Origin of the sequence: Dyadobacter sp. CY347 (genome assembly GCF_021502655.1) — a bacterium.
In the GTDB taxonomy this organism is placed as follows: domain Bacteria; phylum Bacteroidota; class Bacteroidia; order Cytophagales; family Spirosomataceae; genus Dyadobacter.
Window position 1 is genome coordinate 1268772 of record NZ_JAKFFT010000002.1, and the last position, 115343, is coordinate 1384114.

Genomic DNA, 115343 nt, shown 5'->3' on the forward strand with positions numbered 1-115343 from the left:
ACCGATTACGGTGTTTTTCTTAGGCTGCTTTTGACAAAAAAATGGCTTAATGTGGCTTCAAACCTGATATATGCGGGCAAAAACTTTTATGGGTTTTATAACAACAGCATGCTCATCAGCAACAACATTGGTTTTAATATTTCCCCCAAAGTAACCCTTGGCGTCAGCAGCAATTTTTCCAGAGTAAACCCAAGCCTGGATGAGACATTTTACAGCGTCTCACCAAAGGACCGGAACTACACGGCGTTCCTGTCATACCAGATCAACAAGCGCAACGGATTTTTTGTCTATTATTCTTCCCAGGAAAGAGAAGACCGGCAAAGACCTTCCGACTTTCATTATGCCGAAAAATTCGGCAACCTTACTTACAACCATATCGCTGAGAAATTCACCTTCTTTTATCAGGGCCGGTTTGGACGTTCTCAAAATAAGCTTGTCTTTGATAATTCAGGAAAGAAGGAATCCTATTCTAACCTGATCCAGCCAACATTCAGGGTGGTGCGCGGGCTTTGGCTTGGCGGCTATTTCGAGCATCAGCATACGAGTAAATTTTCTGCAAATGATGCCATTGAAAATCTGTTCTATTATGGTGGAAATGCAGGTGTTAATATCAAGCGCAACCTGTATGCTACTTTTTTATACAGAAACAATTACGCGCCAGACGAGCTTTATATCAAACGCAGTTTTCTGGACGTCTCATTGCTGCTGGACCTAAGCAGGCATAAATTCACAGTTTCCGGCGGCAAGTCCCACGTTCCGAATGCGCAGAACGCGGATCAGAATACATTGTTTTTTACTGTAAAATATGCGCTCAAACTGAATGTGCCATTGTCCCGCAAGAAAAATATTGGCATTGTACGCGGCAAATTAACAGGAGAGGGCTTTCCCAAACAAGGCAATCTGATTCAGCTTGGAAATCATAAATTCCTCACAGACAGCTCCGGAATGTTTGCTTTCGAGGGCGTTGCGCCGGATGCTTATTATTTGAGCATAACCCAGAATGATGCCAAAAACGATGGAGTTGTCCCTGTGATCAAAATGCCCCTGCTCGTTGGTGTGCCTGCTGATAGCATCAGAAATGTGGAAATACGGATGACCAGAACAGGCAATGTCAAAGGCAAAATCGAATTCTTGAAACCCAGCCAGAATTTATCGTCAGTGTTAAGCCAGAAGCCAACCGTTCTGGTAAAGCTTACCAACGGAACCGACAGTTTCCTGACCGAATTAAATGATCGTGATGAATTCTCGTTTAAAGAAATGCGACCGGGTAAATGGACATTATCCGCATTTATTCCTGCAAATCAGGATCGGTTTGTCATTGACGATAATGTCAGGGAATTTGAAATCGAATGTGATAAGACATTCAATGCGATTTTTAAAGTACATCCTAACCAAAAAAAGATCCACTTTTCCGACCGGAATTTTGATGTTTCTGTAAAAAAATGAAAAGCACATTGTTCATATTCCTGTTGCTGAGATGCCTTGCCGTTATCGGGCAGACGAGCACAAATGTGAGCATTACGCTGCCTCCCGTATCGCTGGTTGATGTGGTTCCGGCGGCTTCGGGCAATGTGATTTTATCTATGACAGCGCCAGTTGAAGCCGGGACAATTGTGGGATCTGCGACACCGAGCGCTAACACCTGGCTAATATTTACATCCGCGGTCCAACCTGGCGTAACGCGCAGCATTAAAGGAGACATTATCGGAACACTTCCGGCAGGCATTAAGCTGCGCCTGACCGTGGCGGCCTATGCGGGGACAGGACAAGGATTTACAGCAGGCAGCAGCACGGTAACGAGCAGCATTTACCTGACCAATTTGGCCACCACATTTATCAGCAACATTCGGGGTGCCTATACGGGCACAGGTTTAGGAGAGGGGTTTAAACTGACCTATGCTTTGGAAATCGACGGCTACGATAAAATCCGAAGCGGAACTTCCCAGGTTACTGTAAGATATACAATGGTTGATAACTGATGAAAAAAATCGGATTTTTAGCATTGATGCTTGTCTTCGGAACAAATTGCGTTGGTCAAACATTAACCATCGCCAATTTGCCCTTGGGCGCAACCTGGACTGTTCCAACACTATCTTCGTCCGTAACGACAGCAGGCAAAGATTACGTGGTTTATGGAGAAACCAGCGTGGTCGCCCAGACTACATTAATGATCAATGCACTGCTTTTTTGGACGGTAAATGTGCAATTGTCCACAACCACAAACTGGAACCCTAGGCTTAAAGTCTACGTAGTCCGAACAGGAAACGGAACCGGAGGTGCCATTCTGAACGGCGGGACGACTTACAAGGAAGTTACCACAACCACCCAGGCATTTTTCAGTGGAAGTCTCGGGCTCAATTATGCCCGCGACAATGTTCCGGTACAATATAAAATCGAAGGCATGTCCGTGATGCTTCCTGCTAAAACTTACACCACGACCATTGTATATACGGTTTCAGGAATTTAGATTTGAAAAGGCTGGGCATATGCTGCCCGCCATGAAAAGAGTTAACATCTATTTGCCTATGGATATCATATCGCTAGACCATAGACATTTTGAGCTTCAATATAACCCGCTTTCGCCCATCCAAAAATGAGGTAAACAGTGGAAAGTATAATTACTATTGGAAACACGAAAACAAATCTCTTTCTGTAAGATGCTGCTTTTATTGGTATTAAGGAAATTATACCTGCTCCAATACATCCTGCAAAACCGACTGCAAGAATGGTAATAGGCACATCGGACATGTAATTGAGAAATGAGCTTTCCGATTGAGGGATTCTAAAAATCAGAGATAGAATATACGGTTCGAAAGCAAGGAGAAGTAAAAGGATGACCGCAGCACCCCAAATTAGTCTCAAATACATTGATAGCTTTTTCGCAAGTTAAGATAAAGCAATCAGCAATCCATCTTACCCGTAATAGTTGTGCAACAGCCACGGTCGTTATTATGTAAATCGCCGGCTGACTACAATGTGACTTTTCGAGCATAAGGAGGAGTGTTTTAGTTCAATTAATGCAAGACGATGTACGTTTAACTGTAATTATTTTTGCACTAACAAAATTACAAGAGGGGATTGGCTAGCAGAGCGAAGTTCCAGAGAATGTTAAGGACAGGTGCAATAACTGTTTCGGTAGCGAACGTTCGGATGTCCGGTATCGGACATCATGCTTCATCTAGAGTAAATCTAAATAGTTAACAATCAACCTATTGTTGATCATTTTTTTTCTGGCTCAAAAATTTAATCAGCAAAAGTAGAAGTTATAGAAACATATGAAGCGGACCTATTTAGGTGAGTTTGAAGAAATCGTCTTGCTGGCCGTCGCGACGATGGAAGGCCACGCTTATGGCGTGATGCTGATGCATGAGATCATTGAACAGACTGGCCGGGACGTAAGGCTGAACCAGGTGCATTCGGCTTTGCAGCGTTTAGAGGAAAAAGGAATGGTGAAATCCGAAATGGGTGAACCTACTGCGGAACGGGGCGGGAGACGCAAGAGATTGTTTAAGGTTACAGCTTACGGGCAGCGCACTTTGCATGAGATACAAGAAGTAAGGGTGAGCTTCTGGAGCAGGATTGTAAATCCATTCAAGTTGGAAATCAACTTATGAAAAGCAAAGATGAATGCTCGTCAAAACCTCCAAAATGGGCCGATAGGCTTCTACTTTGGTTTTGCGCCTCTGATTTGGCAGAGACAATTCTGGGGGATTTGCATGAGGACTATGCTTGGAAAGTAGCGCGTCTTGGTGAGAAAAAGGCGCGCTGGTACTACTGGCGGGAGGTTTTAGGATTTATTAAGCCAAGATTTTTAAAAAGGACATCAAGTATTTCATTCCGTTTATCTAGCCCTGATATGATACGCAATTATTTCAAAATCGCTTTCCGGAATCTTGCAAAGAACAAGGGATATTCCACTATAAATATCGGTGGATTAGCTGTCGGTATGGCCGTGGCTATGTTGATCGGACTATGGATTAATGATGAGCTTACATTTAATGACTCTTTCAAAAACCATGAGCGCATTGCTCAGGTGCGGGAGCAAGGAATTTCAAAAGAAGGGAAACGTTATTCGAACAACTCGCTCCCATACCCACTTGCAACCGAACTTAAAGCCAATTACGCAAGCTATTTCAAGCACATCTTATTAGCTCAGCAGCCAGAAGAGTGCATTTTGGCCACAGGAGAAACAAAACTGACGAGGAAAGGGCAATTTATTGAAGCCGGTGCGCCTGAAATGCTTTCGCTAACAATGCTCAAAGGAACCTGAGCAGGATTAAAAGACCCGCATTCGATACTGCTTTCGGCATCCGCCGCGTCGGCCCTTTTTGGCAACGCAGATCCTATTGATAAACCCATTAAGATCAATACAAATATCGAGGCAAAAGTGACAGGCGTTTATGAAGACTTGCCACACAATACAGAATTTCAAGACATCAAGTTTTTGGCGCCATTTGATTTATATACGGCTGCAAATCCGTGGGTCAAAGAACAACAATGGAATAACTGGTTCCTGTCAATCTACACAGAGATTACACCCGGGGCAGACTTTGCTCAGGTTTCTCAAATTATCAAGGATATTGAGATCAATAACATCAAAAATTTGCCGGACAGTCGGGAGCAGATAGCCAAGAAACCCCAAATAGCATTGCTTCCAATGAGCAGTTGGCACCTTTATGGCGATTTTTATTTAGATAACAGGGAGCCTGTACGGATGGTCTGGCTGATTGGCATTATTGGAGCTTTTGTGTTGTTGCTGGCATGCATAAACTTCATGAATTTATCAACGGCGCGCTCTGTTAAGCGGGCAAAAGAAGTAGGTATCAGAAAGGCGGTCGGATCGCTGCGCGCTCAGTTGGTCGGACAGTTTTTGAGTGAATCTTTCTTAGTTGTTTTACTAGCCCTGATCCTTTCCTTTTTGTTGGTCAGCCTCTCATTGACCTGGTTTAACAACATCGCATCCAAGGAATTAATTGTTCCCTGGGACAGCTATTCTTTTTGGATAGCAAGTGCAGTATTCGTAATCATAACCTCACTTTTAGCTGGCAGTTATCCGGCTTTTTATCTCTCTTCTTTCCAGCCGGTTAAAGTGCTGAAGGGAGCCATGCAAACCGGTCGTTTTGCATCTATGCCACGAAAGCTCCTTATTGTTGTTCAATTTACGGTTTCAGTCTCGCTTATTATTGGTACGCTCCTAGTATACCGTCAAATTCAATTTGCCAAAAGCAGACCCGTTGGGTACGAAAAAACTGGTTTGTTGATGGTTGAAAAGAAAACATCTGATTTTGCAGGAAAGCATGAACTACTCAGAAGCGAGCTTAAAAATACCGGTGTTGTGTTAGAAGTAGCAGAATCAAGGAGCTCTACGACTGGTATCACAATGTGGAATGCTGGCTTTTCTAGTAATGGAAAAGAATTTGACTGTCCGGAAGGCTGTGGCACCCTGCCTGTCAGCACCCAATATGGAAAAACAATTGGATGGCATTTCACAAACGGCAGAGACTTCGGTGCGACGGGGGCGGGCGATTCGACTGGCTTTGTTATCAACGAGTCGTTTGCAAAACTTCTTGGCTTGAAAAATCCTGTTGGAGAAAACCTGACATGGAGTCCAGGGCACCGCAAACCGAAAACGTATACAATCCTTGGTGTTGTTAAGGATATGGTTGCCCTTTCCCCTTATAGTTCAGCAATCCCTACGGTGTTTTTTCTGGAAGACAACCACGCCTGGATCAACATAAGACTTAATCCGGCTATTGCGACCAATGTTGCATTGCCAAAAATTGAAGCAGTTTTCGAGAAGATTATTCCATCTGCTCCATTCGATTACAAATTTGCGGATCAAGAGTACGCAAACAAATTTGCCGCAGAGGAGCGCATTGGAAAACTGGCGGGCTTCTTCACGGTTCTGGCGGCGTTCATATCCTGTCTTGGGCTTTTTGGATTAGCTTCTTTTGTGGCCGAACAGCGAACAAAAGAAATCGGGATCCGCAAAGTACTGGGGGCATCAGTCGCCAGCTTATGGCAAATGCTTTCCAGGGATTTCGTTGTGTTGGTCATCGTTTCCTGCATTATCTCTATTCCGATTGCACACTATTACATGAGCAGCTGGTTAGAAAATTATCAGTATCACACTGAGATTTCGTGGTGGATATTCGCTGCAACCGGTATTGGCGCATTGGCTGTGACATTATTGACAGTAAGTTATCAGGCAATAAAAGCAGCATTGCTCGACCCAGTAAAAAGTCTCAGATCGGAATAATTAAAGCCATGGTTTAAACACATCCGCGTATGCCAAACCGGTATAGCAGCAAAACAGAAATATATCTCGAACCTGATCTAGCCTCTCGTTTTCAAAATCTTTGTTAGAAATAGTTTGAATTTCTATCGGAGTCGAAGCATCTCTATCAACTTCTTTAATGGTCATTTTGAAAGCTATGAAAGGATCTTTTACGAGCCACCCGTTTTTGATGCAGATAAAAACGATTTTTTTTAGGTTTCAATATGTCGACATCAGACGTTTTGTATTTCCAGAGTATGAATGTCTTTGTGTGGTCGTAAGTGGTCTTGTGAGCACTTTTTTTGCTATTTCGAAGTGCTCACCCGATGCTCACCTAGATATTGCGAATATTTGCATATTTTGACAAAATCTGAAAAACAAAAAAGCCTGTAAATGTATGATTTACAGGCTTTTGATGCTTTTTGTTCTTGTTACTTGCAGAGAGGAAGAGATTCGAACTTATTTATAACCTGCTCTGAATGAATATTGTATTAAGCTATTTTTTGCCTGCTCTCGAATTGCTCACCTTCATGTTTTGATTGGCAACGGACCTATCAAATTTAAGAAATTATATCTTTTTAGAAAAACTTTGATTGCATTAATTCCGCTAGTTGAAGTCTGACAAACAAACTCGGCAAAAGGGCAGCTAAATAAGTGGCCCTATTTTCTAAGACTTAGAGAAGCCGCCAAAAGCTTACGGCATAATGGCGGCTTCTTCCATCGCAGAGGAGGTGAAAAGTTAAACCGCCAGCCCGATGGGCACTTATTCCATTTCCTTTTGGGTGATAAAGGGCCACTGCTAGAAAGGCTTTCTTTTTTCTCGTTTTTTAATCACATAATCCTCCGTGAGCATGATCAGACGAAATACCGGTAAACTTCCTAATTATAGCCCGCCCGGAATTGCAGCGGTGTTTGCCGTGTCTTCGTTTTGAAAAGCTTGCTAAACGATTGCGGATAATCGAAACCTAATTCATAGGCAATTTCACTAACAGATAGATGCGTTGTCGATAATCGCTCTTTAGCACGTTCGATCAGCTTTTCGTGGATCAAATGTTGGGTAGTGCTTCCGGTGAGCTGTTTCAGGCAATCGCTCAGATACTTGGAAGACAAATGTAATTCCTCGGCCAGAAATTGTGCCGTGGGTAAACCATTGTTGAGCTGATCGGAATCAAAGTAATTGTTCAAGATTCTCTCAACTTTATTCAAAAGCTCGTTGCTGACCGTCTTACGGGTGATAAACTGTCTGTTGTAGTATCGGTCGCAGTAAGTCAGCATGAGCTCAATGTTGGCAATCCATACTTCCTGACTGAAATTGTCAATCGGCAGCGATAATTCCTTTTGCAGTTGGAGGAAGATGTTTTCCACCGTCTTTTGTTCGTCATCTGAAAGGATGAGAGCTTCATTGACTGCATAATCGAAATATCCGTAAGACTTAATCTTGCCACCCAGAGCCGAGTTACGAAGGAAATCCGGATGGATGGACAGCTGCCAGCCAGCTTTTGCAAAAGCGAAATCCTTCTCGATAAAGCTTACTTGCCTGGGTGCAAAGCAAGACATTACGCCCTCATCAAAATCGAACATACTTTGGCCGTATTGTATTTTGCACGGACATTCTGTCTTCAAAGTCACTTGATAGAACTCCGTAATAAGCCTTGTCCGCTGTTCAATTTTGATCTCAGGGAAATCCTCAAACCTCATCAGGCTCACCAGGGGATGCCTGGGCTTCGGCAGCTGCAAGAGTTGGTGCAGCTGGCTGATCGACTGAATGTGAACCGTTGTTGTCGTTTCCATCCTACCAAGTTAGTTAAATCAAACCTGATTTTTTCCGATAGGAATTGGCCATAAATCGGGCGATCATCGCATTCGGCAATAAGGTAGTCAACCGTGCGCCCATGCGGTTCCTGCTTCCGGATATTTGGAAATGTTTTTTTGTCTCAAAGGCTTTCAATAAATCGTCTGCCACTTCCTCCGGCGTTTGCGTGACAGCCGTTTGATAATCTGAGCTTAATCCGACTCCTTTTTCATTATTGATGCCCGCAGCTTCATTGAAATTGGTTTTTGTCAGTCCCGGCGCAAACAGCATAACCTGAATATTGTATGGTTTACATTCCTCGGTTATAGCCTCGGTAAAGGAGCGGACAAAAACTTTGCTTGCCGCATAGGTCGCCATGTAAGGTACCGGAGCGAAGGCTGCCATTGAGGCGACATTGATGATCGTGCCGCTTTTTCGCTCACACATAGGTTGCATGAAAAGATGCGTCATCGCCACCAGGGATGCATTATTAAGTTGTATCAAATCCAGTTCAGATTGCAAATTCAGCGCTGCAAACTCACCGCCTGAGCCGATCCCCGCATTGTTGACAAGCATATCGACTTCCCAATTTTGTTTTTGGGTTTCTTGAAAAATTTGAAATGGAGCATCCTGTTTAGTCAGGTCCGCCGCAATGTAAGTTGCCTGCACTCCATATGTTTCCTGTAAATGTTTACTAAGCTTGGAGAGTTTCTCTGCGTTGCGTGCCACAAGAATCAGATTATGCTTTTTTTCAGCCAGCTTTATTGCCAGAGCCTCACCGATTCCACCCGAAGCTCCTGTTATTAATGTATATTTCATTCTTTCTATCCATTAAATGATAATACAAAGGACGCTTGCTGCCGTTCAACCACTTGTAATCAAAAGTCGGTTTGTTGTGTTCAATAGTCGGGTAAATAATCAGGCATTGTGAAGTGTATATGTTAAAGACAGACAAAATTGGTTTAGGAGGAAGCTGCCATTGGTGTACCGAAGCAATATTTCAATCCTTAAAGGGCGTGATCAATGTAAAGCAGGGCTGCATCAAGCCGGACGATAATTTTTCTGAATTCTCGGAAGCAGTGATTGTTGAATTTGACCCTGATTTGATTTCTCTGGGAAACCTTATTGAAATTCATCTTTATACGCACAGCTGCACTTCCGACCATGCGATGCGATCTAAGTACAGATCAGCGGTTTATACTTTTAATGACGATCAGGTAATCGCAGCAAAACAAGCTATTGAAATGTTGCAAAAGGAATTTGGGAAACCAATCATTACAAAAGTGATTCCGTTTAAAACCTTCAAATTGAACGATCAGCAGTATCTAGATTACTATTATAAAAACCCTGAGATACCGTTTTGCAAAACGTTCATTGACCCGAAATTGAAGATTCTATTGAAGCAGTTTTCAAGTCATGTGGATGAGGAGAAGTTGAAATCTTCGGAGCGGTAAAGGTTGTAGATTCCATTATGATAATCGTTTGACAACGTCCATGATCTTTTGTTCCTGCCTGCTTTCATTCGGTTGCGACAGAATCGTAGTGATTATCTCTTTCTGCTCATCATTTGGCAGCGCTTTGAAATCTTTCAACATTCCAGCATCATTAAAACAATCAAGCAGCTGATCTTTTGAGCTGAGCTTATTGTCAGAGTTCATGTACATCGTTACAATCACTTCATCTCCGCCATTTTTGTTAATGGCTTTTCTGATGGTGCCATTAACAGAAATCATTTTATCAGCGTTTGTGACAGGTGCGAGGTTCAAATCTTTGAATTCATAGCCATCAATCGTACCGGATACTTTCATTTCGCCCCAGCTGCCCTGAATGTCTTTCGTTCCAGGTATTACCAGATGATACGTCCAGGCACCCTTTCCGGGCTGATGCCTGAGAATCAACTTTTCACTCTTTAGTAATGTTTTCATCTTTCAGGTTTGCCAGACATATTGAAATTTATGGATCGCCGAGTCTTTTCTGCCAATCGGACACCCAATCTCCCAAATGTGCCCAAACGGATCTTTGAGCTTCTCATTTTTCGAGATGTGATTGTCTGATTAAGTAGCCGTAAGACGCGAAGAATTTTTCACAACTTTGCGAGCCGGTCGTTCAAGTCCACCAGACCAGACTTTTGCAGACAATCAGCTGACAACGCAAGTAACTCATCCTTCGACTCACTTGAAGCTATGTCGATCAAATCGGGACTGCTTCCATCACCAGGAATTCTAAACGCCCTTCTTATTGCCTGGGTCAGCAGCAAAACATTCCGTCTGCTGATTTTCAAATCAATTTTGATCTGATCATTCATTCCGGGGATACTCATGATGGTATCATACACACTGGTCAAATCTTTAACGTTCATAATGTCTTTTTTAAGTTATAATTGGAACCGTACAAAGCTACCAATTGCCCGCGAAACGATCCTAAGGAGAATTTACCTAGGATAGGTGTCTGACTTTCAAGCTCCTTACTTTCGCTGTCACGAAACAAAACATTAAGCCAAATGAGAGAAAGAACGAGGGGAAATGATGGGCTTTTGACCTTGGTACAAATCAAGGAATTAGACATTGTGGATTATCTATTGGAGCTCGGGTTCGAGCCAGACAAAATTAGAAATGTCGACCATTTGTATTTGTCACCATTTAGAATGAGCGGACTGCTTCATTCAAGGTCAATAGAAACCTTAATCGATGGTACGATCATGGCCTGGGGAGCGGCGGGAACCATATCGATTTTGCAATACTCTTTTCAGTGTACCGTCCGGGAAATTGTCAATTTATTTTCAGACCATCTATCCTTTCACAAGCCACGACCGAGACCTGTTCCAAGGATGCTGCATGTTACTAAAAGTCTATTGGAAATTTTATCGACGGGGACTTTAAGTAGTGAATCACTAGTCAGGTACATCTCCTCCAGATGTGTATTTGACGATATCGCCAAAAGATATTGCAGGCAAGTCAATTACCGAATTGGTGACCGGAGGAATTTTGCGTTGGGCTTGCAGAATGATTCAGGTGGTTACGAGTTGCGCAACTCATTTACAAAGCTTGCGAGCACTTCGAAAGACATAACCACCATTGATATTGGTGCATCGACCGTTTCAGTGTTCGAAGGGATGTTTGATTTTTTATCGTACAAAACCATCATGACTCAAACAGTAGAAGTGCCGGAGAATCATATAGTACTTAATTCTATTTCTCTTTTCGAAAGGTCACGATCATTTCTCGAACGCCACAGTCAGATTAACCTATATCTCGATCGGGATACGGCGGGATTGAAGTGCAGTTCAGCGGCAAAGGCGATCAGTGAAAAGTACAATGATGCAAGCGGTATTTATGATGGCTTCAAAGATTTAAATGATTGGCTGGTCAGCATCACCTAAGCCTCTTATCCTTTTGAATCTCTCTTGAAAGAAGTTAACAACATTGAAGTACTGAAAAGCTGGAATGATTGCCTCTTATCCGCAATCGGCCAGATGTCAGTTTGTGTCACAAACTAAGGATCTGGCCGCCCAAACACTCCGGAGTCGTTGGCGGGGATTGAATAAAAATGAATGTCGAAACGTGAAAATGATAATGTGATGAAGAAAGACAAAAGCAATCGAACTAAGTGGCTGAATATCCGCTTGACACCTGAGGAGTTTCAGCAGCTTCTCCGGAAAGTGCAAAGAACAACATGCCGAAAGACGAGCGAGTACGCAAGGAAAGTATTGCTTTCCGAGCCGGTTATCGTCAACCACAGGAACCAGTCATTTGACGAAGTGATGGTGGAACTTACACGCCTTCGCAGCGAGCTAAGCAAGGCCGGCGGCAACCTGAATCAAGCTGTTAAAAGACTGCATGCACTCTCGCAAATTGCCGATTTCCGATGCTGGTTGGAAGCTTATGAGGGTGATAAGAATCGCCTGATCGAGATGGTGAATGAGATCAATATCTACATCAGCAAAGCCTCGAAAATATGGTTGCAATCATAAAGACTGGAACATCGATCCGCAGCACTTTCTACTACAATGAGAACAAGTTAAAAGAGAGAGTTGCAGAGTGCATTATGGCAGGAAATTATCCGGACGATGCCACAAGTCTGTCCGAGCAAGAGCGTCTGAATCTGCTCTTAAAATTGGCTTCTTTGAACACAAATGTGGTTCGAAATAGCGTCCATATCTCCCTAAACTTTGACCCTTCCGAGCAACATTCTAAGGCACTTTTGAAAGAAATTTCACAGACTTACATGGAGAAGATTGGCTTTGGTGATCAGCCATTCCTGGTGTATCAACATCACGATGCCGGGCATCCACACATCCACATTGTGAGCGTAAAAGTAGCGCATGATGGAAGCCGGATTGAAACGCAGAATATCGGACGAAACCAATCGGAAAGTGCGAGGAAGGAAATTGAACAAGAGTTTCATCTGGTTAAGGCATCTAGTAAAAAACAACAGCAATCCGAACATTTAAAGCCCGCGATGGTTAGTGCAAACTATGGTAAGGTTGAGACCAAACGAGCAATATCGAATATTCTTGAAGGGGTTATCGACAAGTACAAATTCACTTCAATTCCCGAGTTAAACGCCGTATTGAACCGCTACAATGTTACAGCAGATCGCGGAAATGAAGAGTCCAGAACTTTCAAGAATGGGGGGCTACACTACCGGCTGCTGAATGCAAAGGGTGAACGGGTTGGTGTGCCCATAAAGGCTAGCGACTTTCATCAAAAACCGACATTGAATTACCTGCAAAACCGGTTTGAAATTAACGATCAACTGCGGCAAAAAGACAAGTTAAGAATCAAAAACGCGATTGATTTCACATTGTACGGAAAGACGAATGTAACACTTGATCGGCTCACTAATATTCTCGAACGCGATGGAATCGACACCGTTCTCCGAAAGAATGATACCGGACTGGTCTATGGAATTACTTACGTCGATCACCGCTCGAAAGCGGTTTTTAATGGAAGTTCTCTCGGTAAAAATTATAGTGCAAAAGCCATTCAGGAGCGCTGTGTGGCTATCGATACCGCCATGTATAATAGGTTATCAAATACGCAGAAACAAGAGCATCTAACGACAGGTCATGGACAGTCAGCCACGTCAAAAAGCTATTGGTTAGAAACTCCTCAGCAGAGCAATGACGCCAGACTTGCCAATGGTGAGGATTCACTATTTGATCCTGTCAAACAAGATGGTTTCACACCAGCAGGGCTTCGTGGAAACAAACGTAAAAAGAAAAAGGGTTCTCTCAATCACTTTAAACTTGTTTTATTATGGCATCCAACACTGGTGAAAACGATATCAGCCTTCGGAAAATAACTGATATGACCCGCTTGATCAGCATCCTGGTTCTAGCATTGCACTTTTGCTATTTCTGTTACCAGGCATTTCAAAATTGGCACCTGCCATATTTACTTTCAGACCGGCTTTTGGATAAAATTGTTGCCGCAGGTTTGTTCTCTTCGTTCAGTAGAACTAAGATTATGGCTCTCGTTTTCTTAGTCATTTCACTGGTCGGGGTGAAAGGTAAAAAGGGCGAAAATATCCGGTGAAACCTTCTTTACTCAGTGTTTTGACCGGGTTTGTTATCTATTTTATAAGCTTTTTTATTCTGAAAACATCAGTCGAAGAGCAATTTAGATCAGCTCTGTATATGGTATTTACCTTAATTGGTTTCCTACTGATATTGCCCGGTGGGAGCCAGTTTTCCAGATTGATAACCGCTCGTTTAAGCAACGAAATCTTTAACAAAGACAACGAAAGTTTCCCTCAATTTGAACAACTTCTGGAAAACGAATACTCGATCAATCTTCCAGCGGAATACCGTTACAAGGGCAAAACGCTGCAGAGCTGGATCAATAACATTAATCCTTTTCGTGGAGTGCTGGTGAGCGGATCTCCGGGATTCGGGAAGACATTTTTTATTTTTCGACATGTGATCACTCAGCACATTGAGAAAGGTTTTTCAATGTGCTGAGTGATTTTAAATACAGCAATTGACCCTGCTAGTATACAACGCCTGGCTTAAAAACAGATCTAATTCTCCAGTTGAGCCGGCTTTCTATACGATCAATTTCGATGACCTATCGCGGAGCCATAGATGCAACCGGTTAAATCCTGAGAGTATGCTTGACATTACTGATGCAGTGGAATCAGCATGTACTATTTTAGTGGGATTGAATCGAGAGTGGATCACACGCCCAGGCGATTTCTTTGTCGAATCATCCATCAACTTTATGACAGCTGTTATCTGATCTATTGCATATGGTGCTGTATGTATCGGGGCGATAATGTATCCTGCTTCATTTTTCGACGCTAGCAGCACCTTGTTTTGCCCCATAGCTTTGTCAAGCTTATCGACGAACGCCATTAAGTGCCCGTGACAAGGATGAGTGTCTTCAGACCTCTTAGTCGTTACTGAATTTCCGGGTGGTACACAAATACTGTGGTTTTTATGAACTTTGATAATATTCAAAAAGTATCAAAATATACGCCACAAGGTTCCATATAGTACAGATTGGTGTTTTACATGACGTTAAACTGTACTTTTCAAATGGAATGCTGCCCAGAAAGTGGCTAGCAAAAGGTAGGCTCACAATCTAAAAGAATTGCCCTCGACGATATCAAGTGCAGGGTATTTGGGAATCGGATGTGATTCAAACTTCGGTATTATGGCAGGCAATGAGATTAACGGTGAGCTGACTGTGCTTTGCCGCTCAAGATATGGAAGGTTTATAGAATAACATCATAGGCAGTTCTTCAACCGGAGGGTGGTCGGTAACTGGGAAGACGTTTCGCAGTGGACAGCAGATACAGTCCTAACTGTTTTATTTAACGATCTGAAAACGACTTTTGGCGAAGGATTAAAAAATAACATTGCCCTGCCGTTCAATGCCTTGTGATCCACAACGTGGTTTGATGCAATGGGAAATGAAAAGCTTGAGGCTTGATAGTCTAGTATAGTTACTTTCACCTTCCTACCACATTTTCTACCAATCGTCAGTATCTTGTAAATGTCAAAAGCGCATTCATAAGGATTGAATTTAAATTCTTGAATATGAAATCCCATCCAACGAATAAAGTTGTGGAATATCTTCTAATCTTGTTTCTGACAACCTATGTTTTACCAGGTTACGCACAGGAAGGCTATCCTGTACCGCCATTTAACAAAAACCGGTTGTTCTATATTCAGCATAGCAAAAACCATAACACTTTTGTCTATGATGCATTTATTCAAGATGGCAACATCCAAGCAGACAAGCCTGTCAATGTCTATAAGATCGCCTACACCGAAAAAGGCAAACGCACACCGCTCACCCTTATTCAAAGAAAGTTTGCGTTTGGAATAAAATCCAAGCGTTTGTCTGCTAATGTTTACGAGATGCAACTGGCAGCTTCCAAGAAAGTGACCTTCTACCTCAATTTGGTCAAATCTGGAATGCCCAAGGTCCATGTGACGGTCAACAATAGGAAGATGTTTTTAGATAGGATTTTTCTTAAAATCAAGGAGGGTACATCTGGTATCAAAGTGAAGCTCGATTATGCCCTTTTTTATGGTACGGATTTCGATACCGGGCAAAATATAATTGAAAGAACAGTTCCGAAAGAGTAGTGATATGGGATACTAAGTTCCCTTTTCTTCTTCTGAACAAATTCTTACTTTCACGATAAAAGGATTATCATTTCTGATTTTAGGTTGATGATTAGTAAATTGACTGAAAGTACCAGTAACTTAGAATATCAAATAAACCAGAGAAGGCTTTCTAACGAACAGCCTGTGCGGAATATCAATAGATATGCCTAAATAAGGTTACAGTAGATTATGAAAATACTTGCAAAAAGGATCTCCCGCCCGCAAAATCGATATTAAATACTTTGACTCATATATGTTCACCGCTAAGGCATCAAATTGTAATTTGTCAAGTCATCAATTTTAATTGACTTGCGTCTTCAAAGGCCTGACATCCATAATCTCGAAGCACTTGGAATTACCGTTGATTTCCCTCTCAACTTTTTCTGTTTTAGAGAGTCCTATAAATGCAGCGCCCCAAGGATCTAAAAACGAAATCATTTTTTTCTTCGGGTCCACGCATTCCGGATGAACAATGCTGAATTCCCGTACGCTATTACTTGGCCACTCCCTAATTTTAATAGTAGAGTTTAACCGCACACAGTTTTCGGGTAAGAGATCATCTTCCACCACTATGGCTGACCGAAGCTCCCATGACAATAACCGAGAGCTCAGCGATTCATTTTCAGACAAATCCGCCATATATCGTTTTAGGATACGGAAATCGCTCTTTCCAAGTATGATGGGAGTTTTACCGTGCATTTCTTTTAAGTTAATTAGTGCTTTCAATATAACCTAGACAACCACCAGGTTTTGGTGGTTGTCCACGTTTAATGGGGTATACTTAGAGGAAGGTGAAATTATGGCCGGTGTAGAAGGTTGTTTTGTATTTGTGACCAATACCAATGAACAAAAAGGCGCTCCTGACGTGAAACGCCTTCATGTGCCTTTGTTACACGGCTTAGGATAGACAAAAACCGGTTTTTTGCCGACTGGTTGATTTTGACTGGTGTATTGACACATGTCTGCTGATCGTGTACAGTACCTGTACCATCAAGCACAATTGCATTTTCAGCCAGAAAATTGGCATATGCATCAAAATCAGCTTGCTGCCTGGTAGCAGGCATACCATCTATTTCATGAGCCTCTCTCTTTTGGAAGATATCTTCCATTTCAGCGAGTACCATCGCTACCGAAGCAGCGCCAATTTTTGAATAAGATAAATGCATAATTTCGTCTGCTTGTTTGTAAAGCCTTTTTGAAAATGTTTGTTGCTGTTTACGTCGGTTGTTTCTGCCTGTGACCTGGCAGTCGGCCGGGCAGCATGCGACTAACATTCGCCGACTTGGAAATAATAATAGGATTGCCAGGGGTATTCCTAGAAGCTAAGCCTAAACTATAACCTCCGGCCGGCTGGACCGGAATTTAGCTTTAACCAACTGCCAAAAAATCGGCAATACGGATAACGCAACGATTCCTAGCACTACTTTCTCAAAATTGTCCCTGACTAGTGGAATGCTGCCTAGAAAGTAGCCGGCAAAAGCAAGGCTCACAACCCAAAGAATTGCCCCGATGATATTGAATTTAAAAAAGACCTTGTAATTCATTGCCGCAACACCACCTACAAATGGTGCCAAAGTCCTGACTATCGGCACAAACCGCGCTATTACAATTGTGGACGCTCCGTATTTCTCATAAAAACCATGGGTATGAGCAAGATGTTCAGGCTTGATCATTCTCTTTCCGAAAAAGCGGGTATGCTGGATTTTAGTCCCAAAACGGCGTCCGATCAAGTAGTTGGAACTATCGCCAAGTATGGCCGCTAGTACAAGCAATGCAACAATAAGCCAGATGTTGAGCGAATCGGGATATTTTGCAGCCATCATTCCTGCCGCAAACAGTAATGAATCGCCAGGGAGAAATGGCATAAACACAACTCCGGTTTCAATAAAAATGATCAGAAAGAGGACTGCATAAGTCCATGCGCCATACTGCTCAATGATATGCCCCAAATGTGCGTCCAGGTGGAAAAAGACATCCAAGATTTGGTTAAAAAATTCCATTATTAGGGTTTTTTATTTGATGTTTGCCATCAATATGCAAATGGTGATATATATAAGCATGATCGTAAATGCGTAGAACATTGCCGTTAACATTTCCTTATCCGATCTGATTTTTTCGTTTTCCATGATCATTTCAGTTTGTCTATTTAATTTACAAAAAAACCTTTAGATAGACATTCGCTATTTTACATGACAATCTGAGTAACTTCTATTACTTCAAATTTCTTCATGCCTGCAGGCATTTTCCACTCAATGGTCTCGCCTTTACAAAGTCCGATCAAGGCTGCGCCCATAGGTGTAAGCACAGAGATTTTCTTCTGTTTGATATCTGCCTGGGCCGGCATGACGATGCAAAATTCCATTTCTCTGTTAGAAGCCAGTTCCTTAACACGCACTTGTGAATTCAGGCGGACGCTGTCTTCCGGCAACTGATCATTTTCGACGACGATGGCCCGGTTTAATTCGTAGGATAGCGTCATTTCGTTCGGGTTGGTCGGGAAATTTTCTGCAAACTGTTTTAACATGCGAAAATCGTCTTCGCTAAGTATGACTGTGTTTTTTTGATTTTTCATATGGATATATAGGTTTACGCCGTAGCCGTTGCCAGGTTCTTACCTTGCAACGGCCTACAGCAACGGGGGCGTGACGGCCCGTGTTATATTAAGGAACTGGCTGCGAGCTGATGGAAAACCTTTTCATCAAGCTTGTAGCGGTCATTTAATGTAAGACTGCTTCGCGCATTGAAAAGGGCGTGATTAACAGCATTGTACATCAGCCAGCAAGATGAATCCTGGTCAAGAAGCCGCTGCTCTTGTTTGAGCCGCTCATAAGCCTGCTTGGCCAGTTGAACGGGAATCGGCAGTGTTTTTAGCAGTTTTTCATCCGCTCTACCAAAGGATTTTTGTTGAAAATGTTCATATACAGTGGTCGTCAGGGTAGGATTTTTGTAATTCTGACCAGCCAGCAATCCGTACAGCTGCTCCTGAAACAGTTCAGGCGTTTGCCTGCTGTGGTGGATTTTTCGACTCGCTGCATCTTTTTTCGCGATGGCGCTCCTGTTGGGCTTCTGCTTTTTTTCTTTTCCCTGCCCGCGTTCCTTCAACCAGGATCGATATTTTGAGAGTTCTGAAAAGGAATCCGCCCATCCCATAAGCCCATTTTGGCAAACTGCCCGGTACATGCTCGTGCCCGGAAGCCCGGAACCATCAAGCATGGCCGTCAATGTTTTGCCTTGTACGCTAAATGGGGTTTTTCCATTATAACTATTCGTCAAAATCATGCTCCGCTGCAACTGCTCTCCGCCAATGGAGAGCTGCTCAGGAAAAATTATATTAATGCTAAATTCACCCGTAGAAGTATATTTTATTTCCAGTTTATAGTCTGAAAAGAGCTTATCGACCACTTCTCTAATTAATATGTTGGGTATGATGGCATAGTCAGCGCTTTGAATGCCGAAAATCGTTTTAGTCCCGCGAAAAGGCTGACCAACGATAAGTTGTTGCTTATCAGTCGCCATGATTTCATAGTCTGGTAATAGGTCGGCCAGCCACACTGGATTTACAGGGTAGCAGATTTCATCCCATGAAGTAGTGAACTGCGGCTGAGCACTGAGATAAGTCATTTTCTTGTTTTTTATTTTTACAGTTGTAAATTTACTTAAAAAAGTTTTATAAAGAAAATAATATTGAGAAAATGTCTTGGCATGGCAAAATCAAATCCGTATATAACAGGGAGTTAACAGCATACTAGTCCTCGTATTGAAATTCTAATCAACAAATACTCATGGAATTCGAAGTCATCGTTTCACTCTTGTCGCTGGTCGCTTTGGAGGCGGTTCTTGGGATCGACAACGTCATTTTTATATCAATCATCGCGGCAAAACTTCCTGCAAATCAGCAGAAGAAAGCCCGGCAATATGGCCTGATACTCGCGGGTGTGATGCGGATCGGGCTTTTGCTCTTGATTTCTCTCATTATGAAGCTGGATAAAGATCTGTTTGTGGTTTTTGGTGAAGGGTTCTCAGGAAAAGAGCTTGTTCTACTTGCAGGAGGGTTATTTCTGCTCTACAAGAGCTCGACTGAGATTTATCATAAAATGGAAGGGGAGGAGGGAGACCAGAGCAAACAGATCAAAGCTTCCTCTTTCGGTCAGGTCCTCACGCAAATATTGATCATGGATATGGTTTTTTCCATCGATTCAATCATCACCGCTATTGGTATGGTAAAGGAAGTTTGGGTAATGTATGTGGCAGTCATTGCAACGGTAATACTAATGCTGGTGGCAGCTGAAACGATCAGTAATTTTGTAAATCGGCACCCTGCATTCAAAATGCTGGCTTTGTCATTTTTATTGCTGATTGGCTTTTCATTGATCAGTGAGGGCTTTGGGCTCGAAATTCCGAAGGGCTACATTTATTTCTCTATGGCATTTTCACTGCTGGTGGATGTATTTCAGATGCGCATGAACAAATCTAAAAGTGTGCCTGTAAAAACCCATGAACATTACCAGCAAGGTGGAGATCGGCTTTTACCATAGTTTTTAAAAAAATATAAAAGGCACAAGCTTCTGCTAAATTGGCTCGTGCAAATAAACATTACATTACTCTTATGAAAAAAATACTGATCCCTATTGATTTCTCTGAAAATTCACAAAAGGTCCTGAAAGCTGCCAAAACAATTGCAAATGAAACTGGCGCGGAACTAGCCATTATGCATACCTCCCAGTCTGAAAACACCGGCATTGCAATGCCGATGACGGAAAGTATGCTAGTGATGTTCAACGAATTGGAGAACTCATACAAGCAACAACTCGACGAGTATGTAGCTGGCGCTCAGTCAGAAGGTTATCAGGTAAAGGGTATTTGGGAGTCTAATGCAATTCAAACTGCGATATTGCGGCAGGCAACTAATATTAATGCCGATCTGATAGTTGTCGGCCGGACAGGGCAGGGGACATTCATAGATAAACTGATCGGCAGTTCGTCAACCGGCGTTGCGTTGGAGGCGCCTTGTCCTGTGTTGGTTGTTCCGCCCCAGGCAACGCTGAGTGGGTTTAAGAATATTATTTATGCGACGCAATTTGATCCACAGGAAACAGATATCTTACATCAGATAAAAGTGCTGACTAAGCAGCTTGGTGCCAAACTAAGCCTGGTTAAAATCAATTCGTTCCACGAGCCTGAGAGCCATGCAAATCAAGCGCATATGCTCAGAACCATTCAGGAGCTGGATATGGCAGACATGGACGTGGTCATTGTTGAGGATGTAAGTTTTATTGAAGGAATAAATAAATTTTGTTATCAGCAGGGCGCTGACTTATTGATTGTTTCGAACCGTGAACGACACTTTTTGAAGCAGTATTTGACGAATCCAAGTATGACTAAAAGGTTGGTTGTAGAAACGCATCTACCTTTACTCGTATACCATATCAGGTAAGTGACTTTCGTTTCCAAGTTAAAACACTATTAAGCACAATTTATTTTTTAACCTTTTCGTATGAAAAAAATATTTCAGTGGAGTTACATTGCACCTATTATTGCCTGGATTTTTTACCTGGCGCTGCCTATTGGTTCAGGCTTTCTGGTCAACTCGTTAGCCGTAGTTGCTTTGATTGCAGGTGTATTTTCAGCCGTGCACCATGCTGAGGTAGTCGCACACAAAGTGGGCGAACCTTATGGAACAATCATACTTGCAGTAGCGGTAACGCTTTTGGAAGCTTCGATTATTGTTTCACTCATGTTGACAGGAGGAGCCGGTGCTGATACTTATGCACGGGACACTCTATTTGCTGCCGTTATGCTTATATTAAATGGCATTCTGGGTATTAGTATGTTTTTTGGTGCATTGAAATTTAGGGAACAGAGCTTTGAAACGAAAAGCGTTACAATTGCATTGGTCAGCCTAGTGTCTATTTTAGTACTTACCCTGGTATTGCCTAATTTTACCACCAGTATCGCCGGACCTTCTTACAGCACGCCACAGCTAATCGCCATTGGCGTTTGCTGCCTGGTCATTTACGGGTCGTTTATATTTACGCAAACCGTCAGGCACCGTAAGTATTTCCTTACAGAAGTCTCAGGCCAAGAAAAAGATGTTTCTAGAAGCGAAGCCCTGATAAGCTTAGCTTTTTTACTCATATGCCTAGGCGTAGTTATTTTCCTGGCCAAAAACCTTTCTCCGGTAATTGAAAGCGGAATTGTAGCAGCCGGCTTACCCACGGCACTAGTGGGTGTGGCTATTGCAGCTGTTATTTTACTACCAGAAGGCATAGCTGCTATCCGTGCGGCAAGACGTGGCCAATATCAGACGAGCATCAATCTTGCATTAGGTTCCGCATTAGCAAGTATAGGGCTAAGTATTCCTACTGTGGTCATTGTTTGTACGATAATGGATTTGCCACTTATCCTCGGTCTGACCATGAAATCCATGGTCCTGCTAGTTCTTTCAATTTTTACGGTAATGCTTTCGCTTAATAAGGGACAAACGAACAGTTTATATGCTATCGTGCTTTTGGTCAATCTGATGATGTATATCTTTACAATCGTATTTCCTTAAAGACATTTATAGTTACCCCTAGTCAATATTAAAAACTACTTGAACTCAATTTTTTCAGCCAGCCAGAGGTGTCGCTTAGATGGGAGATAAAGAGATGATTTATTCAAATACTACTACGCGCTTCATCCATGTAAGCCTGCTGCAAGAAATTGATAATTTTGAGTATTAACCATTTACTTAAGGCTAGTATAACCGAACAGTTAGGCACCTTAGAGAAAGGTGTCATAAGAGGCCATGAGTATATTTTTGTGACGGCTGCGACTGGTTTAAATACCAAACCTAGTCCATTCGGAAATTAACCTAGTGCCTTTTTAGCAAAAATGGAAATGATCATACCAGGAATTGCTAAGACGGTTGCAAAATATGGCAAGCTAATGGGAGAATAACTTCCGAGCAATATACCTGCTGCGGAAGTTGCGATCATAATAGATAAGTTAAATGCAGAAGATTGAACCGAAGTGGCAACGTCTTTTCCACTTTCTACCTGTCTGCTTACCGCTGTTTGCAGTAAGGTCACTAATGGTCCAAAAGAAAGTCCCCATAAAAAGAAAGCAACATGAGCTACTATTGTCTTTCTACCAAATAGTAATAGGACAAGCATAGAAATGATTACGAGTACAAACATCGTTGTGGTAAGCAGCCTCAGATGTTTGTCGGTGTATTTTATGGCCAACAATACTGAAATCAAAGACCCTGATCCAAAAAAGAGTAAGGCACTTTCTATTCCACCTAGCAATTCAATTTCATCAACAAGCCTGGTAATATACACATATACACCATAGTGGGCCAATACGCCAAGAAGGGTGAGCAGCAGGACGGTCAATACCGACGGAATTTTAAACAGGGAAAAAGGCGATGAACTTCTGGTAAGTTTCTCGCCGGGTGTAGATGGTAATGCAACAACACATGTCACAGCAATGGCGATAATCATTATCCCAAGTGCGATAAATGCTGCCCGCCACCCGTATCGGTTGCCAATAAATGTGATAGACGGCATTCCTGCACTGATACCCAAGGTATTTCCAGCCATAATCACGGCAATCGCTTTTCCATGATGCTCATGGTTGACCAGGCGCATTCCGTACGCCGCTATCATGGGCCACATCACGCCGGCACAAATACCGCCTATGATTCTTAAGACAATGATGATAGTATAATTGGCTAAAATGCCGGCCATGATATTGGAAGCAGCAAATCCGGCGAGCAAAATCAATATCAGGACTTTGCGGTTAAATTTCAGGGTTACCGAAACAAGTGGGATGGCAAAGATAGCAGACGCAATTGCGTAGTAGCCTACCAGATTACCTCCCTGTAGCTCGCTGATATTTAAATCGGAAATTATCTGCGGCATCACACCGGATGGCATTAACTCAGAAAGAATCCCGACAAATGTTACAGACGACATCAAAATCATGATCAGCCAGGGAAACGCATTTGTACTTCCGGCTATCGTTTGTTGATTGCTCAATGTAGATTCGTTTTGTAGTTATTTAAACTTATGGTTTTTACGCCATTCTTTCTATCTGGCATATTCAGATTCTGATAATTATTGATATTGTTGGTGTATTAATGAGGAGAATTTAGCTTTGTTAAGATTATATCCTTAAATCTTAACAAATTGTTTGTTCAAATCGGATAGCTTATGTATGAGGTGTTTTTCAGCAAATTCAACGAGAAGGTACAACTGAGCGAATCAGAAGAGTATGCGGTGAAACAATTTCTGACGCCGAAAAAACTGCGGAAGCGTCAATACCTGCTACAGGAAGGAGATATCTGCAAGACTGTAGCATTTATCGAAAAGGGAGCTATGCGCAGTTACATTGTGGATTCTGATGGACAAGAGCACATTTTTTCGTTTGCGCTGGAAGGTTGGGCGATCGGCGATCTATCCAGTTTCCTTACTGAGCAGATCTCAACACAGAATATAGATGCGCTGGAAGACTGCGAGCTGATTCTGATCAGTAAGTCTGCACATGACCAGATGCTGATTTCGGTGCCTAAGTACGCAACATTTTTCAGGATATTGATGACCGAGGCCTACATTGCACTCCAGAAAAGAACGCTGAGCATTATCAGTATGACTCTGGATGATCGATATAAATCTTTTATTGACCAATATCCTGACATTGTCCAGCGTGTCCCCCAGCATATGATTGCCTCTCACATGGGACTTTCCCCAGAAACATTGAGCAGGATCCGCAGCAGGATCGGCAAAAGCCAGTAGCTTCCCTTTTGCTTCCCATTGTGGGCTTATCTTGACTAAAATCAATGGAATTTCTTGATCAGACTCATCGTCCCGTGCAGGCGCAATGAGATAATTTTGTGTATCAAATATGAAACAAAATGAACACGAAACAGACCATCGCGATCATAGGTGCCACCGGGAATGTGGGCACCTTCATTTCGAAAAGCCTGTCAAAAGGTAACTATCGTTTACTGCTGCTAGGTAACCAACCAGATGAACTGGAAGCTTTATATGAGGAGATAAGAAACGCAAGTCCTGAGGCTGATATCGAGATTTACGGATGTCCGACAGATGCATCCTGGGAGGCCGACATCATTATCCTGACTGTTCCTTATGGATCTCAACAGGAAATTGCGGAGAAAATCCGGGAAGTTGCCAATCAGAAAATGGTCATAAGCATTGCTAACCCGCTAAACGAACCATATGACAGGTTGGCGACCGTCTCTGGAACGAGTGCCGCAGAAGAGCTGCAAAAATTGCTGCCTAATTCGAAAGTTGTTAAAGCCTTCAATATCGTATTTTCGGCTGCCTTTGCCAAGCCTATCCTAGTAGGCAAGAAGGGCTATTCATTTATTGCCTGAAATGATCAAGAGGCTTTGCAAACTGTGGGTGAGCTTGTCGAAACTGCCGGTTTCAACCCTGTTGTAGCAGGCGAGCTGGGCATAAGCCGAGCATTATAAAAGATGTCCCCACTGTTGATCCAACTCAATATAAAATACAATCATAACCGGCTGTCCGGGTGAAAAATCCTACATCACCAGGCAGAAATATTACCAGCAATGATCAAAAGAAAGGAATTCATAAAAACTGCCGTTACAGGCACAATTGGTATGACTACATTAACAGCATTCAAACATTTTACAAATGAGCTTCCAGACCAGCAGAGATTGATGCCGGTCCTGTTTATAGGCCACGGCTCACCGATGAACGGCATCGAAGACACTGCCTTTAGCAGAAGGTGGGCACAAATGGCCAAGGAAATCCCTACGCCAGCTGCAGTGCTAGTGGTATCGGCGCACTGGTTTACTAATGGCACCAAGATCACAGCAATGGATTTTCCTGAAACGATCCATGATTTTGGAGGATTTCCGCCGGCACTTTTTGCAGTGCAATATCCTGCACCGGGCAATCCAGCATTAGCCAAAGAAACTGCCGGACTCATTCGTTCCGCAAAAGTGGAGCTTAATCATGACTGGGGACTTGACCATGGCACGTGGACGGTGGTAAGACATATGTATCCGGAAGCTAAAATTCCAGTGCTTCAACTGAGCATTGATTACACCAAAGGGCCTCAATACCATTACGATCTGGCAAGGGAACTAATGGCGCTGCGAAAAAAAGGAGTGCTGATCATTGGCAGCGGAAATATGGTGCACAATCTGAGAATGGTAGCCTGGGACAAGCTTAGCGTGCAGGGTTATGGATATGACTGGGCGTTGCAAATCAATGAGCAATTCAAAGCCCTGATCCAGGAAAGTGACCACAATCCATTGATCAATTACAGTCAGTTGGGAAGGGAAGCCGCACTAGCCATACCGACACCGGAGCATTACCTTCCTCTGATGTATACATTGGGCTTAAAGGCGGGAAAGGAACCTGTTTCCTTTTTCAATGATCAGGCCGTTGGCGGTTCGCTGACGATGACGTCTGTGAAAATTGGGTAGTCGTAGGAGTGACAAAATTTAATTAAATTCTTGCCGGCATCAGACTTTTCTAAAAATTCTATACATTGAGATAGCATTCACCTAATCCTTTGCATGGTTATGAATTATAGCTTCAACCAGTATCCGTGCAACAGGCTCCCCAGTTCACCGCCACTGTTAATCTGCACTTTCTAAGTTTATTATCTGCCATCATCTGTTCATGATCGAGTTTCCAAAATTCCATATTTATGAATCAAAGGATACAGCTCTCACTAACTGGTTTGTCGTTAACGTTCGTCCTTTTCTTGTCCTGTCAGGACAAAAAGCAGGACAGTGGGAATGTGGCGGAGCAAATCAAGGACTATCCGGTCCTGACGATTACACAAAGAACGATCACATTAAATAGTGAATTCCCGGCCACCATTGAAGGGCAGCAGGATATTGAGATCCGTCCGAAAATTGATGGATTTATAGAAAAGATTTTCGTGGATGAAGGCGCTACTGTGAAAAGCGGGCAAGCGCTGTTTAAAATTAATGCCCCTCAATATGAGCAGGAAGTAAGGACCGCACAGGCGAATATTAAAATCGCAGAAGCAGACGTCAATGCCGCGCAAATGGGTGTCAATAAGGTGAAGCCATTGGTCGAAAAGAACATTATCAGTAAATATGAGCTTGAATCTGCGCAGTTTACCTTGCAAGCAAAACAAGCGGCGCTCGCACAGGCTTTCGCTGCGCTTTCCAATGCACGTACGAATTTGGGCTACACCACCATTGCAAGCCCTGCAAATGGCATTGTGGGCTTAATTCCTTATAAAATTGGCAGCCTTGTTAATAGTAACACACCCGAACCCTTAACCACAGTTTCAAACATTGGGAATATTTACGCCTATTTTTCGATCAATGAAAAACAGGTTTTGGCATTCTCCAAAAACACGAAGGGCAATACAACGAAAGCCCGGATCGCGACGATGCCATCTGTCTCCCTGGTTTTAGCCAATGGAGCCGTTTTTTCTGAAAAAGGCCGGATTACCACAACAAGCGGATCTATCAATACCCAAACAGGCTCCATTAGGGTTCGTGCGACTTTTCCTAATCCGGGCAGCATCATACGCAGCGGAAGCAGCGCGACTGTCCGCATTCCTTCCCGGCTTGATTCGGCCATTGTCATCCCGCAAAAGTCGACCTACGAAATACAGGGGAAAAAGTTTGTCTACCGCGTTTCGGCAGACGGCACGGTTAAGAGTGCGGAAGTTGGCGTGCTGGACAACAATGATGGACAGTTCTTTGTTGCCCAAACGGGCCTTGCCGTAGGTGACAAGATTATCCTGGAAGGGGTAGCGTCGTTAAGGGAAGGGGCAAAGGTTATTTCCAGACCAGTAAAAGCGGACAGTGTTTACGCCAAAAACTTGTAGGTTATGTTCAATCGATTCATTGACCAGCCCGTACTGTCTACAGTCATCTCCGTTCTTATTGTCATCCTTGGTGTGTTGGGGCTAATTTCCCTGCCTATTGCGCAATATCCTGAGATCGCCCCGCCTACTGTCGTTGTCTCCACCTCATATCAGGGCGCCAATGCCGATGTGGTGCTCAATAGTGTAATTGTGCCATTGGAAGAACAGATTAATGGTGTCGAAGGCATGACCTATATGACGTCCGCAGCAGGAAACGACGGCACCGCGCGGATTACGATCAACTTCAAGCTGGGCACCAATCCTGATCTTGCGTCTGTAAATGTCCAGAACCGCGTGGCACGAGCAACCGCTCTCTTGCCGCAGGAAGTTACGCGCTCCGGCGTAACGACGGCCAAAAGCCAAAGCAGTAACCTTGTGATCTTTTCCTTATACAGCGATAATCCCGCCTATGACCAGACATTTTTGCAAAACTATGCGGAGATAAATCTGGTGCCCTTAATTAAGCGGGTATCAGGAGTTGGGGAGGCGAATGCGTTCGGACGTATGGATTATTCCATGCGGATCTGGTTGAAACCGGATGTGATGGCAACTTACGGGCTTGTCCCTTCTGATGTCAGCATTGCACTGGCAGAGCAAAATATAGAGGCTGCCCCCGGTCAATTCGGTGAACAGGGCTTGCAATCCTTTCAGTACGTGATCAAGTATTCGGGCCGGCTCAAAGATGCAGGCGAGTTTGAAGAAGTGGTCATCAAGGCCACGCCAAATGGTCAGGTATTACGGCTCAAAGACATTGCCCGCGTGGAGCTGGGCGCTATGAGCTATGCCAGCAGTACAACAACCAATGGCAATCCGTCGGTTGGTGTATCGATCAGCCAAACGGCAGGCTCCAACGCCAAAGAAGTGATTGAAGGTAGTTTGCAGGTGCTGGATAATGCATCCAAATCATTCCCCTCGGGCATTAAGTATATCACGCTTATCAACGCAAATGATTTTCTGGATGCATCCATTGAAAAGGTGATCCATACGCTCATTGAAGCATTCATTCTGGTGTTTTTAGTGGTTTTTATTTTCCTGCAAGATTTTCGCTCCACGCTTATTCCCGCTATTGCTGTTCCGGTGGCTATTCTGGGCACGTTTTTCTTCCTGCTGCTTTTTGGGTTCACGATTAACCTTTTGACATTGTTTGCATTGGTTCTGGCCATTGGCATTGTCGTTGATGATGCCATAGTTGTAGTGGAAGCCGTTCATGCCAAACTGGACGAAGGATACACATCCGCACTCAAAGCCACAAAAGACGCCATGGGTGAAATTTCAGGGGCCATTATCTCTATCACGCTTGTGATGGCGGCGGTATTTCTGCCGGTCAGTTTCATTGAAGGATCATCCGGGGTGTTCTACAAGCAATTTGGCCTAACGCTTGCCATTGCCATTATGCTCTCGGCTGTTAATGCACTTACGCTCAGCCCGGCATTGTGCGCGATTTTCCTGAAACCCCATAAAGAGGACGCGGGGCATAAGAAGAGCATTTTGCAAAGGTTCTATGGCTGGTTTAACCGGACATTTGAAAAGACAATACAGCGATACAAGCAAGCCGTATTATTTCTGATCGCCAAAAAATGGCTGGCGGGATTGATCATTGCAGTGTTCGCCGGGCTGTTTTATTTTCTATTGCAGACTACGCCTTCCACGTTTGTACCTAATGAAGATACCGGCTCGATTATGGCTGATGTTGCCCTGCCACCGTCCGCATCCACGGAAAGGACAGAGATTATCATGAAGGAGGTTGAGGCCATTGCGCGCTCAATCCCGGAAATTCAAAACATTCTAAAAATCACCGGAAGGGGCATGATTAGCGGCGTTGGAAGCAATTATGGAATGCTTGTCATGAGACTTCAACCGTGGGCGGAGCGGGGAGGAGCCGGGCAGGATGTCCAGGCTTTGATCGGGAAGTTATTTGCAAAAACAGGTGGGATAAGAGATGCCAAGATCATATTTTTTGCCCCGCCAACCATTCAGGGATTTGGCTCCTCAGGAGGTTTTGAGTTTCAGCTTCAAGATAAAAGCGGAAGTGACATTGCCATATTTTCCAAAATAGGTACTGACTTCCTTACGGCATTAAGCAAGCGTCCTGAAATTCAATATGCGTCTACTCCCTTTAATGTAAATTTCCCGCAATACCAGATCGATGTGGATGTGGCAAAAGCAAAAGTGGCAGGCATCACCGTCAACGATATCATGAGCACAATGCAAGGCTATTACGGCGGTGTGTATGCATCTAATTTCAATCAGTTCGGGAAACAATTCCGGGTCATGTACCAGGCCGAGGCTGCTTCACGGGCAAATCCCGAGGGATTGAGTAATATTTACGTTCGAAATGCAAGTGGTCAGATGGCGCCCATCACAGGATTTATTACCATTAAAAGAGTATACGGGCCTCAGTCAATTTCCCGGTTCAATCTCTTCACTTCTATCGGCGTTACCGGCTCTCCTAATGCGGGTTACAGTTCGGGTGACGCGATTGCTGCCATCCAACAGGTTGCTGAACAGGCGCTTCCTGCCGGATATGGGTATGAATTTTCAGGGATGACGAGGGAGGAAATTTCTGCTGGCGGGCAAACAGTTTTTATTTTTATGTTGGTTGTCGTTTTTGTTTATCTGCTGCTGAGCGCACAGTACGGAAGCTATATATTGCCATTTGCAGTCCTGCTGTCACTCCCGATCGGCCTGGCTGGTACATTCATTTTTGCCAGCATGTTTGGCATTACCAACAACATCTACCTCCAAATTACGCTGGTAATGCTAATCGGACTTTTGGCGAAAAATGCGATCCTGATCGTAGAGTTTGCAGTGGAACGCAGGCGTCACGGGATGTCGTTGGTGAATGCGGCCGTTGAAGGTGCACAGGCGCGGTTGCGTCCGATCCTGATGACCTCTTTTGCTTTTATCCTGGGTTTGGTTCCACTCATGCTTTCAACCGGGGCAGGTGCAATTGGAAACCGCTCCATTGGCACTGGTGCCGTAGGAGGAATGCTGGTAGGAACGCTCATTGGGGTTTTTGTGATACCTGTGCTTTATATCGTATTCCAGTCTTTACAAGAAATGATCAGCGGTCCTGCCAAGCCAATTACAGAACAACTTCAGGACGATCATTGACGCGTTTTAATAGCAATATTATGTATAAAAGACATTTAAAGCGACTAGTTCTGTTTTGCATGATGGGTTTGCTGCTTTGCTGTTGTAACATTGTCAGACCCTACCAGAAGCCGCTAACGGTACCGGGTAACCTTTACCGAAATGTGGTCACGTCCGACACAACCGGGCTCGGCCAGCTTCCCTGGAACCGGCTCTTTACAGATACGACTTTACAAAACCTGATAAGTCAGGGAATTAAAAACAACCTGAACCTGCAAATCGCCTATACGCGTATTGAGCAGTCCAGGGCATACTATGAGCAGAGTAGAGCGGCATTATTTCCAACCGTTATCGGAGATCTTGGCGTGACACGTTCTAAGCTTTCAGAGGCTCAGGGCTTTGGTATTAGAAACAGTGCAACCCAGTATCAGCTGGGATTATCTTCCGGCTGGGAGGCGGACATTTGGGGAAAACTACGAAGCACAAAACGCGCAAACCTAGCACTTTTATTGCAATCGGAAGCAGGTGCGAAAGCTGTACAAACAAGCCTGGTGGCTGATATTGCTAACTATTATTATGCACTGCTGGCCTTAGATCAGCAGCTAGCCATTACAAGGCAGACCGTGTCCAACTGGGATACGACGGTGCAGACCATGCGTGAACTGAAAATAGCAGCTGTTGTCACCGAGGCGGCTGTGGTGCAAAGTGAAGCGCAGCGTTATGTAGCAGAAGTAACAATTCCTGACCTGATCCAGAGTACAAGGGAAACAGAAAACGCGCTAAGCATTCTGCTTGCCGTTCCAGCCACGTTCGTCAGACGCGGCACGCTTCGGGATCAGGATACCCTTGATGTATTGCAAACGGGTGTTCCCGCGCTGCTACTGGCAAATCGGCCGGATGTGCAACAGGCAGAACTTAATCTGAGATATTATTTTGAATTGACTAATGTGGCTCGGACTTTTTTCTATCCAGCTTTGACGATATCTGGCTCGGCAGGTTATTCGGCTCTGCAACTGGAAAACTTTCTTAAACCAATCTCACTTGCGGCAAGCATCGGCGCGGGACTAACCCAGCCGATATTCAACAGAAGAGCCAACATTACCCGCCTGGAAGTTGCCAAGGCCCAGCAGAAGGAGGCGCTGCTCAATTTTGAGAATGTGCTGCTTACAGCCGGACAGCAAGTGTCGGATGCGATGTCGCTACACAACACTGCCCTTGATAAAATAGCGATCCGCAGCTATCAGTTGGAAGCATTGCAGAAATCGGTAAGCTATTCAGGCGAGCTGCTCCAAAACGGTTTTGCCAATTACAACGAGGTCATTACGGCCCGACAAAGTTTGTTGCAAGCGGAGCTTGGAAGCATTAATGACCAATTGCAACGGTTGCAATCAGTAGTTAACTTATACAGGTCTTTGGGAGGAGGTTGGGCTAGTCCCTGATATTGTTTGGTAAATAGCTCTATAATCTTAAAATTGAAACAATGATAAATAAACTATTTTCCTATGCGGCCGGGTTACAAGCCACCGGGATTAATGCTGCCCGATGGGGTATTGTGATTGTAATGTTATGGATTGGCGGTTTGAAAGCTTTTCAATATGAAGCTGCTGGCATCGTGCCGTTTGTAGCCAATAGTCCATTTATGAACTTCTTTTATAAATACGATGCGCCAGAATATAAGCAGCATATGAATAAGGAAGGTGAATTAAAGCCCGAAAATGTCGCATGGCATCAAGCCAACCATACTTATATTTTTTCTTATGGGTTGGGCACAGTAATCATTCTGATTGGTTTTTTGGTAGCGCTGTATCCGGTATCTCCCGCAGTCTCGGCATTTGGAAGTTTTCTTGTCATTATTATGTCAATTGTCACATTGTCATTTCTGATTACCACACCTGAAACCTGGGTGCCATCACTTGGTGACGCCGAGTATGGGTTCCCTTATCTAAGTGCCGCAGGGCGACTTGTGATCAAAGATATCATCATGCTTGGTGCAGGGATTGCTACGATGGCCCAGGCCGCCAGAAAGTATTTGACCGCACAGCAAACGAGCGGGTAGTAAGGCAGTTTTGTCATGTAATGTTGTTCTTCAATACAAAGCAACTAAACTAAATAATGTAATGAACAAGTCGCTCAACCTAGTAGTCATGACGGCATTAGTTGTCTCTGCCTGCAACACTTCTGAACAGTCGGATCAAGGAAAGAATAGCAAGCTCATCAGCCTTTCACCTAAGACGATGAGACAGATAGCAGCGGTAGATGAACGTTATCAGTCTTATAATGTGGAAACAGTGGAGGTCGCAGGCGGGCAGTTCTGGAAACCTTATCACTTGATGGACAGCTTGCCTGACCTGGCTGCAAATTCAACTTACGACGTCTCACAAACCAATGATCAGCTGTACCGACAATTGAAACCCATTGATCTCACAGACAAAAGGTTGCTAATCCTGGCTAAAGGGTTAGCCCCTGCTTATGTGAGGATGAGCGGCACATGGACAAATGGTATTTATTTTCAGGACGACGACAAACCTAAAATGGCGAAAGCACCTACCGGGTTTGTCAATGTGCTGTCCAAGAAGGAATTTGGAGGGTTACTGGATTTCATAAAGGCAACCGATTCTAAACTGGTTACATCGTTTGCAGTATCCAATGGCGTACGGGATGCGCAAGGGGTATGGACCCCGGTGCAAGCACAAAAACTGGCAGACTTTGCCAAGAGTGTTGGCGGCCAGATTGCAGCGGCCGAGCTGTTTAATGAACCAACAATGCCGACGGCTGGCGGTGAAATCAGTAAGTCGTATAATGCGGAAAACTTCGCCAAGGACATGGCTGCATTTAATGCCTGGGCCGAAAAGGCAGTTCCCGATATGCTGGTGCTAGGGCCCGGTTCGGTAGGCGAAGGGTCGCCCAACGTTTCTCTTCAGGGGATGGGAATGAGTATTTTGCCAACTGAGGATATGTTGTCTGCTAAACCCAATCCCAAATTCGATGTTTTTTCATATCATTACTATGGAGCGGCTTCCATGCGCATGATGCGCAGTGGCCCTTTTTCGGTAAAAGCTGAAAATGCGCTGGACGCAGGTTGGCTACTGAAAACCGATACGGTCGCACACTATTATGCGGGTTTAAGGGATAAGTACAACCCTGGCATCCCTTTGTGGATCACAGAAACGGCGCAGGCTGCGGGTGGAGGCGACCCATTCTCAGCGACTTTCCTTGACACTTTCCGCTACCTGTACCAAATGGGATCCTTGGCCAAGAAAGGGGTTAAGGTTATCATGCATAATACCCTTGTTGCCAGTGAGTACAGTCTGATCGACCAGGATACACATTTGCCCAAACCAAATTACTGGGCAGCGTATCTGTGGGCCAAACTTATGGGCACCCAGGTTTACGAAGCAGGGCAGGGGACAGAGGGCGTTTATGTATTTGCTCACAACATGAAAGGGCGCAAGGGAGGTGTAACGCTGCTGGTGATCAATACAAATAAGAAAGAAGCTCCAATCCGTATTGATATAGACTCCGAGCACTATTTGCTGACTTCCGCTGAATTGGAAGGAGAAACCGTACAGCTTAACGGGATAGAGCTGAAACTCGAAGACAATAGTGAGTTGCCAGTTTTAAAGGGCAAGCCGGTAAAGACCGGTGAGCTGACGCTTCCGGCAACCAGCATTAGCTTTTTTGCGATTCCAGATGCTGGTTTGACGGGACCGAAATAAGGATTCGAATAGCATTGGATTTATTGTGGCAAATGATTGAACCCTATCGCAGGTAAATGAGCTCATATACTAATGAACCATCCAAGCGTTACCCAGAATTGCTGGGCTATGCCATTTTTTTTAAGCTCATTTACCCGATAATCTACCCCCAGCTCTATTTTATTATTAGCAGTAGCGGTATATCCGAGGGCAGGTAAAATGCCGATCTCAAAGTCGGATTCACCACGTGACCAGGTACCAAGAAAGTCATTGTTTACCTTTGCATAAAATTCCTTCGGATCGATGTATTGACCGTTAAGCGGTTTCTGTATCCCGATCCTATAGTTTATCCGGAAGTTACTAAGTCCATGGTTGGTAAAAGTTTCGTCGGCCAAGACCCGGTGTGCTACACTGAACCATTCAAACTTCCTCACATTATTAAATTGCTGAATGATCCGGTGATAATACGTATTTTCTTCTAACCTTATCATATAACCACCCCCAATGGTATTATTAACAGACAGTTTGGTAGTAAGCAGCAAGGTCAAATCGGTTCGCTCATATTGAAATCTATGGCTAGGAGACTTATCAATTTCTTTCTGCGATAGGATTTGACGAGACTCCAATTTTGTATTAAACTTTAAACTTTTGCCAACCTTAAAGTTTAGGTTAATTTGATTAGTTGTTCCCGCCCGATATGTTTGGCATAGTGCTGTACAGGATAATAAACAAAAGAAGATAAGTCTGCACATCAGTAAATAAGATTATCGTCATTTGCTAATGCTATTTCCATAGTGCTTTCAATCCTTCCGGTACTATCAAATAGCACTTCAAAATACGCTTCCACGTTTTCTGTCTGCCCTCTGACGACTATCTCATATTTAACTATAATCCCTTCAAGCGGCATGTTAGCGAGAACAGCGCGTTCCAGGCTATTCTCGCTACCAACCCATTGCAGTTGTGTTTTAATGATTTTTTGACGCTTAAATGTAGCATTGAGGTTATCTTTTATTTTTGAACGGGTATTTTTTTCCAAATCACGAATGTTAATGAGGATTTCGATATCTTGTATTTGTCCGGATTCATCAAACTCGATGCTGTAATGTTTTCCCGAATGCTTCAGTTTCGCTTCGATAGACTTAGTGGTATCGCTTTCCTCCATATACCAATGAACCTTGGAGTTGTTAAAAAGACGGGACACAAATAAAGCGGCGCTGTCCGGAACGGAATCAGCTTTGACAGTGTATTCCCGTTCATATTTTTTCTGACCCAGACAGGGCGTGCAGTGAAGTGCTACGAGCAGAAAAAAGAAAGGATACAAGAAGTGTTTGTTTGCAATCACGGTTTTGAATTTTGCTATCCATAAATTCAGTGAGATCAAGCTTGATTTAACTGGATTAAGAAATTTTATTTTGGTTCATAGTTAAAATTTAGCGTTTCGAATTTAGATTTAGTTTCTGGCGACGTGCATCCAGACTACAAATGCCAGCACCATGCACGACTATATATAAAAAGAGAAAGCAATACAAAATGCATAACTCGCCTTTATTTAAGAGTGGTACCGGCCCATTTGGAAAATGAGCCATAAAATAGGCGACAGCCATCTGTCCGGAGGCTAAAAAAGCAGCAAGGCGTGTAAAAAAGCCAACAACTATGAAAAGCCCGCCTGCAAATTCGATAAAACCTGCAAACCCCATTAACGATATTAACGGAACCGGATCACTACCACCCGGTATACCAAAAAGTTTCTGGCTGCCATGCATGGCAAATAGCAAACCTGCCACGATCCGGAGTATAGCGAAAAAGGGAGGTATATATTGATTAAGGGCTCTATCCATAGATGAGTATGTCTGTTTAACTACAATTTCTTTCTAATACTTCGTGGCATGTGTAATCACCCATTGCTCAAAGGCTACCATAAAATCAGTCAGAAAGCCCTTTGTAGAATCATTGATTAGACTTCCGCTTTCATCAAATAACCCTGTTGCTTCAGCTATATATGCTTCGGGCTGTGCCATGGTGGGTACATTAACAAAAACAAGTGACTGGCGTAAATGATGGTTAGCGCCGAAACCACTAATATTTCCGATAGAAACGCTTACTACCGCTCCCGGTTTTCCATTCCAGGAATTTTGCCCATATGGACGCGAGCCTACATCAATAGCATTTTTTAAAACAGCAGGTACCGAACGATTATATTCTGGCGTAAGAAATAAAAGGCCATCGGCAGACCTGATTTGCCGCCGAAATTCTTCCCATTCGTTTGGCGGTGTTGCTTCCAGGTCCTCATTAAACATTGGAAGATTTGAAATATTTAATATTTCAAGACTGAGAGATTCCGGCGCAAGGGAAATTAGGGCGTTCGCAGTTTTTAAATTGTAGGATTCTTTGCGAAGGCTTCCCACAATAACTGCAATGTTAAAATTTTTCATTATTTCATTTGCTAAAGTATGATGTATGGTTTAAGTAAAACGCAGACGATGAAGCAGGCAGTGAAACGCGCAGTTTATTGAATCGCAGCGAGCAGCCGGAGAGTTATATCCTGTTGCACACCGAGTGATTGAATAGCTATATAATCATTCATAGGATTTAGCAGATATTTTCATCAATTTATAGAAATTTTCGTATTTTTTGCTTTAAGTCAGATTATATTTTAGAATGAACTGCACAAGGGTATCATTGGGGAATAGTCGTGGGCGTAGGGAAAAAATAGTATTAGTAGTCTTTTTCCAACCTTCTATAATTCTGGGTCTTTTTATAGCTAACATAACCTGTAAAATGATAACAAATACCGCAAATAGAGGAGAGGCATCAGTAGCCGTCCAACGCGAAAGTACATAGTACTAAAAGTTCGTGGACTGCGGTTAATTTTTCTTTGGGTGTATAATGGATCAGTGCTAACGCATATTAAATTGTTTACCATCATGCAGACTTTTTTCCAGCTTAATGCAGCAGACGTCATAAGTTCTTTAAAGACTTCCGCTTCTGGTTTAAAAAGCGATACAGTTGTAAACCTTCGAAATGAATTTGGGGAGAATGTATTGCAGGAGGCCAAACGAAAAAGTAAACTGTCTATCCTTATTGGTCAGTTTAAAGATGTTATGATTTTGATACTGATTGTCGCTGCCGCCATTTCATTTATAGTTGGCGAGCATACAGATGCATACGTTATTCTGGCCATCATTCTCGGTAATGCCTGGATGGGTTACTCGCAGGAATATAATGCAGAGCAATCAGTAAAGATGTTACAGAAAATGTCGGCACAGTTTGCGATCGTGATCCGCGACAATAACCCTTTAAAAATTGAAGCAAGTCAATTGGTCCCAGGTGATTTAATTCTACTGGAAGCCGGTGATATTGTTCCTGCCGATGCAAGGCTGATTCAGGTGAGTTCTCTTAAAACAGACGAAGCATCGCTTACCGGCGAAAGCCATTCGATAGAAAAAATAACCGAGCCAATAAAAGAAGGGAACATAGTACCTGGTGACCAGCTCAATATGGTTTTCAAAGGAACGGTTGTGAGTAATGGTTCGGCCCAAGCGGTGGTCACTGCCATTGGTATGAATACCGAAATCGGTAAAATTGCAGGTATGATGGAGGCAAGTTCTCAAAAAACGCCCCTCCAGAAAAGGCTAGCTGTTTTTAGTAAGCAACTGGCGGTTATAGTTCTAGTGATTTGCCTAACCGTTTTTGGTCTTGGCTTGCTCCGTGGCGAGCCACCATTTGCCATGTTTCTTACCGCATTGTCGCTGGCTGTTGCTGCGTTGCCAGAGGCATTGCCTGCCGTTATAACAATTGCTCTTGCCCAGGGGGCCCGCCGAATGGTGAGCCAAAATGCATTGATGAGAAAATTGCCGGCGGTTGAAACGTTAGGGTCAGTCACCTATATATGCAGCGATAAAACCGGGACGCTTACGCAAAATATCATGACGGTAGAAAGTATCCTTGCCATGGAGGGAAAGGAAGAACTTTTGGGCTATGCCATGATGCTCAATAATGATGTGCGATTTTCCGCAGACAAAGAACTGTTGGGCGATTCCACAGAAACAGCATTGGTAAAGTATGCCATAGATAAGGGCAAAACAAAAGAAGAAGCAGATCAAAAATTCCCGCTGTTGGAGAAGCTGCCATTCGATTCAGAGCGCATGCGGATGGGCACCTTACATACATATGGGGACAAATGGATTTTGTTTGTAAAAGGTGCCCCAATAAAGATGCTGGAATCGGTATCTGAAAAATATAAAAATGAGACTGACGGGTGGCTCGCACAGAACCGTAAGTGGGCGGCAGATGGCCTTCGGGTTCTATTTTTTGCTTACAAAATTTTTGAAGAAGATCCTGGCAGGATAACCTCAGATGAAGAGAATGAACTTGAATTTTTAGGGATGGCAGCCATGATTGATCCGCCTCGCGAAGAAGTCATAGATGCCATTAAAGAATGTAAAACCGCGGGTATAAAAACGGTAATGATAACCGGTGACCAGCCACTTACTGCCACAGCCATTGCCCAACGCCTGGGGATGATTAAAGAAGGATCCCAGGAAGTCAGGGCAGGCTCTGATTTAGAGAAGCTGACAGAAGAAGAATTTAAGAGTGTGACGAAACATGTTGCTGTATATGCACGTGTATCGCCAGAGCAGAAATTGAATATTGTAAAAGCCTTACAGAACAACGGTGAGTTTGTTGCCATGACTGGCGATGGCGTAAATGATGCACCATCCTTAAAACAGTCAGATATCGGGATTGCAATGGGCATTACTGGCACTGATGTATCGAAGGAAGCATCTGATATGATCCTATTGGATGATAATTTTGCCACCATTGTGAAAGCCGTTCGGGAAGGCAGGCGTATTTACGAGAATATCAAAAAGTTTATTGTTTATGTGCTTTCGTGTAACCTGGGTGAGATCCTGGTCATCTTTTTTGCCCCAATCATTGGCTTTGCTATTCCACTGCTCCCCATACACATTCTCTGGATAAATCTGGTGACGGATGGCTTGCCCGGTATTGCGCTAGTGGCAGAACCAGCGGAAAAGGATATTATGAACCATCCGCCCCGTCCACCTAAGGAAAATTTATTTGCAGGTGGTTTAGTCCTTCGTATCGTACTCATAGGAATCATTATGACATTTGCTGCACTCTTCATTCAGTGGTGGTGCGTTAGCAATAATTACGATGTAATGACACAACAGACCGCAGTATTTACAACCCTATGTTTTGTGCAACTGGGTAATGCGCTTTCTGTGCGCTCTACATATCATTCTATATTTTCCAGGGACATATTTGCTAACCGGGGCATGTGGGGAGCAATAATCCTTACCATAATGCTTCAAATGCTGATTGTGTATGTCCCGTTTTTGGATACCGTTTTTAAAACAACACCATTAAGCTGGCATATTATGCTAATAGTGATCATTACAACTGTTGTTTGTATTATCTTAATTGAGTTGGTTAAGCTTATGAATAAGAAATAAAATCCCTACGTTACCAAATTGACTGACGTCTGTAGCAGAGCGTTTCAGCGGCTTTTAGCGCGGCGGGATTAGTAAATAATTATTAAGACTAATACTTGTCTTAGATTACAAGAATCAACACCTTTCACTAATATATCTAAATAATATGGAGCCATACGTAACGCTAACTGAAAGTTTGAATGACTTGCGCAAGCAAGGATATTCTGAGGACTTCAATCTTCGCCAAAACTGCCTTGAGTGCCGTAACGGGCAATTCAAAATATTTACTGATGACTTTAAAGTGGATAAATTCATTCGGTTTGAAGGGGACAGTAACCCTTCGGATGCAGCCGTACTGTATGCGATATCTTCCGATGTTCATCAAATAAAAGGTGTGCTGGTAAACGGCTATGGTATTTACAGCGAATCAACAACGGACGAAATGCTGCGTAAGCTAGATATACGAAGCTAAAAAGATAACTCGCTGTGGTCAAGCTCGAAAATTTGACAGCTGTTAGTTGGGCGATCCGCTCATTAAAAAGTTAACGGTCATTGCCGCCATTGCTCTTGTGCCTACTACCAATGCTTTTTCATCGACAAAGAATTTCGGATTATGGTTAGGAGCAGCTTTGACAGGATCCTCACCATCGGGCGTAACACCAAGAAAAATATACAGACCCGGCACTTCTTTGGCGAAGTAAGAAAAATCCTCCGAAGCCCCCTGCAACGACCCGGGTATCACGCCCGCTTCGGCAGCGCGCTTCAGTACGGGCAGCATCTGGTTAGCCAGTGCATCATTGTTATCTGTGACATCATACATAGGCAAAATGTCAACCTGCGCCTTCGCATAGGTTCCTTCCGCAATGTGCTCAGCAGCCTGCTTAATATCAGCATGAAGTTGCTTGCGTGCCTCAGGGTCATATGAACGGATGGTACCAACCAATTTTACAGTGTCCGGGATCACATTCTGGCTGGACCCGCCATGAATCATTCCCACTGAAACAACGGCTGGCGACTTTGTCAGGTCAGCGCGTCGACTAACTACGGATTGTAAGCCAGCAATTACGTATGCCGAGGCTACTACCGGGTCAACTGTGTTCCATGGCATGCCTCCATGGCCCTGCTGCCCGCTGACAGTAATGTTCAGCACGTCGCTGCTGGCTGTGGCTGGTCCACTTTTGTAATCAATCTGTCCTGATTTGCCGGGGTGAACGTGTAGTGCGAATACTGCATCCGGTTTGTTTTTCTTAAACATGCCGTCTTCAAGCATCCGTTTGGCCCCCCAGCTTTTGCCCGACCCTGGCTCTACAACGCCTGAGCCTTCTTCGGCAGGCTGAAATATGAACATTACTGAACCTGGCAGATCACTTTTCACGCTCACAAGCACTTCGGCTGCCGCCATTAGCATAGCCGTATGAGCGTCGTGCCCACAAGCATGCATAAGGTATTCAGTCTTTCCGTTTATTTGGGCTGTGGCCTTTGAAGCGAATGGTAATCCGGCGGGCTCCTTAACGGCCAAGGCATCCATATCTGCCCGCAGGGCAACCAACTTTCCTGGCTTCCCGCCTTTCAGTATGCCTACAACCCCAGTGCCGCCCACTCCTGTCTGAACTTCAATTCCCAGAGTGCGGAGGTGTTCTGCAACCAGTTTTGAAGTGCGTTCTTCCTGATCTCCCAGTTCTGGATTTTGGTGTATATCCCTGCGCCAGCTGATCAACTTGGACTCGATGGCCATCGTTTTGTCGCGGATCTTGCTTTCAATTGCAGAGAGAGTTGATGAATTTGCCTTGGTTGGCTTAGGAGTTTGCCCGCTGGCAGTCAGTGATACGTAAATAAGTATCAGAAAGGGGATGAGCTTAACGAGGCCCTTGCTGTTTCTGTTTGCTGATTTGCCCATAATCGTTTGCAGCTTTTTAGTTGTTGGATATCGATCGTATGAAATGAGTATTCATGTATTTGCCAAATGATAGCTTCCATCCTTAGCTGCACGAAACCACTTTTTGATTTTGAAAGCGGTATGATATATGTCCCCGACCATATTCGCTTGATAGTGCTGCGCTGAACTTGTTAAACATTGCCATAACTGTTTGACTGCCCACCATCAATTGCAAGAATCTGCCCATTTACATAGGAACATTCGTCGCTTAAAAGAAACGCCACTACCTTCGCCACTTCTTCGGGCAGGCCAAGCCGTTTTGTAGGATTGGCCTTAGCATATTCTGATTCAGCAGCTTTCGGATCCTCAGGATTTACCTGTTTAAAAGCTTCCGCAACCATAGGTGTAAGTATGGCTCCCGGAGCAATCGCATTTGTATTGATGCCGTCTTTCGCATATTCAAGCGCTGCATTTTTTGTCATGCCTGACACTGCATGTTTTGTTGCTACATACGGAGTTTGATTTAAAACACCCCTGATGCCTCCTACGGATGCGACATTTACGATCCTGCCGTACTTTTGGTTTTGCATGAAAGGAATAACATAGCGCATAGCGTAGTATACTCCCATAAGATTTATATCAATTACTTTTTTAAAGGTGTCTAGGTCATATTCTGTGATACTAGCTTGCTTGCCTTCAATTCCAGCATTGTTGTACAGCCCATCAATACGGCCAAACTGATTAATTGTTTCATCAACGTAACCTTTTACGGCAGCTTCCTGAGAAACATCCGCCATAACAGTAATAATTTTGTTATCCGGGAAATCTCTGCTGATCTCATCCTTAGCCTGGGAAAGACTGTGCTGATTATAGTCAACAAGTGTGAGATTAGCTCCTCTCGAAGCCAGTTCCTTTGCGACTGCTAGACCAAGCCCCATTGCGGCACCGGTAATGATAATAGTCTTGTTTTCGAAATTTTTCATGTTTTTACCTTTTTAGAAGATTAAAATTGAAATTATGTTCAAATCGCTATTAAAAGAAGATCTAGGTGAAGTTACTGCTGGAGTGAATTCTTAGGATCCGCTCGGAGAACCTGATAAATTTTTAGCAGTTTTATTTAGCAATCCTGACTATCGCTTTAACTGTCACATCTTTGAAGTACAATTAGTAATAAATGCTTCTTCTAAAGTACAATGTTGTTCCGACATTTCCGAAAGGCGCACATCATCGCATAGCATGTTTAAGTTACTGGTCTAAACCTTTCATTTCCCAGATCATTTGTGGTTAGCCTTATTTCATTCGGAAAACACAACTTAAGTGGTCTTGAACTTCCTTGTAGCCATTGCTTATATGTGGGTAATTCAATAAACAAGTCAGCCCATTAATCCGTTTTTACATACTGCTCTGTATTTGTTCACCGCCAATGGACATTGATGCAGGAGAAAGTTGTTGATACTAAATTCACCCGTAGTTGTGTATTTGATTTGTAACGTATAGTCATCAAACAATTTGTCTACTACTTCCCTGATCAGAACACTAGGTATGATGGATTAATCTGCACTCTGTAAACTGAAAATTGCTTTTTTTCCCCTTAGCGTTTGTCCTACGACAAGTTAATGCTAGTCGGTGGCCATAAATTAATAATGCGGCAAGACATCTGCCAGCCAGATTGGATTTATAGGAAAAACATATGTCATCCTATAAATTAGACCGGTCAAGTTAAGCACCATTATTGGCCATAGTTTGTTTTTGTATTTTTACAGTTGTAAATTTACAGCTATAATTAATGCATTCAAAATTTTAGACGAAATGAATAAAACAATTTTAGTTCCGACAGAATTAGGCCCCTGGTTTTATTTGAAGGTTTTAACCAGTTTGACTATTATATATACCTGTTTTTTAAGCAGCAGCAATCGTGGAAAAATTAAGGTGCAATTTAATGAAGACAGGTGGTTAGGCATTTAACCTGAAATAGCGGGCAATAAGTTTAGGTATATGCTCATGGCTGATTACTATAATTTCCTAAATACTTTTATAAGCCTGGCGGAAATTCTTTGCCGACGCCGGGCTTTCTTACTCTGGTCTTATAAACAATGTTCATATGAAATGGTCTTTTGTAATACGACAAAAAGTTAAAGCGGCAGTAGTACTTGCCGGTATTTTAGTAGTGATAATGCTTGCTTCTCTAAGTACGAATCAGACGATACAGGTTATGGATCAAAGTCTGGAATCTGTATTTGTAGACCGTTTACAACCAGCTGTTGATCTTATGTTTTTGAGCGAAAACTTATATAACAGACGGCTTGTGGTGCAAGGGTATTTAACCGATTCATCCTCCATCTTGACAGGAGCACCGGTTAAAACCCCAGGTATTGACAATTCCGAGCGCAACCGTCTGATCAGTAGCTTTGAGAAGACTTCATTGACTCCTTTGGAAGCAAAAAAACTTTCCTATTTTAAAGATCGATTGAAAGCTTATGATAGGCTCGAAAATTCCGTTCTACAACTTATCAGTAGCAATCGCCATCAAGAGGCCGGACTTTTGTTTGGAGATCAGGGAGCAATTATTTTCCGGGAAGCTGTTTCAACTCTTCATTCTATTGCTCAAATACAGTCAGATGCGGGTAAGAAGACAATAAAAAGCGCCCACGGGCAAGCAGCAGGAGGGCTGATCAATATTTCTCTTTTAATTGCAGTCTGTATTGTAATAGGACTCGTTATTTTAAACCTACTTAAAAACCAAAGTCTGGTTGATCAAAAATCAGAGACGTTTCATTTAAACTAGCAGCTTGGCAGATAAGCTTTTGTATCAAAAGACGCTAGATTATTGCGCGGATTGAGATTTTTCTTACAAATGGGCGGATCATACGCAACTATGAGATTATTCTCTAAAACAGCCCGGTGGTTAAATGTAATCTAGATGATATCAGTAAATGAAGGTTTGGAGCTAATGCGCATCTATTATAGTTGAACTTAGTGTAAATAGAGTACCCTAAACTGTAACCTTGCACCAACATTCAGGGCACATTAACAAACGGTCGCATGTTGTGAACAAGCACTACAAACACGACACTCCGTTTCAGGAACGAAGGTTTAATGAGTAATCAATCTAACATGGCACAGCCAACACGCATTACAATTTTCAAGGATAAGGGCGCTATACTCGTTGCCGTTTTTACCTTTGTAGGTTCTGACACAGGTATTGAATCATTCTCTTATCGCCAATGGCACCTTAATACCATGACCATTGTAAACTCTCAAGTGATTTAGTACGAGGAAAACATTTAAATATATTTTCAATCAGGGAAGTTGAGAATTAGGGGATCGAAAAATTTCAAGGATTTATATAGTTATGACCCATGAAGAAAAGGTCACTGAGATGATTGTCTAAACGGGTTTTTAAGCTGCCAAAATCGTAACTTTTAATACTAATTTAAATTAATAACCGCACATACAGTGACTTCAGTTCAATCCTTCATGACCCGGATTATCGATCGAAATCCTGGTGAAAATGAATTTCACCAGGCAGTCCAAGAGGTGGCCGAAACAATTATTCCATTTATTGAGGATAAGCCGCATTACCAGAAAGCTAAAATCCTGGACCGGATCGCGGAACCTGAGCGCGTCATTATTTTCCGGGTTCCTTGGATGAACGATCTGGGCGAAGTGGAAATTAACCGGGGTTACCGTGTCCAGATGAGCAGTGCGATTGGCCCCTACAAAGGTGGCCTTCGCTTTCATCCATCTGTAAACTTGGGTACGCTTAAATTTCTTGCATTCGAGCAAATCTTTAAAAATAGTCTGACCCAGCTTCCAATGGGAGGCGGTAAAGGCGGGGCTGATTTTAATCCAAAAGGAAGGAGTGACCGTGAGGTGATGTTCTTTTGTCAGAGCTTCATGACGGAGCTATTTCGTCACATTAGCTCGGATAATGATGTTCCTGCCGGGGATATTGGTGTCGGAGCAAGGGAGATCGGATTTTTGTTTGGTCAATATAAGCGGCTGAAAAATGAGTTTACCGGGGTATTAACGGGTAAAGGTGCGAGCTACGGCGGAAGTCTGATCCGTCCGGAAGCAACAGGATACGGCGTTGTGTATTTTGTGGAACAAATGTTGAAACAGCGGCGCGACAGCATCAAAGGGAAAAGGGTGGTCATTTCGGGGTCAGGAAATGTAGCACAGTACACGCTTGAAAAGTGTATCGAGCTCGGCGCCAAAGTGGTAACGCTTTCTGACTCATCAGGTTACATTTTTGACGAACAAGGCATTGATGCTGAGAAGTTTGCCTATATCATGCACCTTAAAAATGAAGAGCGGGGGCGGATTAATTTGTATTCTGACAAGTTCGGATGTGAATTTGTATCAGGGAAAACGCCTTGGGAGGTTCCATGTGATATTGCACTGCCAAATGCTACACAGAACGAACTTGACGCGGATGATGCCAGGCTGCTAATTAAGAATGGTTGTTTTTGTGTAGCAGAAGGCGCCAATATGCCTTGTACGCCGGAAGCGATTGAAGTATTTGAAAATAATGATATTTTATATGCCCCAGGAAAGGCAGCAAATGCAGGTGGCGTAGCCGTTTCAGGGCTTGAAATGTCTCAAAATTCGCTTCGTTTATCTTGGTCGCGTGAAGAGGTCGATAGGAGATTGCAGGAAATTATCTTGAATATCCACTTGACATGCTTGCGTTACGGCCGTAAGGGAGATGGGCGCATGAGCTATATGCAGGGGGCCAATATAGGAGGCTTTGTCCGGGTAGCTGATGCTATGCTTGCGCAAGGGCTTGTTTAAATAGAGAACCTGACCACACTACCGTGCAAAGCTAATATCGACATTGCATAATATCTCTTTAACACTACGGGGGAGGATGACAGCTATGCAGGAGCAGGGTATTATCATTAAGGTATATATTTGTTATTTTGTACCCTACATTGCTAGGGTTAATACATCCGATAAGGCCAAAACAGGTGCTGACTGCTGGCAAAAGACAATATCTTAATGTCAGATCAAAAATGACCTGGATAATATGGTGATGCAATCTGATCATCGAATTATTAGCGAGCAGCAATAGTAGGATATTGCAAACCCATTGATTGAGGAGTTCTCTGATTTTTATTTAGATGCTGCATAAACTTTCCGAAACGACCTATCATATTTTTTAATATAGGACACTCCGGCCACATGAGTACAGAACAAGATAGCAATCCATCAGTATTTACGCCTAATGACCATCTGGCTAATGAACGGACTTACCTTGCTTGGTTAAGGACAGGGATCGGCATCATGGCCTTTGGATTTGTGGTTGTAAAGTTTTCACTGTTTGTAAAACAGATTGGTTTTGTGCTGCAAACACAAGTTGCTACGCCTTCGCATGCATATTCAGCCATTATTGGGATTCTTTTGGTCGTCCTAGGTATGCTTGCCATTCTGTTTGCCTTTTTGCAGTACCGTAGAACTGAAAAGCAACTTAAAACCGGGCGGTATAAACCAACAACTTTACTGACCACCATTCTTACCGGAGTCATTTTAGTCATCAGTATTCTATTAATTGCTTATCTACTGCTAAGTGTGTGATACCGCCTGTATGTATGGTCATAGAAAGTCTTTAGGCAGTAGACATCTAGATTAATCATTGCCGGGCTGTTTGCACGTACAATTCGGCTTAAAAACACCTTTACAAAGCCGATTACAATCTATTACGACGAATGCAAAGCCATTTGGATTACGTGAGATTCCTGTCACGCAAATTTAAAATAGGTTCATCATTCCTCCTGAAAGCAATATAGTTAGGTACGTAAAAGACCTGGTTTCATAGCCATTGAAGAATATGGTGACCTGGCCGATTTTAACGTATGTGTAGGGCTTGTTGTTAGAAAAAATAGTTATGCCGAAAGACAGCAAACCAGTGCGTAAAATAAAAGAGTAAAAAGTATTTTATTTTCCGAATCTTGAAGATATATTTGCACATAAACCAGATGCAGATGTTTTTTTCAAAAACGTGCGAATATGCAATAAGAGCGGTCATTTTTGTTGCCCAGAAGTCAGAAGGAGGCAGGAAAGTGGGTATTAAAGAAGTTGCGGCTGGTATTGATTCACCGGAACACTTCATTGCCAAAATCCTTCAGGAACTCAGCAAACGTGAGCTCATACAATCCAGTAAAGGTCCAAATGGCGGCTTTTATGTTGACAGCATTGCCCGGAGTAATACATTGGCCGATATTGTCAGGGCGATTGACGGGGAAAAAATATTTAAGGGCTGCGGGCTTGGGTTAAAAAGTTGCTCTGAAACAAAGCCTTGCCCACTGCACAACGATTTTAAAGAAATCAGAACAAAAATGCATCGCACGTTACAGTCTGCGACGATTGGGGAGTTTAATGAGAATTTGAACTTAGGACTGAGCTATATTAAAGAGAGATAAAATTTTCAATATTAAAAGATATTAGGGTCTTAATATATATAATATGACTGCTGTTAGTAAGTATAAGATTATAAGTAGCGTATGCCTTTTGATTTATTTGGTTGCAACTCCTGTATATGCAAATAGCCTATTTGGACAAGCCGTTATGCTATCGGTAGGAATCGTTGCATTGGTGATGGCCCTAGGTGTGCTTTTCATTGCGATCCTGACCAAAAACGTTGTTCAACATGATCTGATTAATAAAATCAACCCGGGCAAACAGGATTATTCAAGATATCTCCATAACCTGAATAGCCAACAGATTTCTTTGCTGCTCGACCGGATGGGGAAAAAGCAGCATTTAGGGGTTATTGCGCTCGCTATGCTTAGTTTGGTAAGTTTTCCTTCACACGCACAGTCGAGCCAACCAACTGCTGACTCGCTGCTGAGCCAAGGAGGTATTTTAATTACCATTGTCCTGATATCAATCCCTGTGCTGGCAGGCGCTATCTTCTTATTTTTCAAGATCACCGACACATTAAATAGGTATAGAAACCAGCAGCGCGTGGCAGAGGCCGGGCGTGTGGCAGTATATCTGGGGGGTATTGAAGGTGAGGATCTTGCAGAAACACTGCAACGAAGAAAAGATGCGCTGGATTTTGCATTGAGTCATAATGAACTGTCGGGCGCATTACCGGCCAACGACCATAAAGGGCTGATCAACAATGTAGAGCATGAGGCATCACTTCCATTTGTGGCACGTAAAAGAAAGGCGCACGTTCGTCCGAAAGTAGACCCGCAACTTTCCAGGCTTGTCACCTGGTTCATCATCACAGCTACTTTCTGGCTTGTTTTCGGGACGACGGTCGGGGAATACATTGGGATAAAATTTGTTGCGCCGGATGCAGACCAATTCAGCTGGCTGAGCTTTGGGCGATTGCGGCCGGTCCATACCAATGCCGTTTTCTGGGGCTGGGCATCACTGGCGATGCTGGGGTTGGGTAACTATGTTGTGCCCAGGGTGAGCAATACAAATCTGTTCAGCATAAAACTGGGATGGTACACATTGATCCTTATTAACACGGCGGTGGTACTGGGCACGTTGTGTTTGATGGCCGGAATCAATAATGGGGGCGGGGAGTACCGGGAATACATATGGCCGGTGATGCTGCTGTTTGGCATTGGGCTTCTGCTAACATTGATCAATTACTTTAAGACAGTTGCGAGCCGCACCACGAAGGAGATCTATATTTCAAACTGGTACATTGTCTCTTCCGTAATTTTCGGAATTGTGATCGCGGTCGTTGCATATGTGCCTCTTTGGCAAAATGGGCTGGGTGAAACGATCATTCAAGGCTATTACATGCACCAGGGTGTTGGAATGTGGTTCATGCTGTTTACGCTCGGGATCGTTTACTACTTCCTGCCCCAGCAGCTCAATAAACCGATCTATTCGTATAGCCTGGGTATACTTGCTTTTTGGACCCAGATCCTTTTTTATACACTCATTGGTACCCATCATTTTGTTTTCAGTGCGATTCCCTGGTGGCTTCAAACGGTCGCAATTGTAGGTAGCGTGGGCATGATTATCCCTGTGGTGGCAGGTACAACCAACTTCCTGCTGACCTTCAAAGGCGCGTGGTACAAGATCACCGACAGCTATACACTTCCGTTCTTTTTAACGGGTATCCTTTTTTACTTTACCGGTTCCTTGCAAGGAACTGCCGAAGCATTCCGGTCTACCAATCTGCTATGGCATTTCACTGATTTTACTGTCGCCCATTCCCATTTGACGATGTATGGCATTATATGCTTTTTGCTATGGGCAGGCATTTACGCACTCATGCCGCGTATTACAGGCCAGGAGCCGCCGCAAATCACGGTTGGTGCACACTTTTGGCTGGCATTGATCGGGCTATTGTTTTACACGATACCATTGATGTATGGCAGTACCATGCGCGGGCTGATGTGGATGGAGGCCAAGCCTTTTATTGACTCAGTGAGTTTTATGGCGCCGTTTTGGCTCTGGCGGGCAATTGGTGGAAGCCTGATGTGGCTCTCACACCTGTTTTTCGCTTATAATCTTTACCGGATGATGGTGACGCCGGGCACGGTTGATATTAAAAAAACGGCATTTGAAAAGCTGAGATCTATCGATCACGTGTCCTGAAAGCGAGTATTACTATCCCATTTAATTTGACATCATGGATTTTTTCGATAATCATAACAAACTATTTGGCGCTGCGTTCCTGCTCTTTATCGGCTTAACTGCTTTCGTGGCCGTATTGCCTGCCATAGATAATGAGCAGAACAATGCGCCGCTGCCAAGTGCAGTGCCGCTCAGTGATGCGGCGATCAGGGGAAAGGCATTGTATGTTTCTAATGGATGCGTGGCCTGCCATACCCAGCAGGTCCGTAATGTGGATATGGACAAGGTTTGGGGCCAGCGGCCCGGGCTTGCGGCAGACTATGCTTCCAACCGCCGAACGGATTTCTGGCGTAATACGGCCACGCTGATGGGTACTGAGCGGACCGGGCCCGACCTGACCTCGATCGGAAGCCGGCAGCCCAGCCGGGAATGGAACCTGGTGCATTTATACAACCCGCGCATTGTGATCAAGCAGTCCATTATGCCGGCTTATCCCTGGCTGTTTGAAAGTAAAGCTGAGCCGGCAAAAGAGGATGTGGTAGTAAATGTTCCTGATGCGTTTCAAAGACAAGGGATGACTCTGGTAGCTACTCAGGACGCACTGGACCTGGTCGCTTATTTGCAATCATTGAAACAAGCGGAACTCCCAGGCGCGGCGGGACCTCCGGCCTTTTTATACGCAAAGCAGGAACAGAAAACGGAAAGTACGGATCAGTCCACGCAGTCCGATACTGAAACTTCCGAAAATGGCCAGATGCTTTACGCCACCCATTGTCAGGCATGTCATCAGGAAAGCGGGGAAGGTTTGAAAGGCGCTTTCCCACCTTTGAAAGGTAGTACAGTTGTAGTCGATAAAGATCCTTCATTAATCGTAAACATCATCATGCGGGGCTATGATGCCCGCCAGGAATACGGGGCAATGCCCGCTGTGGGAGCGAATGCAGATTTAAGTCCGGAGCAAATAGCCGCCATTATTAACCATGAGCGCAGCAGCTGGGGCAACAATGCACCAAAGGTATCGGTAAAGGAAGTGGAGCAGATTGTGCAGAAAATCAAGGAAATGCCTGTGCAATAGATGCCATGACGGCATTTGTAAAATTAAACGAATTCAGATTTGATATGAAAAAAGCCTTTTTGTTAGCCGTGTTTGTCTTGATAGGCTTATTTGCTGCGGCGTGCCCGGTATGTGACCAGCGTCAGCCGAAGCTATTACAAGGTATAGCCCATGGATCCGGCCCGGAGAGCAACTGGGACTATCTGATCGTTTCGCTTGCTGCCATCATTGTGATACTGACGCTCTTCTTCTCTGCAAAGATGTTGATCAAACCTGGTGAAAAGTCCGGCGACCATATCAAAAGGCTCATTATAAACATTTAATGACATGGAAGATAAAAGCACAGTTTTTCTTTTCCTGGATCAGGATCAAACGCCAATCGCTGAGTTTATCTCTCCTGTGAATTTTGAGCTGGATACCCGTAAAATGGTAGATGGCAAGCATGAGCTGAAAATCATCAGTAAAGATCCGGCGGGCAAAGAAGGTATCCGCATCATTCCTTTCGAGGTGAAGAACGGGCCTGCCATTGCCGTCGAAGGTATCACCGAGAATGCAGTGGTGGACGGGATAGTCCCATTAATGATCAATGCATATGGAAAAGGGGACCAAAAGCGGTTTCTGATTACCGGAAGTGAAACTCCCCAGAGCATTCCTGCCTGGATCTGGATCCTGCTCATCGGCTTTTTAGGATGGTCGATCTATTACCTTATCCGATACATTGACTTGATTAAAATTTGAAATGAAAACAAAACAACAGATACTCGACATCGAGGACATCAAGCTTCTGGTAAATTCCTTTTACGCAAAAGTTAGGGCAGATACATTGCTATCACCTGTTTTTAATGAGCGGATCGGTGGTAACTGGCCGCAGCATATGGAAAAGATGTCCAAGTTCTGGCAGACAGTGCTTTTAAAGGAGCATACTTATTATGGAAGCCCGTTTACGCCGCATGCGATGTTACAGGTTGACCACACGCATTTTGAAAAGTGGATGGACTTATTTGTCGGGACCATTGATGAACTGTTTATCGGCGAGAAAGCCCAGGAAGCAAAGTTCAGGGCCCAGAAAATGGCAGAGATGTTTGAAAACAAAATCAAGTACTATCAAAGCGATCGATCCCGTGTGATTTTATGATACCCGGCTCAAACCGACATTGTATTAGTGAGATGCAGGTCAGGGAACGCTGATACTTTCACTTATATCATATTATGGAAAATTTTCAAAATGAAACAGTTGGCTCCATTGTAGCCAGAAATTGGAAGACATCGTTTGTTTTTCAAAAACACAATATTGATTTTTGCTGCAATGGGGCAATTTCCTTGTCGGAAGCCTGTGTGAAAAACGGAGTGGATATCGGGATTTTATCACAGGAGATCTTACGTTCTATGCAAACTACCGCAGATCCGCAAAAAGACTTTGATGTCTGGGAGCTTGATCTGCTGGCAGAGTACATCGAGGCAAAGCATCACAAATATACGGCAGAAAAGATGCCGCAAATACTGGCTAATCTTAACAAAATTTGCTTGGTACATGGTACAAACCATTCTGAGCTTTTGGAAATAAGAGACCTTTTCAGGGACATAGCCCACGAACTGACGGTCCATATGAAAAAAGAGGAGTTCATGATTTTCCCCGTTATCAAAAAGATGGTCTGGGCAGGTAATCAGCAACAGAACATTCCTTCTCAAACTTACGGTAGCATCCAAAATCCGATCGCTGTCATGATGCAGGACCATGAAAATGAAGGCGAGCGGATGCGAAAAATTGCAGCATTGAGTGACAATTATAGACCGGCCCCTGATGCTTGCACTACATATAAAGCTTCGTTTTTTATGCTTAAAGAATTTGAGAGTGATCTGCACAAGCATAAACATTTGGAAAATAATATCCTTTTTCCAAAAGCTGTCCAACTCGAAAAAGAAATGCAGGCGGCTTATTAGGACTAACCTAACATTTGATTAGAGTATGAGGTCTGATAAAATGGAAGCTAATGACCAGGATCTTGTAATAAACGTAAAGCGGATATATGAACGGCCTAGCAAAAAGGACGGCTTTCGCATACTTGTTGACCGTTTGTGGCCCAGGGGTTTAAAGAAAAGCGAAGCGGGGGTCGACTTTTGGCTGAGAGAAATTGCCCCGAGTGCAGAACTAAGAAAATGGTTTAACCACGACCCGGAGCGGTGGACCGAGTTTGTTTCAGACTACAACTTCCAGCTCAATAAAAAAAGGCAGATTGCCGAGCAGCTTATCGCCTTGATAAAGGAGCACAAAAATGTTTCCCTTTTGTATGCTGCCCAAAACGAAGCGTGTAACAACGCAGTTGCCCTGAAAGCGTTCCTGGACAAATTCATGAAAGCGGACCATCAATGATTACGATACGATGGCAAACCAATGATTATGCGTCCCATTTGTTTAGTGTTTTTATTAATGATGCTTTGTTCCTGCGGAAGAGATCAGGAAACATTGCGCCATAGAAAGCCGCAAGTAATTGAAACAATTGCTGATCTAGGCGCCTTGCCCCGGTACGTGACAGACCCGGAAGACAACCTTTCGACCCAGGAAAAAGTAAACCTGGGCCGATTTTTGTTTTTTGATCCTATCCTTTCCGGAAGTAAAGACGTATCGTGCGCGAGCTGCCATCAGCCGGAGTTCAATTATGCAGAGTTCCTGGAAACTTCCATCGGGGTAAATGGGAGAGGCACTGGCAGCAAGCGGCGATTTCTGGATCCCAATGACATTCCGTTTGTCAAAAGAAACTCGCAAAGCATTTTAAACACAGCCTTTAACGGCATAACCAATCACGAAACATACAGGCCTGAACTGGCCCCGATGTTTTGGGATTTAAGAGCAAAAGGATTAGAGGCGCAGGCATTGGAGCCAATTAAAACACTGGAAGAAATGCGGGGCAATGCTTATGTGGATCACCAGATACTGGATGAAATCATCGAGCGGATAAATAAGATCCCTGCCTATAATGAGCTATTTTCGAAAGCATTTCCCACAGATCCCAAACCAGTCACCCAAAAAAATTTAGCGAAGGCGTTAGCGTCCTTCGAGCGGACGCTTATTGCTACCAATACTCGGTTTGACCAGTACATGCGCGGTGACAGCAATGCGTTGTCGACCAGCGAAAAAGATGGGCTGAATGCGTTTTTAGTAACAGGATGCGCGAAATGTCACTCGGGGCCCATGTTTTCTGATTATAAGCTACATACTTTGGCCGTACCGGACACTGATAACCGGGCAGAAAGTGACGCGGGGTTCAACCAGAATTATGCCTTCCGGACACCCACACTACGTAACCTGCGCTTTACTGCTCCTTACATGCATAGTGGCAAGTTTACTACTCTGGATCAGGTGTTGTTGTTTTATGAGGATGTGGCAGGAGGCAAGATCCTGAACCCGAACGTGAAAGCCGGCAGCATTGACTCGCTTGCCACACACATGGACGTTAATTTCAAAGATATTTCAAGGATCGTCGAATTTTTGAATACGCTCAACGATGATTCCTTTGACAAAACCATCCCTGAAACTGTACCAAGTGGTTTACCTGTAGTAGGTCTTTGAACATAATGGGGAGTAAGCAGAAGCATTAACACAAATTAATGTAAAACAATTATGAATTTTGGAAGAAGAACAAAAAAGCACAATTCTCTTTACACTGATTTACGGAAATGAAGAATATCAGGTCCAGACGCTGGAAAGGAAATACCTGTCTTTGATGACGTTAATTTCGGATTATGTGAACATTTCTGGATTTGGGCTCTGTTGTGGTATGGGAAGCTGCGGAACCTGTATGGTACAAATAGATGGACGCTTCACCCTAGCCTGTCAGGTTCCTGTTGACGATTGGCTTGCTAATTCCGAAGTAAAAATTGAGCCTTCCATTATTTTTACATCTTGATGCTATTAACCCTTACATCTATCTAGTAAAAGATACTTAAGAAAGAAAAAATGCAACCTTTGAGGAAATAATGAAGGCTTATAAAATTTCATCAAAAACTACATTTTATAAAATATTAAAAGCAGCTGAGAAGGTTGTATAGAATATGTTTGCTTCAATGATTAAATAGTTGATCATCAGTAACTTAAATAAGTATGGCAAAAAATAAAATTGAAACGGAGGAGATTTTGAAAGCGTCTTATAGAGTTGAACTGTTTATTAGGAAGTTTGAGAAGCAGATCCAAACAGCTCTAATTTATGAGCCTAGTGATAGTATTAGACAGGATATACAAGTGCTGAATGAATTTGTGAAAAATCAAAAGATGCTTATCGAGGATGCTAGGAAATCTCTTTCGGGGAATTACGATTATAAGGGTAATTACTTAGATACAGAAATTGTCTCGACCCCACTTTCAACGCGGACTTCCTTATGTTTGAAAAGTGCTGATATAAAAACAGTCAAAGACTTGATAGAAGCAAAGAATAAATACGGACTAAGTCATTTTAAGAATTTTAGAAATTTTGGGAAAACCGCGTATGATGAAGTTGTTCGATTTATAAATATCGTTGAAAGCCTCTAACATCGCATGAGATGCTGTACTGGCGCGGTTGGAATACATTCAATTTCGGCACAAACAGACGTACTGTAATATAATGTCCCGGAATATAGTCGGCTACATTTCCCTTATCAGAAGGATATAGGTAGATGAATTAATCTCCTGCGACTCCTACATCTTTTGTTTTATCACAAAAGGCGGCCAGCCACGCCATCCACCCTTTTTCGCTACTGATTTACTATACAAATCCGCTTGTGCACCCGACATGATCGCTGCGAGTTGCTGGTATGCGACCAGCCATGCGTCAATGAGTCCGGGTGTTGCAGCCTCGCCGAGCACTTCTCCAATGGAAGCCAGTAAATGCTTGCCGACGATGTCATACTGCTCGGGCCTGACATCGAGGCTTACGTGTTTGTTGGCAGTTCGGTTCAGGGCATGGGATAGCACCTGCGGGTTATCGATGTGTTCAGCATAAGCTAACACAGCCATTGCCAGCGCAGTTGGCTGGGCTCCAGAATGCTGGTTTACTGAATTAAATACATTTCTGAGCTCCGGATTTTTTTGAGCATCCTGTTATAGAAATAGGTGCCCAGCCATGTAACCGCAATAAGCTGCATAAAAAACCGGTGGTTAAAACGAAGTATGGAGGCTAAGCTACTTTTAGCAGTTCCAGCTCTTTGGAAGCTTATTTTAGTATGTTTTAAGTACTTGGAAGTACGTTAAAACATACTGTTGCGCAGTGTCAGTCCAGAGCAGTTTTGTATCCGATACATAATAATGTCTCTCCTTCATTAACCGGTTGAGTGCCCCGCTTTATAAAGGATGATCCCATTTTGATCTACACTGATATCGGCTACTGGTTTTCCAAAGACGTCGGTGATATAACCGATCTCTTGCCCTTTGACAACCTGATCCCCACTTTTCAAGTCCGTGACGGTTTTTTCCCCTTTCTTTACTTTAACCCAAAAGAGCAGAGCGAGGCTGTCGAACACAGCAAAGGAGAAAAGAAAGAGCTGGCGCAGCAACCTGAAATCAAGCCCCGGCAGGAGCAGCAGAAAAAGAGTGGTTTTGGGTTTGGATGAGAAAATAGTTATACCTTATTAGCTTCATTTTGCTCGAAGCATAAATAGTTCGAGCAAAATTCCTATCATTATTGCTCTTATGAGAATCATAAGGACGGTTTTAGTCGAATATTCTCATTGAAGATCCACAGGAAGTAAAGTAATGCTATCCCATTGGCCACAGTTAATTGATATGTAAATGAACCTTATGAAAAAAATAACGCTTCAATTCCTTTTATTTTTAGTCCTTTCTGGAATTACTTTTTCCTGTAATAGCAAAAGCAAAGAAGAATATCTCGAAGACGATTCTACTGAGACGCGTTTACCCGACTCTGATTCTAAAAATAAAGATATCGACAACAATACCCAACCATTTGACATCAACTCTATTTCGGTATCGGAAGCAGAACTAGGTGATATTCCATTCTTTAGCCTGCCGAATAATATTATATACCAAAACAAACCTATTAAGCGGGATTACGACGAAATTTATTTTCCGCTTACAAAAGGATCAACGCTCGAAAAAATCAGCGGCAAATCGTTTAAATCGTACCTCGTAGAAGACGACAAAGGAAGTAGCGACTGGTCGTTGCCATATTTATTAAAAAGCTATGACGATGCTATAAAGTCGGTTGGCGGTGTGTTGGTGTTTGAAGGAGAAATTTCAAAGGAGCAATCAGATTACCTCAAAGCAAATGCTACTTATCTTGGTGAGGAAGGCTCCATTGATTATTGGAATGAGCCCGTAAAAGTGTATGTCATTCGAAAAGCGGCCGGTGACAATATCTATATTCAACTTTATGGCAATTCAGCAAGTGGTGCCATTCAAGTAGTTCAAAAAGAGCCATTTAAGCAAACAATCACCCTTTTAAAAGCCGATCAGATTCAAAACGATTTAAATGAAAAAGGAAAAGCGGTGCTCCACATTAATTTTGATACAGATAAAGCATCATTAAAACCGGACGGCCAGGAAGCGGTGGCAGAAATCGCGAAAGTGTTGCAATCTAACAAAGATCTCAAAATTGAAATCAATGGGTATACCGATAACGCAGGAACAGCTGACCGAAACCAAAAACTTTCAGAAGCGAGGGCCGAAGCAGTAAAAAACGAGATAATCAAAACTGGAATTGAAACAGGCCGCCTTACGGCAAAGGGTTTTGGGCAGGAAGCTCCAATTGCAGATAATTTGACCGAGGATGGACAAGCTCGAAACAGAAGAGTAGAACTAGTAAAACGATAGGATACACCAAATAACAAAGTATTCGGGAAAACCGTCATAACCTCTAAATATGGTTTTGTTTTCCGTAAAGTCCAGTGTATTTAATCCTCAGTTGTATTCCGATATCTAACATTAGACAAAGTACTTATTAACCAGGAATGCGAAAAAGTGCAAACCAACACACCTCTAACCGGAGACAAAGAGCATAACAAATCCCAGATCTGGCCGCTCGATGCATTACGCTGACTTTACCTTACAGATTTAATTAAGATTTACACCATTTTGTAGACGAGTCGATTTTGTAATATTCCAGTTGCCTTTCTTTTTGTAGGTCTCCACTTTTTTAGCATCGGCCCGTTACACTCAAGAGCTTGGTTAGGTGTTAGATAATTGCAGTTGTCATGAGGCCTTTTCGGATTATAATATGCGATTGCTTCTGCCGCTAGTTGCTTTGCCTGCTCATATGAGAAGAAAGTCCGATCAAGAGAAAATTCCTCATCCAGGGTTCGGATCATTCTTTCTGCTAGCACATCCTCGTGGATCGCCTTATGTTCGAGCGGTTACACAGGGTTGAGAATTCAAACGGCCGCACTCATGAGGGAACCGGGATCGAGCTTTCCCTTGTTGCCGAGCTGGTAAATTTGCATCACGGGCATATCAGTGTCGAAAGTGCTTTTGGGAAGGCACCACCTTTACCGTAAAGTACCATTAGGCAAGGACCATTTGAACGGACTAGTCAAAAGGACTGGCTTCGCATATACTTGTCAGCCGTTTGTGGCCCAGGGGATTAAAGAAAGCGAAGGCGGTGTTGTTCTTTGGCTGAGAGAAATTACCCCGACTGCCGAACTTAAAAAATGGTTTAACCAAGAACTGGAACGGTGGGTGGAGTTTATTGAAGCCTACAACTTTCAGTTGAACAAAAAAGGCAGATTGCTCTTTAAAATCTACCAGGTCAACTGCCCATATTTTTTGCTGTAACAAGTATTGCTTCCTCGGTGGTGGGTCATCGGGCAGATTAGCCGGCCGTTAGTCTTGCAGCTCAAGATCAGCCGCGCATGCATTTGGTTGCCTTCGTTCGCTTCTCCACATTGATGGATACGTTGTTTTACTTGATGGGCGAGGGATCACCAAAATCAGCTGTTTTTCCTTTTGACCAAATTTCTAACAAGCCGCACGGCATACAGCAGGAGCAAACCGAAAAAAATGATATTGAATATCTTACCCACAATGTCAAAAGCACCTTGGTATTTGTTCCCAAAATAGTAAGCTACAAAAAAGACAAGTGACGACCAGCTTAGTGTACCGAGGAAGGTATAAATTAGAAACTTCGCTGGTTTCATCGCTACAAGTCCCGCCGGAATGGATATGAAAGTTCTGAAAGTCGGTACCATTCTTCCCCAGAAAATTGCCGCGGTGGCATGCCTGTCGAAAAACCGAAGCGCTTTTTGGTATGATTCATCTGAAAGACCGATCCACACGCCATTTCTGCTAACCCAATTCTCAAAACGATCATGGCCAACTTTACTTCCTATCCAGTACCAGAAACCTGCTCCCGCCAATGAGCCTAAAGTTGCGGAAAGAACCGCAAGAAGAGGATTTATTTCGCCCTGAGCTGCGGCTATGCCGCTGAGCGACAGAATGATTTCTGACGGCAGAGGTGGAAAAACATTTTCCAGAAGCATTAGAAGAAAAATTGCAATGTAACTCGCTTGGCTAATAAATTTTTCGATCAGGGAAGTCATATTTTTAAGCGTGCAAATTGATAATGGAAATGTGAAGATGCCAAGTTTAGGAAGACAAAATATTTTTATATTTTTTCCTGCATTGGGCCGCATAATGCAAAAGTGTCAACAGGCTTGGAATAAGCTTTGTAAATTGTTGCGAAGCATTCATGGCGTTGGTAGCAATAACTTCCGAGATGATAGCTATTGCTAGAAAAATATATTTCATCTTAAATGGTTTTTGTTAAGAGAATTTCAATTTGACTTTTTTGCTTAGCAGTTAGGCTGGATAGCCCCAGTACATTAGAATACCATATTCCATCTGCGATCAAGATTGCCGCTAAATCCGTTGGGGACGTCGTCACTATATCTGATATCACATTTCCCTTAAACCACCTTTGCAGGCGCTCCCGGTATTGTGGACTATATATGATGGCTTGAACAAAAATCTTCATTGCCCCATTTTGCTTGTCGCCAGAATCATCATTTATAGACGCTTTTAGATATGCCATTGCTGGTGATACACCACTTGCTTGTTCTTTGCGGATTAAGCTTAGAAAATTTTGAAGGCTGATGTCAAATAGTTCTTCAATTAGCGCATCTTTTTTGGGAAAGTGATGAAGCAGACCTCCTTTGCTTAGGTTTGCTTTTTTGGCAACCTTATCAAGCGTTAGATTTTCCAAGCTTACTTCCGCTGCAAGCGCCAGAGCTGCATCTAAGATATGCTGGCGGTTTTCGGCGGGTTCTTTTTTTCTATGATAGTTGTTCATTTTACAAAGATACCGTCTGGACGGTATCTTTGTAAAAAAGTTGCTGATAAAGTTTGGGACCATTTGATCCGAAGATAGGAAAACCATTAAGTACGGTTGCGTATGTCAAAGGCGAATATGTAACCGCTATTGAGTGACAAATTAATCGGTGGTTTTTATGTACTCTATGATCTTTCAATCTTTTTTTCCCTTTGGTTCTGTGAGTTTTAGAATTCTTTGGCACTGTTGTAACACAGATATTTTGCATTAAGGGATTCACTCAAACAGTGGTTAAAAATAATTGGGACTGTTGCCACGAATGCAGGTTTAGAGCTGATGGCGACCCTGCCTTCCCTTCCACTTTTGCGCCTTCACCTGGCTTATCCTAACATGTAGCTTCTAACGTACGAATTATTTGTATAGCAAGGTCCTTGCACAACAGCAAGATTAAAACAAGAGCTTGATTCTTCACCATTTTGTGGCAAACTTCTTTTATACTTTTGCCTAGTTAAACAAATCAAAAGTAATGGCCAGGATACCTGATGAGTATGTTTCCCGTAAAGCCGAGATTCTGGCCCAGTTCAAGCAGGTGCTGGAAAAACATCTTGATGACTTGATGGCGGGACGGATAGATAAAATGCTTGAAATTAAAGAGATCGCCGATATTCTCTGCCTGCATCCGGTCCATCTGAGTAAAGTCATCAAACTCGAAACGGGTCATCATGCCTGCTACTTCTATGAACAAAGGATCCTGCTGGAAGCCAAAAAGCTTCTGACTGATATCACTCTGCCTATTGGAGCGATCGCTCATAAGCTGGATTATGATGTTTCCAATTTTACTAAATTCTTTAAAAAGTTCTCCGGGATGACACCGTCCTTATACCGGAAATCTTTACTGAATGATTTTAATCAGGCATCATAACAGATATTCAGCTAAAGAAGTAAACATTTTAACTTAGGAAGATGAGTAACAAAATAGTTATTATAGGTGCGGGTACTGCCAATCCGCTGACTGCCCGTACGCCAGGTTATGGAACCATGCGGTTGACCGGTGAAGGTTTTTATGGAGAACCACAAGACCGGATTGGGGCTGTCCAGCTTCTGAGAAAAGCCGTAGAGCTTGGTGTCAACTTTTTTGATACGGCAGATTTCTACGGACCCGGTGTGACCAACAGACTTTTAGCGGACGCCTTATATCCTTATCCTTCTGACCTGATAATTGCTACAAAAGTCGGAGCAAAACGGGGAGCTGACAAAAGCTGGCTGCCTTATGGAAAGCCTCAGGAGTTGAAAATGAGTGTTGAAAACAATCTCAAAGAATTGAAAGTAGAACAGCTTTCCTTAGTACATTATGGGAAGGCAGCAAATAGCCCGGGCGACTATCAGGAAGGCCTCGAAACAATGTTGACGCTACAAAAAGAGGGTAAAATTCTGCATCTGGGACTCAGTAATGCAACGATTGATCAGTTTAATACAGCAATCAAAATGTGTAAGATCGCCAGCGTCGAGAATATGTTCAGCTATACGCAGCGGGTTACCGATCCAGACAGTCCTTATGGGTATCAGGGTGGTGAGCTATTGCCTTTGTGCGAGGAAAATCAGATTCCATTTATACCTTTCTTTTCACTCCAGACCTCTTTACCAACCGGCCAGAATAATATGAAAGAGCTAGCCGATACTAAAAGTGTATCCGCTGCGCAGCTCAACATTGCATGGGTGCTTCATCAATCCAGGTTCATATTACCCATTCCGGGCACTACTTCTATCCGGCATCTGGAAGAAAATATAAAGGCAGCTGACATCCTGCTTACTCAGGAAGAGTTAGATTTTTTAGCGTAGCAGACTTCTGAGCTATGGAAAAGCTAATAGAACTTATCAATAAGATTTGTCCCATGTCAGTTGAAGATTTCGATCTTTTACAGGCTGCCGCTATTCCCGTGCAGGTAAGAAAAAAGGAGAATCTATTGACGCAGGGCGAACTTTGCAATAACATTTATTTCGTTTCCAGCGGATTCTTCCGGATGTTTTATGTTGACCTGGAAGGCAATGAAATCAATAACCGGTTTACGGAGGCAAATAACTTTATGGTAGATTTCCAAAGTTTCCTCACGCAAAAACCTTCGCGCTATTACTGGCAGGCTATGCAGGATTCACAAGTGCTTGCCTTCCCGTTTCCCGAAGTGCAAAGGTTATATGCTTCATCAGCTGCATGGCAAAAACTGGGACGCCTTATTACTGAAAGGGTATATCTTGAGCTGAACGAACGGGTGGAAATGCTGCAATTCATGTCACCTGAACAGCGCTACCAGTATTTAATGGATACACGCCCAGAGCTGTTCAATCAGATCTCTCAATTTCACATGGCCTCCTATCTGGGAATCAAGCCGGAATCATTAAGCAGATTGCGCAAACGACTGCACTTAAAATAACTTTTCTTGACCCAGGTCAACGATTTACCTGCCGGTCATAGCTCACCTTTGTCTATGAAAAATAACAAAGGAAAAACAGCGCTGATCACCGGAGCTTCCACAGGTATTGGTTACGAAATCGCCAAACTCTTTGCCCGGGATGGCGTCAATCTGGTATTGGTTGCACGTAGAAAAGAGTTACTGGAAAGAATCAAAACCGAGCTTGAACAGCAATACAGTATTCATGTTGAGACGATCGCTATGGATCTGTGCAAGACCGGCAAAGCATCTGAACTGTACCAGATGTGTAAGCTTAAAAATTTGAGACTGGATTTCCTGGTCAACAACGCCGGATACGGCGACTATAAAAAGGTAGCTGACGGAAAGGTTGAAACGTACGAAAACCTGTTGCAACTAAACATTTTGTCTTTAACAGAACTAACCATGCTTTTTGTTAAGGATATGATCGTGCAGGGTTCTGGCAGGATTCTAAACCTGGGTTCGCTTGCGGCATTCCAGTCCACGCCGATGATGGCTGTTTATGCAGCATCCAAATCGTACGTCATGCATTTCACGGAGGCTCTTTACGCAGAGCTTAAAGGAACCGGGGTGACAGCAACCGTACTAAGTCCGGGCGTAACCAAAACCGGTTTTGTTGACCGGGCAGGCATGGCTACTTCCGCTTTCGCGCAGGGGAGCCAGCTTGATGCAGCCAAAGTCGCCAAAGCAGGATACGACGGAATGCTTTCTGGCAAATTAAATATAGTACCCGGCCTGCGGAACAGTTTGATGGCTTTTGGAACAAGCATTACCCCTTCCAGAAGCTTGTTATTAGCCATATCTTCTTACGTCATGCGTGAGAAGATAAAGTATTAAGAACCTAATTTTAAACACAAATCAAATAAGCATCCTTAACATGATCAAATTCACTATTTTACTTCGCAGGCATAAGGATATCAGCCACGAAGATTTCGTCTGGTACCACAAAAACAATCATGCACCATTGTTCGCTTCTCTGACGGAGGTCAAAGAAAATGTCCGGCGCTATGTACAATGCCATTCACTGGATGTAACAATGCCGGGATTGCCGGCTCCGCAGTATGATCGGATTACAGAGCTTTGGTTTGATGATGTGGAATCCATTGGAAAAGTTTTCAACGCTAAACCTTATCTGGAACTGATCAGGCCCGATGAAGAAAAATTTCTTGATCTACATGGCTGCGGTTTCATAATATCAATCGAAAACCCGGTTATATATAAATTCGGCTAAAGTCTGCATATGTCCATCACTTTCAGATTCGAACGTTAAAACGTATCAGCATATCCTACTTCTGTATAAAGCCAGGCAGGTACCGCCACACTAATTTTGTCCTATCAATTTAAAACAAAAAAATAATGAAAAGGACAATCTTTATTACCGGTGCATCACGTGGATTTGGGAAAATCTGGGCCCAGGCGTTTTTGGAAAGAGGTGACAATGTTATTGCAACATCAAGAGATATCGGGCAGTTGGCGTACCTTTCAAAGCAGTATGGTACTGCGCTGCTACCAATCGAGCTTGATATCACAAACAAGGCAGAAGTTATCACAGCAGTTAACCTGGCCAAGGAACATTTTGGTACTATAGATGTAGTCATCAACAATGCCGGATATTGTTTATTTGGGGCTGTTGAGGAAAACAGTGAAGAAGAGGCAAGAGCGCTCTTTGAAGTGAATGTATTTGGAACGCTCTGGGTCACTCAGGCAATCCTTCCCATTTTCAGACAACAGGGCAAAGGACATCTTATCCAGCTCTCAAGTGTCATGGGAATCAATACCTTACCAACGATGGGGTTATACTCTGCAACCAAATTTGCCGTAGAAGGATTTAGCGAAGCGTTACAGGCAGAAGTCAAAGATTTTGGTATACACGTCACGCTGATTGAACCGAATTCGTTCAAAACAGAATTTTTCGGATCTTCTGCGGTCGAAAGCCAATCTATTGATGCGTATGCAAAGGTGACAGCAGATTTTAGGTCCGGTGAGGGAATCAAGCCTGAGAATATTGGTGATCCCAATGCTACGGTTGAAGCTATCCTGCATATTGTGGATGCTGAAAACCCTCCCCTCAGGTTGATGCTGGGTAAATTGGCCTATCCATGGACACAATACACCTATGGTGAAAAGCTGGCCTCCTGGGAAGCACTGAAAGAAGTATCAGCAAAAGCCCATGGTCATTAATTAAAGTTAAGGTCCGGGAAATTACAGAATCTTTGATCATCTGGATTCTGTAATTTTCTTAAAATAAGCTATATGAAACATTACAAAAACATTTCACAGCTTCACCAGGACAGCAATTTTATGCCGCCCGAACATCCTATGATCAGCCTGATCCATTGCAGTGATGTAAACAGCTGCTCAATCGGCCAGAGTAAATTTACTTGTGACTTCTATATGATTGCCCTCAAGAAAATTGCCTCGGGCAGTTTTATTTACGGGAAATCACCATACGATCACGACAATGGGTCCATGTCGTTCGTGAAACCCAGACAGGTGATGGAGATAAACAGTGTGGTCATGGCTGAAAATGCCTTTGTAATTTTTATTCATGAAGATTATTTTCTGAGCCATAACCTGCACAAAGAAATAAAACAGTACGGCTTTTTCGACTATGAAACCAATGAGGCGCTCCATCTTTCGCCCACAGAAGAAAAGATTATCTGGGAGTTGTATGATAAAATTTCATTCGAGTACAAAAACAATGCGGATGAGTTTAGCAAAGACATCATTCTCACACATATCGATTCAATTTTAAAGTATGTCCAGCGCTTTTACAAGCGTCAGTTTATAAACAGAAAGGACATGTCAGGTCCAATCGTTACAAGATTTAACCGGATCCTGGCTTCTTATTTTGAAACGGGGCAACTCAATAAGAAGGGGCTACCGACCGTAACCGCTGTTTCGTCGCAATTAAATATATCGTCACGCTATTTGAGCGACCTGCTTAAACAGGAAACCGGAAAAACAGCATTGGAACACATTCATATTTTTTTAATTGATGAGGCTAAAAACCTGTTGATGGGAACTGAGAACACAATCGCCGGAACAGCATATCAATTAGGCTTTGAAAATCCACCTTATTTTACCAGGCTTTTCAAAAAGCAGACAGGTAGTACGCCTGCTGAATTTAAGAAACAGCACCTCAATTAGTAGCAAGGGCGGAGGACTGTTGGCAAAGGACATACCATTTCAATATCAAGCGTTTTGGGCATAAATCCTTTGCCGTCAATGGGTCTTTATTCTGCGACCAAATTTGGAGATGAGGGTTTTCGTAAAGCATTACACGCAGAAATGAAGGACTTCGCATCAATGACACTATGATCGGAACCAATTCCCTTAAAACCGATTTCCTGGGATTCTCCGCAAAGGAGAGTATGCAGATTGAAGCCTAAAAAAAGTGACATCAGATTTCAGGGATGTGAATGAGCTGAATAAAAAAATACAAATGATAGAGTTAACCATATTTTGGATTTTTGCGAACCTTATTTGCAGCACCGAAATAAGATAGCGGAACATTTGGTGACCTTTAAAAGCCAGGACCTGAATCCTATAAAATCGTTAACCTGGAAAACAGCCAATCAAAACGCATATCCAATTGGTGCATAAAAAGCACTTTGGTCATTTAGGAAGATAGAATTCGGTTGTTGGGAATGCTACATGTAAGATATCGATGTAGTTAAAGCTCTTAGCAATATGCGTTTATACAAACTTGAAAAGCTTGGATCTTAGTGGTTATACATTCCCGTAGATTTTTATGGTCAGCAGTGGTTACGCTTCGGTGGCTCTGTCTCCCATTTGCCAATTATCCGCGTTTGCAAAAACGGTGGTACATCTGAACTAACAAGAAAGGGTAATTTTTATTATATGTAATTAATAGTCATGTATATACCGGCCTCAATAGTTCATTAAATTCGTTTATTAAGAGCTTTTTATTGCCGAAAATATAACATCAGATTATGCGCTATTGTCAAGATTATTGAAATTTAGTCTTGTTTAAGTATAAGTCGATTAGAATTGTGATAGACAAAGATATTTCCAGGCTTTCCAGATTGATCGCTATATTGACCCAGTTACAGTCTAAGAGATTGGTAACTTCAACGGAGCTTGCCGCAAAGTTCAATGTCAGTGTGAGGACTGTATACCGCGACATCAGAACATTGGATGAAGCCGGAGTGCCTATTATGACCGCGGAAGGAAAGGGTTATTCGTTAATGGAAGGTTACCGGCTTCCGCCAGTCATGTTTACAGAACAGGAAGCGAATGCATTTATAACCGCGGAGAAGCTGGTTTTGTTAAACAAGGACTCGTCACTTACAAAGAATTATGTTGACGGTATTACAAAAATAAAATCCGTCTTACGGAGTGGAGCAAAGGATAAGTTATCAATGCTTTCCGAGCGGGTAGCATTTGAGGAAAGCCAGGATCAGAATATTACCAGCGATATTTTGGCATCTGTTCAAGTAGCTTTAACTAATTTCAGGATCGTAGAAATTGAATACTATTCGCCCACTAAAGACGAAACTACAAACCGTCAAATTGAACCCTTTGCTGTCATAAATCGCGTGGGTGAAAGCTGGTACCTGGTTGCCTGGTGCCGCACCCGTCAGGATTTCAGGCTGTTTCGTTTTGATAGGATCAGGAAAATAGAAATCACCGATGACCCATTTACGCCGCATAAGATCAGTCTTCAGGAGTATTTGGAAAAATATCGCAGTAATTTTTAGTACCCCTGACATAAGGCTGTCAATTGACGGCGATATCTTCGTATGTTCATTAAAATCAAAAATCATGAAACACAAAAAAATCAAAGTTGTCCCTGACAACTACACAGCCGTAACACCATGGATCATATCGCCATCGTCGGCTGGTTTAATTGACTTTTTAACAGCAGCATTTGAAGCCGAGGAAATTCCTAATAGCAGGATTGTGGATGAATCAGGTGTGATCATTCACGTGGTAATCCAAATAGCAGACGCCAGGGTGATGCTTTTTGATGCAAGAGAAGGCTGGGCCCCAACGCCAAGTTTTCTGAATCTATATGTCGAAGATGTTGAAAGCACCTATCAAAAAGCGCTCGAATTTGGCGCAAAATCAGTGACTGATATTACTACATTGTGGTTTGGTGAGAAAGTTTGCAGGATTTTAGATCCTTTTGGCAACCTCTGGTGGATCAATGAACGCGTCGAAGAAGTGGATTTTACCGATCCTAAAATCGGCGAACGAGCAGCTACCTCCGATGCGATAGAAGGTATATCCTACATTCAAAAATCGCTGGACGAAGCTTTAATAAGTCAAAAAGAATTTTTTACAAAGTAAGCAGGAAGGAATTGGCATTATTATTACGAAAAACTTAATAACGGTTTGCTGTTAAGTGCTTGTAGCAGGCAGAAAAGCGCCAAAGCGCCATAAGCTAACCCCAAAACTATAACCAGTTTACTATCCCTGAGCAAATAATAAGCCATTAGCGGTAATACCTGCAAAGCATGCATTCCCACAAAATGCGCGATACGCAGATCACCATATTTACGGCTCCAGTTAAGTAACGGTATACCATCCCCATCACCCGAACCGCCAACACTATGAGAACCATTGGCACCTATGATCGCACCCTCAAACGCAAATATGACAAATAAAAATATGCCTATACGAATAGCCCAGAGGTAATAACCGGGGAGTGCAGGAAATTGCCCTGTACAAAATAAAATGCCGATATAGCCGGTATACAAAGTGGCCCCAATGGCTGCAAAGGCCATGGCTGCGGTAAGCGAAGTATAAAGGGATGAACTGACATTATAATGAGATAACTGACCGCGGGCAGCCTGAAAAGTGATATAAAACAACTCGAACCCCAATAGTATGATGGTTGTCCAGCTATATCTGCTGACCTGGTCAGGTAGTTCAAGATATCCGGTATACCAGCCCATCGTCCAGCAAAATGTACCGATTGATAAGGCGAACTTAAAAGGCTTGTACCAGACGTTAACCCCGTTTATCTGGACATAGCTAAATTTTGCGATCAGCAATGTGAAAACAGCGCTTAAAAGGCAGATCAGTCCAAAGTAAAACAAAGGTTCATTTCTGGATTTTAAAACAGCAAAAAAATCGATCATCATTTTATGGATATGACGGTTAATTGAATTGGGCCCGAAAATCCAGGGGCGAAAGATTGGTTTTACTCTTAAATAATTTACTGAAGGAAGGCGGGTGTTCAAAACCTAACGCATAGGCGATTTCGCTGATCGACAGGTCCGTAAGGGATAGTTTCTCCTTCGCTTTTTCGATCAGCTTTTCGTGAATGTGTTGTTGCGTACTTTGGCCCGTCAATGCTTTTAGCAGTGCGCTTAAATAGGTGGGTGAGATATTTAAAGCTTCCGCAATCATTTGTACGGTTGGCAATCCTTTCTGCATTCGATCATCCATGTTGAAATATCCCTCAAGCAGTTCTTCCACGCGGTTCAGGATCTGATGACTGCTGATCTTCCTGGTCAAAAACTGGCGGTTGTAAAACCGATCACAATACTGGAGTAACAACTCAATTTGTGCAACGATCAGGCCCTGACTGAACTTATCAATGTTGGCATGATATTCCTGTTTGATCAGCTGGGCAATACCGCCAATGGTTGTCTCTTCTTTCTCGGAGAGGAAAAGTGCCTCATTTGCCGAATAATCAAAGAATTCATATTGCCGGATCGTTTTTGCCAGCGGTGTACCCCATAGAAAATCCGGGTGGATAAGTAACATCCAGCCTGAATTTTTATAATCCTGATCAGCATCAAAGGAGAACACCTGTTTTGGCGCTATAAAAAACATGACCCCCTCATCAAAATCGTAGGCCTGCTGTCCATAGATATATTTGATCGTACCCTCAAAATTCCTTTTCAGCGAAATGACATAAAAGTCAAATACAACATTGATCCGGCTGTTCTCTTCTGGGGGCTTGAAATCATCCATGCTGATGACGCTCACAAGTGGATGTTCCGGTTTGGCTATGCCCAAAACCTGATGGTATCGGCTGATGGTTTTAATTTGATAGGGTTCCATGTTTTTTACTAATCTAACCTATTTTGAATAAACGGCTGCAAATTCCTGGGCGAAATCCTTCATTTTTACTTTGCCCATTGCCGGTATGTTTTTGTAGTAATCCTCAAACAAAATCCCGCCATTACGCTGGCTGGCATTCATTTCCGTAATATCACTGGCCAGGCTTAAAGGCATTTTATATTTCAGCAACGCATCCAGCATTTGTTTGTCATTGATGGTTACCCATTTCAGATAAGGCTTACCCACGGCAGTTCCAAGAATATTTGCAATTTGATTGCAGCTCAGCTCTTCGCTGGCTACATAGCGTGCCTTGCGACCTTTAAAAGTGGATGTCAGTTCTTCTGAGACCGCAGCTGCAATATCTATTGGTGAAACCCAGGGCATTTTATCGTCAGCGCCGTAATTTGAGACAATAAGCCCCTTTTTTCCTTGCAGAAAGCCCATCAAGCCGTAGTGACGAACCGTAAGAAACACACCTACAAAGCCTTTCAGAAAACCTTCCCCTTTTACGATATCCATGTACTGGTACAGATTGTAGTAGAAACCCACCGGCCTCATAAACGTGATCGTTACATCTGCAGGTAACTGCTTCAAAACCTGCTCGGCTACGAAATGAAAGGCAAGCAATCCGTTTCCCTTGTCGGTATGAGCCCCTATACTGCTGAGGTGAACGACCTTTTTTACGCCCGATTGCTGAATAGCCGCAACATAATTGCTTGTAAGCCTGCGCGCTTCTTCCCTGGCATCAAGATTGGGATTTTCCTGAAAGTTAAACGGCGGAAGCATGGTGTAAACCGCGTCCGCGCCGGTAAATGTTTTTGAAAGAAAACTGATGTCCTCTATTGAACCAATGGCTGCTGTTGCGCCAATAGCCTCAATATCCTTTTGTTTGTCCGGGTTACTGCTGATCACCGTAACCGCATGACCTTTTTGTACCAACTCCTTCGCAAGTGGCTTGCTGATGTGTCCCAAAGAACCTGTTATAATAAGTTTCATTTTTTTTGATTTTTATTTATAACAAATGTCCGCTTTCCCAATCAGCCGAACGTAGCCAAACCTGTGATTGTCATAGCCATATTTAGGATACAGCGATTTCAACAACCCGAAATTCCCATGAGAATGATAAGAGAAAGATTTTTTCAACAATCCTGTAATCCAGAATGGTAAATTACCGGGTCATTATATTTAGAATTTAGGTTATTTTGATCGCTAATTCACCTGTCTAGATCTATGCTATCACCAAAAACCAGAAGAAATGTTGCCGGTGTCATTCCTTTCGGTGTATTATGGTTTATCTTCAGCCTTATCTTTGCCATGCTAGAGAAAGGGATTATCGGAAACCTGGACCATTATCCCTCTACGGGCGTTGACTACAATTTTGCAAGAAACATTTTTTTACTCCCATCGTCAGGCCTGATGATGGGGCTATTGACAGGGATTCTGGAAATCAGTTATTTCAGTAAGTGGTTTATTAAAAAGAGTTTCACTAAAAAGATCATCTTCAAATCCCTTCTTTATCTGGTCATTGTGATTGTGTTCCTTGTCATTATTACCGTCACCAATACTGTATACACATATGACGTATATTCCATAGAGAACCTGCTATCTCCGGCTTGGGCGTTTTTCAACAACTATGCTGTGATTGGTATCATGGTATACATTGCTTCGATCATCGTGATTACTCAATTTTACGCTGAATTCAGCCAAAGCCTTGGGGTGGGTACATTGAGTAACTTTTTTCTGGGAAAATACCATCATCCTGTTGAAGAAGAAAGGATATTTATGTTTCTGGATATGAAGTCTTCAACTACAATTGCCGAAAATCTGGGCCATGTCAGTTACTTCGAGATGTTAAAAGAATATTTCTTCGATCTCTCAGAAGCTGTTATTGACTATGCCGGCACAATTTATCAATATGCCGGTGATGAGATGATCATCTGCTGGAAACTGAAAGACGGGTTAAAAAATAATAACAGTATCGAGTGCTTTTTTGCAATGAAACGCGCTTTGGAACATCAGGCTGAAAAGTACAACAGTAGATTCGGTCTTTTGCCGGAATTCAAAGCGGGGCTGCATTCAGGAATGGTTACTGCCGGAGAGATCGGGTCGCTAAAAAAAGAAATCATCTTCACAGGCGACGTCCTCAATACATCCGCAAGGATCCAGGGGCTTTGCAACCATTTTGATGCTGACCTGCTGGTATCGGAAGACCTGGCTAAAATACTTCAGCTTCCGGCCACCTATGCAATAAGGTCGGTTGGAGAGAACCTGCTTAAAGGCCGAAGTAAAACAATGGAGATATTTGCCATTTCTATTTCAAAGCACAATTCTTCACAGGGTATATAATGCGATCGCAACAATAGGTCTTTTTGTATTTCATAATCATCATTGATTTACCTACTGAATTATTGTTTAGAATAATCCAGTAGCCACCTAAAGGTAAGACCTACTGGGTCAGTCGATACAGCTTATTTAAATTAAATCGAATTTTGTAACCGCTGGGAGCCGTCTAAAAATTCGGTGGTATAATAGTACTCTAGCGCCCTTCAGTTTGCCTTCCCTTTTAGATTCAAAGATGGTAGATTTTGCCACTTTCAAATTACGGAATAGTGGTACACCAAATCAAATTACAGTAGTCTTCAAAGCGACGCGTTAAAACGTACTCAACTCACCGAGATTTTAAAATGTTTGCGCTACCGAATGAGTATCAGTTGGGAGTAAGTTCCGGTAGCGCTAAATCTCTGTACATTCTATTTTTGTTCAAGAACTGCCCTCAAGTTCCTCATGTCATCACTAATCTTCTTATCAACGATCTTCGCATACTGCTGAGTCGTTTTGATATTGCGATGCCCAAGCATCTTAGATACACTTTCGAGCGGCACGCCGTTGGTAAGGGTGATCGTAGTTGCAAAAGTGTGCCTAGCTAGGTGAAAGGTAATGGGCTTCGTGACCCCACAAACATCACCAATCTCCTTTAAATAGGAATTCATTTTCTGATTTGAAAGTACAGGAAGCAACTTATCTTTGGTTACACATTGTGGATGTTGCTGATACTTATCAAGCACCATCATTGCCATTGGCAAAACAGGAATCCTCGAAGGCGTATCTGTTTTTTGCCTTCTAATCGATAGCCATTTTTCTCCGTCTATTCCATCAATAATCTCCGACCTTTTGAGTTTGAAGACATCCGCGTATGCCAAACCTGTATAGCAGCAAAATAGAAATATATCTCGAACCTGATCTAGTCTCTCGTTCTCAAAGTCCTTGTTGGAAATTTTTTGAATTTCTATTGAAGTCAAAGCCTCTCTATCTACTTCTTTAATGGTCATTTTGAAAGCTATGAAAGGATCTTTTGCGAGCCACCCGTTTTTGATGCAGATAAAAACGATTTTTTTTAGGTTCGTGAGATATTTCATTGTTGTGTTATGACCAATCTTCCTTACAGTTTTCATCCAGAACTCAAAACTTGAGATGAAGTCGTAGTCTAGTTTTAATATGTCGACATCAGACGTTTTGTATTTCCAGAGTATGAATGTCTTTGTGTGGTCGTAAGTGGTCTTGTACCGTGTTAACGTACCAAGCGCATAGTCGCTTCCTACAAGTTGTTCCAATTTCTTATTGTGATCTTGAAACACTTCCAAAATTCCCTTTGACTTGTCCGCTACTCCATTTATCCTGTTTCTGACTAACTCAGCTGTTAAAGATGAATTTGATTCGATGATTTGCCTTTGTATTTCATAAATTTTGAATTGAAGGGCGTCTAGGTAGGCGTTCAAAGTCCTCGTATCATCCTTTAACCCATTTTTTCGTCCAGTTTGAGAATTCCACTTTTCTGGTTCACACTCCCTCTTGGTTGATATTTCCATTCGCTCTCCTTCTACTGTAATGCGGATGTAAATTGGCAGTTTGCCGCTTTTGTAGTTACTACGTTTTTTCAAATAAAAAAACATAGTCAGATTTCTTGATAACATAACATTCGATATTTAGTGGAACAAAACTACTACCGATGCTTCCAAAAAATCAAGATGTTTATCTGATGAACAGGGTGTAATTCAGATTGTTACAGCAGTTTAGGTGAGCATTTTTTTTCTTTCATTGCACTGCTCACCCGATGCTCACCTAGACATTGAGAATATTTGCAAAATTTGGTTCAATCTGAAAAACAAAAAAGCCTGTAAATATATGATTTACAGGCTTTTGATGCTTTTTGTTATTCTTACTTGCAGAGAGGAAGAGATTCGAACTCTCGATACAGTTACCCATATACTACCTTTCCAGGGTAGCTCCTTCAACCACTCGGACACCTCTCTATGTTGTGGTAAGGGGTGCAAAGATAGCTTTTATGACCTTAAATGCAAATCAAAACTTCCCTTATATGCAGATACGCCTAAACATTTTATACACTCATCTCGCCCCTTAACGGCATTGCAAGCAGTTCGGCGCATTTCTTCGGGTCGCTTTCTTTCCCAAAAACATACATCATTTTTGTGATGGCCGCTTCGGCGGTTATGTCGGAGCCGCTTACTACGCCGGCTTGTTTGAGGAAGCGGCTGGTTTCGTAATGGCCCTGGGCGACGCGTCCGCCGTCACATTGGGATACATTGAAAATGACGATTTTTCTTTCGATTGCGCTGCTGATGGCGTCGAGGAACCATTGCGCTGTGGTAGCATTGCCTGCTCCGTAAGTTTCCAGGACAACACCTCGTAATCCGTTGATTTTGAGTATGGAATCGACGACCAACCGACTGATTCCTGGGAACATTTTCAAGAATGCAACGTGGTTATCCATCTTCTTGTGGACAGTTAGTTGCTGGTTCGGGTCGTGCGGTTTAATGTAGGGCGAATTGTATTCTATGCGCACCCCGGCATTGGCCAGGGCAGGGTAATTTTCGGAATGGAATGCGTTGAAATCAGAGCTTTCGCGCTTTTTGCTGCGGTTACCGCGGAGTAGCATGGAATTAAAATAAATGCAAACTTCCGAAATCATCGGCTGGCCGTCTACGTTCTTCGCTGCGGCCAGCTCCAAGGCAGTGATCACATTCTCACGCGCATCCGAACGCGCCACGCCTATGGGCAACTGTGCGCCGGTAAGTATGACGGGTTTGTTGAGATTTTCGAGCAAAAAACTAAGCGCCGAGGCTGTGTAGGCCATTGTATCTGTGCCATGTAAAATGACGAAGCTGTCGTACTGCGCGTATTCCTGCTCAATGATCGTCGCCAGTTCAATCCATATTTCCGGGTTCATATTCGACGAGTCGATGGGTTCGGAAAGGGAGAGGAATGTGATGTCGAAATTGAGTCGGCCGATCTCTGGGACGCGGTCGATAATCTGGTCGAAATTGAACGGGACGAGCTGTTTTCCTTTGCTTTCGTAAACCATTCCCAATGTCCCGCCAGTGTAAATGACGAGCACGGAGCCGACGGTTGGTTCGGGCGAAATGGGGTTAATGTGTATTTTACTGTATAACATTCAAATCGGTTTTGGAAGGCTAAGAAGCTTTTACGAGCATTTTTCGGGCATTATTACTGGTTGCCGTAATCACTTCCTGCTTGGTAATCTGTTTTAAATCAGCCACGCGCTCGGCTACGAGATCAATGTAAGCAACTTCATTTCTTTTGCCGCGATAGGGCACGGGCGCAAGATAAGGAGCGTCAGTTTCCAAAACCAAATGTTCGATCCCTACAAAAGGAATGACTTTGTCCAAACCACCATTTTTGAATGTGGCCACACCGCCTATACCGAGTTTAAAGCCTAATTCAATGGCTTTATTGGCTTCTTCCAATGTTCCGGTAAAGCAGTGGAAAATGCCTTTTAACTGAGGATCGCCAAATTCCTCAATCAATTTTACAGTTTCCCAAAATGCACTCCTGCTGTGAATGTCGATCCATAAATCGTGTTTTCGCGCCAATTTACATTGGTACAAAAATGCCTTTTCCTGCTGCTCCTGAAATGTTTTATCCCAAAACAAATCCATCCCGATCTCGCCAATGGCAATGAAGTCGGCTTTTTCCAGCCAGCTTTCCATAATGGTGAGCTCTTCTTCAAAATTTTCCTTCACATAAGTGGGATGTAACCCGATCATCGGCAGGCATTTACCTGGATAAAGTGTGGCTAGCTCCATCATTCCGTCAATGGTTCCGTGGTCGCAGTTGGGCATCCAGATCTGCTCTATGCCCGCGTTCCAGGCGCGTTCGAGCATGGCAGTGCGGTCATCCGCATAGTCGTCACTATATATATGTGCGTGGGTTTCAATCATTTAAATGTATTTTAATATTCGCGACCTTTCCAGATCGTTTTACTTGGGAGATAATAATTAATCAGCATAATAACCCCTATACTGATCATATAAAACCAGAAAAGCAGTGCGGCTTTCCAGAGATCGTATTGTTTGAGCATAAAAACGGCCGTGAGCGAAATGCCGGTCACCAGCGCATAATACTGCACCATGCTCGACAATACATTGATCGGAAACCATATGGAAACCAATAACAATATCGGAACGATCAACGACGAAACGAAGAGGCTCAAACGAGTCAGCCAGTAGGAATCCATCACGCCGTGCATCCATCTTTTCCGTTGCCTTAATAACTCCGGAAAAGTGTTCATAGGTTCCGAAATGCTGATTACTTCGGGTTTGTAGGCCATTTGAAAATCATAGCCTTGCTTCACGATGCCCATGAAAAGTGTGTAATCTTCGACGATCGAAAAGCCAATTTTTTCATAACCGCCGATCGCAAAATATGCGTCCCGAGTGACAGCCATATTGTTGCCCATCCCGGTTATGGGTATCTTGAAAAGGGAGAAAAAGCGGGTTGCAGTCAAGGCAAACAGCCATTCCATCGAAAGCAGATCGGCCAGCAAATGAACGTGTTTCATCCTCGTTACCCCGATAACAATGCCCGTATTCGCTTTGAAATGGGCAAGCATTTCGGAAATCCAGATGGGCTGGACAACAATGTCGGCATCGCAATAAAAAAAATATTCGCCTTTTGCTGCATGCGCCAGTTGCGCCAATACATTAGCCTTTCCCTTTAACCCAGCGACCTGACTGGTGATTTTGATGCTTCTAAACTGCGGCTTGTCGTAGATGAAACTGGAAACCAGCTGATTTGTCTGGTCGTCGGAATCATCGTCGCCGACAATTATTTCAATATTTTCTTTCGGAAAATTGAGCTCGTGAAGTGATTGTAAACACCTTTCAATATTTTTTTCTTCGTTCCGTGCGGCGACGAGTACGCTTATTTGAATGCGATTGCCTGTTGGAAGCATGTACTATTTCAAATGTTTGTTTAAGTAAAGTATTCAATATAAGCTTCTTAGCTTATTTCATTGCCAGCGCTTCAAACGAAAATCCCAGATTACTGAAATGGTCGAGGAACCTCGGAAGCGCATATTGCATATTAGCTGCGGCTTTAATGCTGTCGTGGAACAAAACAATTGAGCCAGGGCGCGCATAACGGACCGATTTCCTGAGACAAGTTTCCTGCGAAATCTCTTTGGAAAAATCCCCGCTCAGAACGTCCCACATAATGATCTTGCGGTCTTTTTTCACAATCCGAGACTGGCTTTTTGTCATTCTTCCATACGGCGGCCTGAAAAGGTTGGTCTGCACATTGAGCTGCGCATCACACTGCTTAATGTTGTCCAGATACAGGGCATCCTTTGTTTTCCAGCCATTCATGTGATTGAATGTATGGTTGCCGATAGCATGCTGGTTATCAAGGAGTTTTTGGAAAATATCAGGATGCTTTTCAACATTGTTTCCAATGCAAAAAAACGTTGCCTTCGCGTTAAACTGGTTGAGCGTATCGATCACGAACTCCGTGATATCCGGAATAGGGCCATCGTCGAAAGTCAGGAAAATTTGCTTTTCGCGCGTGGGCATGCGCCAGATGAAATCCGGGAAAAATGCTTTCAGCCAAAAAGGTGAGTGGTGTAAGAACATTCTATAATGGTGTCCGGCGCGAATATGGGCCAAATATAAAGGGTTATAAAATAAGAAGCTGCCCGTTTTGAGCAGCTTTCTTACTAATAAAATTGAGCGATTATCTTAAATCATTTGCATTGGATCAGGCATGTGCGAATGCTGGATTGAACATAGAAACCGCTTTTGCTTCCAAAAACGACTGTCCCATCAAATATTCATCCACAGCTCTTGCTGCTTCACGGCCTTCGCTGATGGCCCAAACCACAAGTGATTGTCCACGGCGGCAGTCGCCCGCAGCGAATACTTTTTCATTGGAAGTGGATTGGTAACCATTGGTTTTAATGTTACCGCGTTCATCAAACTCAACGTCCAGGTCATTCAGCAAACCTTCTTGTTGCGGATGCAAAAATCCGGCGGCAAGGAATGCAAGGTCGCAAGGAATGTTTCTTTCGCTTCCGGCCACTTCTTTCATTTGCATACGGCCCGTTTCAGGATCTTTTTGCCAGTCGAGGTCAACGATCTTCAATTCTTTCAAATTGCCATTCTCATCGCCTACAAATTCTTTTGTATTAATAGACCAATGTCTGTCGCAGCCTTCCTCGTGCGAAGTCGACGTCCGCAGCATCATCGGCCAGTTCGGCCAAGGCGTGCTTGCATCGCGGTCTTTTGGGGGAATTGGCATTAATTCAATTTGGGTAATTGAAGTTGCGCCATGACGTCCGGAAGTTCCTACACAGTCAGATCCTGTGTCACCGCCACCGATCACAACTACGTGTTTGTCTTTGGCAATGATCTGTCCATTCGTATAAGGAGCGCCGCGGTGGTCCACTTCCGGGTTAATGCCGGCGTTGCGTTTGTTTTGTTGACTAAGAAATTCCATCGCAAAATGAACGCCTTTCAGATGGCGGCCTTCGATTTTCACATCTCTTGGAACCGTTGAACCCATGGTTAGCAAAACCGCATCGAACTCATCAAGCAGTTCATTCGCTTTCACCGTTACGCCTACATTTACATTCGTGCGGAATTCGACGCCTTCGGCTTCCATCACCGCCAAACGACGGTCGATAATGCTTTTTTCTAATTTAAAATCAGGAATTCCGTAACGAACCAGTCCACCGATTTTGTCAGCCCGTTCCATCAAAACTACTCCGTGTCCGGCTTGATTAAGCTGGTAAGCAGCAGCCATTCCCGCAGGTCCTGAACCCACAACGGCAATCTTTCTGCCTGTGCGGAATTTAGGTATTCTTGGTTTAACAAGATTGAGCTCAAAAGCTTTTTCAATGATCGCTTTTTCAATGTATTCAATCGCAACCGGCGGCTTGTTAATGCCTAGCACGCAAGAAGCTTCGCATGGAGCAGGGCAAATGCGACCTGTGAACTCAGGGAAGTTATTGGTTGACGATAAGATTTCGTAAGCCAGCGCCCAGTTTTCATCATACACCGCATCGTTAAACTCAGGGATAATGTTGCCCAGCGGACAGCCATTGTGGCAAAAAGGAATTCCGCAGTCCATACAACGGGCTGCCTGCTGTTTGGAATGAGAGTCGGTAGGGGCAGTTTCAATCTCACGGTAATCCGAAAGACGTTCATCAATGCTTCTCTTCTTTGGCAACTCCCTTTCAAACTCCAAAAATCCGGTTGGTTTTCCCATTCTTATATTGCTTATTAAATCGTTATTCTAATGAAAAATGACTGCTTTAATGTTGGTAACCGCTTATTGATGAACTACATCCACCACGATATCTTTGTAAACCACATTTTTATCCGCAATCTGCTGTGCAAGCGTAATGTTGCGTCCTTCCAATGCCTTCTTGAAATCCGCAGGCAGCACTTTCACAAATTGCTTAACTGACTGTTCCCAGTTCTGGATCAGCTGGAATGCAATGTTGCTGGTCGTGTATTGGAAATGTTTATCCAGATATTCACGCAGGATGCCCTGATCTTCTTCATTCAATGGATCGAGCGAAACCATTTCCATGTTCACTTTTTCTTTAAATGTGCCGTTTTTATCCAAAACATAAGCCACACCGCCAGACATCCCCGCAGCGAAGTTTCTTCCTGTGTCACCAAGGATCACAGCCAAACCACCTGTCATATATTCCAAACCATGGTCACCAACACCTTCTACAACTACTTTTGCACCTGAGTTACGCACGCAGAAACGCTCTCCGGCAGTTCCCCGAATATAAGCATCACCCGAAGTAGCGCCGTAAAAAGCAACGTTACCAATGATAATGTTCTCTTCCGGCTTGAATTTCGAATCGCGGTCTGGATAAACGATCAGCTCGGCACCGCAAAGGCCTTTTCCGAAATAATCATTGGCATCACCTTCCAGTTCCAGACGAAGTCCGGCTGTGTTGAATGCACCAAAACTTTGTCCGGCAGTGCCGCGGAATTTGAAATGAATGTTTCCTTTTGGAAGCCCCGGTCCGCCGTATTTCTTAGAAATTTCATTCGAAAGCATTGTGCCCACCGAACGGTTCAGGTTATTTAATGCAAACTCAGCATAAATTTCCTCCTGACTATCCAATGCGGGTTGCGCTGCTTTGATCAGATCCCAGTCAATAATGCTATCAATACCATGATCCTGCTCTTCCTGCTTGAATTGAGCCACTGAAAGATCACCTTCTTTATACAAGATGGCGTCAAAATTCAGGTTTTTGTATTTCCAATGTTTGATATCGTTACGCAGTTCAAGATATTGAGCCTGGCCAACCATCTCATTTACAGTCCTGAAACCAAGTTGTGCCATAATCTCGCGCAACTCTTCGGCCATGAAATGGAACATGTTCACCACGTGCTCAGGCTTACCTGTGAACAACGCGCGCAATTCTTTATTCTGTGTTGCTACGCCGACTGGGCAAGTGTTCAAATGGCATTTGCGCATCATAATGCAACCTGCCGCAACCAATGCAGCAGTCGCCACGCCCCATTCTTCCGCTCCCAGCATCGCCGCAATCGCAAGGTCACGACCTGTACGAAGCTGACCGTCAGCCTGAACGGTTACACGTCCGCGCAATTTGTTTTTAACCAAAGTCTGATGCGTTTCCGCAAGACCTAGTTCCCAAGGCAAACCTGCGTGACGAATCGAGCTCAATGGTGAAGCGCCCGTTCCACCGTCATAACCGGAGATCAGAATGTGGTCCGCATGTGCTTTCGCCACACCCGAAGCAACCGTTCCAACGCCCGCCTCAGAAACCAGTTTCACACTGATACGCGCCTGACGGTTTGCATTTTTAAGGTCAAAAATCAACTGAGCCAAATCCTCAATCGAATAAATATCATGGTGGGGCGGGGGAGAGATCAAGCCTACGCCCGGCGTCGAATGACGCGTACGGCCGATCCAGTCGTCCACTTTGAAACCTGGAAGCTGTCCACCTTCACCTGGTTTTGCGCCTTGCGCTGTTTTAATCTGTAATTCGCCGGCATTGCTTAGATAATGGCTCGTAACCCCGAAACGTCCCGAAGCAACCTGCTTAATCTGCGAATTCATGCTGTCGCCGTTCGCCAGAGGCTTATAACGCAATTCGTCTTCGCCGCCTTCTCCCGAGTTGGATTTTCCACCGATCCGGTTCATCGCAACGGCCAATGTGGTATGCGCTTCCCACGAAATAGACCCAAATGACATGGCCCCCGTAGCAAAGCGTTTGAAGATGCTTTCCACCGGCTCCACTTCTTCAATCGGAATTGACGTTCCTTTTTTGAAACGAAGCAATCCGCGAAGCGTTAACGCCTTATGGCTCTGATCATCAATCAGTTTAGAGTATTTCTTGAATGTTTCGTAGCAATTAGTTTTTGTAGATTGCTGTAACAAATGCACAGAAGCCGGGTTGAAAATGTGCGCTTCTCCGCGTTGTTTCCATTGGTAAAATCCGCCCACTTCCAGCTTCGGTTTTGAATCCGGTGTTTCGTGGTAAGCCACTTTGTGACGCACCAGGATTTCACGCGCAATCTCGGAAATGCCCATGCCGCTGATGCGGGAAATGGTTCCTGTAAAATATTTGTCAACCACATCTTTGTTCAAACCAACGCATTCGAAGATCTGCGCGCCTTGGTAAGACTGCAATGTAGAAATTCCCATTTTTGAGAAGATCTTCAAAAGCTCCTTATTAATGGCCTTAATGTAGTTGTAATGTAATTTTTCGTCCGTAAACTCACCTTCGATCATTCTCTGGCGGTTCATGAAAGAAAGCGTTTCAAATGCCATATAAGGACAAATTCCCGCAGCACCATAACCGATCAATGCGGCAACATGGTGTGTTTCCCAAACGTCACCCGCTTCAACCAATAACCCCACTTTGCCTCTCAATCCTTCACGGATCAAATGGTGGTGAATGGTTGCAGTCGCTAATAGAGAAGGAATTGGCGCGTGATCCGAGTCAATCGCACGGTCGGAAAGGATCAGGATTTCGAATCCATCATCAATTGCGTCCGTTGCATAACGGCAAATGCGCTCCAATGCTCTTTCAAGCGCTTTTCCGCCTTCGTCAGCACGGAAATAGGTGTTGATTGTTTTCGCCTGAAAACCGTCTTTATCTACAAAACGCAGTTTATCAAACTCCTGCACCGACAAAATCGGATGCGGAAGCGCGATCTGGCGACAATGTTTCGGCGTCTCAGTTAATATGTTTTCAGTTCCACCCACAAATGAGATCAGCGACATAATCGAACGTTCGCGGATCGAGTCAATCGGTGGGTTGGTAACTTGTGCAAAAAGTTGTTTGAAATAATTAGACAAATGCTGGCTTTGCTCGGAAAGCACCGCCAAAGGCACATCCGTTCCCATCGAACCGATCGCCTCTTGTCCAGTCTGGCCCATAGGAGCCAAAATCATCCGCAAATCTTCCGATGTATAACCAAAGGCAACCTGACGTTTCAGCAATGCATTGTCGTCATAAGCACGGTAAGTTCTGATCGGATGATCCAATTGATCCACGTGCAACTTGTTATCATCCAGCCATTTCTGATAAGGTTGGCCTGAGCAAACTGCTGCTTTAATTTCTTCATCTGGAATGATGCGACCTTGCTCCATATCAACGACGAACATGCGTCCTGGCTGCAAACGACCTTTGGTAACAACCCTTGACTGATCCACATCCAAAACCCCAGCCTCAGACGCCATAATGATCGTATCGTCGTCCAAAACCCAGTAACGAGAAGGACGAAGACCATTACGGTCTAGCGTTGCGCCCACCATTTTACCATCCGTGAACGAAATGGAAGCCGGTCCATCCCAAGGCTCCATCATCGCAGCATTGTATTCATAAAATGCTTTGCGTTCAGGGTCCATTTGCTCATTTCCGTCCCAGGCTTCGGGAATCAGCATCATCATGACGTGTGGCAATGAGCGGCCCGAAAGGTGCAGCAATTCAATGGCATTGTCCAGGTTTGCCGAGTCAGATTGGTTTCTGTCGCAAATCGGAACGATCATGTCCATTTCTTCTTTTGTAAAAAACTCAGAAGCAAATGACTTCTCTCCGGCACGGATCCAGTTCACATTTCCTTTTACAGTGTTGATCTCACCATTGTGTGCAATGTAGCGGAACGGCTGAGCAAGCTCCCAAGACGGGAATGTGTTCGTTGAGAAACGCGAGTGAACAACCGCAAGGGCCGAAACTACCGATTCGTTTTCAAGATCCGGGAAGTAGTATTTAAGCTGGGCAGTCGTAAGCTGGCCCTTATAAGAGATCGTGCGGCATGAAAGCGAGGAGTAGTAAAAGCTTCTGCCAACGCCGATCACAGTATCCTTAATCATCCGCGCAGTAACCTGGCGAAGAATATATAGTTTTCTTTCAAAACCAAGATCATCCGTAACCTCGTCCGGACGCTTGATGAATATTTGCTCCACATACGGTTCCACAGACAATGAGCCTTCGCCCAATGTGTTATTCAATGTGGGCACCTTTCTGTAACCTAATATATGTAATCCAAGTTTTTTGGCTTTGCGGCTCAGAATGTCGCGGCACTCTTCGCGCATGGTTTCGTTGCCCGGGAAAAACACCATCCCAACACCATACTCACCAGCTGGTGACAATTGAAAACCAAGTTTGGAACATTCTTCAACAAAGAACTCGTGTGGAATCTGAATCAAAATGCCTGCACCATCACCCGTGTTCGGATCGAAACCGGTAGCACCCCTATGCTCCATGCGTTCGAGCATGTGAATGGCGTCCGCCACGATCTGGTGTGACTTGCGGCCCTTGATGTTAGCCCGGAAACCTATACCACATGCATCATGCTCAAATTCCGGACGGTACAGTCCCTGATTTTCTACCATTGGTTCAGACATTTGCGACATTAATCGAAGATTCTAGAGTTGACAAATTCGTAAATAGAATTTGTTTAAATAAGCAATTAAAAATTTTTAAGAAAGTGCCATCCCGTTATGAATTGGGTAAAGCCACGCAAGATAACCATAAAAGATATTTGGCCGAATAAGGAAATGGCAAAATTTTCTAGCTGTGCAGCATTTTGATTTTTTTATTACAATTAATATAGAAATATTGATAGAATGATCAGTGCTTATAGTGATTAGTTGCCAAAATCATAATCAAAAACCACCATAAAGCCATCTTACCTAAATCCAAATATCGTCTTGTTAAAATAATAAAACTTTCTTAATCAACCAAAAAAAACGTCCGGACTTTGAAAAGCCGGACGTTTGTATTTAGTAACATTAATCTATAAAAGCGTTGGTTAAGGCTCTTTGGATTCAGTTACATTGTCGTAATCTTCATCATCGTAGCCATCGTCACCGGCGCCGAATTCGTTTTCCAGGCTGTGCATGAAAATCGCGTCAATAGCTTCTTCCTTGGTCGGCAGCACTTGCATATCGGGAACTTTAAGATCTTCCAGCAAGTCCATAAAATCGTCGTCCCGGGTTACAATCACAAGCAGGCCGAGGTCATTGGTGCATAGCCAATTGATTTTTTTCAAAATCGTGGTTCCAGCGGCATCCACCGACTTTACCGGCTGCATATTCACAATCAGATTGTGATATCCTTCGCGAAAAATGCCCTTCGCCGTTTCCTCAAATGCTGCCGGAACATCCCCCGCAAATGCAGGTTCTTCCAGCTCGATATATACAAATTGTTCTTTCTTTTCCAGTTTATAGTTCATTTCAATTTTTTGTTTTGTTCAAACAAGATTTTTAATAAAATATCAACAGAATGTGCTTATAGTGCTCTCAAAATCGCGTTTTCAATGCGTTTCAATGGATTGTCCAGGTTGTTCTTCTGAAATTTATTGCCCGTCACTTTTTCAAAAAGCTCAATGTAACGGTCGGAGATCAGCTGAATGCGTTCGTCATCCATTACCGGCACATTCTGGCCTTCTTTTCCCTGGAAACCATTCTGAATGAGCCACTCCCTTACAAATTCCTTGCTAAGCTGTTTTTGGGGAAGTCCTGCCCGCTGGTTTTCCGCATATACGTCTGCATAGAAATAGCGCGAGGAATCCGGCGTATGGATTTCGTCAATCAGATAAATGACGCCATCCAATTGCCCAAACTCATATTTTGTATCCACCAAAATCAAACCCTGATCCGCGGCCATTTCCGTTCCTTTTGCAAACAGGGCCAGCGTATATTTTTCCAAATGTTCGTAATCGTCTGCACTTACCAGCCCTTGTGCAAGGATTTCTTCGCGGGAAATGTCCTCATCGTGACCTTCGTGCGCCTTGGTTGTCGGCGTAATGATCGGTTCCGGAAGCTTATCATTTTCTTTCAATCCATCGGGCAACGAAACGCCGCAAACGGAGCGCTTACCTGCTGAATATTCCCGCCACGCGTGCCCGGCCAGATATCCTCTCACAACCATTTCAACCGGATATGCCTGGCATTTCAGGCCAATGCTCACATTCGGGTCCGGCACTTCTTCCAGCCAGTTCGGGACGATGCCAGACGTTGCATTCAGGAAATGCGCGGCTATCTGGTTCAACACCTGACCTTTATAGGGAATTGCCCGAGGCAAAATGACGTCGAAAGCGGAAATGCGATCGCTGGCAACCATGACAAGTTTTTTTTCAAAGGAGTAAACGTCGCGTACTTTGCCTTTGTAAAACCCTGTCTGGCCTGGAAATTGAAAGTTGGTTTCTGGGATGCTATTCATCATTTTATAGTAAAAATTACCACTCTATTTCGTCTTGTTTTGCAGTTTTTTGCTTGTATTGCTTCCTTCTGAGCTGGTAAATATATTGCGATTCGTTTGATTTCATGGCATCCAATATCGCACGCGCCTGTTCCTCAGACATATTCATTTCGCGCAAACTTTTCAGCAATTCCTCCTTTTGAATGTCTTCGGCAACTTCCCTGGTTTCAGGTTTCGGTTCTGGCGGCGGCTGGTTACTGGTTTCGGCAATCGCGTCACGTTCCGATTTTTTCTTCTTGTTATTGAGGTTAGAAGGCTTGTCAAATCCTGAAAATGCTTTTTTCAAAACAATGTAATTACTCCTCGCCAAATCATTGCCTGGTTCGAGGCGTAGCGCGGTTTTCAGATAGTCCAGTGCATTCGCAGTATCCTTCTGACTGACTTTGATCAATGCGATCTGGCTGTTGGCAATGGATGCAATGGTGTTATTATCAATCTGATCCAGCAGCTGATAATGTTTGAGCGCCAGCTTATAATTGCCCATTTGGTAATACGAATGTGCCAGATTAAGCCGTGCAGCCGGGTCCGAAAAAATGGAACCGTATGTAATCTGATAATACAGTTCTGCCGATTGCTTGTATTGTTTGTTGTTATACGCCTGTTCCGCACCTAATTTTCGCTCATTTGCCTTGGTAATGGAATCGAAAGTCCGATTATCCCAAAGCCAGAGCAAAACGTAAAGAATAATGGCGGTCATAGGCGGTCACAGTGAGACGCAAAAATAAGCATTGATCTTTACAGTCGGAACGTTCCGATGGTAATTAAAACATCGAGCAGGATCAGCAGCAGCGCAGCGCCCAGGAAATAATAGTATTTGTTACTCACCACCGTGATCGTCCGCGAGTCAACCAGTGTTCCCTCGGCCTGGTTTACGTCATTGACCAGTTTCGGCATATCATTCTTCGAATTGTTGAGCTCGTAATAAGTGCCTCTTGATGCCGCAGCCATATTTTTAAGAAAATTCTCATCCAGTTTGCTGATCACCAACTTGTCGTTTTTGTCCATCAAAGGCTTCCCGTTTTGCTGAATGCTGATGCCCACTTTCGTCCCAACTGCCACCGTATAAACCCCAATGCCGAACCTGCGTAGATTGTTATAAAGTGCGCCGCTGCATGAGGAATTATTCTCGCCATCTGTGAAAAGGATCATCATTTTAGAACGACCGTCCGGGTCGGCAGCATTCATCAATTTGCTGTAAGCCAGTTCGGTAGCATCACAAATGTTGGTTCCGCCCGTTTCCAGCAGATCCGTTTGTAAGGATTGGATAAACAATTCCAAAGCCGCGCCGTCATATGTCAAGGGCACGTGAATAAATGCTTTGTTGGAAAAAATAATGATCCCGATCCGGTTTGCCCTTTCGTTCTGCACAAACCGGTTCATTTCAAACTTCACTTTTTCAAGCCGCGAAGGCGTCACGTCGGCCGCATCCATCGACTTGGAAAGGTCAACAAGCATAAAGATGTCTTTGCCTTTCGATTGAATCTGCCGGTCGGCCTCCCCGAAAGAAGGTCCGAGCAAACTAATGATCAGTAGGGAGAAGGAAATGGTGCGTAAAAAAAGTTTGAGGATAAGTGTTCTTGCGGTGGTTTGCAGCTGCCGTGCGATGCGGACTGTGCGGATTATGTAGGCTGTGTAGATTAAAATAAAAAAAAATATAAATAAATATTCAGTGGTCTCAAAGGGGTAATTCCAGTTCATAATGAACGCTTTGGGGTAATTTAAAATTTTTCAAAAATAGGCAATTGTGGCTTCTGATAAAGTTTTTTTAGGGAAATGTTTGTTTTTCTGAGAGGCAACCTTCTATATTTGCAACCCAGAACGGAAAGAAGGAGGGATGGGTGAGTGGCTGAAACCAGTAGTTTGCTAAACTGCCGTACTCGCAAGGGTACCGCGGGTTCGAATCCCGCTTCCTCTACACCGATCTTAAAAGAGTAAAAAGAGGAGCTGACAATTAGACGAAATCGAGACTCAGCTTAGCAATTAAAATACCTCGGGGAGTGGCGCAGCCCGGTAGCGCATCTGGTTTGGGACCAGAGGGTCGCAGGTTCGAATCCTGTCTCCCCGACATCGAAAAAAAGGCAGTAAGCCGTATGCAGATACTGTTTACTGCCTTTTCTTTGAAAGAGTAAGTTAGAATTTCGGTCCGGTAGCTCAGCTGGATAGAGCAGCTGCCTTCTAAGCAGCAGGTCATGTGTTCGAATCACATCCGGATCACGTGTAAGCACTTAACATTTATTTGTTAGGTGCTTTTTTTGTGCGCCGACAAATAATTCATACTGAGCGGAAAATTTGTAAATTGTGTCTAGTTGAGGCCTGGGTATTTCTTTGTGAAATAACATCAAACATCTCCCAGCAAACTCATGAAAACAAAACTGTCGGACATGACGACCTTTGAACTGCGAGAAGTTAGCCACTGGGATCAAGCTGAAAAATGTCAGTCGGAGATTCTCACTTTGGCCGAAGACGAAATCGAAGGCATTCTTATTGTCTACACGGGCCAGCAGGGCGACCATACATTAAGTATCATACCATCCCTGAATGTTTCCGGTTATGGCATTGATGAGGAGGATTCTGTAAACGCGTTAAAGGAAAATTTAGAGACTCTTTTTGAGGATCTGTTCGGTGTCAGCGAGTCCGAGCGGAAAGATGAACTGTCCAAGATGGGATGGAATCCACAGCCATCGTCGAACCAGCCGCTTGCCTGGCTCCACTTTGACGAAAAAGACATATTACAAAATTTCGATTTTCCTGAACAAGTAAAAACCTCCATCTTACAAGCTGCATAGTTGGGAAATAATCGGCCTATTAAGCTTAAAGACTGGATACGTTTCCTCGAAGCGCACGGATGCCATTATTTACGTATAAAAGCATCTCATGAACATTGGAAATGCCCAGGTTGTTTCCGGACAATCACGCACCGACCCGCATACAAGGATATTCCTGCTCTTCATTTAAAAACTAATCTTTCCACCATGGGAAAGTCATTAGAATATTTATACGACTGGATTGTGAAAAATTAATGAAAGATTCTCCTTTTCATCAATAGCAATGGCTTGCATATTTTAAATATTTTGTCGGAAGTTCGGACTTTTTGCTTACATTTGACCATGAAGAAATTTTCAACAATGAAAGAGGCGTTTGACTGGTGGGCGAAGAATATTTACCCAGCTTTGCCGCCGGACGTGAAAAAGGGCAGGTATACAAGTGCTTGGAAGGATTATACTTATCAGCAAGGAATTTCTGAAAAGAGAATGGAAAACATCTTATCTGAATTTGGTAAAATCGATGTTAAGATTGAGATAACATTCACACCGAACTAAATTTTTTTATCCAATATTTGTCGGAAAACTCGACTTTTATTTCATATAGAAAAACCCGGAGCTTCTAAGTTTCTGAGGCCACGATGCTCCGGGGGAGTTTAATCAGTAATAATTAAACATTGTAAATGTATGGCAACAACGCAAGAATCAAAAACAAACTGTGAACTAACACTACTAAACCGGCAAATGAGTGCTCTAAGGCAAGAAATGCTCAATGTTCAAAAAGATCAGTTAGTTGATTGCATCCGAGAATTTTTTGATGAAAGCGATGCTTGCGGGCCGGTTTGCTTTTTGAATGAGTTGATGAAAAGTAGGGCTAATCACGCAGAGGGACTCAGGATATCAACATTCATAATGCAGATGGAAAGGTTTGATCGATGTATTAAGGTGCTCCAAAAACGTTAGACACCCTCGGTTCGGCTCAATCGCTTGTTCAAAGCAACGATCGAAATCCAAATCACGGTTGCCCCGCCGTAGCCCGTGTAAAACTTATCCATTTCCATCGTATGCAGCTCGATCAGTACGCGAATGACGAGTTTGCAGCCGCTTATAATGGACATGATTTGAAAGCCCGTTCCGATGAAACCAGGAAGATTTGTTTGCCCGAAGCGATTTTGACACTTGTAAATAATCAGGTACAGAATGCTAGCTAAAAATGCCAGCATGAATATAGTCCGTGGAACCAGAATTTCGTCCAGAATAAGTTGCAGAGAATTCACAAACCCAGAAGCAATTAATTATAAGCTTTCACTTTGAGTTCGGTGGTTTTGCGATCGCATAAACGACCAAATCTCGATGATTATCCCAAATGCTCCGCCAATGAGCGCGCCTGTCATATTAAACAAGGTCCCACCTAAAAACGCCCCGCCGCAGGAAGATGAGATGGTTGCTGACACAATTGGGTCCCAGTCGTTTATCGTATAATGACGAGCCTTGCAATTTGTAGTTTCCATGGTTAGCGTGTTGATTTATTTGAAATTTGAATAGGTAAAGCTATGCAATTGCTAATAGATTTCCATAGGATTTTCAGTAAATATTTTAGCTTAACTATCTCATAATGTGTATTATAAGTATAGCTTATAATCTAATTGGACGAGTTTCAAAAGCCGGTGTGCTTGAAATTTACCGATCAATCATTCAAATCCGCCTCCTAAAAACTCTCTGTTTAAAAACAGTTGGTATGGCACCGATTTAGCGCTTGTATGTAGCAAACATTCAAGTGCTATTATGTGCAAAATATTCTTTCTCTTTATGGCCGTCATTGCTGTGCCATGCTTTTCTCAGACAAAAACACTTTGGGACGGTGAAGCAAATCCGGCTAGTTGCAACAAGGCCTACGGGTCTGTGGTTTCGGGGGCGGATGCCTATGCTGGTGATGCTTGTTTTCGGGCTGAGCCGGATAAGTTTCATATGCCGAAAATTGGGTTTAATTGCAGCAATGCCTGGCGGGTGGATATTTCAGGGTTTGATGAACTTCGGTTTTTTATAAAGTCAAATCAAAACTCGCAAACCACATCCATACGGCTTACCACTTACTTCGCGCAAAGTAATTGGGTCGATATTGCCCCGTATATACAGGGTGGGGGCGGGATTACTACCGATTATGAGGAAGTCAGAATCCCGCTGAAATTGTTCAAAAAGCAAGGGTATGACCTCAGTTCTATTGAATATCTCGAATTTGCAACTACAACTTTAAACCAGCTTTTCTATTTTGTCGATGACATTCAGGTTGTCGATCTAACATCGCCTAAGCTCTCGTTACATCCGGTTTCGAGCAGCATTTTAAAGATTAGTGTTAGCGAGCGGTTTGATACGACGGGATGCTATAAGACGGCCAATTATAGTCTGACAAGCCAAACAGATCCGGCTTACCAGCAGCAACAACATCCCGTTAAGATCGGCCGCCACCATTACGTCAAGGGATTGCTCCCTTCATCCGGGGCGCCGGTTGTTGCGTACGAATTGTATTTGATTTTTGATAAACCACTGATGAATGCTGACGTATACCGTTTGACAGTCAACAAAATAAAGGACGTGTCTGGTAATGCGGCTTCGCTAGATACCACATTCACTTTTAGTGACTTTGCTATTTATGAAAATATAAAGGCCAACCAGGTTGGGTATTTGGCTGACAGCCCGAAGCTGGGCAAGCTGGGCAACTTTCTGGGTGATGCCTGGTTTATGCCCATTGATTCGGTCAATACACCTGTTTTTGAGGTTCGAGACGAGTCGGATCAAGCTGTTTTTAGCGGCATAAGTAAGTTTTTGAAAGCCGATTCATCATTCAGCGGTGAATTGGTTTTCGACCTGGATTTTTCGGAGTTGACCATTCCCGGCACATATTATTTGTATGTAGAAGGTTATGGCCGTTCTGAAACATTCACCATTGCTGATGAAGTTTACGATGATTTACATAAGCACACGTCGAGGGCCTTGTATTACCAACGATCAGGAACACTGGATATGCCACACGCAGGAAACTGGCAGCGGGGTGGGTTGCCGGCTACTGTGGCGGAAATCCATTCTTCCCATGCCTCGTCTCCGCTTCATGACGCCTTCGATCCAGCTGTCGGCAGCAAGATTCCGATGACAGAAGGCTGGCTGGATGCCGGGGACTACGGGCGCTATGTTCCGACTGCGGCGAGTGCTTTATTTATTCTTTTCACTGCTTATGAGCTTTATAAAATAAAGTTTCCGGACAATTACCTCAACATTCCCGAAAGCGGCAACAACATTCCTGATCTGCTCGACGAGATAAAATATGAAACCGACTGGCTGAAACAAATGCAGGCCCCGGATGGCGGCGTGTATTTCCGGGTTACACCCGCAACCTGGTCTACGGGATTGCCGGAAGATGAGGTTAACACGCTTTTTGTATCCGAAAAGACAACGCAGTCCACAGCACTTTTTGCGGCAGCGATGGCAATGAGTGCCCGGAACCTGAAAACCTATTTCCCTACTTATGCAGAAAGCTGTCTTGATATGGCTAAAAAAGCCTTTTCCTTTCTCCAACTGCATCCGCAAGCATCAGCACCTGTTAGTGTGCCTGGCATTTCCGCCGGCCCGTATCCTGATCCGATTGACCTGGACAATCGCGCCTGGGCGGCGGCCGAACTTTACAAAACAACCGGTAAAGCAATGTATAACAATGCTTTCCTGGACTACTATGCAAAAATTCCGCATCAGTTCCACGCTACCATGAGTTGGGCGCATCACACTTTTAAAGCGGCCTGGGCATATTCAACAACAAAATTTCCGATCGATAACGCGCCGGTCGCGGAATTCAAATCAAAACTTAATACAGAAGTGCTGGTCAATTACAACAAAAGGACGATGGACATTCATGCTTATCACGGCGCTTATCATCCTTTCGAGGGTTTTGTCGGCTACGGCACGTTTGGTATGGCACAGAGTTATGCTTTTGACTACATTATGTTCAGTTTTCTGCTGTCGAAACCGGAACTACTGGATCTGGCTAAAATACAGCTCGACATTCCTTTGGGAAATAACCCACTGTCAAAAAGCATGATAACGGGTGTTGGCAAGAACGCCCCTAAATTTCCTTTACATTGGTCAACAGTCGAAAACAAATACACCGAGGCGGTTCCAGGCATCCCGGTATTTGGCCCCGCCGCGTCGCTGGTGATGAACAGGCCGTCCAGTTTTGCGATACAGGATTCGGCAAACCGATATCCGTACGGTTTTAAAAAAGAGGATCCTTATCCGGTGCTTCGGCGCTATACGGATGCGCGCGAGGCTGTGGAGATGTCGGAATTCACTATCCAGGAAATTGCTGTTACCATCGCTTCATTTGCGTTTTTCAGCACGGCTATAAATGATGCCCTGCCGGTTCGGTTCGCAAGCTTTGAAGCCCGGGCCGAACAATGTCAGGTGAACCTGAATTGGACGACCAGCGAAGAAGTTAACGCGGATCATTTCATCATTCAGCGCAGTTCCGATGCGGTTACATTCAATGATATCGGCCGTGTAAACGCAGCCGGATCAAGTAAAATAGCCAAGCAATATCTCTTCACAGATTCCTTACCCGAACGGCGTAATTATTACAGGCTTAAACAAGTCGATTTTGATGGCAAATCCCAACTTACCAGAATTGTATATACAGCAGATCCCTGTAATGGATTGAAAATAAATGTTTTGCAAAAGCAGCAAAACATTTATGAAATACACAACGAGTTGATAAATAGTAATGATGTGCTGACGGGCGAGCTCATCAACAAGCGCGGGTTTGCCAGTAAGCGTTTTAATGTAAATCCGGGAAAAGTGACCCGCTTTGATACATTCGATCTGCCTGCGGACATTTATATTTTACACATTAAAAATCAGGACGGATATCGCTTACACACCCGGAAGTTGCTCGTCCGCTAAAACCAGTTGACATGCTACGTTACTGCCAGTTACTGGTCCAATTATACGGATCGGGTCCGGTAACGCTTCCGCTTATCGGATAACCGGAAGCATTAAACAAGTATGTGTAATGTGTGGTAACAGGATTGTTGGCCGGTTTTTTCAGGTATCTGTTTTCTACCAGATTCAACGATTTCTGAGGAAACAATTTTGCATCCATTTTGTAATTGAACTGGCTGAAATCCTTCGACTTATCCGCATGTTTCAGATAATATTCGTAGCTGACTTTATTCACAATGACACCATCGGCATCATAACGCTCCTGGAAACTGACATTGTGCTCGTCGTAGTAATACACCAGATGGCCATCCGGCAAATTGTTTTCGCGGTAATATTCCTTAACCAGCTTCCCGGCCTGATAAATGTAATCCGTCTGGATCACGTCGGTGATATTGCCGCTGCTGGTGTAAAATGTTTCAAGCTTACGGGTAGCATATTGATTTTCAAGATCATAAACAATGTCGGAGCTCTTTTTGCCGCCATATATGGTGGTGTAAATCACTTTGTTAGGGGCATAGGTCAGGGTTGTGGTGTATAAGCCGCCTTCTGTCCGGTAACTTTTGAGTGAATGGTCAAGATTGTATTGAATGTCGGTGATGTCGTAGCCGGGCATGGTGGTTTGAGAAAGAAACTGGCTCACGACAAATGCATTTGCATTCGTCTCAACCTCTTCAACAATATCCGGATGCGGGGTTACCCCGTCTTTTTGACAGGAAAAAATAGCAACGGACAGGAGCAGGAATATCTTCGCCGATAATCCAGAAGGGAATAGTTGTTTAGTCATAATAGCATTACTGTTTTCGTAAATAGATGCTGCAATTAGGCAAAAACGATTTCTGGATTTTTGCTTGTGAGGACGAACAGCTGCTGCCGTTTAGCAGACGGCAATCGCTCCTTATCATGCGGCTGCTTACACATCTCAAAACATCAGTCCCGTTTCCCCTGCTTTTTAGCTTTCGGTGGATATTTATTGTATCTTACATGTTGGGCAACCGAATGTCCGGCGCGTGCTTTATGTGACTTAGCAATGAAACCAACCCCAGAGCAGTTAAGAGACTTTTTCAAGTCCAATTTTTTTCAGGCTGACCAATCGTTTGAATACAATCAGGAGGCTGCAATAGCAGATTTTTACAGACGTTTTTATGGCGCGGGCGACGTGGCGGATCCGATACCAAACCCACGTAAATGGCAGACGACCTACGTAAGGAAATATGCTGTGAAAGCATTTATGCGCACAAAGGATGGAAATATTCACCATGTAATATTCAAACAGGATTTGGATAATAACCAGATTACCAATTTCGATGGCTCCGCTTGGCAGGGTGATCCGAATTTAGTGGACGTTTGGCAGGAATATTATGAATCTGATAATAACCTCGTTGTAAGTGGCTGGTAGTAACATATTGGCTTTCGAGGCACTGTGACAGAGGAGCGTAAAGTATTGTTTGGAAAACTATTCGAGAAAAGTAAAAAGTTGTATTTTAGCAGCAACCGTAACCCACTATCAGAATATTATGAGCATACTTTACATTGATCATGAGATCAATAACCTCAACTCCTTTAAAGCTTCCTTCCGAAGAGACGCGACGATTTACCTCGCCGACACATTGGATAAGGGCCTTAAAGTGTTGGAAGAAGAACAGATCGACGTCATTTTCGTCGACCAGCAGATGCCTGATATGACGGGTCTGGAATTTTTGAAAATGGCGTCAAAGCAGTATCCCGAAAGTGTACGCGTCTTGCTCACAGGGCAAGCTTATAATGCTGAATTCAAGCATGCGGAAACGAAAGGTTATCTTCACAATTTTGTTACAAAACCGTGGGATGAGCAGGATCTAAGACGTTTGATCATCACGAACTTGATGTGATATTTCTTGAAATGCGACAAATGAGCGTGTTCCGGCAAGGAGCACGCTCATTTTAGTTGGTAAGGTCCGCAGTAAAAATGCTAAAAAAATTGCCACAGCAATATTTGTTGGAAATATTTTTTACATTGTGTTTTCAATTCAACATTCCTCATGAAATCGCTGTTTCCGTCTGGATAGACTGCATTCAGTCCATTTCATAACCTGATAATCTTCCATTTTATTTCCTCAATTTTCAATGAAGAGAAGAGATTTTATGCAAATGACGGGGATGGGCGCAGGAGCATTCATGCTTTCGTCCGTGCCGGTCATAGGAAATCCTGTGAGTGCTGCGCAATTGCTCGAACCCTGGATCGATGTCGCTGCCAAGAAAAAGTTTGCCGAAATAGCGCTTAATGCAGCGAAAAGCAAAGGTGCAACCTATACAGACGTCCGGATCGGCCGCTACTTGCAGCAATATCTTTTCACCCGTGAAAAACAGGTTCAGAACATTGTGAACGCAGAATCGTATGGCGTTGGGATCCGGGTTATTGCGAACGGAACGTGGGGCTTTTCGGCCACCAGTGACGTTACTGCGGAAGGCATTGCCAAATGTGCAGCAACGGCTGTGGAGATTGCGAAAGCCAATTCAAAATTTCAGAAAGAACCGGTGATATTGGCTGAGCAGAAGGGAGTTGGCGACAAAACCTGGAAAACGCCGATCAAGAAAAATGCATTTGAAATTCCCATTCAGGAAAAGATTGATTTACTGATGAATGTGAATGGCGAGGCCATGAAAAATGGTGCAGGCTTCGTGACTTCCAATATGTTTTTTGTCAATGAACAAAAATATTTCGCCTCGTCCGACGGCTCGTTTATAGACCAGGACGTGCATCGCATCTGGCCAACATTTACGGTAACTGTTACGGATAAGGCGGCAGGCAAATTCAAAACGCGCGACGCCATCAGCTCGCCCATGGGCATGGGCTACGAATATCTGGATGGCTTGGCTTCCGAAAAAATCGCCGGACCGAATGGCCTGGTTGGTTACCGGAATTCTTACGACATGGTGGAAGATGCCATCAATGCTGCAAAGCAAGCAAAGGAGAAAATGACTGCGAAATCGGTCCTTCCGGGCAAATATGACCTCGTCTTGGACCCTAATCACCTTGGACTGACCATTCACGAATCCGTTGGGCACCCGACGGAATTGGATCGAGTGCTGGGTTATGAGGCCAATTATGCCGGGACGAGCTTTGCGACTTTGGATAAATGGGAGTCTAAAAACTTCGCCTATGGCAGCAAGCTCGTGAACATTGTTGCGGACAAAATGCAGCCGAATACGCTGGGTGCCGTGGGTTATGATGATGAGGGCGTTCCGTGCAAAGAGTGGGACATTATTAAGGACGGCGTTCTGGTCAATTATCAGGCCATTCGCGATCAGGTGAAGATCATCGGTGAAAAGGAGTCGCACGGCTGCTGTTATGCGGACAACTGGAATTCCGTTCAGTTTCAGCGTATGCCGAACATTTCATTGAAGCCAGGGACTGAAAAGCGAAGCGTAATGGATATGATCAAAGGCGTGGAGAAAGGCATTTATATCATTGGCCGGGGTTCATATTCGATTGACCAGCAGCGTTATAACTTCCAGTTTGGCGGTCAGGTATTTTATGAGATCAAAAACGGTCAGATCACCGGCATGCTGGATGATGTGGCCTATCAATCCAATACACAGGAATTCTGGAATTCGTGCACACAGCTTTGTGATAAGGATGATTACCGCACATTCGGCTCGTTTTTCGATGGAAAAGGGCAGCCTGCACAGGTGAGTGCCGTATCGCACGGCAGCGCAACGTCCCGTTTCGATGGCGTGAATGTGATTAATACGGGACGTAAAATCTAATGAGTGAATGAGTGAATGAGCGAATGATTCGGTCATTCAAAATTCACTCACTCACTCATTCACTCATTCAAAATTTATATTACAATGGCCATTTTATCCAAAGAAGAAGCAAAGAAAATCATAGATAAAGTCCTGGCGTTTTCCAAGGCCGATGAGATGAGCGTGGGCCTCTCGGGCAACCGGACGGGAAACATTCGCTATGCACGTAACTCCGTTTCCACGAGCGGGGAAACCACAGATCTTTCATTGTCTGTAACGTCCGTTTTTGGCAAAAAATCCGGCACGTCAACGATCAATGAGTTTGATGATGCCTCGTTGGAAAAAACAGTTAGAAGGGCGGAAGAAATTGCCAAACTGGCTCCCGATAACCCGGAATATGTGCCGATGTTAGGCGCACAACAATATCTGGAAACCAATTCTTTTGCAGACAGCACAGCCGCAATCAATCCCGATTATCGTGCAAAAGCAGCCTTCGACAGCATTGATCCGTGTGTCAAAAAGAACCTTACGGCAGCGGGTTATCTTGAAGATTCAGCAGGATTTTCTGCTCTGGGTAACAGTAGGGGGCTTTTCGGTTATAATAAATCTACCTCCATTGATTTTTCTATCACTGTTAGAACCGCAGATGGCAAAGGTTCCGGTTATGCGGCGCGTGATTTTAATGACGCCTCCAAACTGAGCACCGCTTCGGCAACGGAAGTTGCGATGCAAAAAGCTATGGCTTCGGCAACGGCGAAAGCATTGGAACCGGGGAAATACACGGTAATCCTCGAACCCACGGCAGGCGTTGACCTTTTGGATAACATGATGCGCAGCATGGACGCCCGCAATGCCGACGAGGGCAGGAGTTTCCTGGGTAAAAAAGGAGGCGGAACGCGGCTCGGAGAAAAGCTATTCGATGAACGTGTAAACATTTATTCAGATCCTCAAAATCTTGAAATCCCCGGATCTCCGTTCAGCGGGGACGGCAGGCCGCAGGAGAAGGTGATGTGGGTGGAAAATGGGGTGGTGAAAAACATGTCTTACTCACGCTTCTGGGCACAGAAACAAGGTGTCAAGGCCATTGCTCCTCCATCCGGCTTTATTTTTCAGGGTGGAAATGAATCCCTGGCCGATTTAATCAAAGGAACTGAAAAAGGCATTCTGGTAACCCGCCTTTGGTATATTAGGGCGGTGGATCCGCAAACATTGCTTTACACCGGCCTCACCCGGGACGGCACATTCTACATTGAAAACGGGCAAATAAAATATCCGGTGAAGAATTTCCGGTTTAACGAAAGTCCGGTTATCATGCTCAACAATGTGGAGGCAATCGGCAAACCCGTGCGTGCTGGCGGTAACCTCGTGCCGCCGCTCAAAATCCGGGACTTTACGTTCACCAGCCTTTCAGACGCCGTGTAATTCCCTAGATTTCGTCACTATTAGCAAACATATATACTTTGAAACGCAGAGATTTTATACAACTGGCTGGACTCGGAACCGGAGCGTTCATGATGCCCGCTTTTGCCATGGGCAGGAATGTTTCTCCCGAAGCATTTCTTGAAAAAAGCGTCGATGTCGCCGTCAAAAAGAGGCTGGCTGATGCTGCGCTGAATGCCGCAAAATCCAAAGGAGCTTCCTATGCCGATGTCAGGATCGGTCGTTATCTTAACCAATTTGTGATCACCCGCGAAGACAAAGTCCAGAACATTGTGAACACAGAATCCTATGGTGTGGGCGTTCGTGTGATTGCCAATGGTTGCTGGGGTTTTGCTGCCGTAGTGGATGTCAATAATGAAGCACAAATGGCGAAAGCCGCCGAAGATGCCGTAGCGATTGCCAAGGCGAATGCTAAGCTGATGAAGGAACCCGTGCAACTGGCTCCTCAGAAAGGTTTCGGTGAAGTGAGCTGGAAAGCGCCGATCAAGAAAAACGCGTTTGAAGTGCCGATTAAAGAGAAAGTGGACCTGCTGCTTTCTGTCAATAATGCAGCAATGAAAAATGGCGCCAATTATGTCAATTCGGTGCTTTTTTTAGTAAATGAACAAAAATATTTTGCTTCAACAGACGGTTCCTACATTGACCAGGACGTCCACCGCATCTGGCCGATTTTTAATGTTACCGCCATTGATCCGAAAAGTGGAAAATTCGAAACAAGGAATGCGTTAAGCGCGCCGATGGGCATGGGTTACGATTATTTGCAAGCTAATCCATCCGACAAAATCACGGGCGTAACAACACGTTATAACAAGGGCTACGACATGCTGGAAGACGCCACTGCCGCAGCCCGGCAAGCCAAAGAAAAGCTGACAGCCAAATCGGTGGAAGCAGGAAAATATGACCTTATCCTGGATCCGTCACACCTTTGGCTCACCATTCATGAATCTGTTGGCCACCCGCTGGAACTGGACCGTGTGCTGGGTTATGAGGCCAATTTTGCAGGAACTTCTTTCGCAACTTTGGACAAATGGCAGTCCAAAAACTTTCAGTATGGCAGCAAACTAGTGAACCTGGTCGCAGATAAGTTGCAGGAAGGATCGCTCGGCGCTGTTGGATGGGACGATGAAGGCGTTAATACAAAGAAATGGGACTTGGTGAAGGATGGTGTTTTGGTCAATTATCAGGCAATCCGCGATCAGGCGCATATTATCGGTGAAAAAGAATCGCACGGATGCTGCTATGCCGACAGCTGGTCGTCCGTTCAATTCCAAAGAATGCCAAATGTTTCGCTCGCCGCCGGAAAAACGCCATTGTCGGTCGATGAAATGATTAAGGACGTCAAAAAGGGCATTTACATTATTGGTGATGGCTCATTCTCCATCGATCAGCAGCGTTATAATTTCCAGTTTGGCGGGCAGCTTTTTTATGAAATCAAAGATGGAAAAATTGCGGGAATGCTGAAAGACGTTGCTTACCAGTCTAATACACAGGAGTTTTGGAATTCTTGCGCGCAGGTGTGTGATGAAAAGGATTACCGTCTCGGCGGATCGTTCTTCGATGGAAAAGGCCAGCCCTCACAATCCAGCGCAGTCTCGCACGGAAGCTCAACAACGCGTTTCAATGGTGTTAATGTGATTAATACAGCCAGAAAAATATAACCAGCCATGTCAATCATACTATCTGAATCAGAAGCAAAGGCATTATTGCAAAAAGTGCTGGCTTATTCCAAAGCGGATGAATGCGAAATAAATCTGCTGGGCGAGGAGCGGGGCAACCTGCGTTACGCGCGAAACGAAGTCTCTACCAGCGGATCGCTGATCAACCAGAATTTATCGGTCCAGTCGTCTTTTGGGAAAAAAGTTGGGGTTGCGACCATTGATGAGTTCAGCGACGAATCGTTGGAAAAAGTGGTTAGGAGATCTGAGGAACTGGCAAAGCTCGCCCCGGAAAACCCTGAATATGTGAGTATCCTGGGACCTCAGACTTATATGAAATCCCCTGGTTTTTTTGAGTCCACAGCCGGGATTAATGCAGATAAACGTGCCGATGCAGTAGCAAAAAGTCTCGAACTGTCACGCGCGAAAAACCTGACAGCGGCAGGGTTCCTCGATAATCAGAAGGGCTATTCGGCCATGATGAATTCCAAAGGATTATTTGCTTACTACCCGAGCACAAGTGTCAACTTTTCCCTGACTGTGCGCACGCCGGACGGAACGGGCTCCGGTTACATTGCGAGGGGATATAGTGACGTAAATAAGCTGGATACAGCAGCTGCAACGACTATTGCAATCCAGAAAGCAATGGGCTCCATGAATGCAAAAGCATTGGAACCGGGCAAATACACGGTCATTCTTGAACCGACAGCGGCAGCAGTTTTATTAGAAAATATCTATTTCAATTTTGATGCAAGAAGCGCAGACGAAGGCCGTTCGTTTCTGAGCAAGCCGGGTGGTAAAACGAAATTGGGCGAAAAGATCGTTGACGAGCGTGTCAACATTTACTCTGACCCAACGCACCCGGATCTTCCCGCTTCGCCTTGGGCAGGTGACGGTCAGCCTCTGGATAAAATAACCTGGATAGAGAAAGGCGTCGTTAAAAACATGATTTATTCGCGCTATTGGGCACAAAAAAACAATGTGAAGGCTGTTCCTTCTCCCAGCAATGTGATCATGGACGGTGGAACTGCGACGATGGAAGAGTTAATTAAGTCCACGAAACAAGGGATTTTGGTTACCAAGCTCTGGTACATCCGAGAAGTGGACCCGCAAACATTGCTGCTGACCGGCCTCACCCGTGACGGCACATTTTACATTGAAAACGGCGTCATTAAGCATCCTGTCAAAAATTTCCGCTTTAATGAAAGTCCCGTTATTATGCTGAACAATCTGGAAACATTGGGTAAATCAGAAAGGGTTGTGAGCACGGAGTCGGACAGGAATTATATGGTTCCGCCTATGAAAATCAGGGAGTTTACATTTTCTTCACTTTCCGACGCGGTTTGAAGCCTTTTTTCTTTACACGAATTCAATACACGTCCGGAAACTGGGACACCGACCAGCGAATGCCGTCCAATCTGCTGCATTCGCTGGTTGAATACACCACAATTCCGATTGACGAGAAGGAAAAAGTGGTGCAGTTGAATAGCAATGAAATTTTCAAAAGTCCCTTTTGCTATCTCAGCGGCCACAAGCTCGTTGAGTTTTCTACGCAGGAACGGGACCATTTCCGGCGATATGTCCAAAATGGCGGCTTTGTTTTTGTGGACGATTGCAACCACGATATCGACGGACTTTTTGCCAAGTCGTTTGAGCAGGAAATGGAACGCACATTCGGGCCAAAACCCTTGCAAAAGATTCCCAATAACCACCCCATCTATCATAGTTTTTTCAAATTTGAAGAAGGGCCGCCGACAACTTCGTTTGAGTTGAACGGCTGGGGGGACGATCTTGTGCACGATTATCTTAAAGCGATCACGATCAATGGACGGATAGGCGTTTTATACAGCAATAAAGATTACGGCTGCGAATGGGATTATGACTTTCGGAATAAGCGTTTTTTAGCCGTCGATAATACGCGTTTCGCTGTAAATATTGTGGTATATGCGTTAAACGCATAGCCAGCTCAGTGTTGGAAATGAGAGCCTTAATTGGCTGATTTTAAACTTTTAATTAATAATAACTGCATTCTGAGGTTTGGAAAAATTGGAGTTGAGCCATTATAAAGAGCTGGTTGCCAAGCTGCCGCTTCTGAAAAAGGAAATTGCCAAAGTGATTGTCGGGCAGCAGGAAGCAATTGACGAAATATTGATTTCCCTGCTCGCTTCCGGGCATTGCCTGCTGGAAGGCGTGCCTGGTCTGGCAAAGACATTAATGGTCAAAACAATGTCTGAAGCGCTGCATATGAGCTTTAAAAGGATCCAGTTTACACCGGATCTGATGCCCGGGGACATTGTAGGGACCGAAATTTTGGAGGAAGATCACGAGACTGGAAAGAAGTTTTTCAAATTCAATCGCGGACCTGTTTTTGCAAATGTGGTTTTGGCTGATGAAATAAACCGGACGCCGCCCAAAACGCAGGCCGCATTACTGGAAGCCATGCAGGAAAAGTCCGTCACCTATGGCGGGACAAACTACGAGCTGCCAAACCCATTCCTGATCATTGCTACCCAAAATCCGATCGAGCAAGCAGGAACCTATCCATTACCAGAAGCCCAACTCGACCGTTTTTTGCTTTATATCAAACTAAATTATCCCAGTGAGCAGGAAGAACTGGATGTCTTGAAAGCCACAACCGGATCATTCAAAGCGAACATTGACCGTGTTTTAGCCGATTCTGAAATTGTCGATTTACAGAGATTAACCCGTCAGGTGCACATCAGCGATGATCTGATTCAATGGATCAATAAACTGGTGCGGGCGAGCCGTCCCGAAGGAAGCCCGTCTGAATTTGTCAGAGAATGGTGCGATTGGGGCGCAGGGCCTCGCGCGGGGCAGGCGCTCGTGTTATGCGCAAAAGCCCGTGCAGTCCTGAGCGAGCGTTTCGCAGTGATCCCGGAGGACATTCAAACATTGGCCTACCCGGTGTTACGCCACAGAATCGCCATGAATTTCCGCGCCGAAGCCGAAAACATTACGACCGACCAAGTTATCCACCAACTGCTACAAAAAATCAAACCTTAAACCAATGGATGCCATTGGCATCACCGATTCCTGACATGCCAAAAAGTACGGGCCTACTCGCATCTGAGCTCATCAAGCTGAAAAATCTGCAACTGACCGGCAAGCTGGTGAGCGAGGAGCTGATGCTGGGGATCCATGCCAGCAAACGGTCGGGAATAGGGGTGGAGTTTGAGCAATATCGGCACTATGAGCCCGGCGACGACCCGAAACGCATTGACTGGAAGTTGTTTGCGCGGACAGACAAGCATTTGATCCGCGAATCGTCCACAGAGAGCGATAAGCAGGTCCGGTTTGTCCTGGATCTTTCCGGTTCGATGAATTATGTGGAAAATGGTGTGAGCCGGTTGCAATATGCGCAAATTTTACTGGCCTCGCTTGCATATCTCTGCTACATTCAGAATGATCAAATGTCACTTTATGCATTGAAAGACAGTGTGATACAAACGGTTTCAGCTACCGGCGCTTCCTCTTCCGGCAAGCAGGCGTTTCAGAAAATTCTTGTGGGTCTGGAGAAAACTGTTGCTGGTGGCATTTGGGAAAATGAAGGGCAAAATATCAAATTTCCGGAATTTCAGTCGAAGAAAAAGGAACAGCTGATTTTTGTTAGTGATTTTTTGCAGGCCCGGAATGAGTGGCTGGATTTGATCCGTTCGCTTGCGAGCCCGTATCGCGAAATAGTTGTATTTCAGATTCTTGGAGATCAGGAATTGGAATTTAACCTTGAAGGTTTCTATCGATTTAAGGATTTGGAAACGGGTAAGGAAATCGAGCTGGACGCCGGGTCTGTTCGCGAGAAGTTTCGCCAATCGGCTGATCAATATTTGCAGCAGTTAAAAGAGGCACTACAAATCCCGCATGTAAGCCTCGTGCGCGCGCGCATGAGCGATCCCATCGGAATGGTTTTAAAGTCATTTTTGACCAAACGAAAAGGATAAATGGAGTTTCTGAATCCATATATGCTTTGGGGAACGCTGGCGATTGCTTTGCCGGTGATCATTCATTTTTGGTATCAGAAAAAGGGCAAACAAATTGCATGGGCGGCTTCGCAGTGGCTCGTTGACAAAACTTCGCTGCAAAACCGTGGCATAAGGATAGATGAAATTCCACTGCTGCTAATCCGCTGTCTGTTAGTGATTTTGCTTTCCATTCTGCTTAGCGAGCCTATTCTGACCTGGTTCAATAAGGACCAGGAAAAAGAACAATTTCATTTGGTACAGGCTGATGCCGGCGTGATCAGCAATTTTCGGTTCGAACTTGAAAATGCGCTGAAAAAGAAAGAAAAGGTAATTTTTATCGGCGCTGATCCGGAACCTTTAGCAGACCTCACTTCAATTCCGCGGGATGAAAGCGGTTTGTCTAGGTTACAGCAGAACATTAACAACATTGCCGGTCGTGACACGCATTTGAACTTATATTTAAATAACAATCAGGAAATAAGCCGTTTACCTAAGATCCTTATCCCTGGAACTTATAAGTTATTTGTGGTTAGGGATTCAGTGCGAAAATCAGAAAATCCGCTGATCGATTTTGCCAAGAGAACGGGTAAGGAACGCATTAATGTACTAATTAATTATGAAAATCAGGAAGAAACGGAAACGGTTCGGGCTGGTCTGAAAGCATTAAGAGATGTTTTTCAGATTCCGATTAATATAGATTTGGCAACCGGATTAAAAAGCCAATATGACTGGATTTTTACAGATAAGCCAATAGAGAGGCAAAATAAGCAGACTTTGTATGTTGTCCCGCAAAAAAGTGTCGGGGATCATGTATTTGAAAACATTATTGAGGTCAACGATTCACTGCGGCTGGCGACTTCTTCAATCGTGCAAAATGGGCAGTTGCCGGAATGGCTGGGAGAGATGCTGATCGCTCATTATGACCTCGGTAACAAGTCAAATCCGCTAAGTCAGAGGCAGCTGGAAGGAGCATTCGCAAGCATTCAATCACAAAAGGGACAACATTCAAATGGTTCGCATCAATGGTTGTTGTTGGTTTTTATTTTGATATTCATGCTGGAACGTTGGATTTCACTTAATCAAAACAATGCGCGCAATGCATGAATTAAGGAAAATGATCGGTATGGTGACCAACCAGCTTTACGCCAGCGGAATGTTACGCTGCTTGCTGTTGGCCGGCTCTGCCTATCTTTTCGTTTCTGCGTTTACCGGGCCGTTTCATATGCTCAGCATTTTTGCAGCGATTGCGGCTCTGGGGGCAGGATTTGGTGTGACCGGGATCTATAAAAGTAAAAGACAGAAGGCTATTGCGTTGATACACAATCATGTGGGTGAAACGGAATATAGTTTGCACCTTCTGGAAAAAGCGGACCTGAATGTCGCGGAACAATTACAGTTAGAGCGCATTGCGAACCAAAACTTTACTTTTCCCATAGTAAAGCTTTATCATGGCCTGCCGACTTATATAAGCATTTTTGCGGCGGTGCTGGCATTTCATTTCATTTATCCCACCATTTTATTTAATAAAAAAACAGGTGGTGCAAAGCAAACAATGCAGCAGGAACCAGCGCGTCCGAATGTGTTACTTGCACCTCAATACGAGTCCGCGACGATTAACATTACGCCGCCCGCATACACAAGGTTACCCAAGCAGCAATCAAATGACTTGAATGTCAGCACAATAACTGGCTCTGCATTGTCTTGGACGGTGAAGTTCAGCCATTCTGAAAACCTTTCCCTTCGGCTGGCAAATAGCCAGGGCGAGGAGATTCCCTTTCAAAAACGGAAAGGTCGTTTTACTCATTCAGATAAAATTACAGGATCCGGTTTATATGCGATTAAGGGTTATTGGAAGGATTCACTCATCTACCAGTCTGATTTTTACCGCCTGGAAGCATTACCCGATCTCGCACCGAAAATAGAGCCTGCGTCCAAAGAATTGTATAAATACCATTTTCTGAAAGATCCTAAAACGATAAAAATCTCGGCTAAAATTTCAGACGACTTCCTTGTTAGTCAGGCGTTTATAGTTGCAACATTGGCTCGGGGATCGGGAGAGAATGTGAAATTCCGGGAGGTGAAAATTTCTTTAATGCCGAAAGATTTCAAAGAGGCCAATTTGCAGAAGGAGATCAACCTCAGTGAGTTAAATTTCACTCCAGGGGACGAATTGTATTATTATTGGGCGGCTATCGATAACAAAACCCCGCAGGCAAATTTCAGCAAGTCAGATACGTATTTTTTGGTTTACAAAGACACGTCTAATGTTGAGGAAGCGGAGCTGGCGACCATGGCTGTGAACATTATGCCGGAATATTTCAGAAGTCAAAGGCAAATCATTATTGATACGGAAAAGTTGATCGCGAAGCGAAAGAAGTTGGCCCAAAAAGAGTTTGCTTCGGCGTCCAATGAAATTGGTTTTGACCAAAAAGTGCTCAGACTGCGTTATGGGCAATATTTGGGGGAGGAATTTGAAACAAGCATTGGCGGCGGTGGCGCACCCCAGGGTGCAGATGCTGGTAATGTGCTGGATGCATTTACCCATAAGTCGGACGGGGAAGGCGAAGCTGCGGAGCGCCGGGCTGCCGAGCCTGAACATAAGGATGACCATGCCGGACATGACCACGGAAAAGGACATGATGAAGCGGGTGAGAAAGATCCCCTGGCAGCACTAATGGAACAATATGTCCATGCACACGATGACGCGGAAACGAACACATTCTATGAGCAATCGACCCGAAGTTTGCTGAAAATGGCTTTGGAACAAATGTGGCAGTCGGAACTGCATTTGCGCTTATATGAGCCAGAAAAAGCCCTTCCATTTGAGCATAGAGCGCTTGAATTCCTGAAATCTGCCCAGCATAAGGCCAGGACATATGTCAAAAAAAGCGGTTACGACCCGCCTCCGATCAAGGAAAAAGAGAAACGGTTGAGCGGTGAGTTGACTGAGATCAGCAGTAATTTGAATGCTGAAAAGTTATACAAAAGTAAAACGACGGCCCAGCTGGCCGCCGAAATTTTGGGTTTCCTGGACTATGAACAGTTCATTCAAGAACAAAAGTCCAGATTACGGCTGACCGGAAGCACGCTATCAGACCGGCTTATCAGCAGCGGACCATTCAATGGAGGATTAGGGAACTGGGAAATGATCGGGTCGTTGCAAAAACTCGTCAATGGGTCAACATTATCAGTAAAGGAAAAGCAACGCTTAAAAAGCAGTTTGTATAAATTTACCAACCATTCTGAACGAAGCCGAAGCAGTTATTCCAGTGAGAAAAAGCTGGAGGAAGCGTTTTGGAAAAAGCTTCAATAGACATAAAAACCGGACTGACCGCTCAACAAATACGCATGATCCACTTCGACTTTAACTGGTCAGATCCGCTTAATCTCATCATTCTGGCACTTGCCCTGGCGCTGCTTCCCTTGCAGTTATGGCTGATTTTGCGCGGTAATGTTGCCGGTCGCTTTACCTCGCGGCATTGGGTCAGGATAGGCTTGCATGTGCTGTTGTGGCTGGCGGTTTTAGCATTTATCATTCAACCATATGGGCTTGCAAAAGCTAAAACGGTTACAGGTTTTATCGCAGGAAAAGATGTTCCCGCAATGACGGCCAATTCACTGAGGGATAGCATCAATAACCTGCGTAAATTGGTTTCAAGTGACTTTAAAAGCGCAGGTTTTGATACATTAATTCTGGCAGGACAGGATTTTCCTGTGGATGTGTTTGAAGGAATTTTGAGCGCAAAAAAATTTCCTGAAAGGATTGAGTGGATTCCATATTTTTCTACGGACAAATGGCAGACATTACAATGGAAGGGAATTTTGCGAAAGGGTGAAATGCAGGTCGTTCAAGGCAGTATGAATGCATCCGGGCCGAAACTTTTGAAGGTCAAATACGGATCTAAAACGCTTGATAGCATTGCATTAAACAAAGGACAGAATAAATTCAGCCTACGTTTCCCGGTTTTTTCCGAGGGTAGGACACTGGTTGAGCTAGCGCTAGGCGATCAGGTCCAGGATACCCTGCATTTTTTTGCACGGCCATCACAGAAACTCACCTTTCAGTTCATTCTGGACAGCCCGGATTTTGAAAGCCGCGCGCTGGCTGACTGGCTCGGGAAGTCGGGACATGCTGTGATTTATGAGGCAACTTTATCGAAAAACACAAAAAGTCAACAGACGATTAATAAAGGGCAGAATCCGGATGTTATCATTACCGATGCGGGTAATGCTGGCAACGCCATAATTAAGAAACATTTAGCGGCTGGTAAAAGCATTTTGTTCATGAACATGACCAAGCCAGCGGATGAGATCAAAGCTATTAATGTTGCTTTGGGAACGCGGTTCAACGTGCGGAGAATATCTGCGGAAGAATCTGTTCCTGTAAATCCTGGTCTTACAGCTTTGCCTTTCCGCTTCGTGCCGGGCAATCGATATCTTATTTCCAAAACATTCCCTGTTGCTGTTGAAAAAAACCGGGGCAGGGTGGGCGTGAGCTTGTTAAGTGAAACTTTTCCGCTTCAACTTGCAGGGGATAGTGTGGCATATCAAAAAGTTTGGGATGCAGTGTTTGCGCCGGTTTTACCGGCAACCGCGGACAACATGGAAATTCAAGCGCCTCTTTTCGAAGGTGTTAACGCTTCTGTGAAATTAAATTGGTTGTCTAATGCATTAAATATTTTGAGGATCGGGTCTGATTCAATTTTTCTAAGCCATTCACTTATAAATCAGCAATCAGCTGGGGCCAATTTCAGGCCCACGGAAACCGGCTGGATCAGCTCGAACGACTCGCTGAACATTGAATTGTTTGTAGAAAAACAGGCCAATATGAAAGACATCTATCACACAGCAATGCTAACGGATTTTATCAAGTCCTATAATAGTCTCCAAAACCGGTTAAAAAGTGAACCGGACGCTTCCCGGAACGATTTAAACGAGGTTAAGCAAAAACTTCCGGATTGGATGTGGTTTACGCTGCTTATGCTATGCTGTCTGGCCGTGTGGATCGAGCGTAAATTGTAGCTGCGTGGCTATTCTTTCAATGGAAAGCTGCTTGGGATGTATTCCTAAACCCCTTGTTTCACAGGCAAAATCAGTTCAAACACTGCGCCTTCGCCTTCCTTGCTGGATACATTAATGCTTCCGTTGTGCTTGTCAATGATCTTTTTGGTAATGGCTAAACCAATGCCAGAACCTTCGTATTTGTCTTTGGTGTTTAAACGCTCAAAGAGTGAGAAAATCTTTTCATTATACAGCTCATCAAAGCCAATTCCGTTATCAGCAATGGTGATGTAACAGGTCGCTGTGCCGGAAGCGTCTTTTAATGAACCCTCTGCTTCCCCATGGACACCTCCCGAAATGCGTATCACCGGCGCAAGTCCCGGCTTTGAGAATTTGATGGAATTGCTGATCAGATTTTGAAAAACCTGTTTGATTTGTCCCCTGTTGACTTCAATATCAGGCAATTGATCTACAAAAATTTGTGCATTTTTTTCCAGGATAAGGATCTCATAATCATCCAGCACTTCATTGACGACTTCGTTCAGGCTGGTTAATGCATAATTATTCAGATTGGTCGAGAGTCTTGAATAGCTGAGAATATCTGTGATCATATTGCGCATTCTTTGGGAAGACGCGATGATTTTATCCAGATATGTAATGTTTTCTTCCGAAACCTGATCGGCAAGCCGATTTCTCAGCATGGTGGAGAAGATCAATATTTTACGCAACGGCTCCTGCAAGTCGTGGGAAGCCACGGAAGCAAACTGTTGCAGGTCGTGGTTGCTGATTTCAAGCTCTGTATTGATCTCAGCCAGACGTAAGTTGTTCTGTTTCAGAAGTTGCTGAATTTCTTTTTGGAACGAAAGATCCGTAAGTATAACGCTCAACGCGGGCCCTTCGTCCAGTTGAAGCATGGTAACCGACAGCTGGCAGGGAACCTGAGCGCCGCCTCTGCTGATACAAAGCTCCGTTTTACTGTCTTCACTCCAACCGTTATTAAAAAGATCCAGATATATATCAAGGAACCCATCGGCAATAAAATCAGCGAAATGCAACCCTACCACCTTGGACAAAGGCAGGTTGATCATGGAAGCGAACATGGAGTTGCAGTAAAGGATCAGTCCCTCATGATTCAGCGTTACCGCACCTTCGTTCATTTTCTCGATGAACACGCGGTAAGTCTGATCAGCCGTCTTCAATGTGAAGAGCTGATGCCCGCCGTCGGGACTTTTGACCACCAATGCATCCACCTGTCCTGAACGGATCGCATGAATGGTCTCAGTGGCCTCTTCAAGTTGTGAGTGCAGGTCTTCATTTTCCCTTAGCAGCTCCTCATATGTCTTCTGCCTGTTCATGTTCCAATCGAAATTCCGAGACCTTTAAGCACTTTTTCTGTATCGGACATGTCTCCGATCAGTCTTCTTGCCGGTAAGGGCAAACTTTTAATGAGTAGAGGTAAGGCAATGATCTGTTCTTTTTCAGCCAGGGTTTTTTGTTGGTAAACATCAATGATTTCCAGCGAGTACCGGTCTTTGAGATATGTTTCACAGATTTCCTTAACATTCACGACCGCCCTCCTCGAATTGAAGGACGCGCCTGTAATGAACAGCCGCAGCTCGTAGTGGATCACTTCCTCATCCTCATTAAACGGCGTAATATCTGTGTTATCGCTCATTCTGTTCTTTTTGCAGGGCGTATATTAAGTCCAACCAGTACTTTTTCCTCGTTTGAAAGGTCACCTATGATCTTACGGATAGGTTCCGGGACTTTCTTCACAAGCGTAGGAATGGCAAGTATCTGATCGCCCTCAGCCAGCTGCGGTTGTAACAGAAGATCGATTACTTCAATGACATATTTGTCTTTTAAATACTCTTCACAATATTTCCTGAGATTGGCAAGCGCGGTGACCGACTTAGTCGTTTTTCCGGCTACGTATAATCTAAGCTCCCATATTTCTGCTGTTTCTTCCATATCTGACTGGTGCGGTTTCTAATCTCTTTTTTTGCCGTCCCGGATCTGGGAAAGCTCATGTCGGTTCTTCTCGAAGACTTCTTTTTTAAGCTCCTCTTCAATAAAGGTTTTATTCAATTCCTCTTGCAAGGATGCGAATTCTTCTTTCAGACTTTCAATTTTTGCTTCCAGCACCATTTTCTTCCGCTCAATCTCCCTGTCTTTTCTTGATACTGCATGATCGCGCAGTACAACGCCTGTTTGTTCTAGCAGTTGTTGCGCTTCTCTTGCTGAACCGGTCAGCACGCCTTCCGGTCCAAGGAAAACATCCACAAGGTCCAGGCCATTGTCACTGATCACAAATTCTCGCACCTGGTTCGAATGCTTCATTCCGCGTGATTTCATCACGTAAAGTCCTCTGTTGCGCTCGCCGTTCATCTCAATGTCGCGGACTAGCAACCAGGCATCTACCAGAGAGGACACGCTTTCGTCTGTCTGTTCTGATATGTTGTCATTTAATGAAAGCGCGGTAAAAAGCACGGTCGTCCCTTCTGCCTGAAGGAAATCAATCAGCCTGATCAGCACGCTTTTCACTTCACTCACGGACCCGACTGTGATCAGGTTCGTGATCGGATCAACAATAACCGTCTTCGGTTTGAATTGCGTGATCATTTTATTAATTGACAGCAAATGCATTTCCAACCCATTCAATGTAGGCCGGGAAGCATGGAACTTTAAAAGATTATTATCTATATGACTTTGCAAATCGATTCCTATCGAGCGCATATTGCGAACGATCTGCTTGGGCGATTCTTCAAAGGCGAAGTAAATGCAACGATCTCCGTTCAAGCAGGTTTCATTGGCAAACGAGCCTGCAATACTGGTTTTTCCAGTTCCCGCCGTTCCGGAAACAAGAATGCTGCTTCCTTCGAAAAAACCTTCTCCGCCCAGCATTTTATTCAATGCCGGGATGCCCGATGAAATCCGTTTACTCGAAGCATCATGCGACAAAGTCAGGGAAGTTACTGGCAAAACTGAGATGCCGTCTTCATCGATCAGGAACGGATATTCATTGGTTCCGTGCACCGATCCTCTGTATTTGACGATTCGAAGCAGCCGGGTTGAAATTTTGTTGGCAACGCGGTGATCCAGTAATATCACGCAATCGGATACATATTCTTCCAGACCTTGGCGGGTTAGTAAGCCTTCGCCCCTTTCGCCCGTAATAATGGTCGTAACGTTTCTATCTTTCAGCCATTCAAACAACCTTCTCAGTTCGGCCCGGATGATCGCTTCATTGTTTAGTCCTGAAAAAAGACTTTCAATAGTGTCCAAAACAACGCGCTTCGCGCCAATGCTGTCAATGGCGTGGCCTAATCTGATAAAAAGCCCGTCCAGGTCATACTCACCGGTCTCTTCAATTTCACTTCTCTCAATGTGAACATGGTCCAGCTTTATGAGCTTGTCTTTCTGCATTTGGTTCAGGTCAAAACCAAGCGAAGCAACATTGATGGTCAGTTCTTCGCTTTTCTCCTCAAATGCAACAAAGACCCCCGGTTCGCCGAACTGGAGTGCGCCGTGGACTAAAAATTCGATGGAGAAAAGTGTTTTACCGCATCCTGCGGAACCGCAAATCAGCGTAGGCCGTCCCTGTGGAAATCCGCCGAGGGTAATTTCGTCAAGACCTTTGATGCCTGTTCTGGCCTTCTGAAGTGCGGGAAGGCCGGTAATTGAGTCAGAGGAGGTGGTTTTCATTGAATTTAGCTATTCTGATTTCGCTTTGCGTACAGTGTTTTGAACCACATTTACAAATACCGTACCAAGTGTCTTTTCCTGGTTATTGTAGTAAAATGTTTTGGTACAATGGTTCAACAACACCCAAAGTGCGGATGCTAGGAGAGAAATTGTTCGGTCAGTTGGATGCCGAGCTGGTTGAATTCTTCAAATGTACTTGGCTTGGTAATGAAGCGGTCTGCCCCTGCCTGATATGCCTTTTCGATGAGCAATGTGTTGGACGAAGTAGAGATCATGACTACCGGGACTTCGGACAGATCAGCATCGGCACGGATCGCGGCAATGGTTTCGAGACCATTCATCTTAGGCATGTTCATGTCCATAAGGATCAGCGACGCGTGTTGTGGCGGAAGCTTTTTCATTACTTTGATCAGTTCCAACCCGTTTTCAACCTCGATAATTTCAGTTGATGCGTTTGCTGCTTTTATGGCCTGACGCATAAAGAAGCGGTCATCCTGATCGTCATCAGCCAAATAGATAGTCTTAGGTTCCTTCATTTGAAGATTGTGAATTACAAATATAATTTGAAATATCACATTGCGTGAATCTTCGCCCGCTAATTGGATTAAAAAAAAATGAGAATTTGTAAGCCCTTATTTACCAGGCCTTCCGTTCTTGTAATGCTCTACTTTGACAAACATCTCGATGATGGTTGAAACCTCTAATTTTTCAAAAATTCTCGATTTATAGGTGCTTACCGAGCTTCCGGTAATGTTCAGCTGGGTCGCTATTTCCTTGGTCCACTTGCCATCAAGCAGCAGGTCCATCACTTCCAGCTCCCTTTGCGAGAGGTTTTCGAGCGGATGTTCACTGTTGGTATTGGCTTCAAAAGTATGCCGCATCAGCTGCTGCTGCACAACATCGCTTACATATCGTCCATTTTCAAGGACGGATAAAATCGCCGTTTTTACAGTTTGCTGCGGCGAATTTTTTGCCAGAAAACCGTTGGCACCGGCTTTCAGGTAATGCATGGCGTAAAGCGCTTCATCCATTCCCGAAAACACCAGGATCAATACTTTTGGCTGTAATTTTCGAATTCTGGGGATCATATTGAAACCTTCGCCACCGGGAATGTCAATGTCCAGAATGATCAGGTCAAAATGGGCGGACGCAACGTGTGTGAGTGTTTCGTCGAAATTGGATGCTTCCCGAACGCTCGTGGAGCCGATGAGGTCATTGATTAGGAATCGGGTCGCCAGTCTGACAACTGAGTGGTCTTCTACAAGTAATATTTGTTTCATTCTCGCTGCCCTGTGTTTTCAAAAGTGAGTGTCTGAACTTGCCTTCCTTTAAAAATAGCGAATTTACTATACAACTTCTTATCATTAGGCTAAGTTTTGTAGAAATTATTCTAAACAATTTACTAATAGGTAAGAACTATCACGTTGACCAACAGTGTCCGGATCTTTCCAGCTTTTCAAAAAGATAGCAATTTCACCCTAAAAAATCTCGTATCCAATTGATAATGAGCATAACGGTCAGCATCATACGCATCCAAATTGAGCAACATTAATGTCTTATTCGGCGATAACCACAGCTAATCCCTTGTCCGTAAGTTCTTTTTTTCGTGAAGCGTCCAGATTATGGTCTGTGAAAAGGCCTTTAAGCTGGGATAAACCGGCCACTTTGATATGGCTGTCTTTCCCGATCTTTGAGGAATCACACAGAACAAACACCTGGGAAGCATTTTTGATGAAAGCGGATGTGATGGAAGATTCGTGCTCGCTGTGGGAGGTAAGGCCGTTTTGTGCTGAAATTCCATCAATTCCGATGAAGGCTTTGTGCGCGTGGTAACCGTTGATATGCTCTATGGCTTTGTGGCCGTGCACGGCTTTCCGGGATTTGTCAATTTCCCCGCCGATTAGGTTCAAACTGATAGAAGGCGTATCAATCAGCTCGGCCATGACAGGCAGCGAATTGGTGATCACCTTAATCCCT

Annotated in this window: 110 protein-coding genes, 4 tRNA genes and 3 pseudogenes (2 of these 117 cut by a window edge); 72 read left to right on the forward strand and 45 right to left on the reverse strand. The window is 43.9% G+C overall.

Going from position 1 to position 115343, the window contains the following annotated elements; translation table 11 throughout:
- The 6 genes from L0659_RS06050 to L0659_RS06070 form a co-directional block, all read left to right on the forward strand.
- Nucleotides 1-1446, forward strand: the 3' portion of a protein-coding gene (locus L0659_RS06050) for a hypothetical protein (protein WP_235124825.1). 1185 nt of this gene lie to the left of the window's left edge; only the last 1446 of its 2631 coding nucleotides appear in the window; its start codon lies off the left edge, out of view; it ends in the stop codon at nt 1444-1446.
- Complete coding sequence (locus tag L0659_RS06055) at nt 1443-1979, forward strand: hypothetical protein (RefSeq protein ID WP_235124826.1); 537 nt, start codon at nt 1443-1445, stop codon at nt 1977-1979. Before L0659_RS06050 ends, L0659_RS06055 begins: the two co-directional genes overlap by 4 nt.
- A complete protein-coding gene (locus tag L0659_RS06060) occupies nt 1979-2467 on the forward strand; it encodes a hypothetical protein (RefSeq protein WP_235124827.1) in 489 nt (162 codons plus the stop codon). The genes L0659_RS06055 and L0659_RS06060 overlap by 1 nt, the downstream gene beginning before the upstream one ends.
- Nucleotides 2468-3275: 808 nt before the next feature.
- A complete protein-coding gene (locus tag L0659_RS06065) occupies nt 3276-3614 on the forward strand; it encodes a PadR family transcriptional regulator (protein ID WP_235124828.1) in 339 nt (112 codons plus the stop codon).
- On the forward strand, nt 3611-4270 hold the full coding sequence (locus L0659_RS26405) for a permease prefix domain 2-containing transporter (RefSeq protein ID WP_310590680.1): 660 nt from the start codon (nt 3611-3613) through the stop codon (nt 4268-4270). The genes L0659_RS06065 and L0659_RS26405 overlap by 4 nt, the downstream gene beginning before the upstream one ends.
- Before the next feature lie 24 nt (nt 4271-4294).
- Nucleotides 4295-6259 carry an FtsX-like permease family protein gene (locus L0659_RS06070; protein ID WP_409018824.1) on the forward strand — a complete coding sequence of 655 codons (1965 nt, stop codon included), beginning with the start codon at nt 4295-4297 and terminating at the stop codon, nt 6257-6259.
- A gap of 897 nt (nt 6260-7156) precedes the next feature.
- On the opposite strand, the gene L0659_RS06075 is transcribed toward L0659_RS06070, so the two are convergent.
- Both L0659_RS06075 and L0659_RS06080 read right to left on the reverse strand, forming a co-directional pair.
- A complete protein-coding gene (locus L0659_RS06075; RefSeq protein WP_235124829.1) occupies nt 7157-8068 on the reverse strand; it encodes an AraC family transcriptional regulator in 912 nt (303 codons plus the stop codon).
- Nucleotides 8069-8081: 13 nt separating this feature from the next.
- Nucleotides 8082-8888 carry an SDR family oxidoreductase gene (locus tag L0659_RS06080; RefSeq protein WP_235124831.1) on the reverse strand — a complete coding sequence of 269 codons (807 nt, stop codon included), beginning with the start codon at nt 8886-8888 and terminating at the stop codon, nt 8082-8084.
- Between the two features lie 119 nt (nt 8889-9007).
- Between L0659_RS06080 and L0659_RS06085 the strand changes: the two genes are divergently transcribed.
- Nucleotides 9008-9523: a peptide-methionine (S)-S-oxide reductase gene (locus L0659_RS06085; protein WP_235124832.1), complete on the forward strand. Its 516-nt coding sequence runs from the start codon at nt 9008-9010 to the stop codon at nt 9521-9523.
- A 15-nt stretch (nt 9524-9538) separates the two neighbouring features.
- Here L0659_RS06085 and L0659_RS06090 read toward each other — a convergent pair whose 3' ends face one another.
- A complete protein-coding gene (locus L0659_RS06090) occupies nt 9539-9994 on the reverse strand; it encodes a DUF1905 domain-containing protein (protein ID WP_235124833.1) in 456 nt (151 codons plus the stop codon).
- 158 nt (nt 9995-10152) lie between these two features.
- Complete coding sequence (locus L0659_RS06095; RefSeq protein ID WP_235124834.1) at nt 10153-10428, reverse strand: hypothetical protein; 276 nt, start codon at nt 10426-10428, stop codon at nt 10153-10155.
- 141 nt (nt 10429-10569) lie between these two features.
- On the opposite strand from L0659_RS06095, the gene L0659_RS06100 reads away from it, so the two are divergent.
- The 5 genes and pseudogenes from L0659_RS06100 (at nt 10570) to L0659_RS06120 (ending at nt 15666) form a co-directional block, all read left to right on the forward strand.
- On the forward strand, nt 10570-11448 hold the full coding sequence (locus L0659_RS06100; protein ID WP_235124835.1) for a toprim domain-containing protein: 879 nt from the start codon (nt 10570-10572) through the stop codon (nt 11446-11448).
- Nucleotides 11449-11619: 171 nt separating this feature from the next.
- A complete protein-coding gene (locus L0659_RS06105; protein WP_205748311.1) occupies nt 11620-12039 on the forward strand; it encodes a plasmid mobilization protein in 420 nt (139 codons plus the stop codon).
- Nucleotides 12024-13373 carry a relaxase/mobilization nuclease domain-containing protein gene (locus L0659_RS06110; protein ID WP_235124836.1) on the forward strand — a complete coding sequence of 450 codons (1350 nt, stop codon included), beginning with the start codon at nt 12024-12026 and terminating at the stop codon, nt 13371-13373. The genes L0659_RS06105 and L0659_RS06110 overlap by 16 nt, the downstream gene beginning before the upstream one ends.
- Nucleotides 13374-13378: 5 nt before the next feature.
- A pseudogene (locus L0659_RS06115) lies at nt 13379-14031 on the forward strand (YWFCY domain-containing protein).
- Between the two features lie 1080 nt (nt 14032-15111).
- Nucleotides 15112-15666 (forward strand): DUF4833 domain-containing protein, encoded by a 555-nt coding sequence (locus L0659_RS06120; RefSeq protein WP_235124837.1) that lies wholly within the window; start codon nt 15112-15114, stop codon nt 15664-15666.
- A 321-nt stretch (nt 15667-15987) separates the two neighbouring features.
- Here L0659_RS06120 and L0659_RS06125 read toward each other — a convergent pair whose 3' ends face one another.
- The 5 genes from L0659_RS06125 to L0659_RS06145 all read right to left on the reverse strand — a co-directional run bounded on the left by L0659_RS06125 (nt 15988) and on the right by L0659_RS06145 (nt 19308).
- Nucleotides 15988-16386, reverse strand: a complete 399-nt coding sequence (locus L0659_RS06125) for a GreA/GreB family elongation factor (protein ID WP_235124838.1) — start codon at nt 16384-16386, stop codon at nt 15988-15990.
- 98 nt (nt 16387-16484) lie between these two features.
- Nucleotides 16485-16853 carry a hypothetical protein gene (locus L0659_RS06130; RefSeq protein WP_235124839.1) on the reverse strand — a complete coding sequence of 123 codons (369 nt, stop codon included), beginning with the start codon at nt 16851-16853 and terminating at the stop codon, nt 16485-16487.
- 162 nt (nt 16854-17015) lie between these two features.
- Nucleotides 17016-17687 carry a DedA family protein gene (locus L0659_RS06135; protein WP_235124840.1) on the reverse strand — a complete coding sequence of 224 codons (672 nt, stop codon included), beginning with the start codon at nt 17685-17687 and terminating at the stop codon, nt 17016-17018.
- Nucleotides 17688-17872: 185 nt separating this feature from the next.
- Nucleotides 17873-18259, reverse strand: a complete 387-nt coding sequence (gene rnk, locus L0659_RS06140; protein ID WP_082212677.1) for a nucleoside diphosphate kinase regulator — start codon at nt 18257-18259, stop codon at nt 17873-17875.
- A gap of 83 nt (nt 18260-18342) precedes the next feature.
- Nucleotides 18343-19308, reverse strand: coding sequence for a hypothetical protein (locus L0659_RS06145; protein ID WP_235124841.1), 966 nt, complete (start codon nt 19306-19308; stop codon nt 18343-18345).
- Nucleotides 19309-19469: 161 nt separating this feature from the next.
- On the opposite strand from L0659_RS06145, the gene L0659_RS06150 reads away from it, so the two are divergent.
- From L0659_RS06150 to L0659_RS06160, 3 genes are all read left to right on the forward strand, one after another.
- Complete coding sequence (locus L0659_RS06150; protein WP_235124842.1) at nt 19470-20222, forward strand: TerC family protein; 753 nt, start codon at nt 19470-19472, stop codon at nt 20220-20222.
- A 71-nt stretch (nt 20223-20293) separates the two neighbouring features.
- Complete coding sequence (locus L0659_RS06155; protein WP_235124843.1) at nt 20294-21121, forward strand: universal stress protein; 828 nt, start codon at nt 20294-20296, stop codon at nt 21119-21121.
- A 60-nt stretch (nt 21122-21181) separates the two neighbouring features.
- Nucleotides 21182-22240 carry a calcium:proton antiporter gene (locus L0659_RS06160; RefSeq protein WP_235124844.1) on the forward strand — a complete coding sequence of 353 codons (1059 nt, stop codon included), beginning with the start codon at nt 21182-21184 and terminating at the stop codon, nt 22238-22240.
- A gap of 295 nt (nt 22241-22535) precedes the next feature.
- Here L0659_RS06160 and L0659_RS06165 read toward each other — a convergent pair whose 3' ends face one another.
- Nucleotides 22536-23708 carry an MFS transporter gene (locus tag L0659_RS06165; protein WP_235124846.1) on the reverse strand — a complete coding sequence of 391 codons (1173 nt, stop codon included), beginning with the start codon at nt 23706-23708 and terminating at the stop codon, nt 22536-22538.
- A gap of 174 nt (nt 23709-23882) precedes the next feature.
- Between L0659_RS06165 and L0659_RS06170 the strand changes: the two genes are divergently transcribed.
- From L0659_RS06170 to L0659_RS06205, 8 genes are all read left to right on the forward strand, one after another.
- A complete protein-coding gene (locus tag L0659_RS06170; protein WP_235124847.1) occupies nt 23883-24464 on the forward strand; it encodes a Crp/Fnr family transcriptional regulator in 582 nt (193 codons plus the stop codon).
- 119 nt (nt 24465-24583) lie between these two features.
- The gene (locus L0659_RS06175) at nt 24584-25066 is read left to right on the forward strand and encodes an NADPH-dependent F420 reductase (protein ID WP_235124848.1); all 483 of its coding nucleotides are present in this window, start codon (nt 24584-24586) and stop codon (nt 25064-25066) included.
- A gap of 249 nt (nt 25067-25315) precedes the next feature.
- Nucleotides 25316-26149, forward strand: coding sequence for a 4,5-DOPA dioxygenase extradiol (ygiD, locus tag L0659_RS06180; protein ID WP_235125254.1), 834 nt, complete (start codon nt 25316-25318; stop codon nt 26147-26149).
- A gap of 227 nt (nt 26150-26376) precedes the next feature.
- Nucleotides 26377-27540 (forward strand): efflux RND transporter periplasmic adaptor subunit, encoded by a 1164-nt coding sequence (locus tag L0659_RS06185; protein WP_235124850.1) that lies wholly within the window; start codon nt 26377-26379, stop codon nt 27538-27540.
- A 3-nt stretch (nt 27541-27543) separates the two neighbouring features.
- Nucleotides 27544-30693 carry an efflux RND transporter permease subunit gene (locus L0659_RS06190; RefSeq protein WP_235124852.1) on the forward strand — a complete coding sequence of 1050 codons (3150 nt, stop codon included), beginning with the start codon at nt 27544-27546 and terminating at the stop codon, nt 30691-30693.
- A gap of 20 nt (nt 30694-30713) precedes the next feature.
- Nucleotides 30714-32111 carry an efflux transporter outer membrane subunit gene (locus tag L0659_RS06195; RefSeq protein ID WP_235124853.1) on the forward strand — a complete coding sequence of 466 codons (1398 nt, stop codon included), beginning with the start codon at nt 30714-30716 and terminating at the stop codon, nt 32109-32111.
- A 41-nt stretch (nt 32112-32152) separates the two neighbouring features.
- Nucleotides 32153-32728 (forward strand): DUF417 family protein, encoded by a 576-nt coding sequence (locus tag L0659_RS06200; protein WP_235124854.1) that lies wholly within the window; start codon nt 32153-32155, stop codon nt 32726-32728.
- A gap of 61 nt (nt 32729-32789) precedes the next feature.
- A complete protein-coding gene (locus L0659_RS06205) occupies nt 32790-34388 on the forward strand; it encodes a hypothetical protein (RefSeq protein ID WP_235124855.1) in 1599 nt (532 codons plus the stop codon).
- 62 nt (nt 34389-34450) lie between these two features.
- On the opposite strand, the gene L0659_RS06210 is transcribed toward L0659_RS06205, so the two are convergent.
- Genes L0659_RS06210 through L0659_RS06225 form a run of 4 tightly spaced genes read right to left on the reverse strand, consistent with a single transcriptional unit; the run spans nt 34451 to nt 36799 of the window.
- Complete coding sequence (locus tag L0659_RS06210; RefSeq protein WP_235124856.1) at nt 34451-35119, reverse strand: DUF2490 domain-containing protein; 669 nt, start codon at nt 35117-35119, stop codon at nt 34451-34453.
- Nucleotides 35119-35748, reverse strand: coding sequence for a hypothetical protein (locus L0659_RS06215; RefSeq protein WP_235124857.1), 630 nt, complete (start codon nt 35746-35748; stop codon nt 35119-35121). Before L0659_RS06215 ends, L0659_RS06210 begins: the two co-directional genes overlap by 1 nt.
- A 49-nt stretch (nt 35749-35797) precedes the next feature.
- Nucleotides 35798-36205, reverse strand: a complete 408-nt coding sequence (locus tag L0659_RS06220) for a DoxX family protein (RefSeq protein WP_235124858.1) — start codon at nt 36203-36205, stop codon at nt 35798-35800.
- A 33-nt stretch (nt 36206-36238) separates the two neighbouring features.
- Entirely contained in the window at nt 36239-36799 is a 561-nt protein-coding gene (locus tag L0659_RS06225; RefSeq protein ID WP_082212663.1) for an NADPH-dependent FMN reductase, read from the reverse strand.
- Between the two features lie 492 nt (nt 36800-37291).
- Here L0659_RS06225 and L0659_RS06230 point away from each other — a divergent pair, with 492 nt between their 5' ends.
- Nucleotides 37292-39841: a cation-translocating P-type ATPase gene (locus L0659_RS06230; protein WP_235124859.1), complete on the forward strand. Its 2550-nt coding sequence runs from the start codon at nt 37292-37294 to the stop codon at nt 39839-39841.
- 145 nt (nt 39842-39986) lie between these two features.
- The gene (locus tag L0659_RS06235; RefSeq protein ID WP_235124861.1) at nt 39987-40292 is read left to right on the forward strand and encodes a phosphoribosylpyrophosphate synthetase; all 306 of its coding nucleotides are present in this window, start codon (nt 39987-39989) and stop codon (nt 40290-40292) included.
- Between the two features lie 42 nt (nt 40293-40334).
- Here L0659_RS06235 and L0659_RS06240 read toward each other — a convergent pair whose 3' ends face one another.
- Both L0659_RS06240 and L0659_RS06245 read right to left on the reverse strand, forming a co-directional pair.
- Nucleotides 40335-41717 (reverse strand): amidohydrolase, encoded by a 1383-nt coding sequence (locus tag L0659_RS06240; protein WP_235124863.1) that lies wholly within the window; start codon nt 41715-41717, stop codon nt 40335-40337.
- Nucleotides 41718-41887: 170 nt separating this feature from the next.
- Nucleotides 41888-42679: a glucose 1-dehydrogenase gene (locus L0659_RS06245; protein WP_235124865.1), complete on the reverse strand. Its 792-nt coding sequence runs from the start codon at nt 42677-42679 to the stop codon at nt 41888-41890.
- A gap of 1118 nt (nt 42680-43797) precedes the next feature.
- Between L0659_RS06245 and L0659_RS06250 the strand changes: the two genes are divergently transcribed.
- The 14 genes from L0659_RS06250 to L0659_RS06315 all read left to right on the forward strand — a co-directional run bounded on the left by L0659_RS06250 (nt 43798) and on the right by L0659_RS06315 (nt 55825).
- Complete coding sequence (locus tag L0659_RS06250) at nt 43798-44481, forward strand: MCP four helix bundle domain-containing protein (RefSeq protein WP_235124866.1); 684 nt, start codon at nt 43798-43800, stop codon at nt 44479-44481.
- 671 nt (nt 44482-45152) lie between these two features.
- Complete coding sequence (gdhA, locus tag L0659_RS06255; protein ID WP_310590682.1) at nt 45153-46490, forward strand: NADP-specific glutamate dehydrogenase; 1338 nt, start codon at nt 45153-45155, stop codon at nt 46488-46490.
- 390 nt (nt 46491-46880) lie between these two features.
- On the forward strand, nt 46881-47273 hold the full coding sequence (locus L0659_RS06260) for a YidH family protein (RefSeq protein WP_235124867.1): 393 nt from the start codon (nt 46881-46883) through the stop codon (nt 47271-47273).
- Between the two features lie 407 nt (nt 47274-47680).
- Complete coding sequence (locus L0659_RS06265) at nt 47681-48118, forward strand: Rrf2 family transcriptional regulator (protein ID WP_233794383.1); 438 nt, start codon at nt 47681-47683, stop codon at nt 48116-48118.
- A 145-nt stretch (nt 48119-48263) separates the two neighbouring features.
- Complete coding sequence (locus L0659_RS06270; RefSeq protein ID WP_235124868.1) at nt 48264-50267, forward strand: cbb3-type cytochrome c oxidase subunit I; 2004 nt, start codon at nt 48264-48266, stop codon at nt 50265-50267.
- 34 nt (nt 50268-50301) lie between these two features.
- On the forward strand, nt 50302-51321 hold the full coding sequence (locus tag L0659_RS06275; protein ID WP_235124869.1) for a cbb3-type cytochrome c oxidase subunit II: 1020 nt from the start codon (nt 50302-50304) through the stop codon (nt 51319-51321).
- Nucleotides 51322-51365: 44 nt separating this feature from the next.
- On the forward strand, nt 51366-51623 hold the full coding sequence (locus tag L0659_RS06280) for a hypothetical protein (RefSeq protein ID WP_235124870.1): 258 nt from the start codon (nt 51366-51368) through the stop codon (nt 51621-51623).
- 4 nt (nt 51624-51627) lie between these two features.
- Nucleotides 51628-52038: a cytochrome C gene (locus L0659_RS06285; protein WP_235124871.1), complete on the forward strand. Its 411-nt coding sequence runs from the start codon at nt 51628-51630 to the stop codon at nt 52036-52038.
- A 1-nt stretch (nt 52039) separates the two neighbouring features.
- Nucleotides 52040-52435, forward strand: a complete 396-nt coding sequence (locus L0659_RS06290; protein ID WP_235124872.1) for a group III truncated hemoglobin — start codon at nt 52040-52042, stop codon at nt 52433-52435.
- Nucleotides 52436-52509: 74 nt separating this feature from the next.
- Nucleotides 52510-53241, forward strand: coding sequence for an iron-sulfur cluster repair di-iron protein (ric, locus tag L0659_RS06295; protein WP_235124874.1), 732 nt, complete (start codon nt 52510-52512; stop codon nt 53239-53241).
- Between the two features lie 25 nt (nt 53242-53266).
- Nucleotides 53267-53671 (forward strand): DUF488 domain-containing protein, encoded by a 405-nt coding sequence (locus L0659_RS06300; protein WP_235124875.1) that lies wholly within the window; start codon nt 53267-53269, stop codon nt 53669-53671.
- A gap of 27 nt (nt 53672-53698) precedes the next feature.
- Nucleotides 53699-54868, forward strand: coding sequence for a cytochrome-c peroxidase (locus L0659_RS06305; RefSeq protein WP_235124876.1), 1170 nt, complete (start codon nt 53699-53701; stop codon nt 54866-54868).
- 58 nt (nt 54869-54926) lie between these two features.
- Nucleotides 54927-55205, forward strand: a complete 279-nt coding sequence (locus L0659_RS06310) for a 2Fe-2S iron-sulfur cluster-binding protein (RefSeq protein WP_235124877.1) — start codon at nt 54927-54929, stop codon at nt 55203-55205.
- Nucleotides 55206-55399: 194 nt separating this feature from the next.
- Entirely contained in the window at nt 55400-55825 is a 426-nt protein-coding gene (locus tag L0659_RS06315; protein WP_235124878.1) for a DNA-directed RNA polymerase subunit alpha C-terminal domain-containing protein, read from the forward strand.
- A gap of 147 nt (nt 55826-55972) precedes the next feature.
- Here the strand turns inward: L0659_RS06315 and L0659_RS06320 are convergent.
- Nucleotides 55973-56302: pseudogene (locus tag L0659_RS06320) on the reverse strand (globin domain-containing protein); the annotation flags it as partial.
- 302 nt (nt 56303-56604) lie between these two features.
- Between L0659_RS06320 and L0659_RS06325 the strand changes: the two are divergent.
- Together L0659_RS06325 and L0659_RS06330 are read left to right on the forward strand one after the other, a co-directional pair.
- Nucleotides 56605-56883 (forward strand): hypothetical protein, encoded by a 279-nt coding sequence (locus tag L0659_RS06325; RefSeq protein WP_235124879.1) that lies wholly within the window; start codon nt 56605-56607, stop codon nt 56881-56883.
- Between the two features lie 187 nt (nt 56884-57070).
- Nucleotides 57071-58102: an OmpA family protein gene (locus L0659_RS06330; protein WP_235124880.1), complete on the forward strand. Its 1032-nt coding sequence runs from the start codon at nt 57071-57073 to the stop codon at nt 58100-58102.
- 251 nt (nt 58103-58353) lie between these two features.
- Here the strand turns inward: L0659_RS06330 and L0659_RS26465 are convergent, their stop codons facing one another.
- On the reverse strand, nt 58354-58611 hold the full coding sequence (locus tag L0659_RS26465) for an integrase core domain-containing protein (protein WP_409018760.1): 258 nt from the start codon (nt 58609-58611) through the stop codon (nt 58354-58356).
- A gap of 18 nt (nt 58612-58629) precedes the next feature.
- Between L0659_RS26465 and L0659_RS26470 the strand changes: the two genes are divergently transcribed.
- Together L0659_RS26470 and L0659_RS06335 are read left to right on the forward strand one after the other, a co-directional pair.
- Complete coding sequence (locus L0659_RS26470; RefSeq protein ID WP_409018762.1) at nt 58630-58782, forward strand: hypothetical protein; 153 nt, start codon at nt 58630-58632, stop codon at nt 58780-58782.
- Complete coding sequence (locus L0659_RS06335) at nt 58742-59059, forward strand: DUF488 family protein (RefSeq protein ID WP_235124881.1); 318 nt, start codon at nt 58742-58744, stop codon at nt 59057-59059. Before L0659_RS26470 ends, L0659_RS06335 begins: the two co-directional genes overlap by 41 nt.
- A gap of 155 nt (nt 59060-59214) precedes the next feature.
- Here the strand turns inward: L0659_RS06335 and L0659_RS06340 are convergent, their stop codons facing one another.
- Genes L0659_RS06340 through L0659_RS06345 form a run of 3 tightly spaced genes read right to left on the reverse strand, consistent with a single transcriptional unit; the run spans nt 59215 to nt 60572 of the window.
- Nucleotides 59215-59823: a DedA family protein gene (locus tag L0659_RS06340; protein ID WP_235124883.1), complete on the reverse strand. Its 609-nt coding sequence runs from the start codon at nt 59821-59823 to the stop codon at nt 59215-59217.
- Nucleotides 59824-59869: 46 nt separating this feature from the next.
- Nucleotides 59870-60031, reverse strand: coding sequence for a multidrug efflux SMR transporter (locus L0659_RS26295; protein WP_255726984.1), 162 nt, complete (start codon nt 60029-60031; stop codon nt 59870-59872).
- Between the two features lies 1 nt (nt 60032).
- Entirely contained in the window at nt 60033-60572 is a 540-nt protein-coding gene (locus L0659_RS06345) for a TetR/AcrR family transcriptional regulator (RefSeq protein ID WP_235124885.1), read from the reverse strand.
- 505 nt (nt 60573-61077) lie between these two features.
- On the opposite strand from L0659_RS06345, the gene L0659_RS06350 reads away from it, so the two are divergent.
- From L0659_RS06350 to L0659_RS06390, 10 genes and pseudogenes are all read left to right on the forward strand, one after another.
- Nucleotides 61078-61473, forward strand: a complete 396-nt coding sequence (locus L0659_RS06350; RefSeq protein WP_235124887.1) for an AraC family transcriptional regulator — start codon at nt 61078-61080, stop codon at nt 61471-61473.
- A gap of 41 nt (nt 61474-61514) precedes the next feature.
- Nucleotides 61515-62390: an aldo/keto reductase gene (locus L0659_RS06355; RefSeq protein WP_235124889.1), complete on the forward strand. Its 876-nt coding sequence runs from the start codon at nt 61515-61517 to the stop codon at nt 62388-62390.
- 53 nt (nt 62391-62443) lie between these two features.
- On the forward strand, nt 62444-62980 hold the full coding sequence (locus L0659_RS06360; RefSeq protein WP_235124890.1) for a Crp/Fnr family transcriptional regulator: 537 nt from the start codon (nt 62444-62446) through the stop codon (nt 62978-62980).
- Nucleotides 62981-63034: 54 nt separating this feature from the next.
- Nucleotides 63035-63835, forward strand: a complete 801-nt coding sequence (locus tag L0659_RS06365) for an SDR family oxidoreductase (RefSeq protein ID WP_235124891.1) — start codon at nt 63035-63037, stop codon at nt 63833-63835.
- Nucleotides 63836-63875: 40 nt separating this feature from the next.
- Nucleotides 63876-64229 carry an EthD domain-containing protein gene (locus tag L0659_RS06370; RefSeq protein WP_235124892.1) on the forward strand — a complete coding sequence of 118 codons (354 nt, stop codon included), beginning with the start codon at nt 63876-63878 and terminating at the stop codon, nt 64227-64229.
- Nucleotides 64230-64354: 125 nt separating this feature from the next.
- The gene (locus L0659_RS06375) at nt 64355-65179 is read left to right on the forward strand and encodes an SDR family NAD(P)-dependent oxidoreductase (RefSeq protein WP_235124893.1); all 825 of its coding nucleotides are present in this window, start codon (nt 64355-64357) and stop codon (nt 65177-65179) included.
- A gap of 72 nt (nt 65180-65251) precedes the next feature.
- Complete coding sequence (locus L0659_RS06380) at nt 65252-66148, forward strand: AraC family transcriptional regulator (protein ID WP_235124894.1); 897 nt, start codon at nt 65252-65254, stop codon at nt 66146-66148.
- Nucleotides 66149-66181: 33 nt separating this feature from the next.
- Nucleotides 66182-66319: pseudogene (locus L0659_RS26475) on the forward strand (SDR family NAD(P)-dependent oxidoreductase); the annotation flags it as partial.
- A gap of 695 nt (nt 66320-67014) precedes the next feature.
- A complete protein-coding gene (locus L0659_RS06385; protein WP_235124895.1) occupies nt 67015-67722 on the forward strand; it encodes a YafY family protein in 708 nt (235 codons plus the stop codon).
- A 64-nt stretch (nt 67723-67786) separates the two neighbouring features.
- On the forward strand, nt 67787-68314 hold the full coding sequence (locus L0659_RS06390; protein WP_235124896.1) for a VOC family protein: 528 nt from the start codon (nt 67787-67789) through the stop codon (nt 68312-68314).
- 23 nt (nt 68315-68337) lie between these two features.
- Here the strand turns inward: L0659_RS06390 and L0659_RS06395 are convergent, their stop codons facing one another.
- From L0659_RS06395 to L0659_RS06405, 3 genes are read right to left on the reverse strand one after another with little or no spacing between them, the layout of a single operon-like run.
- On the reverse strand, nt 68338-69111 hold the full coding sequence (locus tag L0659_RS06395) for a hypothetical protein (protein ID WP_235124898.1): 774 nt from the start codon (nt 69109-69111) through the stop codon (nt 68338-68340).
- A 16-nt stretch (nt 69112-69127) separates the two neighbouring features.
- Nucleotides 69128-70039 carry an AraC family transcriptional regulator gene (locus L0659_RS06400; RefSeq protein WP_235124899.1) on the reverse strand — a complete coding sequence of 304 codons (912 nt, stop codon included), beginning with the start codon at nt 70037-70039 and terminating at the stop codon, nt 69128-69130.
- An 18-nt stretch (nt 70040-70057) separates the two neighbouring features.
- Entirely contained in the window at nt 70058-71035 is a 978-nt protein-coding gene (locus tag L0659_RS06405) for an NAD(P)H-binding protein (RefSeq protein WP_235124900.1), read from the reverse strand.
- A 234-nt stretch (nt 71036-71269) separates the two neighbouring features.
- Between L0659_RS06405 and L0659_RS06410 the strand changes: the two genes are divergently transcribed.
- A complete protein-coding gene (locus tag L0659_RS06410) occupies nt 71270-72385 on the forward strand; it encodes an adenylate/guanylate cyclase domain-containing protein (protein ID WP_235124901.1) in 1116 nt (371 codons plus the stop codon).
- A 404-nt stretch (nt 72386-72789) separates the two neighbouring features.
- On the opposite strand, the gene L0659_RS06415 is transcribed toward L0659_RS06410, so the two are convergent.
- From L0659_RS06415 to L0659_RS06470, 12 genes are all read right to left on the reverse strand, one after another.
- Nucleotides 72790-74010, reverse strand: a complete 1221-nt coding sequence (locus tag L0659_RS06415) for a site-specific integrase (RefSeq protein WP_235124902.1) — start codon at nt 74008-74010, stop codon at nt 72790-72792.
- A 252-nt stretch (nt 74011-74262) separates the two neighbouring features.
- Nucleotides 74263-74349 (reverse strand) — tRNA-Ser (locus L0659_RS06420).
- Between the two features lie 86 nt (nt 74350-74435).
- A complete protein-coding gene (locus L0659_RS06425; protein WP_235124903.1) occupies nt 74436-75509 on the reverse strand; it encodes an asparaginase in 1074 nt (357 codons plus the stop codon).
- Nucleotides 75510-75528: 19 nt separating this feature from the next.
- Entirely contained in the window at nt 75529-76296 is a 768-nt protein-coding gene (locus L0659_RS06430; RefSeq protein WP_235124904.1) for a TatD family hydrolase, read from the reverse strand.
- Between the two features lie 11 nt (nt 76297-76307).
- Complete coding sequence (locus L0659_RS06435) at nt 76308-77309, reverse strand: glycosyltransferase (protein WP_235124905.1); 1002 nt, start codon at nt 77307-77309, stop codon at nt 76308-76310.
- 52 nt (nt 77310-77361) lie between these two features.
- A complete protein-coding gene (locus tag L0659_RS06440; protein WP_235124907.1) occupies nt 77362-77985 on the reverse strand; it encodes a polysaccharide deacetylase family protein in 624 nt (207 codons plus the stop codon).
- Nucleotides 77986-78109: 124 nt separating this feature from the next.
- Nucleotides 78110-79618, reverse strand: coding sequence for a glutamate synthase subunit beta (locus L0659_RS06445; protein ID WP_235124909.1), 1509 nt, complete (start codon nt 79616-79618; stop codon nt 78110-78112).
- A 63-nt stretch (nt 79619-79681) separates the two neighbouring features.
- Nucleotides 79682-84265: a glutamate synthase large subunit gene (gene gltB, locus L0659_RS06450; RefSeq protein WP_409018768.1), complete on the reverse strand. Its 4584-nt coding sequence runs from the start codon at nt 84263-84265 to the stop codon at nt 79682-79684.
- Nucleotides 84266-84663: 398 nt separating this feature from the next.
- On the reverse strand, nt 84664-85086 hold the full coding sequence (locus L0659_RS06455) for an STAS domain-containing protein (RefSeq protein WP_235124912.1): 423 nt from the start codon (nt 85084-85086) through the stop codon (nt 84664-84666).
- Between the two features lie 56 nt (nt 85087-85142).
- On the reverse strand, nt 85143-86075 hold the full coding sequence (locus L0659_RS06460) for a phosphoribosylaminoimidazolesuccinocarboxamide synthase (RefSeq protein WP_235125256.1): 933 nt from the start codon (nt 86073-86075) through the stop codon (nt 85143-85145).
- Nucleotides 86076-86091: 16 nt separating this feature from the next.
- Nucleotides 86092-86811: a hypothetical protein gene (locus L0659_RS06465; protein WP_235124913.1), complete on the reverse strand. Its 720-nt coding sequence runs from the start codon at nt 86809-86811 to the stop codon at nt 86092-86094.
- Between the two features lie 38 nt (nt 86812-86849).
- Nucleotides 86850-87812 (reverse strand): VWA domain-containing protein, encoded by a 963-nt coding sequence (locus L0659_RS06470; RefSeq protein ID WP_235124914.1) that lies wholly within the window; start codon nt 87810-87812, stop codon nt 86850-86852.
- A gap of 130 nt (nt 87813-87942) precedes the next feature.
- Between L0659_RS06470 and L0659_RS06475 the strand changes: the two genes are divergently transcribed.
- The 5 genes from L0659_RS06475 to L0659_RS06495 all read left to right on the forward strand — a co-directional run bounded on the left by L0659_RS06475 (nt 87943) and on the right by L0659_RS06495 (nt 89434).
- Nucleotides 87943-88029, forward strand: a tRNA-Ser gene (locus L0659_RS06475).
- Nucleotides 88030-88105: 76 nt separating this feature from the next.
- Nucleotides 88106-88179 (forward strand) — tRNA-Pro (locus tag L0659_RS06480).
- 75 nt (nt 88180-88254) lie between these two features.
- A tRNA-Arg gene (locus L0659_RS06485) sits at nt 88255-88328 on the forward strand.
- 146 nt (nt 88329-88474) lie between these two features.
- Nucleotides 88475-88900: a hypothetical protein gene (locus L0659_RS06490; RefSeq protein ID WP_235124915.1), complete on the forward strand. Its 426-nt coding sequence runs from the start codon at nt 88475-88477 to the stop codon at nt 88898-88900.
- A gap of 339 nt (nt 88901-89239) precedes the next feature.
- Nucleotides 89240-89434: a hypothetical protein gene (locus tag L0659_RS06495; RefSeq protein WP_235124916.1), complete on the forward strand. Its 195-nt coding sequence runs from the start codon at nt 89240-89242 to the stop codon at nt 89432-89434.
- Between the two features lie 401 nt (nt 89435-89835).
- On the opposite strand, the gene L0659_RS06500 is transcribed toward L0659_RS06495, so the two are convergent.
- Nucleotides 89836-89994 (reverse strand): hypothetical protein, encoded by a 159-nt coding sequence (locus tag L0659_RS06500; protein ID WP_235124917.1) that lies wholly within the window; start codon nt 89992-89994, stop codon nt 89836-89838.
- Nucleotides 89995-90661: 667 nt separating this feature from the next.
- Here L0659_RS06500 and L0659_RS06505 point away from each other — a divergent pair.
- Nucleotides 90662-93820, forward strand: a complete 3159-nt coding sequence (locus L0659_RS06505; RefSeq protein ID WP_235124918.1) for a glycoside hydrolase family 9 protein — start codon at nt 90662-90664, stop codon at nt 93818-93820.
- Between the two features lie 19 nt (nt 93821-93839).
- On the opposite strand, the gene L0659_RS06510 is transcribed toward L0659_RS06505, so the two are convergent.
- Nucleotides 93840-94643, reverse strand: coding sequence for a hypothetical protein (locus L0659_RS06510; protein ID WP_235124920.1), 804 nt, complete (start codon nt 94641-94643; stop codon nt 93840-93842).
- A gap of 243 nt (nt 94644-94886) precedes the next feature.
- Between L0659_RS06510 and L0659_RS06515 the strand changes: the two genes are divergently transcribed.
- The 12 genes from L0659_RS06515 (at nt 94887) to L0659_RS06570 (ending at nt 109682) form a co-directional block, all read left to right on the forward strand.
- Nucleotides 94887-95255 carry a hypothetical protein gene (locus L0659_RS06515; RefSeq protein ID WP_235124921.1) on the forward strand — a complete coding sequence of 123 codons (369 nt, stop codon included), beginning with the start codon at nt 94887-94889 and terminating at the stop codon, nt 95253-95255.
- A gap of 118 nt (nt 95256-95373) precedes the next feature.
- Nucleotides 95374-95727, forward strand: a complete 354-nt coding sequence (locus L0659_RS06520) for a response regulator (protein ID WP_235124922.1) — start codon at nt 95374-95376, stop codon at nt 95725-95727.
- A 235-nt stretch (nt 95728-95962) separates the two neighbouring features.
- The gene (locus L0659_RS06525) at nt 95963-97606 is read left to right on the forward strand and encodes a TldD/PmbA family protein (RefSeq protein WP_235124923.1); all 1644 of its coding nucleotides are present in this window, start codon (nt 95963-95965) and stop codon (nt 97604-97606) included.
- An 84-nt stretch (nt 97607-97690) separates the two neighbouring features.
- Nucleotides 97691-99007 carry a TldD/PmbA family protein gene (locus tag L0659_RS06530; protein WP_235124924.1) on the forward strand — a complete coding sequence of 439 codons (1317 nt, stop codon included), beginning with the start codon at nt 97691-97693 and terminating at the stop codon, nt 99005-99007.
- A gap of 38 nt (nt 99008-99045) precedes the next feature.
- A complete protein-coding gene (locus L0659_RS06535; RefSeq protein ID WP_235124925.1) occupies nt 99046-100683 on the forward strand; it encodes a TldD/PmbA family protein in 1638 nt (545 codons plus the stop codon).
- A 6-nt stretch (nt 100684-100689) separates the two neighbouring features.
- Complete coding sequence (locus L0659_RS06540; protein ID WP_235124926.1) at nt 100690-102027, forward strand: TldD/PmbA family protein; 1338 nt, start codon at nt 100690-100692, stop codon at nt 102025-102027.
- Entirely contained in the window at nt 102024-102641 is a 618-nt protein-coding gene (locus L0659_RS06545; RefSeq protein WP_235124927.1) for a DUF4159 domain-containing protein, read from the forward strand. Before L0659_RS06540 ends, L0659_RS06545 begins: the two co-directional genes overlap by 4 nt.
- Nucleotides 102642-102717: 76 nt before the next feature.
- Complete coding sequence (locus L0659_RS06550; protein ID WP_235124928.1) at nt 102718-103704, forward strand: MoxR family ATPase; 987 nt, start codon at nt 102718-102720, stop codon at nt 103702-103704.
- Nucleotides 103705-103739: 35 nt separating this feature from the next.
- Nucleotides 103740-104639: a DUF58 domain-containing protein gene (locus L0659_RS06555; protein ID WP_235124929.1), complete on the forward strand. Its 900-nt coding sequence runs from the start codon at nt 103740-103742 to the stop codon at nt 104637-104639.
- Complete coding sequence (locus L0659_RS06560) at nt 104640-105764, forward strand: BatA domain-containing protein (protein ID WP_235124930.1); 1125 nt, start codon at nt 104640-104642, stop codon at nt 105762-105764. It begins immediately after the preceding gene.
- Nucleotides 105757-107973: a hypothetical protein gene (locus L0659_RS06565; RefSeq protein ID WP_235124931.1), complete on the forward strand. Its 2217-nt coding sequence runs from the start codon at nt 105757-105759 to the stop codon at nt 107971-107973. The genes L0659_RS06560 and L0659_RS06565 overlap by 8 nt, the downstream gene beginning before the upstream one ends.
- A 35-nt stretch (nt 107974-108008) precedes the next feature.
- Complete coding sequence (locus tag L0659_RS06570; protein ID WP_235124932.1) at nt 108009-109682, forward strand: hypothetical protein; 1674 nt, start codon at nt 108009-108011, stop codon at nt 109680-109682.
- Between the two features lie 44 nt (nt 109683-109726).
- On the opposite strand, the gene L0659_RS06575 is transcribed toward L0659_RS06570, so the two are convergent.
- The 7 genes from L0659_RS06575 to L0659_RS06605 form a co-directional block, all read right to left on the reverse strand.
- On the reverse strand, nt 109727-111016 hold the full coding sequence (locus L0659_RS06575; RefSeq protein ID WP_235124933.1) for an ATP-binding protein: 1290 nt from the start codon (nt 111014-111016) through the stop codon (nt 109727-109729).
- The gene (locus L0659_RS06580) at nt 111013-111336 is read right to left on the reverse strand and encodes a circadian clock KaiB family protein (protein ID WP_235124935.1); all 324 of its coding nucleotides are present in this window, start codon (nt 111334-111336) and stop codon (nt 111013-111015) included. The genes L0659_RS06575 and L0659_RS06580 overlap by 4 nt, the downstream gene beginning before the upstream one ends.
- Nucleotides 111333-111632, reverse strand: a complete 300-nt coding sequence (locus tag L0659_RS06585; protein ID WP_235124937.1) for a circadian clock KaiB family protein — start codon at nt 111630-111632, stop codon at nt 111333-111335. The genes L0659_RS06580 and L0659_RS06585 overlap by 4 nt, the downstream gene beginning before the upstream one ends.
- A gap of 18 nt (nt 111633-111650) precedes the next feature.
- Nucleotides 111651-113366, reverse strand: a complete 1716-nt coding sequence (gene kaiC, locus L0659_RS06590) for a circadian clock protein KaiC (RefSeq protein WP_235124938.1) — start codon at nt 113364-113366, stop codon at nt 111651-111653.
- A gap of 137 nt (nt 113367-113503) precedes the next feature.
- Nucleotides 113504-113902 (reverse strand): response regulator, encoded by a 399-nt coding sequence (locus L0659_RS06595; RefSeq protein ID WP_235124939.1) that lies wholly within the window; start codon nt 113900-113902, stop codon nt 113504-113506.
- Nucleotides 113903-113998: 96 nt separating this feature from the next.
- Entirely contained in the window at nt 113999-114646 is a 648-nt protein-coding gene (locus tag L0659_RS06600) for a response regulator transcription factor (RefSeq protein ID WP_235124940.1), read from the reverse strand.
- A gap of 276 nt (nt 114647-114922) precedes the next feature.
- On the reverse strand, nt 114923-115343 hold the 3' portion of the coding sequence (locus L0659_RS06605) for a DeoR/GlpR family DNA-binding transcription regulator (protein ID WP_235124941.1). The gene runs 341 nt beyond the window's last position; the window shows 421 of its 762 coding nt (coding positions 342-762); its start codon lies off the right edge, out of view; the stop codon is at nt 114923-114925.

Coding starts and splice junctions, on each gene's coding strand:
- L0659_RS06055 (WP_235124826.1), top strand. CDS start 1,443: ATGAAAAGCACATTGTTCATATTCCTGTTGCTGAGATGCCTTGCCGTT.
- L0659_RS06060 (WP_235124827.1), top strand. CDS start 1,979: ATGAAAAAAATCGGATTTTTAGCATTGATGCTTGTCTTCGGAACAAAT.
- L0659_RS06065 (WP_235124828.1), top strand. CDS start 3,276: ATGAAGCGGACCTATTTAGGTGAGTTTGAAGAAATCGTCTTGCTGGCC.
- L0659_RS26405 (WP_310590680.1), top strand. CDS start 3,611: ATGAAAAGCAAAGATGAATGCTCGTCAAAACCTCCAAAATGGGCCGAT.
- L0659_RS06075 (WP_235124829.1), bottom strand. CDS start 8,068: ATGGAAACGACAACAACGGTTCACATTCAGTCGATCAGCCAGCTGCAC.
- L0659_RS06080 (WP_235124831.1), bottom strand. CDS start 8,888: ATGAAATATACATTAATAACAGGAGCTTCGGGTGGAATCGGTGAGGCT.
- L0659_RS06085 (WP_235124832.1), top strand. CDS start 9,008: ATGTTAAAGACAGACAAAATTGGTTTAGGAGGAAGCTGCCATTGGTGT.
- L0659_RS06090 (WP_235124833.1), bottom strand. CDS start 9,994: ATGAAAACATTACTAAAGAGTGAAAAGTTGATTCTCAGGCATCAGCCC.
- L0659_RS06095 (WP_235124834.1), bottom strand. CDS start 10,428: ATGAACGTTAAAGATTTGACCAGTGTGTATGATACCATCATGAGTATC.
- L0659_RS06100 (WP_235124835.1), top strand. CDS start 10,570: ATGAGAGAAAGAACGAGGGGAAATGATGGGCTTTTGACCTTGGTACAA.
- L0659_RS06105 (WP_205748311.1), top strand. CDS start 11,620: ATGTCGAAACGTGAAAATGATAATGTGATGAAGAAAGACAAAAGCAAT.
- L0659_RS06110 (WP_235124836.1), top strand. CDS start 12,024: ATGGTTGCAATCATAAAGACTGGAACATCGATCCGCAGCACTTTCTAC.
- L0659_RS06120 (WP_235124837.1), top strand. CDS start 15,112: ATGAAATCCCATCCAACGAATAAAGTTGTGGAATATCTTCTAATCTTG.
- L0659_RS06125 (WP_235124838.1), bottom strand. CDS start 16,386: ATGCACGGTAAAACTCCCATCATACTTGGAAAGAGCGATTTCCGTATC.
- L0659_RS06130 (WP_235124839.1), bottom strand. CDS start 16,853: ATGCATTTATCTTATTCAAAAATTGGCGCTGCTTCGGTAGCGATGGTA.
- L0659_RS06135 (WP_235124840.1), bottom strand. CDS start 17,687: ATGGAATTTTTTAACCAAATCTTGGATGTCTTTTTCCACCTGGACGCA.
- rnk (WP_082212677.1), bottom strand. CDS start 18,259: ATGAAAAATCAAAAAAACACAGTCATACTTAGCGAAGACGATTTTCGC.
- L0659_RS06145 (WP_235124841.1), bottom strand. CDS start 19,308: ATGACTTATCTCAGTGCTCAGCCGCAGTTCACTACTTCATGGGATGAA.
- L0659_RS06150 (WP_235124842.1), top strand. CDS start 19,470: ATGGAATTCGAAGTCATCGTTTCACTCTTGTCGCTGGTCGCTTTGGAG.
- L0659_RS06155 (WP_235124843.1), top strand. CDS start 20,294: ATGAAAAAAATACTGATCCCTATTGATTTCTCTGAAAATTCACAAAAG.
- L0659_RS06160 (WP_235124844.1), top strand. CDS start 21,182: ATGAAAAAAATATTTCAGTGGAGTTACATTGCACCTATTATTGCCTGG.
- L0659_RS06170 (WP_235124847.1), top strand. CDS start 23,883: ATGTATGAGGTGTTTTTCAGCAAATTCAACGAGAAGGTACAACTGAGC.
- L0659_RS06175 (WP_235124848.1), top strand. CDS start 24,584: ATGAACACGAAACAGACCATCGCGATCATAGGTGCCACCGGGAATGTG.
- ygiD (WP_235125254.1), top strand. CDS start 25,316: ATGACTACATTAACAGCATTCAAACATTTTACAAATGAGCTTCCAGAC.
- L0659_RS06185 (WP_235124850.1), top strand. CDS start 26,377: ATGAATCAAAGGATACAGCTCTCACTAACTGGTTTGTCGTTAACGTTC.
- L0659_RS06190 (WP_235124852.1), top strand. CDS start 27,544: ATGTTCAATCGATTCATTGACCAGCCCGTACTGTCTACAGTCATCTCC.
- L0659_RS06195 (WP_235124853.1), top strand. CDS start 30,714: ATGTATAAAAGACATTTAAAGCGACTAGTTCTGTTTTGCATGATGGGT.
- L0659_RS06200 (WP_235124854.1), top strand. CDS start 32,153: ATGATAAATAAACTATTTTCCTATGCGGCCGGGTTACAAGCCACCGGG.
- L0659_RS06205 (WP_235124855.1), top strand. CDS start 32,790: ATGAACAAGTCGCTCAACCTAGTAGTCATGACGGCATTAGTTGTCTCT.
- L0659_RS06210 (WP_235124856.1), bottom strand. CDS start 35,119: ATGTGCAGACTTATCTTCTTTTGTTTATTATCCTGTACAGCACTATGC.
- L0659_RS06220 (WP_235124858.1), bottom strand. CDS start 36,205: ATGGATAGAGCCCTTAATCAATATATACCTCCCTTTTTCGCTATACTC.
- L0659_RS06225 (WP_082212663.1), bottom strand. CDS start 36,799: ATGAAAAATTTTAACATTGCAGTTATTGTGGGAAGCCTTCGCAAAGAA.
- L0659_RS06230 (WP_235124859.1), top strand. CDS start 37,292: ATGCAGACTTTTTTCCAGCTTAATGCAGCAGACGTCATAAGTTCTTTA.
- L0659_RS06235 (WP_235124861.1), top strand. CDS start 39,987: ATGGAGCCATACGTAACGCTAACTGAAAGTTTGAATGACTTGCGCAAG.
- L0659_RS06240 (WP_235124863.1), bottom strand. CDS start 41,717: ATGGGCAAATCAGCAAACAGAAACAGCAAGGGCCTCGTTAAGCTCATC.
- L0659_RS06245 (WP_235124865.1), bottom strand. CDS start 42,679: ATGAAAAATTTCGAAAACAAGACTATTATCATTACCGGTGCCGCAATG.
- L0659_RS06250 (WP_235124866.1), top strand. CDS start 43,798: ATGAAATGGTCTTTTGTAATACGACAAAAAGTTAAAGCGGCAGTAGTA.
- L0659_RS06260 (WP_235124867.1), top strand. CDS start 46,881: ATGAGTACAGAACAAGATAGCAATCCATCAGTATTTACGCCTAATGAC.
- L0659_RS06265 (WP_233794383.1), top strand. CDS start 47,681: ATGTTTTTTTCAAAAACGTGCGAATATGCAATAAGAGCGGTCATTTTT.
- L0659_RS06270 (WP_235124868.1), top strand. CDS start 48,264: ATGCTATCGGTAGGAATCGTTGCATTGGTGATGGCCCTAGGTGTGCTT.
- L0659_RS06275 (WP_235124869.1), top strand. CDS start 50,302: ATGGATTTTTTCGATAATCATAACAAACTATTTGGCGCTGCGTTCCTG.
- L0659_RS06280 (WP_235124870.1), top strand. CDS start 51,366: ATGAAAAAAGCCTTTTTGTTAGCCGTGTTTGTCTTGATAGGCTTATTT.
- L0659_RS06285 (WP_235124871.1), top strand. CDS start 51,628: ATGGAAGATAAAAGCACAGTTTTTCTTTTCCTGGATCAGGATCAAACG.
- L0659_RS06290 (WP_235124872.1), top strand. CDS start 52,040: ATGAAAACAAAACAACAGATACTCGACATCGAGGACATCAAGCTTCTG.
- ric (WP_235124874.1), top strand. CDS start 52,510: ATGGAAAATTTTCAAAATGAAACAGTTGGCTCCATTGTAGCCAGAAAT.
- L0659_RS06300 (WP_235124875.1), top strand. CDS start 53,267: ATGAGGTCTGATAAAATGGAAGCTAATGACCAGGATCTTGTAATAAAC.
- L0659_RS06305 (WP_235124876.1), top strand. CDS start 53,699: ATGCGTCCCATTTGTTTAGTGTTTTTATTAATGATGCTTTGTTCCTGC.
- L0659_RS06315 (WP_235124878.1), top strand. CDS start 55,400: ATGGCAAAAAATAAAATTGAAACGGAGGAGATTTTGAAAGCGTCTTAT.
- L0659_RS06330 (WP_235124880.1), top strand. CDS start 57,071: ATGAAAAAAATAACGCTTCAATTCCTTTTATTTTTAGTCCTTTCTGGA.
- L0659_RS26470 (WP_409018762.1), top strand. CDS start 58,630: ATGTTCGAGCGGTTACACAGGGTTGAGAATTCAAACGGCCGCACTCAT.
- L0659_RS06340 (WP_235124883.1), bottom strand. CDS start 59,823: ATGACTTCCCTGATCGAAAAATTTATTAGCCAAGCGAGTTACATTGCA.
- L0659_RS26295 (WP_255726984.1), bottom strand. CDS start 60,031: ATGAAATATATTTTTCTAGCAATAGCTATCATCTCGGAAGTTATTGCT.
- L0659_RS06345 (WP_235124885.1), bottom strand. CDS start 60,572: ATGAACAACTATCATAGAAAAAAAGAACCCGCCGAAAACCGCCAGCAT.
- L0659_RS06350 (WP_235124887.1), top strand. CDS start 61,078: ATGGCCAGGATACCTGATGAGTATGTTTCCCGTAAAGCCGAGATTCTG.
- L0659_RS06355 (WP_235124889.1), top strand. CDS start 61,515: ATGAGTAACAAAATAGTTATTATAGGTGCGGGTACTGCCAATCCGCTG.
- L0659_RS06360 (WP_235124890.1), top strand. CDS start 62,444: ATGTCAGTTGAAGATTTCGATCTTTTACAGGCTGCCGCTATTCCCGTG.
- L0659_RS06365 (WP_235124891.1), top strand. CDS start 63,035: ATGAAAAATAACAAAGGAAAAACAGCGCTGATCACCGGAGCTTCCACA.
- L0659_RS06370 (WP_235124892.1), top strand. CDS start 63,876: ATGATCAAATTCACTATTTTACTTCGCAGGCATAAGGATATCAGCCAC.
- L0659_RS06375 (WP_235124893.1), top strand. CDS start 64,355: ATGAAAAGGACAATCTTTATTACCGGTGCATCACGTGGATTTGGGAAA.
- L0659_RS06380 (WP_235124894.1), top strand. CDS start 65,252: ATGAAACATTACAAAAACATTTCACAGCTTCACCAGGACAGCAATTTT.
- L0659_RS06390 (WP_235124896.1), top strand. CDS start 67,787: ATGAAACACAAAAAAATCAAAGTTGTCCCTGACAACTACACAGCCGTA.
- L0659_RS06395 (WP_235124898.1), bottom strand. CDS start 69,111: ATGATGATCGATTTTTTTGCTGTTTTAAAATCCAGAAATGAACCTTTG.
- L0659_RS06400 (WP_235124899.1), bottom strand. CDS start 70,039: ATGGAACCCTATCAAATTAAAACCATCAGCCGATACCATCAGGTTTTG.
- L0659_RS06405 (WP_235124900.1), bottom strand. CDS start 71,035: ATGAAACTTATTATAACAGGTTCTTTGGGACACATCAGCAAGCCACTT.
- L0659_RS06410 (WP_235124901.1), top strand. CDS start 71,270: ATGCTATCACCAAAAACCAGAAGAAATGTTGCCGGTGTCATTCCTTTC.
- L0659_RS06415 (WP_235124902.1), bottom strand. CDS start 74,010: ATGTTATCAAGAAATCTGACTATGTTTTTTTATTTGAAAAAACGTAGT.
- L0659_RS06425 (WP_235124903.1), bottom strand. CDS start 75,509: ATGTTATACAGTAAAATACACATTAACCCCATTTCGCCCGAACCAACC.
- L0659_RS06430 (WP_235124904.1), bottom strand. CDS start 76,296: ATGATTGAAACCCACGCACATATATATAGTGACGACTATGCGGATGAC.
- L0659_RS06435 (WP_235124905.1), bottom strand. CDS start 77,309: ATGCTTCCAACAGGCAATCGCATTCAAATAAGCGTACTCGTCGCCGCA.
- L0659_RS06440 (WP_235124907.1), bottom strand. CDS start 77,985: ATGTTCTTACACCACTCACCTTTTTGGCTGAAAGCATTTTTCCCGGAT.
- L0659_RS06445 (WP_235124909.1), bottom strand. CDS start 79,618: ATGGGAAAACCAACCGGATTTTTGGAGTTTGAAAGGGAGTTGCCAAAG.
- gltB (WP_409018768.1), bottom strand. CDS start 84,265: ATGTCGCAAATGTCTGAACCAATGGTAGAAAATCAGGGACTGTACCGT.
- L0659_RS06455 (WP_235124912.1), bottom strand. CDS start 85,086: ATGAACTATAAACTGGAAAAGAAAGAACAATTTGTATATATCGAGCTG.
- L0659_RS06460 (WP_235125256.1), bottom strand. CDS start 86,075: ATGAATAGCATCCCAGAAACCAACTTTCAATTTCCAGGCCAGACAGGG.
- L0659_RS06465 (WP_235124913.1), bottom strand. CDS start 86,811: ATGACCGCCATTATTCTTTACGTTTTGCTCTGGCTTTGGGATAATCGG.
- L0659_RS06470 (WP_235124914.1), bottom strand. CDS start 87,812: ATGAACTGGAATTACCCCTTTGAGACCACTGAATATTTATTTATATTT.
- L0659_RS06490 (WP_235124915.1), top strand. CDS start 88,475: ATGAAAACAAAACTGTCGGACATGACGACCTTTGAACTGCGAGAAGTT.
- L0659_RS06495 (WP_235124916.1), top strand. CDS start 89,240: ATGAAAGAGGCGTTTGACTGGTGGGCGAAGAATATTTACCCAGCTTTG.
- L0659_RS06500 (WP_235124917.1), bottom strand. CDS start 89,994: ATGTCCATTATAAGCGGCTGCAAACTCGTCATTCGCGTACTGATCGAG.
- L0659_RS06505 (WP_235124918.1), top strand. CDS start 90,662: ATGTGCAAAATATTCTTTCTCTTTATGGCCGTCATTGCTGTGCCATGC.
- L0659_RS06510 (WP_235124920.1), bottom strand. CDS start 94,643: ATGACTAAACAACTATTCCCTTCTGGATTATCGGCGAAGATATTCCTG.
- L0659_RS06515 (WP_235124921.1), top strand. CDS start 94,887: ATGAAACCAACCCCAGAGCAGTTAAGAGACTTTTTCAAGTCCAATTTT.
- L0659_RS06520 (WP_235124922.1), top strand. CDS start 95,374: ATGAGCATACTTTACATTGATCATGAGATCAATAACCTCAACTCCTTT.
- L0659_RS06525 (WP_235124923.1), top strand. CDS start 95,963: ATGAAGAGAAGAGATTTTATGCAAATGACGGGGATGGGCGCAGGAGCA.
- L0659_RS06530 (WP_235124924.1), top strand. CDS start 97,691: ATGGCCATTTTATCCAAAGAAGAAGCAAAGAAAATCATAGATAAAGTC.
- L0659_RS06540 (WP_235124926.1), top strand. CDS start 100,690: ATGTCAATCATACTATCTGAATCAGAAGCAAAGGCATTATTGCAAAAA.
- L0659_RS06555 (WP_235124929.1), top strand. CDS start 103,740: ATGCCAAAAAGTACGGGCCTACTCGCATCTGAGCTCATCAAGCTGAAA.
- L0659_RS06560 (WP_235124930.1), top strand. CDS start 104,640: ATGGAGTTTCTGAATCCATATATGCTTTGGGGAACGCTGGCGATTGCT.
- L0659_RS06565 (WP_235124931.1), top strand. CDS start 105,757: ATGCATGAATTAAGGAAAATGATCGGTATGGTGACCAACCAGCTTTAC.
- L0659_RS06570 (WP_235124932.1), top strand. CDS start 108,009: ATGATCCACTTCGACTTTAACTGGTCAGATCCGCTTAATCTCATCATT.
- L0659_RS06575 (WP_235124933.1), bottom strand. CDS start 111,016: ATGAACAGGCAGAAGACATATGAGGAGCTGCTAAGGGAAAATGAAGAC.
- L0659_RS06580 (WP_235124935.1), bottom strand. CDS start 111,336: ATGAGCGATAACACAGATATTACGCCGTTTAATGAGGATGAGGAAGTG.
- L0659_RS06585 (WP_235124937.1), bottom strand. CDS start 111,632: ATGGAAGAAACAGCAGAAATATGGGAGCTTAGATTATACGTAGCCGGA.
- kaiC (WP_235124938.1), bottom strand. CDS start 113,366: ATGAAAACCACCTCCTCTGACTCAATTACCGGCCTTCCCGCACTTCAG.
- L0659_RS06595 (WP_235124939.1), bottom strand. CDS start 113,902: ATGAAGGAACCTAAGACTATCTATTTGGCTGATGACGATCAGGATGAC.
- L0659_RS06600 (WP_235124940.1), bottom strand. CDS start 114,646: ATGAAACAAATATTACTTGTAGAAGACCACTCAGTTGTCAGACTGGCG.